Below are 110,934 nucleotides of genomic sequence, written 5' to 3' on the forward strand. Positions count from 1 at the left end.
GTCCTGGATGTTGAAGGTGCGGAAGTTCTCGCCCTCCGCCAGGTGCCCGGTCGCGAGCCAAGCGTTGATCTGGTTGGCCTCGCAGCCGAGCCCGACCACCAGCACGCCCGCGAAGTTGGGGTGCGTGGCGTAGCCCGTGAGCGTGCGCTCCAGGATCTGCATGCCCATGCCCTGCGTGTCCATGCCGCAGCCGGTGCCGTGCGTGAGCGCCACCACGCCGTCCACGTTCGGGAAGGCCGCCAGCGCCTGCGGATTGGTCTTGCGCGAGAAGTGGTCGGCGATGGCGCGCGCGGCCGTGGCCGAGCAGTTCACGCTGGTCAGCACGCCGATGTAGTTGCGCGTGGCCACGCGACCGTCGGCGCGCTTGATGCCCATGAAGGTGGCTTCGCGCTTCGCGGGGGCGGGCTTCACGTCGGCGCCGAAGGCGTAGTCGCGTTCGAAGTCGCCTTTGTCGGGGCCCATGTCGAGGTTCTGCGTGTGCACGTGCTCGCCGGCGGCGATGGTGCGGCTGGCGAAGCCGATGATCTGGTTGTAGCGGCGCACCGGCTCGCCCTGGGCGATGTCGCGCATCGCGATCTTGTGGCCCGGCGGGATCAGGCCGCGCACGGCCACGCCTTCGACGGCGGTGCCGCCGAGCAGCTGGGAGCGCGCGATGACGACGTCGTCGGCGGGGTGGAGTCGGATGTAGGGGGTCATCGTGGGGTTTCTTCTCGTATTCAGGAGGCCGGATTCAGGAGGCCCGATTCAGAAAGCCTTGGTGCGGCGCCAGCTCGCGCTGAACCGCTGGTGGAACTTGTCCATGTGCTCGTGCATGGCGCTGCGCGCGGCAGCCGGGTCGCGCGCGGCGATGGCGTCGAGGATCAGCTCGTGCTCGCCGATGGCCGCCTGCCACGACTCCATGGTCTCGAAGTAATCGATCATCCGGGCGAAGATCGGCCCGTGCCGCGACTCCCAGAAGCCCTGCACCGTCTCGGTCAGCACCACGTTGTCGCAGGCGTTGACGATGGCCAGGTGGAAGGCCCGGTCGCCCTCGTGGGGCACTTCGTTGCGCGCGGCCATGTCGCGCATCATGCGGATGGCGCGGCGCATGGCGTCCACGTCCTTGCGCTTGCCGTGCTGGGCCGCAGTGGCGGCGGTCTCGCCTTCCACCAGGCGGCGTGCGCGGATGATTTCCAGCGGCCCCCATTCGATGCCGGCCGCGCCATTGGCGGGCGGGGGCGTGCGCTGCGAGCGGTCGAGCACGTACACGCCCGAGCCGGTGCGCACCTCGACCCAGCCTTCCACCTCCAGCGCGATCAGCGCCTCGCGCACCGACGGCCGGCTCACGCCCAGCTGCCGGGCGAGGTCTCGCTCGGCGGGAATGCGCGCGCCCACCGCGAATTCGCCCTTGCCGATGAGCTCGCGCAACTGTTCGGCAATCTGGCGGTAGAGGCGCTGGGGTTCGAGGGTCTGGATCGGCACGGAGCGGAGGAGAGGGTGGGGAAAGAGAGACGAAAAAGGGGTTAAGGGTTGTCCTGAATTGGCCAAGTGGTAAGGCCAATTCAGAATACGCCATATCGCCCGCACCATCATCGGGCCTAACCCGAGGACACGGCCCCAGGACATGGCCCGAGGAGACGCCCCATGAGATCGAACGGAAAGACCGCACGGGTCGCCGCCGCCGGGCAGGGCATCGCTGCATGAACCAGCTCGACTTCAACGGCCGCCACGCGGTCGTCACCGGTGGTGCCACGGGGCTGGGCTTCGGCATCGCGCAGCGGCTCATCGCCTCTGGCGGCAGCGTCACGTTGTGGGACCGCGACGAGGAGGCCGCCGCGAAGGCCGCCGAATCGCTGGGCCCCAGGGCCTTCGCGCTGAAGGTCGACGTGTCGCAGCAGCCTTCGGTCGCCGGGGCAGTGGCGGCCACGCTGGCGCACGCGCCGCGCATCGACGCGCTGGTCAACAGCGCCGGCATCACCGGCCCCAACACGAAGCTGTGGGATTACCCCGTGGACGCCTGGCGCCAGGTGATGGAGGTCAACATCAACGGCGTGTTCCTGTGCTGCCGCGAGGTGGTGGCGCAGATGCGCACGCAGGGCGACGGCGGCGGCTATGGCCGCATCGTCAACATCGCCTCGGTGGCCGGCAAGGACGGCAACCCCAACGCCAGCGCCTACAGCGCGAGCAAGGCGGCCGTCATCGGCCTGACCAAGTCGCTCGGCAAGGAGCTGGCCGATACCGGCATCCGCGTGAACTGCGTGACGCCCGCGGCGGTGAAGACGGCCATCTTCGAGCAGATGACGCCCGAGCACATCGCCTTCATGCTCTCGAAGATTCCCATGGGCCGCTTCGGCACGGTGGAAGAGGTGGCCGCGATGGTCGGCTGGCTCTGCACCGAAGACTGTTCGTTCTCCACCGGCGCGGTCTTCGACCTCTCCGGCGGGCGCTCCACGTATTGATCAATTTCAATGCACTGAAAACTGAAAGGAAAGCATGAAACTCGTCCGCTACGGCAACCCCGGCAAGGAAAAACCCGGCCTCATCGACGACAACGGCCAGCTGCGCGACCTGAGCGCCGTCGTCAAGGACATCGGCCCCGAGCAGCTCGGCGATGCCGCCCTCGCCAAGCTGCGCAAGCAGAAGATCGACAAGCTGCCGCTGGTCAAGGGCAAGCCGCGCTTCGGCAGCCCGGTGGCGAACGTGGGCAAGTTCATCGCCATCGGCCTGAACTACGCGGACCACGCGGCCGAATCCGGCCTGCCGGTGCCCAAGGAGCCCGTGGTGTTCACCAAGGCCAACAGCTGCATCCAGGGCCCGAACGACCCGGTGATGCTGCCCAAGGGCTCGGTCAAGACCGACTGGGAAGTCGAGCTCGGCGTGGTCATCGGCACTCGCGCGCGCTACGTGCCGCAGAAGAGCGCGCTCGACTACGTGGCCGGCTACTGCACCATCAACGACATCAGCGAGCGCGAATACCAGATCGAGCGCGGCGGCACCTGGGACAAGGGCAAGGGCTGCGACACCTTCGGCCCCATTGGCCCCTGGCTGGTGACGCGCGACGAAGTGCCCAACCCGCAGAAGCTCGCGATGTGGCTCGACCTGAACGGCCAGCGCGTGCAGACCGGCAGCACCAAGACCATGATCTTCACCGTGGCCAAGATCGTGAGCTACGTGAGCCAGTTCATGACGCTGATGCCGGGCGACGTCATCACCACCGGCACGCCCCCGGGCGTGGGCATGGGCATGAAGCCGCCGCTCTTCCTGAAGAAGGGCGACGTGATGACGCTGGGCATCGAAGGCCTGGGCGACCAGCGCCAGGAAGTGATTCCCTTCAAGCTCTGAGCCCGGCCGGCTCATGGCCATGGCGCGGCGCACCCACGCGTGTGCGCCGCGTCCCTCCCGAAGAATTTCAAGAACAACGGTGGTGGAGACAGACGATGAGACGGTTGGTGATGAAGGCGCTCGTGCTGGGCGCAGGGTTGATCGCGGGCGCGACGAGCATCCAGGCCGCGCCGGTCACGCTCAAGTGGGCGCATGGCTACGAGACCAGCGAGCCGTTCCACACGCAGGCCGAGGCCATGGCGCAGAAGATCAAGGCGGCCACCGCGGGGCGCGTCGAGATCCAGATCTTTCCGGCCAGCGCGCTCGGCGGTGAGGCCGACTACAGCAAGAAACTCGCCTCCGGCGAGATCGACATGGCCTACATCGGCCTCAACGTGCTCTCGCGCGACTACGCGCCGCTGGGTGTGGTGGGCTTTCCCTTCCTGTTCACCGACCCCGACCACGTGCGCCGCTTTCTCGTGAGCCCGGTGTTCGACGAGCTGCGCAAGGGCTACGAGACGCAGAGCCGCAACCACCTGATGGCCGCCATCTACTACGGCGCACGGCACGTCACCTCGAACAAGCCGGTCAACGCGCCGAAGGACATGCAGGGCCTGAAGCTGCGCGTGCCGGACGCACCCACCTACAAGCTCTTCGCGAAGAGCATGGGCGCCACCGCCACGCCGATGCCCTTCGCCAAGGTGTACGACGCGCTCAAGAGCGGCGAGATCGACGCGCAGGAGAACCCGCTGCCGACCATCCTCGCGAAGAAGTTCTACGAGGTGCAGAAGAGCGTCACGCTCACGGGCCACATGTACGACATGCTCGGCATCGTGATCTCGCCCGGCGCGCTGCAGCGCATGAGCGAGAGCGATCGCACCATCGTGAATGACGTCATCCGCAAGGACGCCGTGTGGGCCAGCGTGCAGATCATCGCGCGCGAACTCGTGGCCGAAGGCAAGCTGGGCGAGACCGGCATCAAGGTGATCCGGCCCGACCGGTCGGGCTTCGTCGAGGCGGCGCTGAAGACCGTGTCGCCGGCGGAGCTGCAGGCGCGGCCCGGCGACTACGAGAAGATCCGCGACCTGGTGAAACCCGGGACGCATTGAGGCTCTCCGCCGCCTGTCTGCGATCATCCGTCGCATGCAGGTGCCCCCGGTCCATCGCTGCCAGGTCTTCGGCTCCCCGTGGGAGGGCGTCTACGGCACGTCCATCGACAGCGCGCTGCACTACGGCCGGCACTGGCACGCGACCTACGGGCTGGGCCTGCTCGAGCAGGGCGCCCAGAGCTCGGCCAGCGGGCGCGGCAAGGTCGATGCGTATGCGGGCGACCTGATCACCACCAATCCCGGCGAGGTGCATGACGGGCAGCCGCTGGGCGGGCCCTCGAGGCGCTGGCGCATGGTGTATCTCGATCCGGGCGTGATGGAGGGCATCAGGGGCGACGCTGGTCCGGAAGTCGAGTTCACGCGGCCTGTGCTCAAGGACGCCCGGCTGCGCCACACGCTGCAGCGGCTGTTCGTGCGACTCGACGCATGGCACGCCGACAAGGAGGGCAGTGCGGAAGAACTGGCCTGCGAGGAGTCTCTGGTCGAGGTCTGCGGCCTGCTGCTCGAAGCGCATTCCACGAGGCCGCCACCGCCTTCATCCACGGCCGGCGGCGACATGCGACGCTTGCGCGAGCGGCTGGCCGACGACCTGCACGAGCCGCCGAAGCTTTCGGATCTTGCCGCGATGGCTGGCCTCAGCCGCTACCAGGTGCTGCGCCGTTTCGAGAAAGCCTACGGCGTGCCGCCTCACGCATGGCTGCTGCTGCAGCGCGCCGAGCGCGCACGAGGCCTGATTCGCCGCGGCACGGGCCTCGCCGACGCCGCAGCCGCCAGCGGCTTTGCCGACCAGAGCCACATGACGCGCATCTTCGCGCGTCACTTCGGCTTCACGCCCGGCGCGTGGCAGCGGGCCTGCCGTTAGGCCGCGGTCAGCGCAGCACGCGGATCAGCTCGTCGTACACCAGCCGCACGCGCGCCGGCACCGGTGCGCGCTGCGAGCGATACACGTAGATCGGCCACGGCTCGGGCGCCTCGGCTTCCAGCACCGGAACCAGTGCGCCGGTCTTGATCTGCGGCTCGGCCAGCGAGCCGATCAGTTGCGCGAAGCCCAGGCCCGCGAGCACGGCGGCGCATTCGGAGTCGAAGTCGTCGGTGACGAAGGCCGGCGAGGTGATCGCGAGCTGCCTGTCCTTGCGGAACATCATCGGCCAGGGCCGGCCCGACTTGCGGTCGATCAGCGCGGTGAGCGGCATCGAGGCGAGCGCGTCGATCTTCTTCGGCACTCCGGTACGCGCGATCAGCGAAGGTGCCGCCACCACGTGCAGCGCCATCCGGCCGACCGGCCGCGCGACGAAGCGAGCATCGCGCAGCGGCCCGACGCGCACGCCGATGTCGATCTGCTCGCCGACCACGTCGGCATGCGATTCGGAAATGCGCAGGTCGAGCACCAGCCCCGGGTGCGCCGCGAGCATCGGCGCCAGCGCCCGTGGAATGAACTGGCGTCCGAAGATGCCCGGCGCCGTGACACGCACAGTGCCCTGGTGCTGCGAGAGCGCGCGGCGGTCGGTGCGATGGAAGAGCTCGTCGACGCCGTTCAGCGCGGTGCGGGCCCGCTCCAGCAGCTGCTGGCCGAAGTCCGTGAGCTGCACGCCGCGCGTGCTGCGATGGAAGAGGGGCTCGCCCAGCTCGTCTTCCAGCTCGCGCACCGCGCGTGTCACCACCTGCGGCGACACCGACAGCCGCGCGGCCGCCTCGCGGAAGTTGGCGGCATCGGCGGCGGCGCAGAACACGCGCAGGGCTTCGAGGCGGTTGGACATGGTGTGGAGAGTTCCTCTTTCAGGAATTCTGAAGTCGCGAGAGTTTCATTTACGGGAACGTGCGGATTTTCCACACTGCATGCACTTCTTCAACACCTCGTTCAAGCCAACCGAAAGGAATTTCCCATGACATCCGTTCAAGACAACATCAAGGGCAAGGTCGCCATCGTCACCGGCGCGAGCAGCGGGCTCGGCGAATCGACGGCGCGCCACCTGGCCGCGCGCGGCGCCAAGGTGGTGCTGGCGGCGCGCCGCACCGACCGGCTCGACAAGGTCGTCGCAGAGATCCGCGAAGCCGGCGGCGAGGCCATCGCCGTGGCCACCGACGTGTCGAAGCGCGCCGACCTCGACAGCCTTGCCGCCGCCACCGTCGAGGCCTTCGGCCGCATCGACGTGCTGGTCAACAACGCCGGCGTGATGCCGCTGTCGCCCCTCGAGAAGCTCCGGGTCGACGAGTGGGATCGCACCATCGACGTCAACATCAAGGGCGTGCTCTACGGCATCGCCGCGGTGCTGCCGCGCATGCAGGCGCAGGGCAGCGGGCACATCGTCAATGTCGCGTCCATTGCCGGGCTGAAGGTGTTCACGCCGATCGGCACCGTCTACAGCGCGACCAAGCACGCGGTGCGCGCCATCTCCGAAGGCCTGCGCGTGGAAGTGGGCAACAGCGGTGTGCGCGTGACCATCGTCTCGCCCGGCGCGGTCGAGTCGGAACTCAAGTTCGGCAGCTCCGACGCCGAGAGCGCAGCCGGCGTGAAGGCGTTCTACGAGGCCAACCAGATCCCGGCCGACTCGGTGGCGCGCGCCGTTGTCTACGCGGTGGAGCAGCCGGCCGACGTGGACATCAATGAAGTGGTGCTGCGCCCCGTGTCGCAGGAGTTCTGAACTCCGGGGCCGTACGGCCCTGAAAGGAAGAGAGAAAGAGATGCGGGACGGACCCGATTGCGGTCCGTCCCGCCTCCATTAACCTTCAATAACTGAAGGTTAATTCGCGGGCCGGAGTGCAAAGCCCTGCAAAATAGAACGACCGTTCGTTTTTGCATGGAAATTCCACGATGACCGCAGCAGCCGTTCCCGCCAAGCCCGCGCGCGCCGCCCAGAAGGGCCAGCAGACCAAGGCCGTCATCGTCGACGCCGCGCTGGCACTGGCCGCGCAGATCGGCCTCGAGGGGCTGTCGATCGGCGCCGTGGCCGAAATCACCAAGATGAGCAAGTCGGGCGTCTTCGCCCACTTCGGCTCGCGCGAGGAACTGCAGATCTCGGTGGTGCGCGAATACCACGCACGCTTCGAGCAGGAAGTGTTCTTCCCCGCACTGAAGGCGCCGCGCGGCCTGCCGCGGCTGCGCGCCATGTTCGCCAACTGGATGAAGCGCACCTCGACCGAAATCGACTCGGGCTGCATCTACATCAGCGGCGCCTCCGAATTCGACGACCGCCCGGGCCCGGTGCGCGACGCGCTGGTCGAGTCGGTCAGCATCTGGCAGGCCGCCGTGCTGCGCGCCATCGTGCAGTCGCAGAGCGAAGGCCACCTGCGCGCCGACGCCGACGAACGCCAGGTGGCGTTCGAGATCCACGGCCTGATCCTCGCGCTGCACTACGAGGCGCGCTTCCTGCAGGTGCCCGGCTCCATCGGCCGCGCCAACGTCGGCTTCGACAATATCCTCGCGCGCGCCGCCACGCCCGACGCGCCCAAGCCTGAAGCGGCCGCCGCGCCGGCGGGCCGTCGCCTCAAGACCGTGCGCTGAAGAAGCGCGCGGCTCGTCCCCTTTTCGTTTTCCCTTTTCTTTTTCTATCTAGCTTCGACCAGGAGAGTTCCGGATGCCTACCTACAACCCCCCCGTACGCGACATGCAGTTCGTGCTGCACGAAGTGCTCAACGTCGCCGAGGAGCTCAAGGCGCTTCCGGCCCATGCCGAGACCGACGCCGACACCATCAACGCGGTGATCGAAGAGGCCGGCAAGTTCGCCGCCGAAGTGACCTTCCCGCTGAACATCAGCGGCGACGAGGAAGGCTGCACGCTCGACAAGAACACGCATGAAGTGAAGACCCCCAAGGGCTTCAAGGACGCCTACGCCAAGTACGTCGAAGGCGGCTGGCCCGCGCTGTCGTGCGACCCGGCCTTCGGCGGACAGGGCCTGCCCTTCGTGGTCAACCAGTGCCTGTTCGAGATGCTCAACAGCGCCAACCAGGCCTGGACCATGTACCCCGGCCTCTCGCACGGCGCGTACGAAGCGCTCGCCGCGCACGGCACCGACGAGCAGAAGAAGACCTACCTGCCCAAGCTCACCAGCGGCGAGTGGACCGGCACCATGTGCCTGACCGAGCCGCACTGCGGCACCGACCTCGGCCTGCTGCGCACCAAGGCAGAGCCGCAGCCCGACGGCACCTACCGCATCACCGGCAACAAGATCTTCATCTCGGCCGGCGAGCACGACATGACCAGCAACATCATCCACCTGGTGCTGGCACGCCTTCCCGACGCGCCCAAGGGCAGCAAGGGCATCAGCCTGTTCGTGGTGCCGAAGTTCAAGGTGAAGGCCGACGGCTCGCTGGGCGAGCGCAACCCGATCTTCTGCGCCGGCCTGGAGCACAAGATGGGCATCCACGGCAACGCCACCGCGCAGATCGTGATCGAAGGCGCCATCGGCACCATGGTGGGCGAGCCCAACAAGGGCCTGGCCGCGATGTTCGTGATGATGAACGCCGCCCGCCTGGGCGTGGGCAACCAGTCGCTGGGCCTGACCGAAGTGGCCTACCAGAACGCGCTGGCCTACGCCAAGGACCGCATCCAGATGCGCTCGCTCTCGGGCGTGAAGGCCAAGGACAAGGAAGCCGACCCCATCATCGTGCACCCCGACGTGCGCAAGATGCTGCTCACGGCCAAGGCGTACGCCGAAGGCGGCCGCGCGCTGCAGATCTTCTGCACGCTGCTGCTCGACAAGGAACACAACCACCCCGACGAGAAGGTGCGCAAGGACTCCGGCGAGCTGGTCGCGCTGCTGACCCCCATCGTCAAGGCCTTCATCACCGACAACGGCCACATCTCCACCAACGCCTGCATGCAGGTGTTCGGCGGCCACGGCTTCATCAAGGAATGGGGCATGGAACAGTTCGTGCGCGACAACCGCATCAACATGATCTATGAAGGCACCAACACCATCCAGTCGCTGGACCTGCTGGGCCGCAAGGTGCTGGGCAACAACGGCGCGTCGCTGAAGAAGTTCGGCAAGCTCGTCGCGAAGCTGGTGGAAGAGGAAGGCGTGAACGAGAAGATGGCCGAGTTCATCAACCCGATCGCCGGCCTGGGCGACCAGCTCACCAAGTTCACGACCGAGATCGGCTTCAAGGGCTTCCAGAACCCCGACGAAGTGGGCGCCGCCGCCGTCGACTACCTGCGCGTGGCCGGTCACTTCGTGTTCGGCTACCTGTTCGCCCGCATGGCCCAGGTGGCACTGCGCGAGATCGCCGCGGGCAACACCGACCCGTTCTACGTCGCCAAGCTGCAGACCGCGCGCTTCTATTTCGCCAAGCTGTTCCCCGAGACCGCGACGCTGATGCGCACCGCGCGCGCCGGCAGCAAGGTGCTGATGGACACCGAAGCGGCTCTGGCCTGAAGCCGCGGGTCTTTCCTCAACCGACACTCAACCTGGAGCCGCTCATGAAAGCAACGCTTGCAGCCGTCCTGTTCACCGTCACCGCCGCCTCGGCCATGGCCCAGGGGGCCGGCATCACGCCGGTGGGCCTGTGGCGCAACGTCGACGACAAGACCGGCGAGGTCAAGGCCGAGATCCGTATCGCCGAGGCCAACGGCGCGCTGAACGGCCGCATCGAGAAGTCGTTGAAGAAGGACGCCAAGGCCGATGCGGTCTGCGACGAATGCAGCGACGACCGCAAGGGCAAGCCCATCACGGGCCTGGAGATCATCCGCGGCGGCAAGAAGGCCGAGGGCAAGGACGTCTGGGAAGGCGGAAAGATCCTCGACCCCGAGAACGGCAAGGAATACCGCGCGAGCTTCACGCCCGTCGATGGCGGCAAGAAGCTCGAAGTGCGCGGTTATCTCGGCCCCTTCTGGCGCACCCAAACCTGGAATCGTGTGCAGTAAGCGGCGCACGGCTTCCCACAACTCATACCAATCAACATGTCCCGATTTCAAGTGAAGAAGGTCGCCGTGCTCGGCGCCGGCGTGATGGGCGCGCAGATCGCGGCCCACCTCGTCAACGTGCGCGTGCCTGTGGTGCTGTTCGACCTGGCCGCCAAGGAAGGCCCGAAGAACGGCATCGTCACGCGCGCCATCGACAACCTCAAGAAGCTCAAGCCCGCGCCGCTCGGCGACGTGGCCGACGCGGGCCTGATCGAACAGGCCAACTACGAAGACGACCTGGCCAAGCTCGGCGAGTGCGACCTCGTCATCGAAGCCATTGCCGAGCGCATGGACTGGAAGCTCGATCTCTACAAGAAGATCGCGCCCCACGTCGCCAAGCACGCGATCCTGGCCTCGAACACCTCAGGCCTGTCGATCACCAAGCTCAGCGAAGCATTGCCCGAAGCGCTGAAGCCACGCTTCTGCGGCATCCACTTCTTCAACCCGCCGCGCTACATGTTCCTGGTGGAGCTGATCAACACGCCCACCACGCAGCCGCAGGTGCTCGACGACCTCGAGGCCTTCGTCACCAGCACGCTGGGCAAGGGCGTGGTGCGTGCGCACGACACGCCCAACTTCATCGCCAACCGCGTCGGCATCGCCGGCATGCTGGCCACGCTGAAGGAAGTCGAGAAGTTCGGCCTCACGCCCGACGTGGTGGACGACCTCACCGGCAAGAAGCTGGGTCGCGCGAGCTCGGGCACCTTCCGCACCGCCGACGTGGTGGGCCTCGACACGATGGCCCACGTCGTGAAGACGCTGCAGGACAACCTGAACGCCGAGACCGACCCGTTCTACGCCAACTTCGCTACGCCGCCGGTGCTCGCGAAGCTGCTGGAGCTGGGCAACCTGGGCCAGAAGACCAAGGCCGGCTTCTTCAAGAAGGCCGGCCGCGACATCCTGCGCTTCGACCTGAAGAGCGGCGAATACGTGCCCGCCGGCGCCAAGGCCGACGAGGTGTACGGCCGCATGCTCAAGAAGCCCGCGGGCGAGCGGCTGAAGCTGCTGCGCGAGAGCGAAGGACCGCAGGGCCAGTTCCTCTGGGCCATCCTGCGCGACGGTTTCCACTACGCCGCGGTGCACCTGGGCGACATCGCCGAGAGCGCGCGCGACATCGACTTCGCCATGCGCTGGGGCTTCGGCATGAAGCAGGGCCCCTTCGAGCTCTGGCAGGAAGCCGGCTGGGCGCAGGTTGCCAAGTGGGTGCAGGAAGACATCGACGCCGGCAAGGCGCTGAGCACCGCGCCGCTGCCCAAGTGGGTGTTCGAAGGCCCGGTGGCCGAGGCCGGCGGCGTGCACACGCCCGAAGGCTCGTGGAGTGCGTCGCAGAACAAGTTCGTGCCGCAGCGCCGCCTGCCGGTGCATGACCGCCAGCTGTTCCCCGAGAGCGTGCTCGGCGCGAACGCGGCCGACGCCAACACGGCCGGCACCACCATCAGCGACGAAGGCGACGTGCGCGTCTGGACGCTTGACGGTGAAGTGCTCATCGCCAGCATCCATTCGAAGATGCACGCCATCAGCCCCGACGTGGCCGAGGCGCTGGGCGCCGCGGTCGACCTGGCCGAAGCCGAGTACAAGGGCCTGGTGATCTGGTCGCCCGACGAGGTGTTCTCGGTCGGCGCCGACCTGCAGGCGATGCTGCCGGCCTTCGTGGTCGCCGGCATCGGCGCGGTCGAAGGCGCGGAAGAAGAGCTGCAGAACGTGATGCTCAAGATCCGTTATGCCAACGTGCCGGTGATCTCCGCCGTGCGCGGCATGGCGCTCGGCGGCGGCTGCGAGCTGGCCATCCACTCGGCCAAGCGCGTGGCCGCGATGGAAAGCTACATCGGCCTGGTCGAAGTGGGCGTGGGCCTGATCCCCGGCGCGGGCGGCCTGACCTACATCGCTCGCCGCGCGGCCGAGAACGCGTCGGCCTCGACGGGCACCGACCTGCTGCCCTTCCTCACCGAAGGCTTCACCGCCGCCGCGATGGCGAAGGTCGGCACCGGCGCACTCGATTCGAAGAAGCTGGGCTACCTGCTCGACAGCGACGTGATCGTGCCGAACAAGGACGAGCTGCTGTACGTGGCGCTGCAGCAAGCGAAGGCCATGGCCGACGCCGGCTACCGCCCACCGCTGCGCCGTACCTTCCGCGTCGCGGGCCGCAGCGGCGCCGCGACCATCAAGGGCCAGCTCGTGAACATGCGCGACGGCGGCTTCATCAGCGCGCACGACTTCCGCATCGCCAGCCTGATCGCCAACGTGGTCACCGGCGGCGACGTGGACGCGGGCTCGCTCGTGACCGAGGAATACCTGATGACGCTGGAACGCAAGGCGTTCTGCTCGCTCATCGTGCACCCCAAGACGCAGGAGCGGATCATGGGGATGCTGAGCACCGGCAAGCCTGTGCGCAACTAAGGACAGATTTCATGAGCAAGCAAGTACAAGACGCCTACATCGTCTCCGCCACCCGCACCCCCATCGGCAAGTCGCACAGGGGCTATTTCCGCAACTACCGTCCCGACGACCTGCTGGCCACCACGCTGCGCGCCGCGTTGGCTGCCGTGCCGAGCCTCGATCCGAAGGCCATCGAAGACATCATCTGCGGCTGCGCGATTCCCGAATCGCAGCAGGGCCTGAACGTTGCGCGCATCGGCGCGGTGCTGGCCGGCCTGCCGACCAGCGTCGGCGGCATCACCGTCAACCGCTTCTGCGCCTCGGGCCTGTCGGCCGTGCAGATGGCGGCCGACCGCATCCGCGTGGGCGAAGCCGACGTGATGATCGCGGCCGGTGTCGAGAGCATGAGCATGGTGCCGATGATGGGCAACTCGCCCTCGCTGTCGCCCTCGATCTTCGAGCGCGAAGGCGACGTGGGCATCGCCTACGGCATGGGCCTCACGGCCGAGAAGGTCGCGCAGCAGTGGAAGGTGAGCCGCCAGGCTCAGGACGAGTTCGCGCTCGCCTCGCACCAGAAGGCACTTGCCGCTCAGCAGGCCGGCAAGTTCGCCGACGAGATCACGCCCATCGAGGTGACCGACCGTACGCCGAACCTCGAGACCGGCGAGTCGATTGCCAAGACCCGCACCGTCAACCTCGACGAGGGCGCGCGCCCCGACACTAGCGTCGAGGGCCTGGCCAAGCTGCGCACCGTGTTCGCCGCGCGCGGCACCGTGACGGCCGGCAACAGCTCGCAGACCTCGGACGGCGCCGGCGCGCTGATCCTGGCGAGCGAGAAGGCCGTGAAGCAGTTCGGCCTCACGCCGCTCGCGCGCTTCGTGAGCTTCGCCAGCAAGGGCGTGCCGCCGCACATCATGGGCATCGGCCCGATCGAGGCCATTCCCGCCGCGCTGCGCTACGCCGGCCTGAAGCACGAGGACATCGACTGGTTCGAGCTCAACGAAGCCTTCGCGGCGCAGTCGCTGGCCGTCATCAACACGCTGGGCCTCGATCCGTCGAAGGTCAACCCGATGGGCGGCGCAATTGCGCTGGGCCATCCGCTGGGCGCCACCGGCGCCATCCGCTCGGCCACCGTGGTGCACGCGCTGCGCCGCGAGAACCTGAAGTACGGCATGGTCACGATGTGCGTGGGCATGGGCCAGGGCGCCGCAGGGATCTTCGAGCGCGTCTGATCGATAGCGCGCAAGGCACCGCGACGAGTGCCGGTTCAACGAAGGAGACAGCCTCATGCAGACGCAGCAGCAGCTTCCGGTCGACGGCGGCGCACAGCAACTGGCGGTGCGCCGCTACGAACCCGCCGGCACGCCGCGCGCGAGCGTAGTGATCGGCGGCGCGATGGGCGTGCGCCAGTCCTTCTACGAACCCTTCGCGCAGTGGCTCTCGCAGCAGGGCCTGCGCGTCTGGACCTTCGACTACCGGGGCTCGGGCGACTCGCGCGGCGACGTGCCGCTGCGCGAGGTCGATGCCGACCTGTTCGACTGGGCCCACGACTACGAGGCGGTGATCGACGCGGCCAGGGCCGCATCGCCCGACTCGCCGCTCTACCTGCTGGGCCACAGCCTCGGCGCGCAGCTGCCGGGCTTCCTGCAGCGGCCAGAGCAGGTCGACGGCCTCGTGAGCATCGCCGCGGGCAGCGGCTACTGGCGCGAGAACGCGCCGAAGCTCAAGCGCACCATCCTCTACTTCTGGTTCGTGCTGGTGCCGCTGGTCACGCGGCTGTTCGGCTACTTCCCCGGCCGCAAGCTGAAGAAGGTCGGCGACCTGCCGCGCGGCGTGATCCTGCAGTGGCGGCGCTGGTGCCTCAACCCGCGCTACAGCGTTGGCGCGGAAGGCGAGCTTGCTGCGCGCAGCTACAACCGCGTGCGCTTCCCGGTGCTCGCGCTGTCGATGACCGACGACGAGCTCATGACGCTCGCCGGCACGCGCAGCCTCGTGAGCCTCTACGGCGGCGCGCCGAGCGCGGTCGAGCGCATCGCGCCGGCCGACGTGCAGGCGCGGCGCATCGGCCACTTCGGCTTCTTCCGCGAGCAGTTCAGCCAGAGCCTCTGGCCGAGCACGGTCGACAAGCTGCACAGGCTCGCATCGCTTACTGCGGTGCAGCACGCCAACGTCCCGCACACGACTGCGTGACGCGGGCCACCGGAGGCACACTGCCTGCCATGATGACGAGCACGCACCCCTTCGACAAGGCCCTGAAGATCCACCACAGCGACATCCGCGTGGGGCACTTCACCGGCATGACCAGCCCCGACTACTGGAACATGGTCGGGCCCTTCGGCGGCACCACCGCGGCGCTCGCGCTGCAGGCCGTGATGCAGCACCCCGACGTGCTCGGCACGCCGATCGCACTCACGGTCAACTACGCGGCCGCGATCGAAGCCGGCGCGTTCGACATCCAGGCCACTGCCGTGCGCACCAACCGCTCCACGCAGCACTGGACGGTGCAGATCACGCAGGCCGGCGCCAGCGGCGCGCCCAGCATGACGACCACCGCCACGGTGGTGACTGCCGCGCGCCGCGAGACCTGGGGCGAGAGCGACATGCCGATGCCCGAGTCGCCGAGACCCGAGACGGTCGACCGCATGAGCATCGGCCCGTCGGGCGTGGCGTGGATCAACCAGTACGAGATGCGTCCCTTCAGCGGCGGCATTCCGTCGAAGTGGGATGGCAGCCAGCATCACAGCGAGACCCGCATCTGGCTGCGCGATGCGCAACCGAGGCCGCTGGACTTCGCCTCGCTGGCCGCGATGAGCGACATGTTCTATCCGCGCGTGTGGCTGCGCCGCGCGAAGCACGTGCCGGCGGGCACGGTGTCGATCACCACCTACTTCCACGTCGGACCGGAACAGCTGGCCGAGGTCGGCACGGGCTACCTGCTGGGCCGTGCCGCGGGCCAGCAGTTCTTCAACGGTTTCTTCGACCAGACGGCGCATCTGTGGAGCGAGAAGGGCGTGCTGCTGGCCACCTCGAACCAGATCGTCTACTACAAGGAATAACGATATGGCCGCACTGCAGAAAGCCGCGCTCATCGTCGGCGCTGGCGATGCCACCGGCGGTGCCATCGCCCGCCGCTTCGCGCGCGAAGGCTTCGCCACCTGTGTCACGCGGCGCAGCCTCGACAAACTGCAGCCGCTGGTCGCGCAGATCGAGGCCGACGGCGGCCGCGCCCATGCCTTCGCATGCGATGCGCGCAAGGAGGAGGAAGTGGTGGCGCTCGTCGAGCAGATCGAGTCGACCATCGGGCCCATCGAGGTGATGGTGTTCAACATCGGCGCCAACGTGCCCGAGAGCATCCTCAACGAGACCGCGCGCAAGTACTTCAAGGTGTGGGAGATGGCCTGCTTCTCGGGCTTCCTGAATGGCCGCGAGGTGGCGAAGCGCATGGTGGCGCGCGAGATTCCGCAAGGCGGCCATCGCGGCACGATCATCTTCACCGGTGCCACGGCCTCGCTGCGCGGCGCGGCGAACTTCGGCGCCTTCTCGGGCGCGAAGATGGCGCTGCGCGCGCTGGCCCAGTCGATGGCGCGCGAACTGGGACCGCAGGGCATTCACGTTGCGCACGTGGTGGTCGACGGCGCGATCGACACCGAGTTCATCCGCAGCAACTTTCCCGAGCGCTATGCGCTGAAGGAAAGCGACGGCATCCTGAACCCCGACCACATCGCGGACACCTACTGGATGCTGCACTCGCAGCCGCGCGACGCATGGACGCACGAGATCGATCTGCGCCCGTGGTCGGAGAAGTTCTGAAGAATCCAGGAAGGAGACAACGCCAATGACCAAGTCCGTCGACTTCTATTTCGACTTCGGCAGCCCCGCCGCCTACCTGGCCGCGACGCAGTTGCCCCACGTGTGCGCCGACACCGGCGCGCAGCTGGTGTGGAAGCCCATGCTGCTCGGCGGCGTGTTCCAGGCCACGGGCAACCACTCGCCGGCCGAGATCAAGCCCAAGGGCCCCTACATGACGACCGACCTCAAGCGCTTTGCCAGGCGCTACGGCGTGCCCTTCGTGCACAACCCGCACTTTCCGATCAACACGCTGCTGCTGATGCGTGGCGCCACAGGCATCCAGGCGAAGGAGCCGGCGCGCTTCGGCGCGTATGTCGATGCGATCTTTCACGCGATGTGGGTGGAGCCGAAGAACCTGAACGACCCGGCGACCGTCGGCGCCGTCCTGCAGAATGCCGGCTTCGACGCGAGCGTGCTGCTCGCGCTGGCCGGCGCGCAGGAAACCAAGGACCGTCTCAAGGCCGTCACGCAGGAAGCCGTGGAGCGCGGCGTGTTCGGCGCGCCCACCATGTTCGTCGGCGACGAAATGTTCTGGGGCCAGGACCGGCTCGATTTCGTACGCGAAGCACTCGACGCCGCCTGACCGCGGCACCACCCGTTCTCTTCAAGGATCTTTTATGAGCGACATCCTCGTCCACACCGAAGCAGGTGTGATGACCATCACCTTCAACCGCGTCGACAAGAAGAACTCGATCACCAGCGGCATGTACGCCGAGCTGGCCGACGCGCTGGCCAATGCGGAGAGCGATGCGGCGGTGCGCTGCGTGCTGATCCAGGGCGACCCGACGATCTTCAGCGCGGGCAACGACATCGGCGACTTCCTCAACGGCCCGCCCTCCACGCAGGAATCGCCGGTGTTCCGCTTCCTGCGCGGCATCGCGACCTTCCCCAAGCCGCTCGTCGCCGCCGTGTGCGGCCCGGCCGTGGGCATCGGCACCACCATGCTGTTCCACTGCGACCTCGTCTACGCGGGCGACAACGCCGCCTTCTCGATGCCCTTCGTGAACCTGGGCCTGTGCCCCGAGGCCGCCTCGAGCCTGCTGGTGCCGCAGATGCTGGGCTACCACCGCGCGGCCGAGGCGCTGCTGCTGGGCGAGCCCTTCATGGCCGAGGCCGCGCTCGAAGTGGGCCTGGTCAACCGCGTGGTGCCGCCGACCGAGGCGAACGCCATCGCCCAGACGCAGGCGCGCAAGCTGGCGGCCAAGCCGCTGAGCGCGCTGGTGGAAACCAAGCGCCTGCTGAAGAAGGGCCAGATGCCCGCCGTGCTGGAGCGCATGGGCGAGGAGGGCGCGAGCTTCGGGCGCATGCTGCGCGAACCGGCGGCGCGGGAGGCTTTCAGCGCGTTCATGGAAAAGCGCAAGCCGGATTTCAGCAAGTGCTGAAATCCAACGCCTCGTCAGAGGCGTAGCCACGCAAGTGGCGCGAGCAAGCTTTCGTCAAAAGCGGAAGCCCGACTTCTCCAAGGTCTGATGAGGGTCTGAGGCGTTTTCCCGGGGTTGCACGCTTACACTGTCCGGCGTGCAAGATTCGGGGACAAGAACGCGCGTAAAGCCCGTCCAACGGGTAGATGATGCTACTGAAAAAGTAGCATCCGGCGTCTCGCGCCGGCGTACTTTAGGTTTGCTGGCGGGCTCCCTGGCAGTGCCCTCGCTGGCCCTGGCGCGCGTGCGGCCGCTGCGCATCGGCGTCATCGGTTCGTGGTCCGGTCCCTACGCGGGCGGCGGCCGGCAGTTCGATGCCGGCATGGCCGTCTGGCTCGCCGCGCACAACCAGCACATCGCGGGCCGGCCGGTCGAACTGCTGCGGCGCGACGTGCCCGGCAGCGCGCCCGAGCAGGCACGCCGCCATGCGCAGGATCTCGTGGAGAGCGAGCGCGTGGAGCTGCTGGCAGGCCTCGATTTCAGCTCCAACGCCTATGCCGTGGGTAACGTCGCCACGCAGGCGAAGCTGCCGCTGGTGGTGATGAACGCGGCCTCCTCGGGCATCACCGCGCGCTGCCCGTTCGCGGTGCGGGTGTCCTTCACCATCGGCCAGGTCGCGCTGCCGCTGGCGCGATGGGCGCTGCAGCAAGGGCTGCGAAACGTCTGCACCGTGGTGGCCGACTACGCCTCGGGTGTCGATGCCGAGAGCGCCTTCGTCTCGGGCATCACCGCGGGCGGGGGGCAGGTCGGCGCGATGCTGCGGGTGCCGCTGTCGACGCTGGACTACTCGGCCTACATGCTGCGGCTGCGCGAGCTCAAGCCGCAGGCGGTCTTCTTCTTCCTGCCCTCGGGGCAGATGCCGGCCACCTTCCTCAAGTTCTGGCGCGACCGGGGCATGGCCGACACCGGCATCCGCCTGCTGGCCACGGGCGACGCCACCGACGACCATTACCTCGAAGGCATCGGCGAGCTGGCCGACGGCCTGGTCACCAGCCACCACTATTCCTTCGCCCACGACTCGGCGGCCAACCGGCGCTTCACGGGCATCTTCGAGAACGAGTACGGCAGCCACCTGCGGCCGGGCTACTTCGCGGTCGCGGCCCACGATGCGCTCGCGGCCGTCGACGCGGCAATGAGCTCTCCGGCGGCGCGCGGCAACGCCACGGGGGAACGGCTGGTGGATGCTTTCCGGGGCCTGAAGCTCGACAGCCCGCGCGGCCCGGTCGAGATCGACGCCCACACCCGAGACATCGTGCAGACCGTCTACATCCGCCGCGTGGAGCGGCGCGACGGGCGCTGGGTCAACCGCGAGTTCGAGCGCTTCGAGCGGGTGCGCGACCCGGGCGTCTGAGCAGGGCGGCCTGCTCCTGCTGCTCTTTATTCTTCTTCAGCCGGCTTCTCGATCGGGCGCGGACGGCCGTTGTCGTCGATGGCCACGTAGGTGAAGGTGGCCTGCGTCACCTTGATGTACTCGCCCTGCGCCCGGAAGCGCTCGGCGAACACCTCGACCGTCACCGTGACAGAGGTGCGCCCGACGCGCACCAGCTTCGAATAGAACGACAGGATGTCGCCCAGCCGCACCGGCTGCTTGAAGATGAATTCGTTGACCGCCACCGTGGCCTGCCGGCCCTTGGCATAGCGCGCCGGGATCACCGAGCCGGCCAGGTCGCACTGCGCCATGACCCAGCCGCCGAAGATGTCGCCGTTGACGTTGCAGTCCGCCGGCATCGGGATGACCTTGAGCACCAGCTCCATGTCGGTGGGCAGGCTCTTGAGGGTGGCTGCGGCCGTGGCGGCGGCACTGGAAGTATCTGACATGGGCACAATCTGGAACAAACAAGCAACCACGATTGTCCTCCATGCGCCGCAGCGGCGAAGCCCTTCCTTCCTCCCACGCAGCCGGCGGCCAGGCGCCGGCACCCGCAGGTGAACGCTCCGACTGGGCCACCCTGCGCAGGCTGTTCCCCTATCTCTGGCAGTACAAGTGGCGCGTGCTCGCCGCGCTGGCCTTCATGGTGGGCGCCAAGGTGGCCAACGTCGGCGTGCCGGTGCTGCTGAAGAACCTGGTCGACACGATGACGCCCAAGCCCGACATGGCGCAGGCGCTGCTCATCGTGCCCATCGGGCTGCTGCTGGCCTACGGGCTGCTGCGCTTTTCCACGTCGCTCTTCAGCGAGCTGCGCGAGCTGATCTTCGCCAAGGCCACCGAGGGCACGGCCCGGCAGATCGCGCTGGAGGTGTTCCGCCATCTGCACTCGCTGAGCCTGCGCTTCCACCTGGAGCGCCAGACCGGCGGCATGACGCGCGACATCGAGCGTGGCACGCGCGGCGTGCATTCGCTGATCTCGATGTCGCTCTACAGCATCGTGCCGACCATCATCGAGCTGGTGCTGGTGCTCACCATCCTCGGCGTGAAGTTCGACGCCTTCTTCGTCTGGATCACGGTGGCCGCGCTGGTGCTGTACATCCTCTTCACCGTCACGGTGACCGAGTGGCGCACGCAGTTCCGCAAGACCATGAACGAGCTCGACTCGGTGGCGCAGAGCCGTGCGGTCGATTCGCTCCTGAACTACGAGACCGTCAAGTACTTCAACAACGAGGACTTCGAAGCCGGCCGCTACGACGCCAGCCTCGACCGCTACCGCAAGGCCGCCATCAAGAGCCAGCGCACGCTGAGCATGCTCAACACCGGCCAGCAGGCGCTGATCGCCGTCAGCCTGGTGCTGATGCTGTGGCGCGCCACCTCGGGCGTGGTCGACGGGCGCATGACGCTGGGCGACCTGGTGATGGTCAACGCCTTCATGATCCAGCTCTACATTCCGTTGAACTTCCTGGGCGTGATCTACCGAGAGATCAAGCAGAGCCTGACCGACCTCGACAAGATGTTCGTGCTGATGGAAAAGGAGCGCGAGGTGCGCGACTCCCCCGACGCGCAGCCGCTGGCCGGCGCCGACGCTACCGTACGCTTCGACGACGTGAGCTTCGCCTACGAGCCTGCGCGGCCCATCCTCAAGCACGTGAGCTTCGAGATTCCGGCGGGCAAGACGGTGGCGGTGGTCGGCCCCTCCGGCTCGGGCAAGTCCACGCTCGCTCGGCTCCTGTACCGCTTCTACGACGTGCAGCAGGGGCGCATCACCATCGGCGGAGAAGACATCCGCGAAGTGACGCAATCGAGCGTGCGCCACGCCATCGGCATCGTTCCGCAGGACACGGTGCTCTTCAACGACACGGTCGAATACAACATCGCCTACGGCCGCCCCGGCGCCACGCGCGACGAAGTGGAGGCCGCAGCGCGCGCCGCGCGCATCCACGACTTCATCGCCGCCACGCCCAAGGGCTACGACACGACCGTGGGCGAGCGCGGCCTGAAGCTCTCGGGCGGCGAGAAGCAGCGCGTGGCCATTGCGCGCACGCTGCTGAAGAACCCGCCGATCGTGATCTTCGACGAGGCCACCTCGGCGCTCGACTCGGCCAACGAGCGGGCCATCCAGTCGGAGCTCAAGAGCGCCGCGCAGGACAAGACCACGCTGGTCATCGCGCACCGGCTGTCGACGGTGGTCGACGCGCACGAGATCCTGGTGCTGGAGTCGGGCGTGATCGTCGAGCGCGGCACGCATGCGCAGCTGCTCGCGAAGCAAGGGCGCTACGCCCAGATGTGGGCTTTGCAGAAGAGCGAAGCAGCGCCGCTGATGTAGCGCGATCATCCATTCCTTCTTCTTTTCATCGATCCCAGGAGTTCAGACGTGCCGAACAAGATCCCCCTGCTGGTGCTCAACAGCCTCTCGAGCGCCCACCAGGCCCAGATTGCCGAGGTCTACGACATGACCTACGCCTTCGGTCCCGCCGAGCGGGCGGCCGCCATTGCCGAGCACGGCAGGAAATTCCGCGCCGTGCTGACCATCGGCGTCATCGGCATCACGCCCGAGGAAATCGCGGCCATGCCCGCAGTGGAGCTGATCTGCTGCATGGGCGCAGGCTACGAAGGCGTGCCGCTCGAGGTGACGCGCGCCCGCGGCATCGCGACCGCCAACGGCGCCGGCACCAACGACGACTGCGTGGCCGACCATGCCTTCGGCCTGCTGATCGGCATCGTGCGCGAGTTCCGCAAACTCGACCGGCTGTGCCGCGAAGGCGTGTGGCGCGAGGCCATTCCGCAGCCGCCGAATGTGTCGGGCAAGAAGCTGGGCATCCTGGGGATGGGCACGATCGGGCAGAAGATCGCGAAGCGCGCCGCGGCCTTCGACATGGAGGTCGGCTATCACAACCGCAAGCCGAAGGAAGGCGTGTCGCAGCGCTACTTCGGCGACCTGAAGTCGCTGGCCGCATGGGCCGACTTCCTCGTGCTGGCCGCACCGGGCGGTCCGGCGACGAAGCACCTGGTCAATGCCGAAGTGCTCGACGCGCTGGGGCCGCAGGGCTACCTGGTGAGCATTGGCCGCGGCAGCGTGGTCGACACCGAGGCGCTGGCGGCGGCGCTGCGCGAGAACCGCATCGCCGGTGCCGGCCTCGACGTGTACGAGAGCGAACCGAAGCGGCCCGAGCCGCTGATCGGCCTCGACAACGTGCTGCTGACGCCGCACATGGCCGGCTGGTCGCCCGAGGCGACGCAGAAGTCGGTGGACCATTTCCTCGCGAATGCCGAAGGGCACTTCGCGGGGCGGGGCGTGGTCACGCCGATCTGATGTTCTTGCTCCTTCCCCCGCTGGGGGAAGGTCGGGATGGGGGCAGGCAGGGCGCTCGCAATGAGCGCCGCTTGCCCCCACCCCAGCCCTCCCCCAGAGGGGGAGGGGGTCAAGCCAATACCGAGGGCCGGTGCGCCGCCCAGCCGCATGCCTGGTCATAGGCATGCCCCAGCCGCAGCACGTCGAGGTCCGAATGGATCGGCCCGGCAAGCTGCAGCCCCATCGGCAGGCCGCCTTCGCCGAAGCCGGCGCGCACGTTCAGCGTCGGCAGGCCGGCCAGCGTGAAGGGCGTGACGATCTCCATCCAGCGGTGGTAGGTGTCGCTCTTCACGCCCGCCACCCCGGCCGGCCAGTGCAGCTCGGCGTCGAAGGGAAAGACCTGCGCGGTCGGCGCGAGCACGAAGTCGAAGCGCTCGAAGAGCTTGAGGAATGCGCGGTACACGTTCGATCGGTACACCGAAGCCTGGTACAGCGAGGCCGCATCGAGATGGCGGCTCTGCTCGATCTCCCATTGCGCCTCGGGCTTGAGCTGCGCGAACAGCTTCGGGTCGCTCAGGTAGGCGCCCAGCTTGCCGCCCACCAGCAGCTGCCGCAGGCGCAGCCAGGCGCTCCAGTTGTGCTCGCGCGGCACGTCGAGCGTGCAGGGCTCGACCTCGCAGCCGATGTCGCGGAAGGTGCCGAGTGCCTTCTCGCCAAGCTCGCGGATGCCGGGCTCCAGCGGCAGGTCGGGCCAGATGCTGCCGAGCCAGCCGATGCGCAGGCCCTTGCCGTCGCCCTCGAGCCGCAGTTCGTCGGGCGAGGGCAGGGCGTGCGGCGACGACAGCGGCACGCGGGTGTCGAAGCCCGCCTGCACGGCCAGCAGCCGCGCCGCGTCTTCCACCGTGCGCGCCATCGGGCCTTCGCAGCCGAGCTGCTGGAAGAACAGCTCCTCGTCGGGGTTGCCCGGCACGCGCCCGCGAGAGGGCCGCATGCCGATCACGTTGTTGAAGGCCGCCGGGTTGCGCAGCGAGCCCATCATGTCGCTGCCGTCGGCCACCGGCAGGATGCCCAGGGCCAGCGCCACCGCGGCGCCGCCGCTGCTGCCGCCCGCGCTGCGATCGGGTGCGTAGGCGTTGCGGGTGGTGCCGAACACGGTGTTGTAGGTGTGCGAGCCGAGACCGAATTCGGGCGTGTTGGTCTTGCCGATGACGACGGCGCCGGCCGCCCTGGCGCGCGCCACGTGGAGGCTGTCGGCTCGCGCGGCCGAGCGCGGCGACAGCGGCGAGCCCATCGAGGTCGGCAGGCCGGCGGCATGGCTCAGGTCCTTCACCGCCAGCGGGAAGCCGTGCATCCAGCCGCGCCGTTCGCCGCGCGCCAGCTCGGCGTCGCGCTCGTCGGCCTCGGCCAGCGACTGCGCCGGATCGCGCAGCGACACGATGGCGTTGAAGCGCGGGTTCAGCGCCTCGATGCGGGCCAGCGAGGCCTGCATCACCTCCCGGCAGGACACCTCGCGCGCGGCGATGCGGCGGGAAAGTTCGGTGGCGCTGAGTTCCAGAAGGTCGGCTGAAGGCATGGCGGATGCGGGAAAAGGAGGGGGCGCCCAGTATGGCGCGGCGCTCGCATAATCGCCGCGTATGGAAACTAAGTGGCTCGAAGACTTCATCAGCCTTGCGGAAACGCGCAGCTTCAGCCGCTCGGCCCAATTGAGGCACGTGACGCAGCCGGCGTTCTCCCGCCGCATCCAGGCGCTGGAAGGGTGGGCCGGTACCGACCTGGTGGACCGCAGTTCGTACCCCACGCGGCTCACCCCGGCGGGGCAGACGCTCTACAGCCAGGCCATCGAGATGCTGCAGTCGCTGCAGAGCACCCGCGCCATGCTGCGCGGCCACTCGGCGGCGGGTCAGGACGTGATCGAGATCGCGGTGCCGCACACGCTGGCCTTCACTTTCTTCCCCTCGTGGGTGACCAGCCTCAGGGAGCATTTCGGCCCCATCAAGAGCCGCCTGATCGCGCTGAACGTGCACGACGCCGTGCTGCGGCTGGTCGAAGGCAGCTGCGACCTGCTGATCGCCTACCACCACCCCTCGCAGCCGCTGCAGCTCGACGCCAACAAGTACGAGATGGTCAGCCTCGGCGAGGAAACCGTGGCCCCCTGGGTCAAGGCCGACGCCGAAGGCGCGCCGCGCTACCGGCTGCCGGGCCGCCCGGGCCAGCCGCTGCCCTACCTGGGCTATGCGCCGGGCGCCTACCTGGGCCGCGTGGTCGACCAACTGCTCAAGGAATCGGGCACCGCCATCCACCTCGACCGGGTCTACGAGACCGACATGGCCGAGGGCCTGAAGGTCATGGCGCTCGAAGGGCACGGCATCGCCTTCCTGCCGCAGAGCGCGGTGCGCAAGGAGATCAAGGCCCGCAAGCTCGTGAGCGCACTGCCGCCCGAGATCGACAGCCTCGAGGCGACGATGGAGATCCGCGCCTACCGCGAGCGCCCCGGCGCTCCCGCGCCCGTGAAGGCCGGGGCCGGCCGCGCCGCCGTCAAGGCCGCCGACAGCCTGCAACCCAAGCGCACGGCCGATGCGCTATGGTCTTATCTCGTCGGCACCCAGCCGCAGCGCTGAGCGCCATCACCCAACTGCCACGGAGATTTGTGCACCGCACAATCTATAAATGCCGCGCATAGGGCTTCCCGCAAAAGGCATTGGCGCCTTGAATCCGGCGCCACTACAGTCGCGGCTGCTTTTTAGCCGCTGTCACAGCAACCCCCACGGCACGCGCCCTGCGCGTGCTTTTTTTTAAGCCGAGGAACCTCTCATGAGCTCCAATTTCAGGACGGAACACGACTTCCTCGGCGACAAGCAGATCCCCGCCGTCGCCTACTGGGGCGTGCACACGGCGCGCGCGGTCGAGAACTTCCCCATTTCCGGCACCCGCATCTCGGCCATGCCCGACCTGGTGCGCGCGCTGGCCTACGTGAAGAAGGCCGCCACCCGCGCCAACGCCGACCTGGGCGCCATCGACCGAGACCGTGCCGCGGCCATCATCCTGGCCTGCGACGACATCGTCGACGGCAAGCTGCTCGACGAGTTCGTGGTCGACGTGATCCAGGGCGGTGCCGGTACCTCGACCAACATGAACGCCAACGAGGTCATCTGCAACCTCGCGCTGGAAAAACTGGGCCACGAGAAGGCGCGCTACGACGTGCTCCACCCCAACGACCACGTCAACGCCTCGCAGAGCACCAACGACGTGTACCCCACGGCGGTGCGCCTGGCGCTGTGGTTCGCCATCGGCAGGCTGCTCGAATCGATGGCCTCGCTGCGCCGCGCCTTCGAGGCCAAGGCGCTCGAGTTCAAGGACATCCTCAAGATCGGCCGCACCCAGCTGCAGGACGCCGTGCCCATGACGCTGGGCCAGGAGTTCCTGACCTACGCCATCATGATCGGGGAGGACGAGGCCCGGCTCGGCGAGGCGCGCGCGCTCATCGAGGAAATCAACCTCGGCGCCACCGCCATCGGCACCGGCATCAACGCGCCGCACGGCTACGCCAACCTCGCCTGCCAGTACCTCGCCGAGCAGACCGGCGTGCCGCTGAAGCAGGCCGCCAACCTCATCGAGGCCACGCAGGACACGGGCGCATTCGTGCAGCTGTCGGGCGTGCTCAAGCGCGTGGCGACCAAGCTCAGCAAGACCTGCAACGACCTGCGCCTGCTCTCCAGCGGCCCGCAGGCGGGCTTCGGCGAGATCAGGCTGCCGGCGCGGCAGGCGGGCTCGTCGATCATGCCGGGCAAGGTCAATCCGGTGATCCCGGAAGTCATGAACCAGGTGGCCTTCGAGGTCATCGGCAACGACATCACCGTGACGCTGGCGTCCGAGGCCGGCCAGCTGCAGCTCAACGCCTTCGAGCCGATCATGGGCTGGAGCCTGTTCAAGAGCATCCAGCACCTGAGCCGGGCCTGCACCACGCTGCAGCACAACTGCGTTGAGGGCATCGAGGCGAACCGCGAGTTCCTTGCGAAGAGGGTGCGCGAGTCGGTCACGCTGGTCACCGCGCTCAACCCGCTCATCGGCTACGAGAAGGCCGCGCTCATCGCCAAGACCGCGCTCGCCACCGGCGGGCCGATCGACCTGGTGGCCGAGTCGCTGGGCATCATGACCCGCGCCGAGATGGACGCGCTGCTCGTGCCCGAGAACCTCACGCAACCGGTGCGCCTCACGGCCGCGCCGGTTCCGCCGGCTGCCGAACCGTCGGGCCAGACTTCGGGCATAAAGGCTGCTTAGTGAAAGTCGGACAATGCCAGGAGGCAGGATCGCACCAGGCTGGCGCTGCGATGCGCATGGCCGGTGCAGCGTGTGTGTGTATGCACCGGGTTGGTCCGGGTATCACGCAAAATGCGAGTGTCTAGAATTTAGTTGTATCTGTTTCAGTCACCCTCAGGAGTTTTCCTCATGAAAAAACAAGTATTGGCATTGGCGGTTGCGGCACTGGCCGCTGGCGGCGCGATGGCGCAGGCCAACGACACGCTGGCCAAGATCAAGGCTTCCGGCGTCATCACCGAAGGCGTGCGTGAATCTTCCGGCCTGTCGTACACGCTGGGCAATGGCCAATACACCGGCTTCCACTACGACGTCTGCGCCAACATCATCAAGGACCTCGAGAAGGCCGCCGGCAAGAAGCTCGAAGTCAAGTACCAGCCCGTGACCTCGCAGAACCGCATTCCGCTCGTGCAGAACGGTACCGTCGACATCGAGTGCGGCTCCACCACCAACAACGCCACCCGCCAGAAGGACGTGTCCTTCGGCGTGACCACCTACGTCGAAGAAACCAAGATCGTCGTCAAGGCCAACTCGGGCATCAACTCGCTGGCCGACCTGAAGGACAAGACGGTCGCCACCACCACCGGCACCACGCCGCTGCAGACCGTGCGCAAGCAGAAGCGCGCCGAGAACCTGACCTTCAAGGAGGTCTACGGCAAGGACCACTCCGACAGCTTCCTGCTGCTCGAAACCGGCCGCGCCGACGCCTTCGTGATGGACGGCTCGATCCTGGCTGCCCTGGCCGCCAAGTCGAAGTCGCCCAAGGACTACAAGATCCTGCCGGACGTGCTGGCCGTCGAACCCATCGCCATCATGATCCGCAAGGACGACCCCGCCTTCAAGAAGGCCGTGGACGACAGCATCAAGGCACAGGCCAAGTCGGGCGAACTCGCCAAGCTGTACGACAAGTGGTTCCTGAAGCCGATTCCCCCGGCAGGCGTGACCATCGGCCTGCCGCTGGGTGAAGCCACCAAGAACGCCTGGGCCAACCCGAACGACAAGCCCGCCGAAGAGTACGTCACCAAGGAATAAGCGGCGCGTCGCTGCGTGATGACGCCCACCTTTCGCGGTGGGCGTTTCTTTTCAAGGGACTGGTTTTCGTAGAGACGGTGAAGAAGGAGTAAACACAAATGGGCAACTGGGATTGGCAGGTTTTCCTGCAGGACCCCGGGGGGGAATATCCGAGCTACCTGCAATGGATGCTCTCGGCGTGGGGCTGGACCGTGTCGGTCGCGCTGCTGGCGCTGGTCGTGGCGCTGGTGCTGGGCTCGCTCATCGGCATCATCCGCACGCTGCCCGACAGCCCGTGGCTGGTGCGGCTGGGCAATGCCTGGGTCGAGCTGTTCCGCAACATCCCGCTGCTGGTGCAGATCTTCCTCTGGTACCACGTGATCCCGGCGCTCATTCCCGTCATGAAGGGCGTGCCGAGCTTCATCCTCGTGGTGCTGGCGCTGGGCTTCTTCACCTCCGCGCGTATCGCCGAGCAGGTGCGCTCGGGCATCCAGGCGCTGCCCAAGGGCCAGCGCTACGCGGGCATGGCCGTGGGCTTCACCACCGCGCAGTACTACCGCTACGTGATCCTGCCGATGGCCTACCGCATCATCATCCCGCCGCTCACGAGCGAGACGATGAACATCTTCAAGAACTCGTCCGTCGCCTTCGCGGTGTCGGTCGCCGAGCTCACCATGTTCGCGATGCAGGCGCAGGAAGAAACCTCGCGCGGCATCGAGGTCTACCTCGCCGTGACGGCGTGCTACGTGGTCTCGGCACTCATCATCAACCGCCTCATGGCGTTCATCGAGAAGAAGACCCGCGTGCCGGGCTTCATCGTCTCGGCCGGCGGCGGAGGACACTGAAATGATGAATCTCGACCTTTCCTTCTACAACTGGGACGTCATCAGCAACTTCGTCGTCAAGGGCTTCTACTTCAGCGTCACGCTGACGGTGGTGGCCACGATCGGCGGCGTGATCTTCGGCACGATCCTGGCGCTCATGCGCCTGTCGGGCAAGAAGTGGCTCGATGCGCCCGCGGCCCTGTACGTCAACGGCATGCGAAGCATCCCGCTGGTGATGGTGATCCTGTGGTTCTTCCTGCTGGTGCCGGCGTCGTTCTACTCGCTGTTCGGCTCGGTGGGCTCCAACTACCGCTCCGAGATCTCGGCCGTGATCACCTTCGTCGCGTTCGAGGCCGCCTACTTCAGCGAGATCATGCGCGCGGGCATCCAGTCGATCCCGCGCGGCCAGATCAACGCCGGCCAGGCCGTGGGCATGACCTACGGCCAGAACATGCGCCTGGTGGTGCTGCCGCAGGCCTTCCGCAACATGCTGCCGGTGCTGCTCACGCAGACCATCATCCTGTTTCAGGACACGTCGCTGGTCTACGCCATCGGTGCCTACGACATGCTCAAGGGCTTCGAGACCGCCGGCAAGAACTTCGGCCGCCCGATCGAGGCCTACCTGCTCGCGGCTGTCGTGTACTTCGTCATGTGCTACGCCCTTTCTTGGCTGGTGAAACGCCTGCACAAGAAGATCGCCATCATCCGCTGACGGATTGAGTGTCCAACCGGAGAAAGAAATGTCCGAAAAAATGATCGAAATCAAGAACGTATCGAAGTGGTACGGCCCGGTGCAGGTGCTCAACGACTGCTCCGTCAACATCTCCAAGGGTGACGTGGTGGTTGTGTGCGGCCCGTCGGGTTCCGGCAAGTCCACGCTCATCAAGACCGTGAACGCGCTCGAGCCCTTCCAGAAGGGCGAGATCACCGTCAACGGCATTCCGCTGCACGACCCCAAGACCAACCTGCCCAAGCTGCGCTCCAAGGTCGGCATGGTGTTCCAGCACTTCGAGCTGTTCCCGCACCTGTCGGTGACCGAGAACCTCACGATCGCGCAGATCAAGGTGCTGGGCCGCTCGCCCGACGAAGCCAAGACCCGCGGCCTGAAGATGCTCGACCGCGTGGGCTTGATGGCGCACAAGGACAAGTTCCCGGGCCAGCTCTCGGGCGGCCAGCAGCAGCGCGTGGCCATCGCCCGTGCGCTGTCGATGGACCCCATCGTCATGCTGTTCGACGAACCCACCTCGGCGCTCGACCCCGAGATGGTCGGCGAAGTGCTCGACGTGATGGTGAACCTCGCCAAGGAAGGCATGACCATGATGGTGGTCACGCACGAAATGGGCTTTGCGCGCAAGGTCGCCAGCCGCGTGATCTTCATCGACGTGGGCGGCCGCATCCTGGAAGACTGCTCGAAGGACGAGTTCTTCGGCCATCCGGAAAACCGCCAGCCGCGCACCAAGGACTTCCTCAACAAGATCCTGCAGCACTGAGCGCCGCTGCACAGAGCAAGCAAGCGACAGAAAAGGCCATGCCGGCGACGGCATGGCCTTTTCTTTTGGACTCAGGGTCGAGCGCAGGGCCGGCCCGAGCAGGCGCCATTCACTGCGGGCGGGCCTCCCCCGACAGCGCCTTGTCGAAGAAGTCCTGAATCTCGCGCCCCAGCCGCGCCAGGAACACCTGGCGGTCGAAACCCGGCGGGTCGTCGGCGATGTTGCCGTCGGGCGTCTGGATGGGCATGGACGGCGTGTCCATGAACGCGAAGTGCCATGCGTTCGGAATGCGGCGCAGCTCGGCCGCGGGCATGTTGCTGGCCACCCATTCGGCGTGGAAGCGCGGCACCAGGAAGCGGTCCTGCTCGGCTTCGTAGATTCGCGTGGGCACTCGCACCTGCGCGAGAGACGAAGCCGTGAAGGGAACACCCGCGGGAGCCATCGACACGACCGCGCGCACGCGCGGGTCGCGCAACGAGGGAAGCAGCGAGGCCGGCGGCACCGCGGGCGCGTTCGCGGCACCGGAAGGCGACGCGTCGCCGCGGTTGACGCCGCAGAAGATCGGATCGGCGGCGCGTTCGCTCGTGCAATGCGTGGTGATGCGCGACAGGTCGGCCTGGCCGCCCGCGAGCGCCAGCACCGTGTAGCCGCCGGCCGAATGGCCCAGGGCGCCGATGCGATAGCCCCTGTCGTCGCGCGCGATGCGGTCCTTCCATAGCGGGTCCTGCAGCAGCGCATCGATCACCCGCGAGGCCTGCCGTGGCCGCTCGCCGAAGTAGGCGGCAGCGCCCTTCTTCAGCAGCGAACCGTCCTGCCAGTTGTCGCCCGGATGGCGCAGCGCCGCGACCAGGTAGCCGTCCCGCGCGAGCGCCTCGGCCAGACTGCTGTGGCCCAGCTCGGTGCCGCCGAGGCCGTGGCTCAGCAGGATCAGGCCCTTGACCTTGTCTTCGGGCGCTGCCTGGATGGCCGCCTGCACAGTGAACGGCCCCATGGCCGTCGCGCGTGCGGGCGCCTGCGTCGGGTAGTACAGCGCGACCACCGTGGGTGCGTCGTCGGGCGCGACGCCTGGAATGCGGATTTGCCTCCAGCCGGCCTGCGCGGCCATGAGCTGGAAGGACAGCAGCAGGCCGGAAGCAAGCAGCAGGCTCTGGCGAAAGAAGGAAGCGGGGGACATCGTGCGCATCTCCTCGGCGTGGTCTGTGGAATGCGCATGGTTGCCGCGTGCCGGCGCAACCTCCACGGGAATGCGACGAAATGCGCGAAAGAGGGCGCCAAGCGACTGGGCGGAGCGCGGAGCTATGCTCGTGCCGTGGCAACAGGGCGGCGCCGATAGCGCAGCCCGCACACACGGAGGAGAAAAGGATGAGAAGACCCAATCGATCCTTGCATCGCACGGTGGCGGTGTTCCGCCTCGTCGCATCGGCCTGCGCGGCGGCGACCCTGCTGGCGGCACTGCCGGCACAGTCCGCCGAGAACTGGACCGAAATTGCATCGACGCCCCGCAAGAAGGTGCTGCTGCAGCGCGATTCCATCCGCCCGCACGACGGCATGGTGGAAGCCTGGACGCTCTATCGTTATGACGAACTGCAGACCGACGTCGGCAAGACCCCGTACCGCACCTCGCGCTACCTCTACGACTACGACTGCAAGGGCGCGCGCGAAAAGGCGCGCCGCGTCGTGAGCCACAACGGCCCGCTGGAGGTGCACGACATCGACCTCAGCCGGCATACCGAGTGGAAGGCCGTCGGCGGCCCCACCACGGTGAGCGGGATCGTGTTCAAGCATGTGTGCGCGCAGGTGCGTTGACCGGGGCGCGTGCTGTCGTGGTCGACAATTGACTGCTACCAAGCCGGCAGCGAGCACACACAGCGAACCGCCAGTCTTCACCTCAAACGTGCATCTCACATGTGCATCTCACATGACCAGAATCTTTCTGTACGGTGTTGAGGCCACGTATGGCGGCGGTTGCGACTTTGAGTGGCCAGCACCTCCTCTAGGTGGTAGGCACAAACTCATTCTCTTCTTGGCGCAAACGAACGAGTCTGCTCAAGATGATCGCGTCGTTTCAGAACTCGCGAGATTTGGGTTTGTCGATCTTCACGTTGGCATTGGGCGGCCGATAGAGGTTGAAGCGCTGAATGACCCGCGGATGCAAGTGTTCAGAAGGCACTATGAGGGTGCCCTTGCGGAGGGGGTCTCGATTGTTTGGTATCCGTAGCGGCCGGCGTGTTGCAAAGGTTCAATGCGGCCAGGATCAGACTTCGCATCTTCGCCTTCAATACGTCCATCATCGCCAAGAGCTTTCGAGTACTTCACATCAGGCTATCACTCCATGGAAGCAAGGAACCGCTTTGGTGCTCTTTCGGTGTTCTTCGGTATTGCAGGGTTGCTGGCTGCCATCGGATTTACAGAAGCCCAGCGCGTGCGCATACCGGGATTTGGCCATCTCCTTACCTGGATGGATCGACGAGGCTGGGTAAGAACGCCGCCTCCAGGTCAAGTGCCCGAATGGCGGCCCTTGGGTCTTCTTGATCTCACGGATGACCGGGTCCTTCAATGGACTCTCGTGTACTCGGTCTGTTTTGCAATTTGGGCCATATTGATGGCACTCGTGGCCGAGTATGAGTGCGAAGAATCATCAAGCTTGAGTTTGGGCTTCATTCTGGGAGCGCTGGCCCTCTATGTTCAGGGCTTCGAGTACGGCATGTTCGCGCTGCTTTCTGGTGGCGCCACCCTTGTACTTATTCGGCGCGGAAGGCCTAATCTTTAGCCGATCAGACAACGCGTAGGCGGACCAACGCGTCACTGGTCGCAGGCGTTAAAGACTCACTTTCGAGAAAGTCAGAAGGAATGCAGCGGACCCTGCGTCTCCGGCCATCCTTCGACTACAACCGGGCAGGACCGGGCCTTCCTTTGTCGGTCAGAATCCCGGCGGCAAGGCTGACCAAACAGCCTCTAAGGACCTTGGCGATGGCAAAGATTCGGAGTCTTTGGATATTCGTGTTCGCGCTCGCCCTTCCGGCGTTTGCGCAGCAGAGCGGCGTTGGCGTCACCACCTTTCGGGCCTTGCCGCCGAGGCAGATTGAGCAGATGGATCGCCAACGTGCGCACGTAGCCGCCCTGCTCCAGAAACACCGCCCCGGGCATCGATTCCAGCGGTCACCTGCGGACTTTGCGGAACTGCAGTCGCTCGTTGACGCGCATGTTGTCCAGAACATGGATACCTGGGGCTTGCAGGCCTTAGGTGTGGTCTTCGGCGACGCGCTGCAGGCGGCCAATGCACCGCTCGCCTGGTGTGAGGTCACAGATGAGTTTGGAACGGACCCGACCTTGCGGGTCGGTTCGACCTCTTACCAGGTCAATGCGCTGACGATGATTTCCAAGCGTATCGAACGAGGCGAGACGGTGGACGTCCTTGACCTCGCAAACCACGTCAAGCAATCGGTGGCGCAAGCAACCGGCGGTAAACAGTGATCTCGGCTTTCGGCCATCACCAGACCTTCGCCATGGCGCCAGAAAATTACCCAGTGGTTGGTCGATTCAAGAACGAAACCGCATTCGCGATAACGCTGTATCTTGAGATGGTCCCCGAAGAGGTAATCCTTGAGCCTGGCGATGAGGTGGAACTGCTTGCGCAACCTACTGACAACCTGCTGCCTCTCGGCGTGACCCCTGTGGAGGATGGTTTCCATATACACGCACACAAAGAGTGGGACCCGGATTGGCACGTCAGGTTCAGAGGTCGAGTTATCAAGGCCGGCAATCCAACCCGTCTTTCTGATTACCGCTAAAGCCGAGCACCTGAGATGCTTGCATCGATAAACGCCAGGCGACCGGCCAATGCCGGCCAGAAGCAGACATCCCTCCAAGGCCATGCACATGAAGCAGACACGCCCAACTTGGCTTGTGAGAATGGGCTATATCTCGATCGCTCTAGGCATCCTTCTGCTGTTGCCGCTTGGCGATCTTCTGCCGGTCGATCTGTTTGGCGGTGTGCATCACTACTACCGCGTCGTCCCAGCTGAGCACAGCTGGCTCGTGGAGGCATTGTTGATTGGACTCGGCATGCTGTTGGTGCTGGTTGGCCGAGCGTTGCGCAACAAAGGTCAGTGATGGCTAGGAAAGAATCCGGCCAACACTAGTCAAATCCTCATCTCAAATCTCAACAGGAGAGAACGTGGTTTTCCTTGCAATCACTCCGCGCGGCCTGCAGGATGCGCTCCAGGAAGCGGTGAACTCAGCCACGGAGGTCTGGTGTGGCGCTGATGCAATTTCCGAGGAAGATTTCGCTGCCCGGAAGGGAAAAGGCCTGACGCGTTTCCAATACGAATTGGGGACGCGAGACCCCCTCATATTGGAGGATGCTCTCGATACCATCAGGCAGCACCACCCCAGCGAGGTTGTCTGGGTTGAAGTCCTTGCCTCAGGCTAGGCAGCTCGACCGTGTTCGGCCACAACCAGCCCCTTGCGTCGTCGGGAAAAAAATCGGTCAGAAGCGGAAATTCATAGATGAGAAGTTTTCTTGGCACTGCACTGCTTGCAATCTCATGCGCGGCTTCGGCGATGCCTCCAGTGGAAATGTGGAGCACCGCAACTGCGACGAGACCCTCGGACGGCTGGGTCATGGTCTACCGATTCGCCGACCGCTTGTCCTCGGACTTCAAGAAATCGAGCCAGCCCGAACGCGTCTCAATAGTCTGGCGGTATACCGGAAGCAAGGGGCTTCCAGTGACTCCAGAACGAGAGGCGATGGATGCGTTGGAAGACGCCGTCGAGCGCTTCGCGCCGAACAAGGCCACTTTGGCCGTCGTCTCCACGGGCAACAACCAGCGAAGGTGGGTCTACTACACCGAGTCTGCCAGCAACTTCATCGAAGCTGTCCGGAGCGTGCAGTCTCGCGCTTCGCATGTTTCGCTCGAATTTGAGACTACCGCCGACCCAGGATGGACCTTTCACGATTCATTCGTGCGCTCTATTCGCCGATAGACTGGTGCGCGGCAAAAGCCCGCTATCGAGAAGGTGACATGTCTGACATGGGCCCAGGGCCAGCATTGACCCGGCTTCACCGCCCGGCCCAAACGGACAACCAATTCCGAAGCACGCGACCGTTAGTGCCAAGCTAACTGCAGTCCTTCGCCTTCCTCCAATTCACTCGCTGGTAGAGCGTTGTCGCCATCCCTGTCCGAACGCTGTTGGCCATTCATCGAGTCGAGCCGCAAACAAACCGAGGTACCGCTCAAGGCAACCGCGAAATCCTCTGCGTCAGCAGATCGAAGAACCCCTGCGCATCCCCTTCCGCGATCCAGTTCACGTTGGCTGGCTTCTTCAGCCCGCCATACCAGTCCACCACCGTCTGCCCGAAGCCCAGCCCTTCGCGGCTGTCGACTTCCACGTTCACCTTGCGGCCCTTGAAGAGCGATGGCTGCAGCAGGTAGGCGACCACGGTAGCGTCGTGCACCGGGCCGCCGGGCAGGCCGTAGTACTGCATGTCGTGCTGCACGTAGGCGTCGAGGATGTCGGCCACGGTCCTGCCGGCCTGGTTGCCGAGGCCGCGCAGCTTTGCGATGCGCTCGGGGCTGGTCAGCACCTTGTGCGTCAGGTCCAACGGCAGCATGGTGATCGGCACGCCGCTCTTCAGCACGATCTCGGCCGCATGCGGATCGGCGAACACGTTGAACTCGGCGGTGGGCGTGATGTTGCCGCCGTTGAAATGCGCACCGCCCATGAGCACCAGCTCGCGCAGGCCGCGCGTGATGTCGGGCGCCTGCGTGAGCGCCAGCGCGAGGTTGGTTTCGGGGCCGAGCATCGCTAGCGTCACGCTCTTCTCGGGCGCGGCGCGCAGCGTGCGGATCAGGTAGTCGACTGCATTGCCCTCGGCCAGCGGCTGGCTTGGCTCGTGCACCTTCACGCCGGTGATGCCTTCGCTGCCGTGGATGTCGGCCGCGTAGATCGGCGTGCGCAGCAGAGGGCGCGGTGCGCCGGCATAGATGGCGATGTCGGGCCGCTTCGCCCACTCGCGGGCGAGGCGCGCGTTGCGCGAAGTCTTCGAAAGCGGCACGTTACCGGCCACCGTGGTGAGCGCCTGGATCTTCAACTGCTCCGGCGAGGCCATGGCGAACAGCAGCGCGATCACGTCGTCGGCGCCCGGGTCGGTGTCGATGATGAGCGTGTGCGTCGTTGCCGGCGTGGCGTCGGCGGCGTGGGCCTTCGGGGCGATGAAGCTGGCGGTCAAGAGGGCAACGAGTCCGAGAAAAAGAATCGGGAAGAGCGCGGCGAGGCGCGATGGCAGCGCCAGTGCTGCGGGCCTTGAATGCATGGGGAAGACTCCTTGCGGACGCTGTGAAGAAAGCGCCTCTCGAATCAGTCTGCCAGAGCATCGCGCGGCACGAACACCGGAACGCGAAGGCATTTTCGATGCGCTCGCGCGTGGCCGCAACGTTGCGCATACCAAGGCGTTAGCGCATCGGAAAGGCCGAAACTGAAAGTGCGCAAGGCACGGCGAAGAGGTTTCATCCGCCGTGCCCGAGGCCATGCCCCGCGTGTTGCAAAAACGCCGCTTGTTCAGGCCACGCCCGAGCCGGACGGCCGCAGGCGCTGCGCGAAGAAGGCCAGTATCTCGTCGCGCGCCGCCACCGTGGGCTGCCCCGCTTCGTCGATCAGGTGCGCCGTCACCACGCTGTGCGGGCTCGCCACCACCTGCGCGAAGAAGGGCGGCGTATTGGTGTTGGCCGCGCTGTCGGGCAGCACGCGCGCCACGAAGCGCTCGCCCAGCGCCTGCGAGAAGGCAGCGAAGCGCTGCGCCCTGCAATGCCTGTCGCCCTCGAAGCGGTAGGCCATGACGGTCAGGTCCTCGCGCTCCAGCCGCTCGCGCACCGAGGCCAGTTCGTCTGGCGACATGTTCGTGGCCTCCGGCTTGTCCATCGGCAGCGAGGGCTGGCACACCACCGGCGCGAGCATCGCGGGCTCGAGCATCATCGAGAGCGCGAAGTTGCCCGTGAAGCACATACCGATCGCGCCGACACCGGGCCCGCCGCACTCGGCATGCGCGAACCGCGCGAGCGCGCGCAGCCACTGCGTGACCGGGCTCGACTCGTTGGCCGCGAAGGCGCGGAACTCGGCGCTGACGCAGGCGCGCTTGAACACCGCGATGCCTTCTTCCGCGCCGGGCACCGCGCCATCGCGCCCGAACAGCGAAGGCATGTAGACGGTGAAGCCCGCGTCGCGCACCCAGCGTGCGAAGCGCGCCACGTGCGGGCTGATGCCGGGCATCTCGGTCATCACGATCACGGCCGGGCCCTGGCCCACGACGTAGACCCTCTTCTCGATGCCGTCGAGCGTGATCTGGCGCGCGGTGAAGTCGTCGAGCGGATCGTCTTCGTTCATGGAGCGTTGCTGTGCCATGGGTTTCCTTTTTGCCGTTCAGGTCGTGCGAAAGCGAGGGAGCTTGTATTGGACCTTCGGCCTCATCAGAATGGCAGTGTCCAATTCGACTCCTTTAAGGCTTTATCGGCCAACCATCCAGATGCATGACTTCACCGTGCTGGTGCTGCCCGGCGCCTTCAATTCCAGCGTCGCGGTCACCATGGACATCCTCGGCGCCGCGGAAGCGATGGCCGCGCGCGCAGGCGTCGCGCCGCCCCGCTGGCGGGTGTGCTCGGTGAACGGCGGCCCGGTGCAACTGCGCGCCGGCATGAGCCTCGACACCACGCGCCTGCCCGTGCGCCCGCGCGACGACCGTTCCACATGGGTGGTGCCGGGGCTCGGCCTCAACACGCCCGGCGAGATCCGCCAATGCCTCGAGAGCGCTGATGCGGCCAAGGCCATCGCAGGCCTCGTGCGCCACGCCAGGGCCGGCGGGCAGGTCGCGGCCTCGTGCTCGGCCGTGTTCCTGTTGAATGCCGCCGGCCTGCTGCAGGGCCGCCGCGCGACGGTTTCATGGTGGTACGCGCCGCTGCTCGCTCGCATGTCGCCCGGCTGCACCGTCGATGCCGACCGCATGGTGTGCTCCGACGGCCCCGTCGTCACCGCGGGCGCCGCCTTCGCGCAGACCGACCTGATGCTGCACCTGCTGCGCGAGCGCTGCGGCAGCGCGCTCACCGATCTTGTCTCGCGCATGCTGCTGATCGACGGCCGCCAGGCGCAGGCGCCGTTCATCGCGGTGGAGGTGCTGGCCAGCGGCAACGACCTGGTGGCGCGGCTCGCGGCGCGGGTGGAATCGGCATTGCCCGAGGCGCCGGCGGTGAGCGAGCTGGCGCGCGAGTTCTGCATGTCGGAGCGCACGCTCTCGCGCCACATCCGCAAGGCCACCGGCAAGAGCACGCAGGCACTGGTGCAGAGCGTGAGGCTGCGGCGCGCCCGCGCGCTGCTCGAGTCCAGCCGCATGACGGTCGAGCAGGTGGCGGGGGCAGTGGGGTATCAAGACGCCACGGCACTGCGGCGCTTGATGAAGAAGGTGGCCGGAGCGAACCCCAGCCGCTACCGCGCCTGAGCAGGCGCGGCGGCTGTCGGCATTACTCGGATTACTTCTTGCGCGCCGCGATCGCCTGCTCGGCCTTCGCCACCAGGTCCGCGCCGATGGTCGACTTCCACTTGTCGTACACCGGCCGCGTCGCCTTCACGAACTCGGCGCGCTCGGCCGGCGTGAGGCTGGTCACAGTCACGCCCATGCCGGCGATGTCCTTCAGCACCGGCTTGTCGGCCTCCACCAGGCCCTTGCGCGCGATGACGATCTCTTCCTTGCCCGCATCGATGGCCGCCTGGCGCACGATGGCCTGGTCGGCCGGCGTCCACGAGGCCCAGATTTCCTTGTTGACCACGAACACCAGCGGGTCGGCCACGTAGCCCCAGGTGGTCACGAACTTCTGGCCCACCGTCTGCATCTTGAGCACCGTGAACAGGAAGAGCGGGTTCTCCTGACCATCGACAGCGCCGCTGGCGAGCGCGGGCTGTGCATCGGCCCAGCTCATCTGCGTGGGGTTGGCGCCCAGCGCGGTGAACATGTCGGAGTAGATGGGCGAGCCCACCACGCGGATCTTCATGCCCTTGATGTCGGCCGGCGACTTGATTGGCTTCTTCGAGTTGGTGATCTCGCGGAAGCCGTTCTCGCCCCATGCGAGCGGCACCACGCCGGCCTTGTCGAGCGTCTTGAACATCTCCTTGCCGACCTCGCCCTGCGTGAGCGCGTCGATGGCCGCGTAGTCGGGCATCAGGAAGGGCATGGAGAACAGGTTGAGCTGCTTGACCTGCGGCGACCAGTTGATGGTCGAGCCCACGGCCATGTCGATCACGCCCTGGCGCAGCGCGCTGAACTCGCGCGTCTGGTCGCCCTGAATGAGCGACACGCCCGGGTACAGCTTGATGTTGATGCGGCCCTGCGTGCGCTCCTTCACCAGGTCTGCCCAGATCTTCCCGGCCTGGCCCCACGGCGTGGGCGGGCCCAGCACCAGCGACATCTTGTACTCGGGCTTGTAGGCGGCCTGCGCCATGGCGCCGGACGAGAACATGCCGAGGGCGGTGGCAACGGCGGCGAGGCCGAGCAGGGTGCGGCGGAATTTCATGATCAAGGCTCTCCTAATAATGGTTCTGCGACGGGACGGACGAAAGAATGAATCAGTAGCCGAGCTTGCGCGGCAGCCAGAGCGCGAGCTCGGGAAAGGCGATGACCAGCACCATCACCACGAACATCGAGAACAGCATCCAGCCCACCCAGCGCACGGTTTCCTCCATGCGCACCTTCGCGATGCGGCACGACACCATGAGGTTGACCGCCAGCGGCGGCGTGAACTGGCCCAGCGCCACCTTCAGCGTGAGGATCACGCCGAACCACACCGGGTCCCACTTGTAGTACTGCACGATGGGCAGCAGCAGCGGCACGAAGATCAAAAAGATCGACACGCCGTCGAGGAACATGCCCACCGTGATGAGCAGCAAGATCAGCAGCGCCAGGATGCCGTACTCGCCCAGCCCCGAGTTCACGATGGCGCGCGTGACCGGATCGATCACGCCCAGCGTCGAGAGCGAGTACGCGAAGATGCCCGCCAGCGACACCACCAGCAAGATCACCGCCGAGAGCTCGCCCGACTCGCGCAAGATCACGAACAGGTCGCGCACCTTGATGGTCCGGTGGATGCACATGCCCACGAAGAGGCCGTAGAACACCGCCACAACCGCCGCCTCGGTCGGCGTGAACCAGCCCGCGCGCATGCCGCCGAGGATGAGCACCGGCGCCGCCAGCCCCCAGGTCGCTTCGCGAAAGCTTTTCCAGAAGGGCGGGCGCGGCAGCGTGGCTTCGAGCGCGCCCATCTTGTGCTTGCGGGCGAGCCACACGGCCGGAATCATCAGCGCCAGGCCGGCCATCACGCCGGGCACCATGCCGGCCGCGAACAGCGCGGGCACCGAGGCACCGGGCACCAGCACCGAGTAGACGATGAAGGCGACCGAAGGCGGAATCAAAATGTCGGTGGCCGCCGCCGCACCCACCACGCTGGCCGAGTAGGCGGCGGGGTAGCCGGCGCGCGACATGGCCGCGATCATCACCGCGCCCACGGCGGCCGCATTGGCCGGGCCCGAGCCCGAGATGCCGCCGAGGAACATCGCCACCGCAATCGCCACCAGCGGCAGCATGCCGGGGCCACGCCCCACGATGGCAATGGCAAAGTTGACGAGGCGCAGCGCCACGCCCGAACGGTCGAAGATGGAGCCGACCAGCACGAACATCGGAATGGCCAGCAGCGGATATTTGCCCAGGCCCGCATAGAAGTTCTGCGGCACGGCCAGCAGGCCGAACCACTGGGCGTCGCTGTTGGCCAGCGCGATGCAGGCGGCGCCCGCAAGGCCCAGCGCGGCGCCGATGGGCACGCCCACCAGCATCATCACGACGAAGGCGACGAAGAGCAGGGTGGCGATCACGATGCGTCGCCCTTGCTGTTGTTGTTGTCGTCAGCGTCGCCGTGCGTCGTCTCGCGTCCGCGGCGGATCATGAGGCCTATGGCCCGCAGCGCGATGGCGAAAGACACGATGGGCAGCCAGATCGAATACCACCAGGAGGGCAGGCCGATGCCGGGCGTCGTCTCCTCGAAGCGGTAGTCGTCCCACACCATGCGGATGCTGAGCGCGCCGATGAGCGTGAAGAGCACGGCGATCATCAGCGCGCCGAACTGCGCCAGCCGCTTGCGCCGCGCCATCGAGCCGCTTTCGGAGAAGTACTCGATGCGGATGTGCCGGTCGCGCGCCACCGCGGCCGAGCCGGCCACCAGCGCCAGCATGATCATGAGGAACACCGAGAACTCTTCCGTCCAGGCGAAGGAAGAATCGGTGAAGTAGCGGACGATGACGTTGGCAAAAGTGATGAGCGCCAGCGCGCCCATGATGATGACCGTGAGCCAGTCCTCGATGGCAAGGGGAACCTTGGTCGGTTCGTCTGCGGCTTCGATGTCGGGGGGAATGGGGCTGGCGGCGTCCAGCGTGGGGCCGGACTCGGGTGGAGTTGTCATCGCAGGATGGTCAGTGAGGCACGCACGAACGCCATGTCACCGGGCGGACGCCGGGACGCGTTCCGTACACCTCGACAGGGAAACTGTTACCGATGCTAGGGGGTCCATGACCATTCATGTATCGGGGGTTTCCTTAGCCGCTCGGCCTGGGGCCGGCTTTGGGAGCGTCTTCCGGGGCGTGTGCACAGGCCGCCGGGTACTCCCCTCCGCGAATGTCCCCCGGCCTGCGGCCTCCTCCCTTATTTCGCTGCGGGGAGCACCCGGCGCCCTGTGCACGGGGAGTGCGGCTGTGGGGTTGGTGGCGCGAGCGCTGCGGCGGATTGCGGATGGACGGGGGGGCATACCGTTGAGCTTTCGTGAGAGGCGGGCGGTGGATAAGCAGAAGTTCTGAGGGCTAGAAAGATATGGCATCCAGTGAACTGCCCATATCCAGGACGCCTATGTGCTGGCACCATTCATTTCCTGTACAAGATTGGCGGGAGAGAGGCCAGTGATCTCAATCGGCGACGTTTACGACAAGGACATCAACTTCCTCTTTGGCTCTGGAGCATCGATTGGTTTGCTGCCAACACTGCAGCTGCAGATGAGAACAGGCGTAGGCGAGGCGAGGTACTCTCTTGAGGAACTTGCCACCAAGTTCGAGCAGGAAGATGGTGACCGTCGACGCCTCGTGCAGCTGTTCATGCACTACTACCTGTCTTGCATCAGACCTGCAGAACGTCTCACCCTTGAGGCAGCCGTCAGTACAGAAGCAGGCGCTAAGACCATCGAGAACTACCGGACCTTCCTGACTACAGTGTTAGAGATGGTGAGTCGCCGCAAGGCACTGGACCGGCGCTGCAATCTTTTTACGACGAACTACGATGGATGTTTTCCGCTGGTAGCCGACGAGCTGATCAAGGAAGGACGCATCGATTTCGTGTTGAACGATGGCGCGCGTGGCTTCAGCAAACGCATTGTGCAGGCCCGCAACTTCGACTCATATCTGTGCCAGGCAGGCGTCTTCGGGCGCTACCAAAGCAGCATTCCTCAGGTCAATCTGATTCATCTCCACGGCTCGGTCTACTGGAGCAAAGCGGGAGCGGGGATCCAAGTCAACTACAGCGCCGTGGGTCGTGAAGACCTGATCGACGCCGACACCACTGGGTTGTTGGAGCCATTCTCTGCCGCGCTGAACAACCCTGATGCTGAACTTGCTCAGCTGCCGAACAGTGGTATTACCAACGATGTGTTGGACTCGTTCTGGGCGAGGTACGAGCGCATGCCGATCGTCAATCCGACCAAGTGGAAGTTCCACGAGACGGTGTACGAGGAGCACTATTACCAGATGCTTCGGCTGCTGAGCTATGAGCTCGAGAAGCGCAACGCCGTGCTCATCACTTTTGGTTTCTCCTTTGCTGATGAGCACATCCTCAATCTCGTTATGCGGTCTCTGTCCAACCCGGGACTGCAGGTCTTCATCTGTTGCTACAGCGCGTCCGGGCGTGCAGCCATGGAGGAAAAATTCAAAGGCCACCGCAATGTCAAATGCCTGGCTCTGGACGGCGAAAACATGGACTTCACTGCTTTCAATGAGAAGGTATTGGTCTGGCCGGAGACGGCCGCTTCGGCGCCCGCGGCGGCTCCGCCTTCACCCGTGGTAGCCGCTGCCCCTGCTGCACAGGATGACCCTGGGGGCTTGGCCTGATGAGCATCCGTATTGGTGAGGTCATTGCCGTCCAGGGAACCAAGGTGGTCCTCAGGATCGACGAGCAGTCAAGCAAGGAGACGCTGTTCCATGGAGGTGCCAAGTACAAGGGCGTCTCCATCCGGGAGTATCTGTCGATTCGACGCGGCTTCCGCGACATCATCTGCATGGTTGAGGGCGAGTACCTAGACGAGAGCCGTGTCGAAACGGCCGATGGCAAAGCGAGCTTCATTCGCAAGGTGGACGCCAGGCCTATTGGCTTCTTCGACCGCCACGGCTTCACACAGGGCATCAAGTTCCTGCCAATGATCCAAGACGCGGCTTACTTGTTGCCCGAGGAGCGCATCAGGTCCATCTTCGACCGCAAGGCCGACAGCAGCTTCAGGATTGGTCGGATGCTCAAGGAAGAGATTGCGGTCGGGCTGCCTTGGCAGCGTTTGTTCAACAGCCACATCGGCATCTTTGGGAACACAGGCAGCGGGAAGTCGAACACGCTGGCCAAGCTCTACACCTTGCTGTTCGACCAGAAACTGCCGCGCATCGAAGGCAAGAGTCGCTTTGTCATTTTGGACTTCAACGGTGAGTACGTGGGCGAGCAACTCGCGCCCGCCGCACACAAGAGGGTCTATCAACTGTCGACTCAGGAGCAACCCGGCGGCGCTAATGCCGGGGGGAAGTTTCCATTGGCTCCCACCGAGTTCTGGGACCTAGAAACCCTATCGCTTTTGTTCCAGGCCACGATGAACACCCAACGGCCGTTCCTAAGTCGAGTCCTTACGGGCAAGGCAAGGTACGACGCCAATCCGGGATCACTCAACGTCTACGCCAAGAGCAAGTTCCGCCAAGCATTCTGTGCAGGGGAGGTCAGGCCTGCGACGTTGGACTTGATGCGAGCCATCGCACGGCGCGTCAACTTTCAAGCGCTAGAGGAACTGCTCAAAGATGTCAGTTGGCATTCAAACCAAGGCCGATTTCATCTAGGCAATAACTATTTTGACGCAGATGGCGGTAGGTACGACTTTCACATCGCGCCTACAGTCGATGAGCTGGATACAGCGGGGTTAGATGATTTCGACCAGCTGATTGTCCGCGTCAATCTGCAGTTGATATCCGATCTCAACGCCGGATTCGTTCAATTCGAGCATATCCAGCCTTTGCTCAAACGGGTGGAGTCTTCGCTCAAGAGCATGCGTCGTGTACTGAGTATTGGGAATGCCGCTGAAGAAGAGAGAGTTTTGACCGTTGTGTCTTTGCGCCGGTGCAACAACGAAGTCAAGAAGGTTCTGCCGCTGCTGTTCGCGAAGCACTACTACAACACCCACAAGACGACGGTTGCCGCCCCTCCAGACCGTACCGTTCACCTCATCGTCGACGAGGCGCACAACATCCTTTCAGACCAGTCGACGCGGGAGAGCGAGAGCTGGAAGGATTACCGACTTGAGCTCTTCGAGGAAATCATCAAAGAGGGCCGCAAGTTCGGCATGTTTGTCACGATCGCCAGCCAGCGCCCGGCCGACATCTCGCCAACCATCGTCTCGCAGTTGCACAACTTCTTCATCCATCGTTTGGTGAACGATAGGGACCTCTTCCTCATCGACAACACAATCTCGACGCTGGACGCCTTGTCCCGCAGTCTCATCCCAGGACTGTCTCAGGGATGCTGCGTGGTCACGGGAACCGCGTTTGAACTCCCGATGGTCATTCAAGTCGACCGCCTGCCTAGCAATAAGCAGCCCGCTAGCGAGGACGTTGACCTTGAGAAACTGTGGAGCGAGGCTCCAGACTGATTGGTATGACATTTCGCCAGGAGGGCGCGATGTGGTTTGCAGACGTAGATGGCAAGAAGATCCTGCGGTTCTACGCAGGCAGCGCTTGTGCAGCAACTATTCCAAATGTCGTTTCTCTTCGAAAAAGCACGCCGATGCCGATTAGAAAATCAGAGTGGCAGTGGCCAATAAACTCGACACAAGCCGTCGCGCGCCCCGCGGCCGCCACTAGGATTTGAAGCATGGATATTTTTATTCGTAACCGCAGGGTATCGGTCTCACTTCCCGACGCTACTTACCCATGTTTGGTGCTTCAGCGTGACGGTTGGAATGACTTTGCGTACTACACGCTGTTCCAGGCTCAGCTTCGGTTGGCGTCTGGCTTCGGACCGGACAATGTCAAGGAACTGGGCGACGTGAGGATCATGAAACTGGACCAAGGAGAGGGGATCGAGAATAGGCCTTTCCAGGGTTTAGAGAGCGGAGACCGAATTGAGCCGAACTTGCTGAGAGACGTTTGCTCACTCGGAGGCCCAAAATACTACGAAGCGCTGTTGGAGGTGGGTGTGAGCCTTGCGCAGGGGGTGTTGAGTACGCTGCGCGATTCCTCATTTCTGCCCGCCGTGCGAGAACGCTTTCAAAGTAGCCAGTGCTTCAAAATCTCCTTGCTGCGTGACTCTGAAGCCCGAGTTTTGCTGGACACCGCTGGCGCCCAGTTTGGCGGGGGGTCAAGCCTAGTCAGCAGCTTCTCGGCAGCCATTAGGCTCGATGGCGCTAGTGCGGCACATGAGTTCAGCTTTGACTTTGACTCCCTGCAAGGTGTTCCTCGTCGCATGCACTCCATCGTCGGACTGAACGGCGTTGGTAAAACACAGGTTATGGCGCGACTTGCCATATTGTTAAGTCGCTTTTCGAAACAGGCGATCAAAGAGAACCGATCAGCTCTTCAGTCAGGCGACTCGATTTCACCCGTGCCCTCCATCTACTCGGTAGTTGCGGTCTCGTTTAGTGCGTTCGATGAGTTTGAACAGCCCACCCAGTTGCAGGGTGAGAAATTTCAATACAGTTATTGCGGGTTGCAGCGTCCGAGGGGGCGGTTGAAAAGTAAGAGCGATCTTCTGAATGAGATGCGTGCCATCTTGGCGGACGATCTGCCGCAGGAAAAACGGGAACTGCTCAAGCGGGTGCTGCGGAACCTAGTGCGTGTTGACGACCTTGACGCATTTGTCGACAAGCCAGAGAGCAATGCAAAGATGTATGAGAGGCTCAGCGCGGGGCAACGGCTCGCCGTCAATTGCATTTTCCATATCATTTCTCGGATCAGGCCGCGTTCATTGATTCTTTTTGACGAGCCGGAACTCCATCTTCATCCTCAACTACTCACTGGACTGCTGCAAGCCCTCAACGAAGTACTCGCAGACCAGGACTCGTTCTCGATTGTCGCCACTCACTCACCCCTCGTCATCCAACAGCTGCCCAAGGAATGTGTGCATGTGATTCGGCGGGACCGCATGACGCCGATGGTAGTGAAGCCAACGTTTCAGACTTTTGGAGAGAGCGTTTCTGAGATAACGCGGTTTGTGTTCGCTTCTCCCGACGGGGATCGGGACTATCGGACCATCCTCGAGCGAATGTTTAACGAAGCAGGCGGAGACACCGAGTTCGTGCGCAGCCGATTTGATGGTCAACTTAGCTTGAATGCAGACATGTATCTCCAATCCTTGCTCGCAGCAAAAAATCTTCAGCGATGAGAAATCAAAAATCGGCTGAGCTAGACGTTCGAAGCTATTTCCCAACCATTGTCAGGTCGAAGCAGAAGAAGACCAGAACGATCTTGCGGGGGGTGCAGGCTAAAGTCATGGACCTATGCGATAGCTATGACGATGCACTAGACGATCTGTCTACTCCGAAGGAGCAGATATGGACTGAAGACGAACGCGGCGCGCTCCAATCTTGCTACGGGGTGAAAACAAAAGTGCTTTCTAAGCACAAGGACAACATCCTAGCCGCGCTCAAGGCCGAGTCGGAAGTCAATGTGCAGCGTTGCGCGTACTGCATGTTGAGCGACCCCAGAACATGGGACCACTATCTGCCAAAAGAGTCGTTTCCCGAATACTCTGTCTATCACTCCAACCTGCTGTATATCTGTTTCGGCTGCAATCATCGAAAGTCAACTGATTTTGATGAGGAGCATTTGCTCTTTTGCCATCCTTACTTTACGGTTGACCCGGCCGTTTCTTTTCTTCACTGTCAGGTGACGATTGTGGAAGGTACGCTTGCTATCAAGTACTACTGCGCGGGCATAGGCGACCTGCAAGTGCCGGGGCAGATTGCGCAGCGGCACCTTGAGCGATTAGGTTTGATCACGCGGTTTGCCGCAGAAGCATCAAGTATGGTCAGTGGCCTGATTGGAGAGCTGCGGCAGCACTTTCCTGGTGGGGTGTCGGGGCCTGCGCTCATCGGAGTTCTTGAGCGACGCTACGCTGAGGCGCAAGAGCGCCTGGGCATCAATGCATGGGATAGTCGACTTTGGCACGGCCTTGCTCATTGCGCGATGTTCTTGGGTTACGCAAACGAGAAAATTACCGCCAACGCAGTCCCGCATGCAAATGGCTTTTACGAGCCGGCGCCGCTCGCTATCTAGCCTGCCGCGTTGGGCGCCGTGGAACTTGTCGCCAACGCGCAGTTGACTCCACCCAGGCGCAGCAATTGAGCCGGGTGCGCTGAACGACACCGTCGGAGAGCCGCTACCCGCCAGCCTCAGGCGCCCCACGCCGCGCCTTCTCGCTCATCTGAAACAGCTCCCCAGCCTTCCGAGCCAGTTCAGCCGCAAGCCAAAGCAGGTTGTTCAGTTGCCGAGGCCCATCGCCGCTACACCAGTCGATCTCTTCCCCGTGGCAGACCCACAGTAGCGCTTCGAGTTGAGTGAGGGTGTTTTCAAGAAGATCCGCCGGGTCTTGGGCGGTTTCTGCGGAAGCTACCGGCGTAGTTGGCCGGGCTATAGTCTTGGTAGCCATTTTTGTGCGTTCCTTTCGAAGGTGTGTGCACGAACTTGGTTAGACGGCCGGGGTGCTCGTAACATCCTGGCCGTCGCCTTTTGATACCTCGCATCTGCATCGGCGCTTTCGCACCGACAACCTGCCGCGAGGCAAGCAGCCTTCAAACATCTGGGTGGTGGATTGGTGTGCGGGCCTTTCTGCTCCCCTTGGCGGGGCATCGAGTGACAGGGGCATTCACTCTAGAGAAGAAGCCGGCGAAGAAGCCGCTGCTACAGCACGAAGTCGCGCAGACTGCGAACTAATGCAGCTTCCGCAATGCGTTGCACATGCGCCTCGTGAGCCGCGCTGTGCCAGTCAACAGCGGAGCTAAACGCTCAGGCCGACGGGGTGCCTTGCGCAGCGAAATTAAGGAGGAGGCCGAAGGCCGGGGGACATTCGCGGAGCAAGGTACCCCGTCGGCCTGAGCGCCCCCGGATGCGAGTGAGCGGAGGGCTTCAGTCCATCCAGCCCCGAGCCCGGTCCAGATGCTCACGGCACTCGCGCACCATGCGTTCCAGCAGTTCCGCGCAAGTCGGAATGTCGTCGATCAGCCCGATGCACTGGCCGGCCGAGACCACGCCGTTGTGCACTTCGCCAGACTCCAGCGCCGCACGTCCGCGCGCGCCGGCCACCAGCGGGCGCACGTCCTCGAACTCGCAGCCGCCCGGACGGTTCTCGGTGGCCACCACTTCTTCGGAGATGGCGTTGCGGAACACGCGCGCCGTGTTGTGCAGGGTGCGGAACATCAGCTTGGTGTCGCGCTCGGTCGCTTCCACCAGTGCCTGCTTGATGTTGTCGTGGATCGGCGCCTCCTTGGTCACGCAGAAGCGCGTGCCCATGTTGATGCCTTCGGCGCCCAGTGCCAGCGCCGCCGCCATGCCGCGCCCGTCGGCGATGCCGCCCGACGCGATGATCGGAATGCGCAGCTTGCGCGCCGCCACCGGCAGCAGCACCAGGCCGGGCACGTCGTCCTCGCCCGGATGCCCCGCGCACTCGAAGCCGTCCACCGACACCGCATCGACGCCGTTGCGCTCCGCCGAGAGCGCATGGCGCACCGAGGTGCACTTGTGGACGATCTTCACGCCGTGCTCCTTCAGCGCTGCGATGAAGTCCTTCGGGCTGTTGCCCGCGGTCTCGACGATCTTCACGCCGCTGTCGATGATGGCCTGCACGTACTCCGCATAGGGCGGCGGCTTCACAGCCGGCAGGATCGTGAGGTTCACGCCGAAGGGCTTGTCGGTCATCGTGCGCGTGCGCTCGATCTCGCGGCGCAGGTCGTCGGGCGTGGGCTGCGTGAGCGCGGTGACGATGCCGAGGCCCCCGGCGTTCGACACGGCCGACGCCAGCTCGGCGCGGCCCACCCATTGCATGCCGCCCTGGATGATCGGGTAGCGGATGCCCAGCAGTTCGGTGATGCGGGTCTTCATCGTCGCGGCCTCTCGCTTACAGCGCCTTCACCAGTTCCGGCACGGCCGTGAACAGGTCGGCCACGAGGCCGTAGTCGGCCACCGAGAAGATCGGAGCTTCTTCGTCCTTGTTGATCGCCACGATCACCTTGGAATCCTTCATGCCGGCCAGATGCTGGATCGCGCCCGAGATGCCTGCTGCGATGTACAGCTGGGGGGCGACGATCTTGCCGGTCTGGCCGACTTGCCAGTCGTTGGGGGCATAGCCCGCGTCGACGGCTGCACGGCTGGCGCCGAGACCGGCGTTGAGCTTGTCCGCCAGGGGCGCCATCACTTCGGTGAACTTCTCGGCGCTGCCCAGCGCACGGCCGCCCGAGACGATGATCTTGGCTGCCGTCAGTTCGGGGCGCTCGCTCTTGGTGACTTCGCGGCCCACGAAGCTGCTCTTGCCGCTGTCGGCTACGCCTGCGGCCGTTTCCACGGCTGCGCTGCCACCCGTGGCTGCTGCCGCGTCGAAGCCGGTCGTGCGAACGGTAATGACCTTGGTCGCATCACTGCTCTGCACGGTAGCAATGGCATTGCCCGCGTAGATCGGACGCTCGAAGGTGTCGGCGCTCACCACGGCCGTGATGTCGCTGATCTGGGCCACATCGAGCTTGGCAGCCACGCGAGGCGCGACATTCTTGCCGTTGGCGGTCGAGGGGAACAGGATGTGGCTGTAGTTGCCAGCAATCGCCAGCACCTGGGCGGCGACGTTCTCGGCGAGGTTCTCGGCCAGGCTCGGGCTGTCGGCTGCGATGACCTTGGAGACACCGGCGATCTGGGCGGCTGCCTTGGCTGCTTCGGCGGCATTGGCGCCAGCCACCAGCACATGGACATCACCACCGCAAGCCAGCGCCGCGGTCACGGTGTTCAGGGTCGCGGGCTTGACGGTCGCGTGGTCGTGTTCGGCAATAACAAGTGCGGTCATGTTCAGATCACCTTCGCTTCGTTCTTCAGTTTGTCCACCAGCGTTGCAACGTCAGGCACCTTGATGCCGGCACCGCGCTTCGGCGGCTCAGCGACCTTCAGCGTCTTCAGGCGCGGCTTCACGTCCACGCCCAGGTCCTCGGGCTTGACCGTGTCGAGCTGCTTCTTCTTGGCCTTCATGATGTTGGGCAGCGTCACGTAGCGCGGCTCGTTAAGGCGCAGGTCGGTGGTGATGACTGCGGGCAACGTGAGCGCCACGGTCTCCAGGCCGCCGTCGACTTCACGGGTGACGGTGGCCTTGTCGCCAGCGACTTCGACCTTCGAGGCGAAGGTGGCTTGCGGCAGATCGGCCAGCGCAGCCAGCATCTGGCCGGTCTGGTTGGCATCGTCGTCGATGGCCTGCTTGCCGAGGATGACCAGCTGGGGCTGTTCCTTGTCGACCAGCGCCTTCAGCAGCTTGGCCACGGCCAGGGGCTGCAGTTCTTCGGAGGTTTCCACCAGGATGCCGCGGTCGGCGCCGATGGCCATGGCGGTGCGCAGGGTTTCCTGGCTCTTGGCGTCGCCGCAGGACACGGCGATGACTTCGGTGACCACGCCCTTTTCCTTCAGCCGCACCGCTTCTTCAACGGCGATCTCGTCGAAGGGGTTCATGCTCATCTTGACGTTGGCAATGTCCACTCCGGTGCCGTCGCTCTTCACGCGCACCTTCACGTTGTAATCGACGACCCGTTTGACGGGCACCAGAACCTTCATGGCTGTTCCTTTGAATGACGAAGAAGAGAAGAAATGAGGAAGAGAGGAAGTGAGGAAACGGCTTACTCGAGCTTGGCGCCCGACTGCTTGATCAGGCGCTCCCACACGGGGCGCTCGGCCTTCCACGCAGTGGCGAAGAGCTCGGGCGAGCTTTCCTTGACCTCGAAGCCCATGGCCGCGATGCGCTCGCGCACGTCGGGCTGCTGCGTGGCCTTGCGCACCTCCTCGGCGATGCGGTCCACGATGGGCTTGGGCGTCTTCGCGGGCACGGCGATGGCGAGCCAGCCGGTCACGCGATAGGCCTCGTCCTTCAGGCCTTGCTCGGCCAGCGTGGGCACATTGGGCAGCGTGCTCATGCGGCGCTCGCCGCTCACGCCGATGGCGCGGATCTTTCCGGAGTCGATGTGCGGCTTGGCCACCAGTGCGCTGGCATACGCCATCTGGATCTGGCCGCCGATCAGGTCCTGCATCATCGGCGCCTCGCCTTTGTAGGCGACGTGGCTCATGTCCGACTGCGTCGAGAGGCTCATGTGCGCGCCGGCCAGGTGCGGATATGCACCGATGCCGTACGAGCCGTAGGCCACCTTGCCCTTGTTGGCGACGACGTACTTCAGCAGCTCGGGGCCGGTCTTGGCCGGCACGCTGGGGTGCACCACCAGCACCAGCGGCGCCGCCGCGATCTGGTAGACCAGCGTGAGGTCGCGCGCCGTGTCGTAGGGCAGCTTCTCGTAGAGGAACTCGTTGGTCATGAGCGAGTTGCTCAGGCCCAGCACGATGGTGTAGCCGTCGGGCGCCGACTTGGCGACCGCGTCGGTGCCGATGATGCCGGCCGCGCCGGGCTTGTTGTCGATGACGACGGGCTGGCCCATGCCGGCCGACATCTTCTGGCCGATCACGCGTGCGAGCACGTCGGTGGCGCCGCCGGCTGCGAAGGGCACGACCATGCGGATGGGCTTGTTCGGGTAGGGGGCCTGTGCGTGTGCAGGCGTCAGCGCAACGAGCGCTGCGGCAGATGCGGCTGCGCACAGCAGGGCGCGGCGGTTCGAGTTCGTACGGGTCATGGTTTGTCTCCCTTTGGGTTTCAGAAAGTCTCGAAGAAGAAGTTCAGTCGAGCGCAATGCGGGTCTTGAAGGGCAGGGGCTCCAGCGCCTTCTGCAGCCGCTCCTGCAGCGGCGCGGCCAGCGCACCTGCCGCCGCACCGTCGATCTGCACGCGCACGAGGCTTTCGCCTTCGGTCTTCACCACGGGACGCGCGGCCTCGGGTACGCCCAGCTCGGCGCAGGCTTCGGCGACGGCGGCGTTCACCACCTGCAGCGCGGCCATCGCGCGCAGCTCGGGCTTGTAGATCTTCCCGACGTTGGTCATCGGCATGGTCGCGATCACCGACACCCACTTGGGCCGCGCCGGTGCCTCGTCCACGCGAGCGGAGGTGAAGGCCAGCAGCTCTTCTTCCGTCGCCGAGGCGCCGGGCACCAGCGTCGCGAAGATCACGGGCAGCTCGCCAGCGTAGGCATCGGGTGCGCCCACTGCCGCGCACAGCTGCACGGCGGGGTGCGCTCCCAGCGCGTCTTCAATCGTCTTGGGGTCGATGTTGTGGCCGCTGCGGATGATGAGGTCCTTCGAGCGGCCGGTGAGGTTGAGCCGTTCCTCGTCGTCGATCCAGCCCAGGTCGCCGGTGGCGAGCCAGCCGTCCGCGGTGAAGGCCTTGGCGTTGTCCGCAGGGTCGACGAAGCCGGAGAACACGTTGGGCGACTTGAAGAGCACCATGCCCTGTTCGCCGCGTGGCATCTCACGGTCGCTGGCGTTGCCGTTCTCGTCGAGCGCTACCACGCGCATCTGCATGTAGGGCAGCCGAAAGCCGACGCAGCCCGCGGGCCCGTTCACGCCCGGCGGCGTGATGGTCGAGATGCCGGCCATCTCCGTCATGCCCAGGCTCTCGTGCACGTGCAGGCCGAACAGGCGCTCGAAGCGCGCGGCCAGCTCGGGCGCGAGCACGGCGGCGCCGGTACGGCAGTAGGTGATCGACGAGATGTCCGCGCCGTCCAGCGGCACGTTGGCCAGCGCCGCGAGCACGGTGGGCACGGCCGAGAGCGAGGTGGGGCGGTACCTAGCCACCAGCTTCCAGTAGTTGGCCAGCACCTCCTTGTTGCGCAGCAGCGAAGGCGTGGGAATGATCACCTCCACGCCCGCCGACAGCGACGAGAGCGAGGCCGGCAGCACGCCCGCCACATGGAACAGCGGATAGCCGTTGATGGAGATGCCGTTCTCGTTCATGCCCGCGACCTGCACGCTGGCCCACGCCGTGAACACCTGCGCGCCATGGCTGTGGCGCGCGAGCTTGGGCGCGCCGGTGGTGCCGCCGGTGTGGAAGTAGGCGGCGATGTCCGAAGGCGCGATGTTGCGGCCGCTCACGAGGTGGTCGTCGGGTTGCGCGGCGCGAAGCACGTCGAACTCGGCGACGCCTTCGGGCAGTGCACCGGCTGCGCCGGGCGCCTCGTCGTGCGGTGCCACGCGCAGCACGGTGGTGAGCGTCGGCACCTGGCCGCGCAGGCGCATGGCCTTCGACCACATGCCCGATTCGGCATCGGAGCCGTAGGCGATCAGCACCTTGGCGCGGCCGGCGGTCATCAGCGCGACCAGCTTCTCGTCGGTGAGCAGCGGGTTCAGCGGCTGCACGATGCCGGCCGCCTCGCCGCCCCACAGCGCGAGGTGGTACTCCAGGCAGCCGGGCAGCAGCACGGCCACCGCGTCGTCCGGCCCCACGCCGAGCGCGTGCAGCATGTTCGCGGTCTGGTGAATGCGCGAGAGCAGCTCGGCATAAGACCAGCGGATCGGCTCGTCGGCCGGGTTGCCGGTGCGCAGGAAGGTCAGCGCGGTCTTGTCGCCGAAGGCATGGCCCGCGTTGCGGAAGATCTCGTAGGTGCTGCGCACCGTGAGCGCCTGCTCGAGCGGCGTTTCCTCCAGCTTGCGGATGTCGGCGAGGCTGCGCACGGGGAGGGCGGGGCGGAACGGCGCGCTCACCGGTGTGCCGTAGTCGTTCTCGTATTTCTGCGTCATGTCTGTCTCCTTTGTTTCGTCGCCCTGCGGACCTGTGCGTTCTACTGGTTCGTGATGTGGTTGTCGCGAATCACCTTGCCCCAGCGCTCGAAGTCTTCCTTCATGCGCACGCCGGTCTGCTCGGGCGTGCGGTAGGCGGCGAAGGTGCCCACGCTCTGGAGCTTTTCCTGCACTTCCTTGTCGGCCAGCGCCTTCTTCAGCTCGGCGCTCATGCGCTCGACGATGTCCTTCGGCGTGCCGGCCGGTGCCAGCAGGCCGCCCCACGAGGTGGCGTCGAAGCCCGGGAAGCCCTGCTCGGCCACCGTCTTCACGTCGGGCAGCAGGCTCACGCGCTGGCCGGAGCCGACGGCGATGGCGCGCAGCTTGCCGGACTTGATGTGCGGCAGCACGCCCACGAGGTCGGAGAACATCGCTGGCACCTGGCCGCCGATCAGGTCGGTAACGGCCGGCGCGCTGCCGCGGTAGGGCACGTGCAGCATCTCGAACTTGCCGATGGTCTTCAGCTGCTCGGTCGTCAGGTGGCCGAAGCTGCCCGAACCCGCGCTCGTGTAGTTGAGCTTGCCGCCCTCGGCCTTGGCCTTGGCGATCAGGCCCTGCACGCCGGTCACGTCGGGCAGCGACTTCGGATTGACCACCAGCACGATCGGCAGGTCGTAGATGCTGCCCACGGGCGTGAAGTTCTTGAAGATGTCGTAGCCGGGCGATGCGTAGAGATGCGAGGCCAGCAGCGTGGGCGTGGCCAGCGTCACGAAGGTGTAGCCGTCGGCCGCCGCGCGCGACGCAGCCGCTGCGCCCACGGTGCCCGAGGCGCCGCTGCGGTTGTCGATCACGATGCTCTGGCCGAGCGCCACCGACATCTTCTGCGCCACGATGCGCGAGGCCACGTCGGTGGGGCCGCCGGGCGGGAAGGGCACGATCAGCGTGATCGGCTTGGCGGGCCAAGCCTGAGCGAAGGCGGTGCCGGCCACGAGGGGCAGGGCGAGTGCGAGGAGGGCGCGGCGCAGGGGGCTGCGCAGGGAAAGGGATGCCATTGGTTTGTCTTCCTTGGAATTTCAGGTGTCTTGTTCTTCAGACGACGCCGTTCGTCTTCAGCGCCGCGAGCTTCTCGTCCGACAGGCCGAGCAGCGACTGCAGCACGTCGTGCGTGCCTTCGCCCAGCGTGGGCGGCGCGCTGCGCACCGGCAGGCGCTCGCCGTCGAAGCGGTAGGGCGGCGCCAGCACGTTGACTGTGCCGGCCACCGGATGCGGCTGCGTGGTCACGAGGCCGGCGTCGGTCGCCCGCTTCGATTGCAGCGCCTCCAGCAGGCCCAGCACCTCGCCGCACGGAATGCCGGCGGCAGTGAGCTTTTCGAGCAGGTCGACGCGCTGGCGCTTCGCGAGTTCGGCATGCAGCTCGGGCAGCAGCGCGGCGCGGTTGGCCGAACGCAGGATGTTGGTCTTGAAGCGCTCGTCGGCCGCGAGGTCGGGCCGCTCGATCACCTCGGTGCAGAAGCGTGCGAATTGCGCGTTGTTGCCCACGGTGATGACCAGCGGGCCGTCGGCCGCGTCGAACACGCCATACGGCACGATCGACGGATGCGAGTTGCCGTAGCGCGGCGGGTCTTCGCCCATGAGCAGCGCTTCGAGGCCGTAGTAGGCGGTGATCATCAGGCCGCAGTCGAAGAGCGCCATCTCCACGTGCCGGCCCTTGCCGGTCTTCTCGCGCTGGTAGAGCGCGGCCAGGATGGCCTGCGCCGAGTACATGCCGGTGAACAGGTCGACGGCCGCCACGCCGAACTTCAGCGGCGGCTGGTTCGCTTCGCCGTTGAGCGCCATCAGGCCGGCCTCGCCTTGAACGACGAGGTCGTAGCCCGGGCGCGCGGCTTCGGGGCCGGTGCGGTCGTAGCCCGAGATCGAGCAGTAGATGAGGCCCGGATGCTCCTTGCTCAGCTGCTCGTAGCCCAGGCCCAGCTTGTCGATGCCGCCGAACTTGAAGTTCTGGATCACCACGTCGCACTGCTTCGCGAGGTCGCGCGCGAGCTGCTGGCCCTCGGGCGTCTGCAGGTCGAGCGTGACCGAGCGCTTGTTGCGGTTCACGCTGTTGAAGTAGGCGGTCTCGGTCTTGCCCACGCGCAGGCCCCAGTCGCGGGTGTCGTCGCCGCGGCCCGGATGCTCCACCTTGATGACTTCGGCGCCCATGTCGGCCAGCACCATGCCGCACCAGGGGCCCGCGAGGATGCGGGACAGATCGAGAACGCGGACGCCGGCGAGCGGCAGCGATGAATTCGGCAGTGGCATGAGATCAGCTCCCTGGAAACGAGAAAGCCCCGCACGGTGCATACGTCGCGCGAGGCGGAAAGGCAGGGCGGGCGGCCCGCGTCAGGACGCGCCCTGCTTCTGGCGCCGCAGCGCGGCGAAGTCGGCCTTGCGCTTGCCGAGGAAGGCGCCGATGCCTTCGGCCGCTTCGGCATCCGCCTGCGACTCGACCATGTACACGGCCTCGGCTTCGAGCTGCTCTTCCAGTGTGGCGCGATGTGCCTGGCGGCACAGCGTCTTGATGCGCGCGCTGGCGCGCTGCGGGCCGCCCGCCACCTTGGCCGCGAGCGCGATGGCCTCGGCCAGCGCCGCGCCCTTGTCGGTCAGGCGGTTGACCGCGCCCAGCGCATGCAGGCGCTCGGCCTGCATGCGGTCGCCGGTCAGGCACATCTCGGTGAGCACCTGACGCGAGACGAACTCCGAGAGGAAGGCCGTGGCGCCGCCGTCGGGCGTGAGGCCGACTTTGACGTAGGCGACGGTGAAGAAGGCGTCGCGCGCCGACACCAGCATGTCGCAGGCCAGAGCCATCGACAGGCCCGCGCCGGCGGCGCCGCCTTCGACGGCCGCGATGACGGGCTTGCCGCAATCGCGGATCGCGCGGATGAGGTTGTTCAGGCCTTCGAGCTTCTCGCGGCGTTCGGACGCGGGCAGCTCGCGGCGCTTGGCCAGCAGGTTCAAGTCGCCGCCGGAGGAGAAGAAATCGCCTGCGCCGGTGAAGACGATGGCGCCGACTTCGGGGTCGGCCTGCGCGTCGGCGAGCGCGGCCGAGAGTTCGGCGTACAGCGTCGGCGTGATCGCGTTGCGCGCGGCCGGGTTGCTGTTGGTGAGGATGCGCACGGCACCCTCTTGCGAGATCAGCACGGTCTTGTTTTCGCTCATGCCGTCAGCTCCTTGCCCAGGGCGATATAGCGCTGCAGGTGATGGTCCTCGTCGCCCAGCTGGTGGTCGATCATCACGAGGCGCTTGGCGTAGTGGGGCAGCGGCAGCTCCCATGTCATGCCGATGCCGCCGTGCATCTGGATGCTTTCCTGCGCCACCAGCGCGCCGATGCGGCCGATGCTGAACTTGGCGGCCGACAGCGCGCGCTCGCGCGTCAGGCGGTCGCCGGTGTCGATGGCGGCTGCGGCATTGATGACGGCCGAGCGGGCCTGTTCGATTTCGAGCAGCAGGTCGGCCATGCGGTGCTGCAGCGCCTGGAAGCTGCCGATCAGCGTGCCGAACTGCTTGCGCGTGCGCAGGTATTCGAGCGTCGCGGCCTTGGCCGCTTCCATCGCGCCCACGGCTTCGGCGCACAGCGCGAGCACGCCGCGGCCGATGGCGCGTTCAAGCGTGGCGTAGCCCTGGCCCTCGGCGCCGAGCAGCGCGTCGGCGCCCAGCTTCACGCCGTCGAACGAGAGCTCGGCGACACGGCCGCCGTCGATGGCGGGGCAGCCGCGCACCGATAGGCCAGCCGTCTTCGCGGGCACGAGGAAGAGCGAGATGCCGGCTTCGTCGTCTACGTTGCCCGAGGTGCGGGCCGAGACGAGGAACAGGTCGGCCTGCTCGCCCTGCGGCACGACGGCCTTGGCGCCGTGCAGCACCCAGCCATCGCCGCTGCGCTCGGCCTTGGTCTGCACGCGGGTGCGTTCGTAGTGCGTGTCGGCCTCGTCGTGCGCGAAGGCAGCGACGATCGCGCCGTTGATGATGTCGCCGATCTTTTCCTTCTGCGCATCGGTGCCCGCGGCGCTGATCGCCTCGCCGACCATCACCGCGCCCAGCAGCGGCTCGATCACGAGGCCACGGCCCAGTGCCTCGAAGACCACGGCGATGTCGAAGCCGCCGCCGCCGAAGCCGCCATCGGCCTCGTTGAAGAGGGCACCGATCACGCCGAGCTCGGCGAACTGCTGGAAGATTTCCTTGCTGAACCCGTGCTCCGACTTTGCGATGCGGTCGCGCGCGTCGAAGGCGTACTGCTCGCTGATGAAGCGGTTCAGGCTGTCGGCGAGCATGCGCCGGTCTTCGGTGTGTTCGAAGTTCATGGCATGTCTCCTTACAGACCAAGAATCATCTTGGAGATGATGTTCTTCTGGATTTCGTTCGAGCCGCCGAAGATCGACAGCTTGCGGTTGTTGAAATAGCGCGAGGCGGCGGCCGATGCGTAATCGGGGCCGAAGGTCTCGCCGGTGTAGCCATCCTTCAATGCTTCCGCGATGAAGGGGCGGCCGTAGACGCCCATCGCGCGGCGGGCCAGCGAAGAGATTTCCTGGCGGATCTCGGTGCCGCGAATCTTCAGCATCGAGCTTTCCGCGCCCGGCACGCCGCCGCCTGCCACCGCCGCGATCACGCGCAGGTTGGTGGTCTTCATGTTCTCCAGGTCGATCTCGACGCGGGCCATGCGCGCCGCGAAGGCCGGATCGTCGGCCAGCGGCTTGCCGTTCTTGGTCTGCGTGCCCGCGATGCCCTTCAGCTGTTCGAGCGCGGCCACCGAGAAGCCCACGCCCGCGATGTTGGTGCGCTCGTAGGTCAGCAGGTACTTGGCGCAGGTCCAGCCCTTGTTCTCCTCGCCCACGAGGTTCTCGGCGGGCACGCGCACGTCGGAGAAGAACACCTCGTTGACTTCATGCTCGCCGTCGAGCGTGATGATCGGGCGCACTTCGACACCGGGCGACTCCATGTCGATCAGCAGGAAGCTGATGCCCTCCTGCTTCTTCGCCTCGCGGTTGGTGCGCACCAGGCAGAAGATCATGTTGGCGTGCTGGCCCAGAGTGGTCCAGGTCTTCTGGCCGTTCACGATGAAGTGGTCGCCCTGTGCGTCGATGCCGCGCACGGCGGTGGTCTTCACGGCAGCCAGGTCGGAGCCCGCGCCGGGTTCCGAATAGCCCTGGCACCACCAGTCGGCCCCGTTGAGGATGCGCGGCAGCCAGTAGCTCTTCTGCGCCTCGTTGCCGTACTTGATGAGCACCGGGCCGAGCATGTTCACGCCGAAGGGCACGATGCGCGGCGCGAAGGCCAGCGCGCATTCGTTCTCGAAGATGAACTTCTCCACCGCCGTCCAGCCCGGGCCGCCGTACTGCTCGGGCCAGTGGTTGGCAAGCCAGCCGCGCTCGTTGAGGATGGCGTGCCATTCCTGCATGTCGGCCTTCTCGAGGATCTTGCCGCTGCGCACTTTCTCGGACAGCCGCACCGGCAGCTTCGCGGCCAGGAAGGCGCGCACTTCGCTGCGGAAGGCTTCTTCTTCGGGGGTGAAGTTCAGGTCCATGGCGGACTCCTCAATAGATTTCGAACAGGCCGGCAGCGCCCATGCCGCCGGCGATGCACATCGTGACCACGGCGTACTTGGCGCCGCGGCGCTTGCCTTCGATGAGCACATGGCCCGCGAGGCGCGCGCCGGTCATGCCGAAGGGGTGGCCGATGGAGATCGCGCCGCCGTTCACGTTGAGCAGTTCCGAGGGAATGCCCAGCTTGTCCTGGCAGTAGATCGACTGCGAGGCGAAGGCCTCGTTGAGTTCCCACAGGCCGATGTCCTGCACCTTCAGGCCGTGGCGCGCGAGCAGCTTGGGCACTGCGAACACCGGGCCGATGCCCATCTCGTCGGGCTCGCAGCCGGCCACCGCGAGGCCGCGGAAGGCGCCCAGCGGCTTGATGTTGGCGCGCTCGGCTTCCTTGGCTTCCATCAGCACGCAGGCCGATGCGCCGTCCGACAGCTGCGAGGCGTTGCCGGCGGTGATGAACTTGTCTTCGCCCATCACGGGCTTGAGCTTGGCGAGCGCCTCGTAGGTGGTACCGCGACGGTTGCAGTTGTCTTCCGTGGCGGTCACTTCGCGGTAGGTGACTTCCTTCGTCTCCTTGTCGGTCACCGCCATGGTGGTGGTGCAGGCGACGATCTCGTCCTTGTAGCGGCCGGCGATCTGCGCCTCTTCGGTGCGGCGCTGGCTCTCGGCCGAGAAGCGGTCCTGCGCCTCGCGGCTGATGTTGTAGCGCTTGGCGACGATGTCGGCGGTCTCGATCATCGCCATGTACAGCTCGGGCTTGTGCTCGACGATCCACGGGTCCATGCCGCTGTCACCGCTGTCGGTGGCGCTGCGGGTGCGGATCTGCGAGATGCTTTCGACGCCGCCCGCGATCATGGCCGGCGCGCCGTCCACCACGATGCGACCCGCGGCCATGGCAATGGCCTGCAGGCCCGAGGCGCAGAAGCGGTTCACGGTGGTGCCGGCGATGGAGATCGGCAGGCCGGCGCGGATGATGGCCTGGCGCGCGATGTTGCGGCCGGTGGTGCCTTCGGGATAACCGCAGCCGAGGATGGCGTCTTCGATCAGCGCGGGATCGAGCCCCGAGCGCTCGACGGCCGCCTTCACGGCGAAGGCCGCCAGCGTGGGGCCGGGGGTGATGTTGAATTCGCCGCGGTGCGCCTTGGTGAGCGGGGTGCGGGCGGTGGAAACGATGACGGCTTCACGCATGGGGATGTCTCCTGGACGGCTGACTGGAATGGACTCTGATTACTCGGACTGGTTGAGGCTCGCGAAATCGGCGCCGCGCTCGACCAGCTGCACCAGCAGCGGCGAGGGCTTCCAGAAGATCGGGTCTTCCTTCGCAAACTCCTGGATGTCGGCCAGCACCTTGGGCAGGCCCACGGTGTCGGCGTACTTCATCGGGCCGCCGCGATGGCGCGGGAAGCCGTAGCCGTAGAGGAAGGTCACGTCCACGTCGAGCGGGCGCAGCGCGATGCGCTGGAGCACGACGTTGGCGCCTTCGTTGATCATCGCGGCCATGTAGCGGCGCATGATTTCTTCCTCGGTGAAGGCGCGCGGCTTGATGCCGGCGCGCTCGCGCTCGGCGTCGATGATGGCCAGCACCTCGGGGTCGGGCACGCCGGTGCGCGCGCCCTCGGGGTACAGGTAGTAGCCGCGCTGCGTCTTCTGGCCGAACCAGCCGCGCTCGCAGATGCGGTCGGCCACCTGCACGTAGCGCGCCTTCGGGTCGCGCGTGGCGGCCTTGCGCTTGCGCGTGGCCCAGCCGATGTCGCCGCCCGCGAGGTCGGACACCTGGAAGGGGCCCATGGGGTAGCCGAAGTTGCGCACGGCGGCGTCGATGTCGTAGGGCGATGCGCCGTCTTCCATCATGTGGTCGGCGGCCTGGCGGTACACGGCCAGGATGCGGTTACCGATGAAGCCGTCGCACACGCCGGCGCGCACCGGCACCTTCTTGAGCTTCTTCGCCAGTTCGAAGCCGGTGGCGACCACGTCGGCGCTCACCTTGGCGGGCACCACGATCTCCAGCAGCTTCATGATGTTGGCGGGCGAGAAGAAGTGCAGGCCCACCACGTCCTGCGGACGCGAGATGCTGGCGGCGATCTCGTCGATGTCGAGGTAAGAGGTATTGGTGGCGATCACGGCGCCGCGCTTGCACACGCGGTCGAGCTCGGCGAACACGGCCTTCTTGACGCCCATTTCCTCGAACACGGCTTCGACCACGATGTCGACGTTGGCGAGCGCGTCGTAGCTGGTGGAGCCCGAGAAGCGCGCCATGACGGCTGCCTTTGCCTCGGGCGTCATGCGGCCCTTGGCGATGAGGCCGTCGTACACCTTCTCGACGTTGGCACGGCCGCGCGCGAGTTGCGTGTCGTCGCGCTCGATCATGGTCACGGGCAGGCCCGCGTCCAGCATCGCCACCGCGATGCCCGCGCCCATGGTGCCGCCGCCGACGATGCCGGCGGACTCCAGCGCGCGCGGGCTGGCCGACTTGGTCTCGGGCGCCTTCAGCACTTCGCGCTCGGCGAAGAAGGCGTGGATCAGGCCGGCGCGCTGCGGGCTGTCGATGCACTGCAGGAACAGCTTGCGCTCCAGCGCCATGCCTTCGTCGAAGGGCAGCGTGAGCGCGCCTTCGACGGCCTCGACGATCTTCATCGGCGAGAACAGGCCGCGGCTCTTCTTTGCGGTGTCGGCGCGCGCGGCCTCGAGGGCGGCGCGGCTGGCTTCCTTGTCGGCCAGCGCGCCGGCTTCGCGCGTGCGGCGCACCGGGGCCTTGGCGGCGACCAGTTCATTCGCGTAGGCGAGGCCTTCGACGCGCGCATCGGCTTCGGTGCCGAGGCGGTCGACGAGGCCGAGCGACAGCGCTTCCTTCGCGCCCGCATGGCGGCCACTGAGCATGAGTTCGATGGCGGGCTTCACGCCGATCAGGCGCGGCGCGCGCTGCGTGCCGCCCGAGCCGGGCAGCAGGCCCAGCGCCACTTCGGGCAGGCCCAGCTTCGCGGTGGGCGAGGCGATGCGGTAGTGCGCCGACAGCGCCACTTCGAGGCCGCCACCGAGCGCGGCGCCGTGCATCGCCGCGACGACCGGTTTCGTGCAGTTCTCGATCTTCAGGCACACCTCGGGCAGCGAGGGCGGCTGCGGGGTCTTGCCGAATTCGCGGATGTCGGCACCCGCGATGAAATTGCGGCCGGCGCCGACGATCAGCACAGCCTTGGCGGCGCCATCGGCTTCCGCCGCGTCGATGGCGGCCGCGAGGCCGCGGCGCACATCCACGCCCAGGGCGTTGACGGGCGGGTTGTCGATGGTCACCACGAGCACGTCGCCTAGACGTTCGAAGGTGACGGGACCGGTGGACGTGGAGGGGCTGGGAGTGGTGGTGGCCATGTGCGTGTCGCTTGTCTCTTGCGTTGCGGACCGTGCGGGTCCGAGGCTCTGGGGTGAACCCAGCATTCTTGGCCTGAGGCGCTGCTTTGACAATTGCATAGCCGGTTGACAGACTGTCAAAGGATTTTTGACACAATCGACCCATGGACCTCCAGTCGCTCACCCTGTTGGTGGAAATCCTCGACGCCGGCAACCTGAGCGCGGCCGCGCGGCGGCTCAAGATGACCCGCGCCAACGTCAGCTACCACCTGAACCAGCTGGAGCGTTCGGTGGGCGCGCAACTCGTGCGCCGCACCACCCGCCGCGCCGAGCCGACCGAGATCGGCCTGCGGCTCTACCAGCACGGCATCGCCATCCAGGCCGAACTGCTGGCGGCGCGCGAATCGGTGACCACGCTGGGGCAGGGCCTGCAGGGCCGCGTACGCCTGAGCGTGCCCAGCGGCTACGGGCAGTTGGTCATGGCCGACTGGCTGATCGACTTCAAGCGCCAGTACCCCGGCATCGTGCTCGACGTGGTGTTCGAGAACCGCATCGAGGACCTGCTGCGCGACGAAGTCGACATCGCCATCCGCGTGATTCCGGAGCCGCCGCAGAACCTGGTGGCCCGCGCGATGGGGCCGGTGCGCTACGTGGCCTGCGCCTCGAGCGAGTACGCGGCGAAGAACCCGCTGCCGGTGCAGCTTGACGCGCTGCAGGGCGCGCCGGTGGTCACGGCCGCCGTCATCGGCCGGCAACTGCGCGTGTCGGCCTACCAGGGCGAGACACGGCGCGAGGTGATCCTGGAGCCGACGCTGATCTCGGAAAACTTCCTTTTCCTGCGCCAGGCCATCCTCGCGGGCCTGGGCATCGGCCTGGTGCCCGACTACGTGGTGCAGGAAGACGTGCGCCGCGGCGACGTGGTGACCACGCTCGACGACTGGCGCCTCTCGATCTTCGGCACCCAGATGTTCATGCTCTACATGCCGAACCGCCAGCACACGCGGGCGATCCGGACGTTCATCGATTTCGTGCTGGAGCGAGTGCGGGTGCCGGGCGACGGGCCGGACGTACGGTAGACCCGCGAGACCGGCCGGAGCCTATGCCCGCCGGTCGGTCTCCACGCTCTCGTAATACCGCGACTTGTCCACGTACATCGCCCGGTCCGCGCGTTGCAGCGCGGCTTCCAGCGGCTCGTCGCCGTGGCAGGTGGCGAGCCCGATGGCCAGGTTCAGCGTGTGGCCGCTCTGCCCGGCGTGGAACTGGTTGTTCATTTCCAGCAGCGTGAGGATTCGCTCGCGCATCGCCTCGGCGCCGCGCTCGTCGGTCATGGGCAGCAGCACGGCGAACTCGTCGCCGCCGATGCGCGCGGGCCAGGCCGGCAGGTCGACGGCCTTGTCGAGTACCTCGCCCATGCGGCGCAGCAGCGAGTCGCCGGCGGCGTGGCCTTCCTGGTCGTTGACCTGCTTCAGGCCGTTGAGGTCGATGGCCACGATTGACACGGGCCATGGCCCCTTGCGCGAGAGGCGGTTGAGCTCCTCGGTGTAGTAGGTGCGGTTGCACAGCTGCGTGAGCACGTCGTGCTTGCCGAGGTATTCGAGGTACGCCTCGGCCTTCTTGCGCGCGGTGATGTCGACCAGCGACACCAGCACCAGGTCCCAGGTGTCGAGCCGGTCGTCCTGCACCGCGAACTGCATGTGGATGTTCAGCACCTCGCCAGAGAGCGAGTAGTTGAGCACCTCGCGGTGCTGCACCGTCTTGCCGTTCCACAGGTCCTGCAACTGCTCGGCGAACGACTCCCGCATCTCGTCGCGGAAGATGCGCGAGAGATTGCCCAGCAGCGTGGGCAGGTCGGGCGCGCCGAACATGCGCAGCGTCTCGTGGTTCACGTCGATCACGCGGATCTCCTGCATGCAGCGCGTGACGAAGTCGGGGTGCACCTTGATGAAGGTCGCGAAGTCGGTGATGCCGCGCGAGCGGATGGTTTCCAGCAGCGAACGCACCGCGCTGAAGTCTTCCACCCACAGCGACACCGGCGAGCGGTCGAACAGGCTGCGTGCGTAGATGGCGCTCTCGTCGCGCAGGCGCTGCGCGGCCACGCGCTCGGTGACGTCGTCGAGTGCCACCAGCACGCGGCTCCAGCTGTCCTCGTAGCCGGGCAGCACGCGGGCACGCACGCGCACGTCGAGCCTGCGGCCGTCGAGCGCGTAGTTGACGGTCTCGCTCTCGAAGCTGAGCTGGCCGCGCCAGAGCTGGTCGAGCTCGTGCACCACGGTGGCCGACATGTCGCCGCGGAACACGCGGTCGAGCGCGCCCAGCAGGGTCTGCTCGCTGTCGGCGCCGAAGAGCTTCAGCGTGTGCTGGTTGACCCGCAGCACCTTCAGCAGTGCCATGCAGTCGCTCACCCGCTGCGGATCGGCCTGCAGGTGCGCCACCAGGTCGGTGATGCCCTCGGCGCGCCAGCCGTCGAGCTTGCGCTTGAGCTCGCCGTAGTCCTCGATCCAGAGGGAGACGGGCGCCAGGTCGAACATGGCGTCGAGATCGTCGGCGGACGGCGGAACCGGGTCGGTGCCGGATGCGGGCAGGGCCATCGATGGAGCTTTCTGGAAGGCGGCCGCGGCCGTTGCTGGCCGGTGCCGACGATGTGAGTTCTAAATTATTACTCGTCGTTCGCCGTGCTCAGCGGCTGTAGAGGCCCACCACGCTCTGGCCGCCCAGCGCACGGCCCTTGAGCGCGGCCAGCAGCGCATCGCGGCCCAGGCCGGCCGGCAGGCTGCCGGGCGCCAGCTCGGAGGCGATCACGGTCACCACGTAGTGATGCGGCCGGTCGCCCGCCGGCGGGCACATGCCGCGGTAGGCGGGCGTGCCGGCCACGTTCGGGCCCATGGTGAAGTCGAAGTTGGAGCCCACCGCTCCTTCGCCCGCCTTGAGCTCGCCGCGCTCGGCCGCGATGTTGTAGGCCACCCAGTGCGACACGCCGAGGCCGGCCGCGCCGTCGGGGTCGAACACCAGCACGGCGACCGACTTCGTCTTGGCCGGCAGGTTGCTCCAGGCTACCGGCGGCGAGATGTTCTTGCCGCCGCAGTCGCCCACGCCCGCGTGCTCGGACGGGATGGTGCCGTTGTCGGCGAAGGCGCTCGACGTGACCTTCATGCCCGTGGAGCCCTTGCCGACGGGCGAGGACATGCCCGCGCAGCCCGCCAGGAGGCCGGCCAGGGCGAGCGCCGCCGCGGGCAGGGCCATGGGCGGGAGAGTGCGAAATCGGTTGGTGCAGTTGCGCATGTCTTTTTTTCTCCTGGATGGTTGTCCTGTTCTGTCTTCTCTTCAGTCGGTCGCGCCGGCCCACACGCTGCCGTCCGCCTTCTCGTGCACGGCGGCCGGCGTGAGCCGTGCGCCGCGGCAGGGGCCGCCGACGCACTTGCCGGTGTCGGGCTCGAAGATCGCGCCGTGCCGGGCGCACATCAGGAAGCGGCCTGAACTTTCCAGCACCTGGCCTTCGAAATCAAGCGGGCCGCCCGCATGGGGGCACTGGTTGAGATAGCCGTACACGCCGCCCTGCCAGCGCACGGCGAAGGCCCGGGCGCCGTCGGGCGCGGTGAATAGAGCGGCCAGGCCGCCCTCGGCCAGTGTCGCGGCGATGAGCCGGGGCTCGGTCGTATTCATGCCTGTGCTTGCATTTGTGGTCGGAAGCGAAGCAAACAGTATCTCCTGCGCGCCGGTGCCGGGCAGTCTGCTCGGCCGATCTCGCGTAGGCGAACGGCACGCTTTCTGCTGCAATCGCCGGATGAACGATGCTTCCCCGACCGCCGCCGAGCTGCTGGTGGCGCAGCCGCTGACCTCCCGGGCCTTCGCGCCCTACGGCACCTTGATCGCCGCGCCCGCGGGCGAAGGCCGGCCCATCAACGGCGGCAATGCGCAGCGCTTCGACCTGCTCGACGACCTGCGCCTCGACGCCGAAGGCGGCCGTCCGATGCTGGCGCTGTTCCGCGCGCAGGCACGGCGCTTTCCCCACGAGGTGTCGGAGATGGAGCGCCACGCGCTGGGCAGCCAGACCTTCGTGCCGTTGGGCGACAAGCGCTTCGTGATCGTGGTGGCCCGCGCCGGCGATGCCCCCACCTCGGCACGGCAGCTCGCGGCCTTCGTCACCGACGGACGCCAGGGCGTGGTGCTCGCGCCCGGCACCTGGCATCACGCGCTGCTGGCGGTGGATGCCGGTGACTTCGCGGTGATCGAGCGCGCGGGAAGCGGTGTCGACTGCGACGTCTGCCTGCTTCGGGAGCCGGGCAGCGTGCGGCTCTGAGGCTGCGGCCTCAGCCCGCGATGCGTTGCGCCAGCGCTATCAGCGACCGGTCCGACCCCGCCGGTCCGAGCAGCGAGATGCCCAGCGGCGCGCCGTCGCGCGAGGCCAGCGGCATCGACAGCTGCGGAAAGCCCGCCAGCCCCGCGATGCACAGCATGCGGATCGCGCGGTTGCGGTAGTCCTCCAGCGCGGCCTCGCTGTCGCTGCGCAGCGGGGCGATGTCGGGCATGGACGGCATCAGCAGCACGCCGTCGCTGCCCAGCAGCGAAGCCAGGTGCGTGCGGAACGCGGAGCGGAAGACGCGCGCGGCGGCTACCTGTGCGTCGGTCACTTCCCGCGACCATGCGAAGCGTTCGGCCACGCCCGGTCCCAGCGGCGGGGCGTAGCGTTCGATCAACGGGCCATCGGTGAGCCAGGCCTCGCGCGACTGCAGGTAACGGAAGTTCCAGTACATCGTGTCGAAGGATTCCAGCGCCACCTCGACGCCCTTGGCGGGGCCGAGCGCGCCCTGCACGCTGTCGGCCGCGCCCTTAAGCGCATCGACCGCCGCCGGCACGGCCAGCGCCCAGACATCGTCGGGGCGCAGCAGCCGCACGCGTTCGGGCAGCGGCGCCGCGTCGGCACCCAGCAGCACGTCGGCCACGCGCGCGAAGGTGCCGATGTCGCGCGCGAACCAGCCGCAGGTGTCGAAGCTGGGCGCGAGGTCGAGCGCGCCTTCGAGGCTCACGCGCCCGTGCGTGGGGCGCAGCCCGTACAGGCCGCAGTGGTTGGCCGGCGCGCGCACCGAGCCGCCGGTGTCGGTGCCCAGCGCGAAGTCGCAGAGGTTCGACGACACGGCCGAGGCCGAGCCCGACGATGAGCCGCCCGTGATGCGCGAGGGCGCACCGCCGTTGACCGGCGCGCCGAAGTGCGCGTTGTTGCCGTTCATCGAGAACGCGAGCTCGTCGGTCACGGTCTTGCCGACGAAGCGCGCGCCGGCATCGAGCAGCTTCTGCACGGTCGGCGCGGTGCGCGTCTTGATGCCCGACATCGCCAGCACGATCGGGTTGCCGCCGCCCGTGGGGTAGCCGGCCACGTCGAACAGGTCCTTCGCGGCGAAGCTCAGGTCGGCCAGCGGGCCGGTCGTGGCGCGCGGCACCGGTGCGTCGGGGTACGGAACGAAGGCGTGGGCGGGGTCGTGCAGGGGCATGGCGATGGGTGTCGGATGATGAGTTGTCTTTGTCCGTCAGGCGACGAGCACCGGAGCGATGGCCGCTGCCGCGTCGGTGTGGATGCAGCGCGCGCGGTGGTTCGACGCCAGCTCGACCACCGGCGGCTGGGCCGCGCGGCAGGCGTCGCTAGCGAGCGCGCAGCGTTCGGCGAAGGCACAGCCGGGCGGCAGCGCCGACAGGTCGGGCGGCGCGCCGCCGATGGTCTCGAGCCGCGTGCCGCGCGCCAGCGCGCCGTGCGCACGGCTCTTGAGCAGCGCGATGGTGTACGGATGGCGCGGCGAGCGGATCAGCTCGCGCGCGGTGCCTTCCTCGACGATGCGCCCCGCGTACATCACGGCGATGCGGTCGGCCACTTCCACCGCTGCGCCGATGTCGTGTGTGACGAAGATCACCGACAGCCCCAGGTCGCGCTGCAGTTCGCGCAGCAGCAACAGGATCTGGATCTGCACCGTGGCGTCGAGCGCAGTGGTGGGCTCGTCGGCCAGCAGCAGCCGGGGGTTGCATGCGAGCGCGAGCGCGATCATGGCGCGCTGGCGCATGCCGCCCGACATCTCGTGCGGATAGGCCTGCAGGCGCCGCTCGGGGCTCGGTATGCGCACGCGCTCGAACAGCGCCAGCGCGCGCTGCTGGGCCTCGGCCTGCGTGACGGACTCATGCCGGCGGATCGACTCGACGATCTGCGCGCCCACCGGATACACCGGGTCGAGCGCCAGCAGCGGCTCCTGGAAGATCATCGACGCGACCTTGCCGCGGAAGTCGGCCAGCTCGCGCTGCGACATCGCGAGCACGTCGCGGCCCGCCACCTGCACCGTGCCGCCCATGCGGGTGCGGCGCTCGGGGTGCAGGCGCAGCAGGGTGCGCATGGTCACGCTCTTGCCGGAGCCCGACTCGCCGATCAGCGCGACGACCTCGCCGCGCTTCACTTCGAGGCTCACGCCGCTGACGGCATGCACCGGCTTGCGGCCGCCGGCGAAGGTGACGCTGAGGTCGCGCAGGCGGACCATGGGTTCGTCGTCGTTCATGGGCGTCGTCATGCCGCTTCCCTCTGTGCCTCGGCCGCCATCGGATGCCCGCTGCCGGGCTCGTGGATGAGGCAGCTCACCGCGTGCTGCGAACCTGTGGCGATGCGTTCGGGCACCACCTTGCCGCACACCGGCGCGGCCAGCGCGCAGCGCGGATGAAAGCGGCAGCCCGAAGGCGGGTTGATCGGGTTCGGCGGATCGCCCGCGAGCGCCGCCTCCTCGGTGCGGTGGTCGGGGTCCATCGAGGGCATGGAGGACAGCAGCGCGCGCGTGTAGGGATGCGCGGGCTGGTCGTAGAGCGCGTCGGCCGGGCCGATCTCGGCCACCTGGCCCAGGTACATCACCATGACGCGGTCGCTCACGTAGCGCACCACGTTGAGGTCGTGGCTGATGAACACGTAGGTCAGGCCGAACTCGGCCTTCAGGTCGAGCAGCAGGTTGATGACCTGCGCTTCCACCGACTTGTCGAGCGCGGAGACGGCCTCGTCGAGGATCACCATGCGCGGCTGCAGCGCCAGCGCCCGCGCAATGTTCACGCGCTGCCGCTGGCCGCCCGAGAGCTCGTGCGGATAGCGTTCGGCAAAGCGCTGGGGCGACAGGCCCACGCGGCCGAGCAGGTCGCGCGCCCGTGCCACCGATTCGCGCCGCGGCACGCCGTGCACCTGCGGGCCGAAGGCGATCGAGTCCTCGATGGTCAGGCGCGGGTTCAGCGAGGCATAGCTGTCCTGGAACACCATCTGCACCTGGCGGCGGAACTCCTTCAGCGGCAGATCGCGGCCGCCGACCTCGCGGCCGTCGAACACGACCTCGCCGCGCGTGGGTTCGATCAGCTGCATCAGCAGGCGCGCGGTGGTCGACTTGCCGCAGCCCGACTCGCCGACCACGCCGAGCGTCTCGCCCTTGAGCACTTCGAAGTCCACGCCGTCGACCGCGCGCACCACGCCGCCGCCGCGGCCGAGCGGGTCTTTCTTCAGGGGGAAGTGCTTGACCAGGCCCTTGATCGTCAGCAGCGGCTGGGCCGGCCCGCCGATGTCCTCGAGTGCGTCCATTGCCTTGCCTCAGCCCTTGTTGTCCATGGCGGCGCGCAGCCCGTCGGACAGGATGTTGAAGGAGATCGAGGTGATGAAGATCATCACGCCCGGCAGCGCCGCGACCCACGGCTGCACGTAGATCGCGGTGCGCAGCGTGTTGAGCATCAGCCCCCACTCGGGCTCCGGCGGCTTCACGCCCAGGCCGAGGAAAGAGAGGCCCGAGGCCAGGATCATCGACACCGCGATCAGGCTGGTGGCGTACACGAAGATTGGCCCGAGCACGTTGCCCAGCACGTGCACGCGCACGATGGTGAAGGGCCCCGCGCCCGAGGCGCGCGCCGCCTCCACGTAGTCGCGGTTGCGCACCTGGGTGGTCACGCTCTCGGCCACCCGCGCGATCTGCGGGATGAAGACGATGGTCAGCGAGATCAGCGAATTGACCACCCCCGCACCCAGCGCGCCCGACAGCGCGATGGCCAGCAGCACCGACGGGAAGGCGTAGAACACGTCGATGGTGCGCATGATGAGCGTGTTGGTCAGCCCGCCCGCGTAGCCCGCGACGATGCCGATGACCGTGCCCAGCACGAAGGCGCACAGCACCGGCGTGATGCCGATGAAGAGCGACAGCCGCGCGCCGACGATGAGGCGCGAGAGCATGTCGCGGCCCAGCTCGTCGCTGCCCAGGGGCAGGCCCTCGGTGCCGATGGGCTTGAGCCGCTTGAGCATCGACGACTGGTACGGGTCGGCCGGCGCGAGCCACGGCCCGAGGATCGCGAGCGCGATCAGCAGCAGCACGACGACCGCCGCGCCGACGGCCACCGGGTCGCGGCGGAAGCGCAGCCAGACCGAGGCCCAGTAGCCGCGCGAGCGCTGGGCCGGCAGCGGCTCGACGGCCGCGGCGATGGAGGAGGGGGCGAGCACGGAGGACATGGTCGATCTGGTCTTTCAGGCCCGGGCGATGCGCGGGTCGAGCAGGGTCTGCAGCACGTCGACCAGCAGGTTGAGCACGACGAAGAACAGCGCCAGCACCAGGATCGTGCCCTGCAGCAGCGGCAGGTCGCGCTGGAAGATGGCCGAGTTCAGCAGGAAGCCGGTGCCCGGCCAGGAGAACACCGTCTCGATGAGGATCGAGCCGCCGAGCAGGTAGCCCAGTTGCAGCCCCATCACCGCCAGCGCCGTGGGCGCGGCGTTCTTCACCATGTGGCGGAACACGCCGAAGTGCGTGAGCCCCTTGGCGCGCAGGCCGACGATGAACTCCTGCTCGAGGATCTCGGCCACCAGCGCGCGCACCGTGCGCGCGATGATGCCCATCGGGATCACCGACATCGTGATCGCGGGCAGCAGCAGGAACTGCAGGTGCGCCCAGTCCCAGGCCCAGTCGTCCGAGCCGCTGGGGCCCGCGCCCGTTGCCGGCAGCCACATGAGCTGCGACGAGAACACGATCACCATCACCATGCCCAGCCAGTAGTGCGGCACGCTCACGCCGAGCACCGAGAACATCGAGGCCAGCCGGTCGAGCCAGGAGCCGCGGAAGTAGCCAGCGACGAAGCCGAACAGGCTGCCCAGCACGAAGCCGATGAAGGTGGCCACCACCGCGAGCCGCAGCGTGTTGCCCACGGCGGTGAACACCTCGGAGGCCACCGCGCGGTTGCTGGCGATGGACACGCCCAGGTCGCCGTGCAGCGCGCGCCACAGCCACATCGCGAACTGCTCGGGCAGCGAGCGGTTGAAGCCGTACAGCTCGCGCAGCTGCGCCTGCAGCTCGGCGGAGGCATCGGGCGGCAGTATCGACACCAGCGGATCGCCGGGTGCGATGTGCACGAGCAGGAAGCACACGAGGGCCACGCCGATCATGATCGGCACGGCATAGATCACGCGGCGCAGGAGGTAGGCGAGCATGGATTGAGTGGCTGGCTGATGGCTGGCTGGAACAGGCGTTCAACTTGTGAACCGTTCCCCCTTCGGGGAACACCGCGGAACCGGCTTTGCCGGGCCGCTGGTGTTGCCCCCTGCAAGGGGGTTGGCGGCCACACGAAGTGGGCAAGCCTGGGGGTGAGCTCCATTTATTCCATCGTCATGGTCGCGATGTCGATGAACCAGCTCTTGGGCTGCACCACGTTCTTGACCTTGGCCGACATGGCGCGCGGGCCCACGTCGTGCGCGATCCACACGAAGGGCGCGTCGTCCACGATGTGCGTGTGCAGCTTCGCCAGAGCGGCGTCGCGCGCCTTGTCGTCGAAGCTGGTGCGCGCGTCGGCCACCAGCTTGTCGACCTCGGCATTGCCGTAGTAGCCCCAGTTGTTCGACACCGGCGGGACGGTCTTGGTGCTCACGAAGCGCACCATCGCGAAGAAGGGGTCCATGGCCGCGAAGCTGATGTTGACCGCGTTCGCGCCGTTGGCCGACGGGTCCTTCGCGCCCTTGCGCCAGTTGGTGAACAGCGTGTTCCATTCGATCACGTCGAACTGCACGTCGAAGTAGCACTGCTTGAGCGACTGCTGCGCGAACTCGTTCATCGGCAGCGGCTGCATCTGGCCCGAGCCCGAGGCCGAGATCTGAACCTTCACCTTGATCGGCTTGGCGGCCGAGTAGCCGGCCTGCGTCATCAGCGCCTGCGCGGCCTTCACGTCGTAGCGGATGTCGAAGGTGGGCTTGCCGAACCACGGATGGCCCGGCGGCACCGTGCCCTTGGGCTCGGCCATCATGCCGCCCAGCAACTGCTTCATCCCGCCGCGGTCGATGCACAGGTTGGCGGCCTGGCGCACGCGCTTGTCGAGCCAGGGCGAGCCTTCGGCGAAGGAAAGCTGCCAGGGCCACACGTGCGGCTGCGCGTTCGAATAGATCTTGAAGCCGCGCTGCGTGATCTGCGCCATCGCGTCGGGCGCGGGCGCCTCGATCCAGTCGACCTGGCCGCCCAGCAGCGCGGCGGTGCGCGCGTTGGCCTCGGGCATCGGCAGCAGCACGACCTTGTCGATCTTCGGCACGCGCTTCGCGTCCCAGTAGCTCTTGTTGGCGGCCAGCTCGAGCCGCTCGCGCGCCACGAAGCGCGTGACCTTGAACGGGCCCGAGCCCGACGGGTCGGCGGCGAAGGCGGTCCAGGCGGCCTTGGCCTTGTCTGCGGGCGTGGCGCCGGCGGCCGCATCGAACTTCTTCTGCCAGTGCGCGGGCGAGGCCATGAACAGGTTCGTGAGGTTGATCGGCAGGAAGGCGTCGGGCTCGCTGGTGGTGAGCTCGACCGTCGTGTCGTCGATCTTGCGCGCCGACTTGAGCGTGGGCATGCGCGAGGCCGTCACGCCGACCTGGCTGGGGTCGAACTGCACGGCATCCTTGTCGAGCACCTTCTGCACGTTCCACACCACGGCGTCGGCGTTGAAGGCCGAGCCGTCGTGGAACTTCACGCCGGGGCGCAGCTTGAAGACCCACTTGGTCTTGTCCTTGGCGTCGACCGCCCACGAGGCGGCGAGGCCGGGGATCAGCACGCTCGGCGCGTCGGCCTTCGACAGGTCCCACTGCGTGAGCGAGTCGTAGATCGGAATGCCGGTGAAGCGGTTGCCCTCGAAACCCTGGTCGGGCTGGCCCAGCGTGCGCGGAATGTCGGCCGCCGTCATGGCGATGCGCAGCGTTTTTTCCTGCGCCATCGCTTGGGGCGCGGCGAGCACCAGGGTGGCGAGCGCCGCGCAGGCGGCCAGGGGTTTCAGGAACAGGGCAGGGGCAGCACGCTTCACATGGAACTCCGTTGGGGTGGAATGGAGAAAAGGACGAAAAAACTGTCAAGCACGACATGTGCCAGCGGGGGAGTCCCTTGCGAGGCTAGGGCCATGACAGCGCGAGCTCGCGTCGCGCGCAACGCAGGTCCATCTCGACTTCCATGTCCACGATCGGCGGCCTTGCCAGGTGCCATGTCAGGCCGGTGGTGAGGCCGCCGCGCTGCACGATCTCGTCGAACACCAGCGCGCCGATGTCGTGCACCGTGTAGGCCTGCACCGCCGCGGCATCGCGCCAGCCGAAGCCCAGCACCGCGAGGCGGCGCTCCATTTCCGTCATCACGTAGCCGAGCTTGGCGCGCAGGCCATCGGGGCTGGTGTCGCCCAAACGGACCATCACCTCGCGATAGCTGGCATGGCCGTCGGGCGCCTCGCCGCCGCCGGAGACCACGAAGCTCGGCGGCGCGGCATCGTCGTCGGCCGGCACGGTGTACGAGAAGGCCTGGAAGGCCGGCGTGGCCGGGGCGCCGATGCGCGGGCACACGTTGGTGCGCGCCACCGGATTGCGTTCGCCGCGCACCAGGCCCCAGCGCTCGAGCGTGCCGGCGTAGACGCGGTTGAAGTCGAGGAATCCGCGCTCGGAGAACGGCGCGGGCGAGCGCAGTTCGCAGGCGCACAGCGCGGCCAGCGGCCGGCCGATGGCGCCCAGGTGCGCCGCGATGACGTCGAAGCCTTCTTCCAGCGGAACGGGCTGCTGGAAACGCACCCGCTCGATGGCGAAGCCGGGCAGTGCCGCCACGCCCGCGGAATACTGGAACACGCCTCTCGCGTAGCGATAGCCGCCTTCGGGGAAGGCAATGGTCTGGTCGGTGCCTGTGGTCGTCATGCCGTGTTCTTTCCTCGTCGGCACCCAATGTAGGGAGCGACGAGGCCGGCGGGAAGGCTCATTTCCGCACGCGCGTGTTGCCGGAATCAGAACGCGGCGCCGCGCCCGAACCGGCGCCGTATCGCCCCATGCTGGTGGCCAGCATCTCGAGCAGCGCGCGCGTCGCCGGCGACTGGCGCCGCCCCGGCATGGTGAGCAGGCTGGCCGCAGTGGCGGCGAAGTCGCGCTCCTGCAGCGGCACGGCGCACAGGTCGCCGTTCGACACCTCGTGCAGCGCCGCATAGCGCGGCAGGAAGGTGATGAGATCGCTGTTGCGCACCAGGCCCTTGGCCATGTCGAGCGTGCCGGTCTCGATCGCCAGCTCGAGCGACACCTGCGTCTTCGAGGCGATGCGGTCGACCAGGTGGCGGATCTGGAACGAGCGGTCGGGCAGCGCCACGCGGCGGCCTTCGAGCTCGCTGAAAGACACGCTGCGCCGCCGCGCGAGCGGATGCGTGGGCGCGACGATGGCGCACAGCGGTTGCTCCAGCCGCGCATGCTCGCGGAAGGCGTGGCGCTCGGGCAGGTTGAAGGCCAGCGCGATGTCGATGCGGCCTTCCTGCAGCGCCTCGAGCACCGCGCGCGAGCCCACCACCGAGGCCTGAAGCTTCACCTGGGGATGCCTCTTCTGGAAGCGCGCCAGGTTGTTCGCGAGGAAGTGCCCGACCATGCCCTCGATGCTGCCGATGCGCACCGTGCCGACGGGTTCGCCGCTCAGCTCCTGCAGCGCGCCGCGAAGCGCCTCGCTGCTCTGCAGGGCCTGTTCGGCATGCGCCAGCACCAGCTCGCCGGCGGGCGTGAGGGTGGTGCGGTTGGCGCGGCGGTCGAGCAGGGCGGCCTGCAGCTCGCCTTCGAGCTTGGCGATCTGGCGGCTGATGGCGCTCGGCGCCACGCCGAGCTGCTCGGCGGCGCGGCGCAGCGAGCCGGCCCTGGCGGTCTCGCGAAAGTAAAGCATTGCCGTGGACAGCATGTCGGTTTCCGGTGTGTGCGGTGGTGTGTGGGGGTGGTTTGCGCGGGACCGGACCTTCGGCCGATCGGCGCGGCACGTCAAGCAACGGGCGTGCCCCCGGGGGGGCGCGCGGCCCGCCATCCCGGCTATGCCGTCCGACAAATGGACGCGGCGACAAGGGCTTTCCACAATGCAGCCGGCTCATGCCGAGGGTCAGGGCATCTGTTGGCGAGGGACAGGAACCGATGACGACACTGACACAGGGTTCGCGCGGCGCCGACGTCCGCAGGCTGCAGGAGGCGCTGAACCACAAGCTCCAGCCCGGCCCCGAGCTCGCGCTGGATGGCGACTACGGCCCCGTCACCCGGATGGCGGTGCGCCGCCTGCAGGCCGCCCACTGGCTCGCCGAGGACGGCGAGGCTGGCCCCTGCACGCAGAACCTGGTGTTCGGCAACGAGTGCCATGCGCCGATCCTGCATCCCGTCGCGCTGATTCCCCAGCCCACGCCCGGCCTGTGCTGGGCCGCCTGCACGGCCATGATCACGCGCTCCAACGTGCAGGCGGTGGTGGCGCGCACGCCGCCCGGGCTCATCGCCGACGATGGCGGGCTGCGCGCCTTTCCGGACGGCGAGGAGGCGATGGCGGCCGATGCGCTCTTCGCGTCCGCGCACGGGCTGTCGGTGCGCCCGCCTGCGCCCTGGTCGGTTGCCCAGTTGCGTGCCGCGCTGCAGGGCGGGCCGTTGATCTTCGACCTGCCATGGGGCGCCAAGGGATACGCCGCGCGCGTCGGGCGTCCCGGCCACATGGTGCTGCTCGTGGGCATCCGCGGGGACGACGACCCCAGCGGGCGCGGCACCACGCTGCGCATCTTCGATCCGTGGCCGCCGGGCAAGGGCGCGCGCTGCTCCGTCAACTTCCACAAGTGGATGCAGGCGGCGGACCCGGGCAGTTGCCGCGTGCTCCTGCCGTAGCGGGCGTTTTCCGTCGGCGTGGAAAAATTTGCGGTTCCCGCGAACCGTCCGGCGGGTTCGACGCCTCTTGGTGTCCGAGGGTCTTCCTCATGCACCATCAAGAAGGATCGAAGGAACCGCCATGCTCTACGCAAAGAATCTTCCCGGCTGGGAGCGCGCACTGCGCATCGTCGTCGGCCTCGCGGCCCTGGCTTTCGCCGCCATCGGCTGGAGCACCGCCGGCCTCGGGCTGGGCGTGGCCGTCGCGCTCATGGGCGCGACGCTCGCGCTGACGGGCCTGTTCGGCTTCTGCCCGATGTGCGCGATGGTCGGGCGCAAGCTCGACGGAAAGGGGCGTTGAAGCGTGACCGCGGGCATCGACCGATCCAGCCTGATCCTCGCCGCGCAGACCGGCGACCCGGCCGCCATCGCGAGCCTGCTCGCGGCCTGCCAGTCCGACGCGCGCCGCTACGCCTGGCGGCACTGCCAGGCCAGCGACGTCGACGATGCCGTGCAGGAGTCGCTGCTGGTCGTTGCGCGCAAGCTTCGGGGGCTGAAGGCCGTGGCGGCCTTCTCGTCGTGGCTCTTCACCGTCATCAGGCGCGAATGCCTGCGGCTGCAGCGGGCGATGTTCAGGCACGAGCCGCTCGACGAGGAAGCGGCCGAGCGCCAGCTGCTCGCCCGCGACGACGCTGCCCTGCGGCTGGACCTGACCCACGCGCTGGAGTCGCTGCCCGCGCACTACCTCGAAGTGGTGCTGCTGCGCGACTTCGAGGAGCTGACCATAGCGGAGATCGCCGAACGGCTCGGCGAACCGCCGGGCGCCGTCAAGAGCCGGCTGCACCGGGCGCGCTCGCTGGTGCGCGAGTACCTGCTGGGCTGAAAACCGGCTCGCTCCTTTGGGGGGGGGGAACCGCGGAACCGGCTCCGCCGGGCCGCCGGTGTCGCCCCCGGCGAATGGGAGGGCGAGGCGACGCGAAGTGCGCGAAGCCCGGGGGAGTCCCGTTCCGGGGGGCGATGCGACAATCGGCCAGCCATGACAGACACCCTCACGATCACCCGCCCGGACGACTGGCACCTGCACGTGCGCGATGGCGCCGCCCTCGAAGCCGTCGTTCCCCACAGCGCCCGCCAGTTCGGCCGCGCGCTGATCATGCCCAACCTCCGTCCTCCCGTGACCACCGCCGCGCAGGCCGTGGCGTATCGCGACCGCATCCGCGCCGCCGTGCCCGAGGGCAGCGGCTTCGAGCCGGTGATGTCGCTCTATCTCACCGACAAGCTGCCGCCCGAGGAAATCGCGCTGGCCGCCGAAGCCGGCGTGCGTGCGCTCAAGCTCTATCCGGCCGGCGCCACCACCAACAGCGATGCCGGCGTGACCGACATCCGCAAGACCTACAAGACCCTGGAAGCCATGCAGAAGCACGGCCTGCTGCTGCTGGTGCACGGCGAGGTGACCGACCCGGCCATCGACCTGTTCGACCGCGAGGCCGTGTTCGTCGACCGCGTGATGATCCCGCTGCGCCGCGACTTCCCCGAGCTCAAGGTGGTGTTCGAGCACCTGACCACCAAGGAAGGCGCCCACTACGTGCGCGACGCCGACCGGTTCACGGCAGCCACCATCACGGCGCACCACCTGCTCTACAACCGCAACGCCATCTTCACCGGCGGCATCCGCCCGCACTACTACTGCCTGCCCGTGCTCAAGCGCGAGACGCACCGCGTGGCGCTGGTCGAGGCGGCCACCAGCGGCAGCGACCGCTTCTTCCTGGGCACCGACAGCGCGCCGCACCCGGCGCACCTGAAGGAGCATGCGCTCGGCTGTGCCGGCTGCTACACCGCGCTCACTGCCATCGAGCTTTATGCCGAGGCCTTCGACAACGCGGGCGCACTCGACAAGCTCGAAGGCTTCGCGAGCTTCAACGGCCCCGACTTCTACGACCTGCCGCGCCACACCGACACCATCACGCTCAAGCGCGAGAGCTGGACGGTGCCGGAGACCGTGCCTTACGGCGACGCCACGCTCAAGCCGCTGCGCGGCGGCGAGACCGTCAACTGGAAGCTCGCATGACGGTCTCTTCGCTGCGCGTGATGCTGCTGATCGACGCCGACAACGTCTCGGCGGACGTGATCGAACAGGCCGTGCAGCGCACCATGGACGAATATGGCGCCATCCACGTGCGCCGCGCGTACTGCAATGCCGAGATGGCGGTGAACCGGCAGGCGCTCTTCAAGCGGCTGTCGGTGCGGCCGATGGTGAACCTGTCGGCCGGCAAGAACAGCACCGACATCGCGCTGTCGGTCGATGCGATCGACCTCGCCATTGCCGAGCGGCCCGACGTGGTGGTGCTGGTGTCCTCCGACTCCGACTTCGCGCCGCTCGTGATCCGGCTGCGCGAGAAGGGCTGCCGCGTCTGCGGCATCGGCCAGCAGGGCAAGACGGGCGAGGAGACGGTCGGCATCTACGACGCCTTCACGGACATCGCGCACAACGCCGTCACCAAGCCCGCGGCCCGCACCGCGCCGGCGAAGAAGACGGCCGCTGCGAAGACCACGCGTGCCAAGGCCGCGCCCGCCGCGAAGAAGACCGCGGCCAAGACGGCGGCGCGCAAGACGACGGCGAAGGCCGCCAGCAAGCCCGAGCCTCAGCAGCAACCGCAGCAGCAGCCGCAGCCTTCGGAAGCCGCCGAATTCATCCTCCAGGCCGCTCCGGCCCTGCGCGGCGGCAAGGACGTGCCGCTCAACGACGTGGCCAAGGCCCTGCGCACGGCCGGGCTGCTCGGCAAGAACAGCAGTTCGCTCAAGCTCTTCGAGAAGCTCACGGCGGAGTTCGTGCTGATGCAGCACCCGGACCGCATCCGCTGGACGGGCGCGCCCGCGCCTTGACCCTGCCGGCGATCGACTGGGCGCAGCCATGGCTCGTGCCCTATCGCGCCGATGGCGAAGCGGCAATGCAGGCCGTCGCGCATGGCGATGGCGGCGTGGCCACCGCACTCCAGCGCATCAGGCACGCGTCGGCGCCCGATTTCGTGGGCCAGGACGCGCTGCCCGCCGGGCATGCCTACGAGGCCCACGTCTTCCGGACCCGCACGGTTCCGACCCGCGACAACCTCCACGACTTCTTCAACGGCCTGGTATGGCTCGCCTTTCCGCGGACGAAGCGACGCCTGAACGAACTGCAGGCCGGCGAGATCGCCCGAGACGGCGTTGGCGCCACGCGCGGGCCGCTGCGGGATGCGCTCACGCTGTTCGACGAGAACGGCGCCCTGCTCGATGCGCCGCCGGCGCTGTGGCACGCGCTGGTCGCGCGCGACTGGCACACGCTTTTCATCGGCCAGCGCGGGTTGTGGCGCGAAGCGCGGCTGCTGCTCTTCGGCCATGCGCTGCTGGAGAAGCTGGTCACCCCGCGCAAGCCGATCACCGCGCACGTGTTGCTGCTGCCGGCGCAGGGCGAGAACGGGGAAGCGGCGCTCGACGACGCGCTGGTGGCGGGCTCGCTCGACCCGCAGGCGCTCAAACGCAAGCCCTTCGTGCCGCTGCCGGTGCTCGGCGTACCGGGCTGGTGGGGCGCCAACGAGGCCGCGGGCTTCTATGACGATCCGACGGTCTTCAGGCCCTCGCCGGGGCGGGGAATACCGGGGGCCTAGAACTTTTGCTCCTATCATGGCTCTACCGGCTGCCGCCGACCGGAGCGCCCAGAACACCTAAAACGCCCAGGGCTTCCAGGCCGCAACCTGCTCGAATACGGCTTGAAGAGGGTCCCGGGGCCCTCATCTGGGTGGCAGATTTCCCCACGGAGAATTCAACTTGAAACGTATCCTTCTGTTTGTCCTGACCAACGTGATGGTCGTCGCTGTGCTCGGCGTGGTCGCCAGCCTGCTCGGCGTCAATCGCTTCCTCACGGCCAACGGGCTCAACCTGACGGCGCTGCTCGGCTTCGCGCTGGTGATGGGTTTCGGCGGCGCGATCATCTCGCTGCTCATCAGCAAGCCGATGGCCAAGTGGACCACCGGCCTGCACATGATCGACAACCCCCAGACGCCCGACGAGGCCTGGATCGTCGGCACGGTGCGCAAGTTCGCCGACAAGGCCGGCATCGGCATGCCCGAGGTCGGTATCTTCGAAGGCGAGCCCAACGCCTTCGCGACGGGCGCGTTCAAGAACTCGTCGCTGGTGGCGGTGTCCACCGGCCTGCTGCAGAACATGACGCGCGAAGAGGTCGAGGCCGTCATCGGCCACGAGGTGGCGCACATCGCCAACGGCGACATGGTCACCATGACGCTGATCCAGGGCGTGATGAACACCTTCGTCGTGTTCCTGTCGCGCGTGATCGGCTACGCGGTCGACAGCTTCCTGCGCCGCGGCGACGACCGCAGCTCGGGCCCCGGCATCGGCTACTACGTGAGCACCATCGTGCTCGACATCGTGCTCGGCTTCGCCGCCGCGATGGTGGTGGCCTGGTTCTCGCGCCAGCGCGAGTTCCGCGCCGACGCCGGCGCCGCCGCGCTGATGGGCCAGAAGCAGCCGATGATCAACGCGCTCGCCCGCCTGGGCGGCCTGCCGGCCGGCGAACTGCCGAAGGCGGTGGAAGCCATGGGCATCACGGGCAGCATCGGCAAGCTGTTTGCCACGCACCCGCCGATCGAGGAGCGCATTGCCGCACTGCAGAGCGCACAGCGCTGAAGACGGGGCCAGCCTCGCCCATCAACAGAAAAGCCGCCACGTTGCCGTGGCGGCTTTTTTCTTTTCACCTTTCCTTTCGCCTGTCGTCCGCCGGAGCCGATCCAGCATGCCCTCGACACCCACCAGGCTCATGTCCAGCGCCCTCAAGTCGGTGCTCGTGCCGGAACTGAAGGCAGCGGGTTTCGCGGGCAGCTTTCCCGATTTCCGCCGCGACCGGGCGGACGTGATCCATTTCGTGTCCGTGCAGTACGACAAGCCGGGCACGGCCTTCTTCCTGGAATGCGGTGCGCATCCGCCGGGCGAAAAGACCACCAGCTGGGGCGATGTGGTCGCTCAGGCCGATCTGCGGCTGGAGTACGTTCCGCTCACCGAGCGCGCGCGGCTGCAAGGCCGTGGCGGGGAGGGCGGATCCAGCCTGGCGGAGGGCTGGTTCTCGTACGAGGGTTTCGGCGACAGCCCGGAGCCGTATCGGCTGCTCGCGGCTTCGGTTGCAAGCATGCTGCCGCAGATCGAGGGCTGGCTGGCCGCGCGTGAGCGCGGGCCGAACCTCTCGACTATGGCGACGGCGTAGCCGCCGTCCCGGTCTATCAGTCGGCCGACGGAGCGGCGGGCGCTTCCGGCGCTTCGGTCGTCGTGACCGGAGCCGCGGCGGCAGCGGCACGGTCGGTACGCGCGCGTTGCAGCGTGCGCGCGACCTCGCCCTGCGCCATACCGTACATGTCCGCAAACTCCTTCTCGCTGCGACCACTCGCCTCGAAGGCACGCAGCAGCGCCTCGCGCTTGGCGGCCTGCTCGGCCAGCTGGGCGAGGGCTTCGTCGAGCACGGCGTTGTTGTTCGCGTCGCGCGAGCGCACCAGCACGGCATAGGCTTCGCGGTCGAGGCCGGAGGCTTCGACGGCGCGGGCCAGGCGCGCCACCAGCTGCGGGCGCAGGTCTTCGCCAGTGCGTTGCGAGCGGCGGCGGTGCAGTTCGAGGATGGCGTGGTGCACGTGCTCGGGCGCCACCGGCTCGGCGACGTTGCCGTCGAGGTCATGGCGCGGATGGCCGGCGGCCACGCTTTCGAGGTAGCGCGTGGAGCGGGCGTGCAGGCCCATGGCCACCTTGAGGTCTTCGGCCTTGAAGTCGTCGGGGTGGCGGGCAATCAGCTCTTCGTACACGCCGAGCTTCAGCGGCAGGAAGCGCGCGCCGAAGAGGTTCGGATACAGCTCGAACAGGCGCTCGAGCGCCGGATGCACCTTGCGTTGCGGGCGCGCCGGCTGCTGCGGTTGCTGCTTCTGCTGCGATTGCTGCTGCTGGGACTGCGCCTGCTGCGGCCTCTTCGGCTTGCGCTGCTGATGCTGTTGCTGCGGCCGCTTCGCCTGCGCGGGAGCGGAGGGCGTGCCGGCCGTGGCTTCGGAAGCCGTCGTCGAGCCTTCCGTGCCGGCTCGCAATGCCTGCAGCTGCTGGGCCATGTCCAGGCGCTCGCCACGGGGGCGGCGCGACTTGTTGTTCGGGTTGGCGGTGGTTGCTTCGGTCATTCTGGAAATTCGGCTCGGGGGCGCGAAGAAGGCAGGAAGGAATTCAGTAGTGGAGTGCGCTCGCGCATGCGGCGCGGCGGGCGGGATGTCGTATTGGGCGCATTGTCGTTTCTGTCGTCATCGTCATCGCCGGTTCAGGTCAGCGCCGAAGCCTGCGCGGCCTGCCGGCCGATCAGCAGCCGGAACGGCAGCAGCATCAGCACGCCCACGGCGAGCTTCACGCCGAGGTCGCCCAGCGCCCAGGTGAACCACGGGCCCTCGGTGCCTGCGAAGGCGATGCCCCAGAACACGATGCTGTCGAGCACCGCGGCGATCACGGTGGCCACCAGCGGCGCGCGCCACCAGAGGCCTCGGCGCAGGCGGTCGAAGACGCCGATGTCCAGCAGCTGCGAGGCGATGAAGGCCAGCCCCGAGGCCGCCGCAATGCGCACCGGCGCGAGCAGCAGAGATACGCCCACCGCCACCGCGAAGCCCACCCACGCCACGCGACGCGCCATGCCGGGGCCGAAGCGCCGGTTGACGAGATCGCTCACGAGGTAGGCCACCGGATAGGTGAAGGCGCCCCAGGTCAGCCAGTCGTTGATGGCGAACTGCACGAGGATGTTGGAGGCGAGCACCACGGCCGCCATCGCCAGCGTGGCGACGATCAGGTGGCCCAGGGTGGGGCGCTCGAAGAAGGTGGCGGAATGCTGCATGGCCTGCATCAGACGTTCGCGGTGCGTTCGCGTTCCGACTCGGCCTGCACGCTGCGTGCCACGGCCTCGGCCACCTTGATGCCGTCCACGCCGGCCGACAGGATGCCGCCCGCGTAGCTCGCGCCTTCGCCCGCGGGGTACAGGCCGCGCACGTTGAGGCTCTGGAAGTCGTCGCCGCGCGTGATCTTGATGGGCGACGAAGTGCGCGTCTCGACGCCGGTGAGCACAGCGTCGTGCGTGTCGAAGCCCTTGATCTTGCGGCCGAAGGCAGGAAAGGCCTCGCGCATCGCCTCGATAGCGTAGGCGGGCAGGGCCTTGTGCAGGTCGGTCGGCGTCACGCCCGGCTTGTACGAGGGGACTACGCTGCCGAGCGCGGTGGAGGGCGTGCCCGCGATGAAGTCGCCCACCAGCTGGCCGGGCGCGCGGTAGTCGCCGCCGCCGAGCACGAAGGCGTTGCTCTCCAGCTCGCGCTGCAGCGCGATGCCCGCGAGCGCGTCACCCGGGTAGTCGCGCGGGTCGATGCCCACCACGATGCCCGCGTTGGCATTGCGCTCGTTGCGCGAGTACTGGCTCATGCCGTTGGTGACCACGCGGCCGGGCTCGCTGGTGGCCGCGACCACGGTGCCGCCCGGGCACATGCAGAAGCTGTAGACCGAGCGGCCGTTGCTCGCGTGGTGCACCAGCTTGTAGTCGGCCGCGCCCAGCAGCGGGTGGCCCGCATGGCGGCCCCAGCGCGCACGGTCGATGAGGCCCTGCGGATGCTCCACGCGGAAGCCGATGGAAAAGGGCTTGGCCTCGATATGCACGCCGCGCGCATGCAGCATCGCGAAGGTGTCGCGCGAGCTGTGGCCCAGCGCCATCACCACGTGGTCGGCACGCAGCTCGCTGCTTTGGCCTGTGGCCTGGTCGAGCACGGTGAGGCCGCGAAGATGACCGTTCTCGATGTGCACGTCGGTCACGCGCTGCTCGAAGCGGATCTCGCCGCCGAGCGCCACGATCTGCTCGCGGATGTTCTCGACCACCTTCACCAGCTTGAAGGTGCCGATGTGCGGGTGCGCGACGTAGAGGATCTCGGGCGGCGCGCCGGCCTTCACGAACTCTTCCATCACCTTGCGGCCGAGGAAGCGCGGGTCCTTGATCTGGCTGTAGAGCTTGCCGTCCGAGAAGGTGCCGGCGCCGCCTTCGCCGAACTGCACGTTCGACTCGGGGTTGAGCACGTTCTTGCGCCACAGGCCCCAGGTGTCGCGGGTGCGCTGGCGCACGGTCTTGCCGCGCTCGAGCACGATGGGCCTGAAGCCCATCTTCGCGAGCATCAGCGCCGCGAAGATGCCGCAGGGGCCGAAGCCGATCACCACGGGCCGCGTCGGCAGGACCTCGGGCGCGCTGGCCGGCGGCGTGTAGCGCATGTCGGGCGCGCTCTGGATGTGGGGATGCCCCGCGTGCTTCGCGAGCAGGGCGGCTTCGAGCTTCGCGTCCGCCAGCTGCACGTCGCAGATGTAGACGGTGAGCAGGTCGGCCTTGCGCGCATCGAAGCTGCGCTTGTAGACGTTGTGGGAGACGATCGCCTCGGAGGGGACGCCGAGCGTCTTGGCGATCAGTGCGACCAGCGCCTCGGGCGCGTGGTCGAGCGGGAGTTTGAGTTCGGAGATTCTCAGCATGGCGTAGGGCTTGTGACTATCAAGCAGGCGGCCATTTTAGCTTTGCTGTTTGTGGAACACCGCGGAACCGGCTTTGCCGGGCCGCAGGTGTTGCCCCCGGAAGGGGGTTGGCGCAGCGACACGAAGTGCGCGCAGCCTGGGGGTGAACCAGTTCAGGCCGGCAGGAAGCCTTCGACCGACAGGTAGCGCTCGCCCGTGTCGTAGTTGAAGCCCAGCACCACCGCGTCGGGTGCCAGCGAGGGCAGCTTCTGGGCGATTGCCGCGAGCGTGGCGCCCGAGGAGATGCCGACCAGCACGCCTTCCTCGCGCGCGCAGCGGCGGGCCATTTCGCGGGCGGGTTCCGCGTCCACCTGCAGCACGCCGTCGAGCAGCGAGGTGTCGAGGTTCTTCGGGATGAAGCCCGCGCCGATGCCCTGGATCGGGTGCGGCGAAGGCTGGCCGCCCGAGATGACGGGCGAGGCCACCGGCTCTACCGCGAACACCTGCAGCTTGGGCCATTTCTTCTTGAGCACCTTCGCCACGCCGGTGATGTGGCCGCCGGTGCCCACGCCGGTGATCAGCACGTCGATGCCATCGGGGAAGTCGGCAGCGATTTCCTCGGCCGTGGTGCGCACGTGCACGTCGACGTTGGCGGGGTTGTTGAACTGCTGCGGCATCCATGCGCCGGGCGTGCCGGCCACGATTTCCTCGGCGCGGGCGATGGAGCCCTTCATGCCGTTGGCGCGCGGCGTCAGATCGAAGGTGGCGCCGTAGGCCAGCATCAGGCGGCGGCGCTCCACCGACATGCTGTCGGGCATCACCAGGATCAGCTTGTAGCCCTTGACGGCCGCCACCATCGCCAGGCCGATGCCGGTGTTGCCGGAGGTGGGCTCGACGATGGTGCCGCCGGGCTTGAGCGCACCGCTCTTCTCGGCGTCTTCCACCATCGACAGCGCGATGCGGTCCTTGATCGAGCCGCCGGGGTTGGCGCGCTCGGACTTGATCCAGACCTGCTGCTTCGCATTGCCGAACAGGCGATTGATGCGGATGTGCGGCGTGTTGCCGATGGTCTGGAGGATGTTCTCAGCCTTCATGGGATCTCCTTGGGTCGATGCGTTTGTCGGACGGACAACGCGCATTGTGAGACCAGCCCATGACCCTTCGTCCGCCGCCCCCTATGCCGGCCCGGACGTGAACTTCATCGCCACGCCGTTCATGCAGTAGCGCAGGCCGGTGGGCTTCGGGCCATCGTCGAACACATGACCCAGGTGGCCGCCGCAGCGGCGGCAGTGCACCTCGGTGCGCGCCATGCCGAAAGAACGGTCCTGCCGTTCGCCCACGGCCTTGTCCAGCGGCTGCCAGAAGCTCGGCCAGCCGGTGCGGCTGTCGAACTTGGTCTTCGACGAGAACAGGTCGAGCGCGCAGCCGGCGCAGCTGAAGCGCCCGGCCCGGTGCTCGTCGTTGAGCGGGCTGGTGTAGGGCCGCTCGGTGCCTTCCTGGCGCAGCACCGCGAACTGGTTGGGCGTGAGCAGCTTGCGCCATTCGGCTTCGGTGTGCGTGACCTCGAATTTCTCGTTCTCCGCCGCCTGCGCTGGGCGTGAGCCCCAGCCGAAGAACTGGGCAATGGCCAGCCCCAGCGCGGAGGTTCCGGCGGCAATGGCGAAGCGGCGTCCTGTGTCTTGCGTCATATCTGGCTTTCAGCTGTTGGTGGAGCGGAATATCGTTTTCGATATGTTTTATGGAATACAACGATGTACATTCGCCGGTCGGCTGCGAGAGGGCAGTCGAAAGACCGACGGCAGCGTTGCTCCCCTTAGTTCGGGCCGGGCAGGCACCGGGTTACAGCCGGAAGAACGCATTTCGCTATGTCGGATTGAATACATTGAGGATGGAGACTTGGGTATGGATTGGTCCAGAGGCTGGGTGCCGGGCGCGGTCGCGCTGCTGCTCGCGGGTTGCGGTGGAGGGGGCGACAACAACGGCGGTGTTTTCTTTCCGATCGTGCCGGCCCCCGCGCCTGCACCGGCTCCACCGCCTCCACCCGCGCCATCGCCGGCTCCGGCTCCTGCACCGGCGGTCCAGCTGGGTGGCGCCGTCGACCGCCCGGGCGCCTTCACCGAGGCAGATCTGGCGGCGCGCACTCCCATCACGCAGACCGTCAATTTCTCCAGCGGCAGCGGGCCGCAGACGCACACCTACACCGGCGCGGGCCTCTGGCCGCTGCTGAGCGACGCGGGCATCCAGCTCGATGGCGCGATCAAGAACGACGTGCTGAGCCGCTACCTGCTGGCCACAGGCGCTGACGGCTACAAGGTTGTGTTCGCGCTCGGCGAGCTGAGCCCCGATTTCGGCAACAAGCCGAGCGTGGTCGCGTACGCCGAGACCACGTCGGGCACCTCGGCCCCGCTGGGCGCGGCCGACGGCCCGTTCCGCGTGACGGCGCCAGGCGACGTGAAGGGCGGGCGCTACGTGTCGAACCTCGTGCGGCTCGACGTGATGGCCGCGCCCGCGACGGCGGCCGGCGCGGGCGGCGGCACCTCCACCTCGTTCGCCGTCTCGGGCAAGGTCGGCACCTCGATGAGCTTCGACGCCACCGCGCTCAAGGGATTGACGCCCGCGCCCGACCTGACCATCGGCGCCAACGTGTACCACGGGGTCAGCCTGTGGACGCTGCTGAGCGGGCTGGGGCTGCCCACCACGCCGAAGAATGCGACGCTGGGCATGTACGCGGTGGTCACCGGCAGCGACGGCTACCGGGCCACGCTCTCGCTGGGCGAGATCGATCCGAACTTCGGCGGCAAGGCGGCCATGGTCGCCTACCAGATGAACGGCGCGGACCTCACCACCACCGGCTTCGCGCGCCTCGTGGTGCCGGGCGAGGTGAAGCAGGGGCGCTCGGTGTCGAACCTGATCGCGATCGAGGTGTTCTCGGCACTCGCGCCCTGATCGCTGGCCGCTCGATCAGGCCGCGATCGCGCGCTCGCGCCGCAGCGGCGCCTTCCACAGCTCCGCCAGCAGCACGCCCGCCACCGTGAGCACGCCGCCCACCGCGTGGTAGGCCGCCAGCGATTCGCCGATGACCACGGCCGCGATCATCACGGTGAACAGCGGAATCAGGTTGAAGAACATGCTCGCGCGGCTCGGGCCGATGTGGGCCACGGTGTGCATCCACATCAGCGGCGCGAGCATCGAGGCGCCGAGGCCCGCGAAGCCGACCAGCGGCAGGTTGGAAGCCGACAGGCCCATCTTCGGCATCAGCAGGTACATCGGCAGCAGGGCGATCACCGTGAACACGATCTGCAGGTAGAGCAGCTGCAGCGCGGGCACTTCCTTCATGCCCCAGCGCTTGAGCAGGATCACGTAGACGGCATAGGCCAGCATGGCCAGCAGCATCAGGCCGTCGCCCATGTTGGCGCCGCTCTTCAGCAGCGTGCCGAGGTCGCCCGAAGACACCACCACCGCCACGCCGGCGATGGACACCAGCGAGCCCGCCACCGCGCCGGCCGTGAGCCGCTGGCCCAGCAGCAGGATCGACAGCGCCAGCACCATCATCGGCGTGAGCGAGCCGATGATGCCCATGTGCGTGGCCGTGGTGAGGTAGGCCGCGTAGTAGGCCAGGCTCTGGTAGGCCACCATGCCCAGCAGGCCGAGCACCGCGATGCGGCCCAGCTGCGGGCGCACGGCGCGCCAGTTGCGCAGCACCGGGCGCAGCGCCAGCGGCGTGAAGAGCACGGCGGCCAGCAGCCAGCGGTAGAAGCTGATCTCGGTCGGCGCGATGGTGCCGGCCGCCATCTTGCTGACGACGGTGTTGCCCGACCAGATGACGACGGCGAGCAGCGGGAAAGCGTATTGCCACATGAAGACAGTCCTTGGAGTACGGGGCTATCATCGATTTGTCCGTCCTGCGGCATATAGCTCGATCAGGACAATCCGTCCGTCATTCCGGACTCTCTTTCGCAAAGGAGCCGAACCGCATGGCCGACAAGCTGCGCCTCCTGGCCATCCAGGACGTGGAGGGCATGGAAGGCCCGTTCTACTTCCGCTACGACGACATCGGCGCCGACACGCATGCCGCGTCGCACAGCCACAGCTGGGGCCACCTGAACTACGCCGCCCACGGCACCATGCAGATGGACACCGAGGGCCTGCGCTTCCTCTCGCCGCCGCAGTACGCGGTGTGGATCCCGCCGAAGGTGGTGCACAGCTGCACGGCGCGGCACGCCATCGTCTACCGCTCGATCTACATCGCGCCCGACCTGTGCGGGCGCCTGCCCGCCGAGCCCTGCACCGTGCACATCAGCCCGATCATCAAGAGCGTGCTGGCCGACTTCGCCGCGCGCGACCTGCACGTGCCGCAGACGGAGGCCGACCTTCGCCTCGCGCACGTGGTGGTCGACCAGCTCGAGCTGGCCGAGGTGCAGCGCTGCTACCTGCCGGCGGCGGCGTCGCCCGCGCTCGTCTCGGTGCTCGACGCCCTGCAGGCCGAGCCCGGCGACCACCGCCCGCTGGCCGACTGGGCCGACAGCGTGCACATGACGGAGCGCACGCTCGCGCGCCAGTGCCAGCGCGAGCTGGGCATGTCCTTCGGCGACTGGCGCCAGCGGCTGCGCTTCCTGCGCGCCATCGACGCGCTGGAGGCCGGGCGCACGGTGCAGGAGATCGCGTTCGACCTCGGCTACAGCACCGCGTCGGCCTTCATCGCGATGTTCCAGCGCGAGGCCGGCACCACGCCGGAGCAGTACCGGCGCGAGTTCTGCGGGATCGCCTGAAGGCCGGGCGGCGCGCCGGGCGATAATCCACCCCGTGAAGCACGCCAGACCGCCGCTGGTGCAAGTGCCGAAAGGCCGCACTGGAGGAACGTCCGGACTGCACAGGACAGCGCAGGAGTTAACGACTCTCCACCGTGAGGTGAGGATCAGAGCAACAGAGACGAGCCGATTAAGTTCGGGTGAAACGGGCAATCTCTGCGCGCAGCAACACCAAGTAGGCCAGTATCGAGGTGGTTCCGCTGAGCTGGCGGGTAGGTGGCATCGAGCCGTCTGGTGACAGGCGGCCCAGAGTAATGGCGGTCACGCCGCAGGTTCCGCAAGGGGCCTGCGGTGCACAGAATCCGGCTTATCGGCGGGCTTCACACTTTTCTTCTTTCCCCCCTTTCTGGTTTTCCGCGCCCTTCGGCTTGAAGGCGGGCGCAAGCCTTGCCGCCTGCAAGGATTGGTAGTTACCCGTACAATCGATAGCATGCTAATTAATAGGCGGCTATCGTGAACGACCGACCAAACCCCCAACCGACGCGCGAACAGGCGCTGATGCGGCTCGGCACGTCGCTCGCGGTACTGCAGCGCGGCTACCGCGCCGCGGCGGACAAGGCGGTGGCTCACGTGGGCGTGTCTCAGACGCTGGCCTATCCGATCGTGATGCTCGGCCGCATGAACGGCGAGGTGCGCCAGGGCGTGCTGGCCGAGGCGCTGGGCATCGAGGGGCCGTCGCTGGTGCGCTCGGTCGACCAGCTGGTGGACGCCGGCCTCGTCGAACGCCGCGAAGACCCGGCCGACCGCCGCGCCAAGACCCTCCATCTCACCGAGGCCGGCCAGGCCGTCTGCGAGCCCATCGAGGCCGCGCTGACGCTGATGCGGGTCTCGCTGTTCGAGGGCGTGTCCGACGAGGACGTCGCGGCCTGCCTGCGCGTGTTCGCCGTGCTCGAGGAGCGCATGGGCGTTCGCGCCGTGCAGAGCCTGCCGCCGCCGCCATCGCAGGAAGGGCGCAGGTAGCCCGATGGCCGCGTTCAGCCTGCCGCGCTTCAGTCGCGCGGAGATCCTCTTTTCCGCCAAGAGCTTCGCCGCGGCCATGCTGGCGATGTACCTCGCCAGCCGCGCAGGCCTGCCGCGCCCGTTCTGGGCGCTCATGACGACCTACGTCGTCGCCCATCCGCTGGCCGGCGCCGTGCGCTCGAAGGCGGTCTACCGTTTTCTCGGCACGCTCATCGGCAGCACCGCCACCGTGCTGCTGGTGCCGGCGCTGTCCAACGCGCCCGAACTGCTCACGCTGGTGCTCGCGCTGTGGGTCGGGCTGTGCCTGTGCATCTCGCTCTTCGACCGCACGCCGCGTTCGTACGTATTCATGCTCGCGGGCTACACGGCGGCGCTGATCGGCTTTCCCTCGGTGCAGACGCCGCTCGCGCTGTTCGACACCGCCGTCGCCCGCGTGGAAGAGATCGGCCTGGGCATCTTCTGCGCCACGCTGGTCCACAGTCTCGTGCTGCCCGCGGGGCTCGCACCGACCGTGCTGGGCCTGCTCGATCGCACGCTGCACGACGCGCGCAAGTGGCTGGGCGATCTCTTCCAGCCCGCCGCCCGCAGCGGCAGCAACGGCGGCGACCCGAAGCGCCTCGACGACGACCGCCGCCGCCTCGCCGGCGACATCACGCAGCTGCGCCTGCTCTCCACCCACGTTCCCTTCGACACCACGCACCTGCGCTGGACCGCCGGCGCCATCCGCGCGATGCAGGACCGCGTCGCCGCGCTCACGCCCGCGCTCTCCGCCGTCGAAGACCGCCTGCTGGCGCTGGAGCAGGCCGAGGGCGCCATCGCGCCCGACGTGGCCTCCGTGCTCGCGCAGGCCGCGCAGTGGCTGCGCGAAGAAGCCGAACCCTCCGGCGATGCCATGGCGCGCGCCGAGCGCCTGCAAGCCCTGCGCCGCGCCATCGACGCACTCAGCGCCACGCCCGCGAACGCCGCGTCGCAGACTCAATGGAGCCGCGCCCTGCGCATCGGCCTCGCAGGCCGCCTCGAAGAACTCGTCGACGGCTGGACCGCCTGCGCCCAGTTGCGCCAGGACATCGACGAAGGCCTGAAGGGCGCAGCACCGCTGCGCCGCACGGCAGCGCTCGGCAGCCGCGTGCTGCACCGCGACTACGGCATGGCGCTGCTGTCTGCTCTGGCCGCCGTCATCGCCATCTGCCTGTGCGGCGCCTTCTGGATCATCACCGGCTGGCCCATGGGTTCGGCCGCGACCATGATGGCCGCCGTCTTCTGCTGCTTCTTCGCCACCATGGACGACCCCGTGCCGGCGATCCACGGCTTCCTGAAGTGGACGCTGTGGTCCATCCCGATCTCGGCCGTCTACGTGCTGGTGCTCATGCCCACGGTGCAGGACTTCGGCATGCTGGTGCTCATCTGCGCGCCGCTTCTCCTGCTGCTGGGCTTCTACCTGCCGCGCCCGACGCACTTCATGCCCGCGATGGCGCTGGTCTTCGGCGTGTGCGGCACGCTCGCGCTGCACGACACCGCCAGCTCCGACCTGGTGAGCTTCCTCAACAGCATGATCGGCCAGATCGTCGGCGTGGTGGTCGCGGCGCGCGTCACGCGCCTCGTGCGTTCGGTGGGCGCCGACTGGAGCGCACGCCGCATCCAGCGTGCCACCTGGCGCGAGCTGGGCGACATGGCCGCTTCCTCCCAGCCGCAGTACGCGCAGAGTGACGCGTACGCCGTGCGCATGCTCGACCGCATCGGCCTGCTCGCGCCGCGCATCGCGCAGGCCGGCGGCACCGTCGAGGGTGTGGCCGCCAACGACGCGCTGCGCGACCTGCGCATGGGCGCCGACATCGCCGTACTGCAGCGCGTGCGCGGCCAGCTGCCGCTGGCCACTTCGGCCGCGCTGCTCGGCGGCATCTCGCGCTTCTTCCGCCAGCGTGCCGAGGGCCGCATGAACCCGCGCCCGCCGGGCCTGCTGCCGCAGATCGACGAGGCCCTCGGCGCCGTGCTCGATGCGCGCGACACCGCTTCCTCCTCCGCCTCGCGCTCGGCCGTCACCGCACTGGTCGGCCTGCGCCGCAACCTCTTTCCCGACGCGCCGCCCGTGCTGGCGAGCGCGGCGATCAACAGCAAAGGAGCTTCCGCATGATCGGCGAAGCCAGCTTCTACGGCCTGTACCTGCCCTGGATCATGGTGCTCGCGCTCGCGGCACTGCTCGCGCTGTGGGGCGTGCGCCGCCTGCTCGCGGCCACCGGCGCCTATCGCTGGGTGTGGCATCCGGCGCTCTTCGACATGGCGCTCTACCTGCTGCTGCTCTATGCGCTGAGCCGCGCCAGCTCCTACCTCCAATGACAACAACGAGATTCCCATGAAAGCCGCCCGAACTCCAACCGACAGCAATCCGTGGGCCCAGCGCCTGGGCCGCATCCTCATCACCCTGGTCGTGGTGGCCGCCGCCGTGTGGGCCGGCCTGCGCCTCTGGGACCACTACGAGCTCGCGCCGTGGACGCGCGACGGCCGCGTGCGCGCCAACGTCGTGCAGATCGCGCCCGACGTGTCGGGCCTCGTCACCGCGGTGCCGATCCACGACAACCAGCCGGTGGCCGCCGGCACGCTGCTGTTCGAGGTGGACCGCGCGCGCTACGACCTCGCCGTGCGCCAGGCCCAGGCCGCGCTCGCCGCGCAGCGCGCCGTGAGCGCCCAGGCCCAGCGCGAGAACGCGCGCAATACCGGCCTCGACGAACTGGTGTCGAAGGAGTCGCGCGAACAGACCCGCTCGCGCGTCGAGCAGATGCAGGCGGCGGTCGCGCAGGCCGAGGTGGCGCTCGACTCGGCGCGCCTGAACCTTCAGCGCGCCCAGGTGCGCGCGCCGGCCGACGGCCTCGTCACCAACCTCGACCTGCGCCAGGGCAGCTATGCCGCGGCCGGCCGGCCGGTGCTCGCGCTGGTCGATGCACAGTCCTTCTACGTAGAAGGCTATTTCGAGGAAACGAAACTGCCGCGCATCCACCTCGGCGACCGCGTGCGCGTCACGCCCATGGGCGGCGGCGCGGTCCTCGAAGGCGCGGTCGAGAGCGTGGCAGCCGGCATTGCCGACCATGACCGTTCCACCAGCGCCAACCTGCTGCCCAGCGTGAACCCGACCTTCAACTGGGTGCGGCTCGCGCAGCGCATTCCGGTGCGCATCAAGCTCGATCCGCTGCCGCAGGGCGCGCGTCTCGTCGCCGGCCAGACGGTCACGGTGCAGGTGCTGGAGAACAAGGCGGCGCAGAAGACGGCTGCAACGGCTTCCACGCCACAGAAGGGATGAACGACATGACCAGCTTCGCATTCCGCTTCGCATCGCTGGCCGCTGCCGCCGCGCTCGCGGCCTGCGCGGCGGTCGGCCCCGACTACAAGCAGCCGCCCGAGGCGCTCGCCAGCCAGGCCGCCGCCGGCAAGCCCTTCGCCGAAGCGCCTGCCAACGCCGCGCCGCTGCCCGCGCACTGGTGGCGCCTGTATCACGATCCGCTGCTCGACAAGCTGGTCGAGCAGGCCCTCGCGCACAACACCGACCTGCGCCAGGCCGTCGCGAATCTCGAGCGCGAGCGCGCCATCGAGGACGAGACCGCAGGCGCCAAGTACCCCACCATCGGCGTCAACGGCGGCCCTTCGTTCGGCCACGTCTCGGGCCTGTCGCTGCTGCAGAAGGGCTACGAGCCGCCGAGCACCTTCAACTACAGCGCGGGCGCCTCGCTGTCCTACCAGGTCGACCTGTTCGGCCAGATCCGCCGCGCCATCGAGGCCTCGCAGGCCAGCACGCAAGCCGCCGAAGCCGCGCTCGACCTCGTGCGCGTGAACGTCGCGGCCGGCACCGCGCGCGCGTACGCCGAAGCCTGTTCCACCGGCCTGCGGCTGCAGATCGCGCAGAAGTCCGTCGCGCTGCAGCAGGATGCCGTCAACGTCACCGACCGCCTGCAGCGCGCGGGCCGCGCCGGCGCCATCGATGCGAACCGCGCACGCGCGCAGCTGCAGCAGCTGAACGCCGCTCTGCCTCCGCTGAAGGCCGAGCGCCAGGGCACGCTGTACCGCCTCGCCACGCTCACAGGCGCGCTGCCGCAGGACTTCCCGCGCGAGGTGGCCGACTGCACCGTGCCGCCGCGCGTGGCCGGCGTGCTGCCGGTGGGTGACGGCGCCGCGCTGCTGCGCCGCCGCCCCGACATCCGCCAGGCAGAACGCAGCCTCGCCGCATCGACCGCGCGCATCGGCGTGGCGACGGCCGAGCTCTATCCGAAGGTCACGCTGGGGCTCTCGGGCTCCTCGGTGGGCCATGCCGATGGCTTCGGCCGCAAGGACACCTTCGCCTGGAGCCTCGGCCCGCTGATCTCGTGGACCATTCCGAACACCGGCGTGGCGCAGTCGCGCATCGCGCAGGTCGAGGCCGGCACGCGCGCCGCGCTCGCCAAGTTCGACGGCACCGTGCTCACCGCGCTGCGAGAAACCGAAACCGCGCTCGCTACCTACGCACGCGAGCTCGATCGTCGCGCCGCGCTGCAGGCCTCGCGCGATGAAAGCGCCAAGGTCGCGGCGCAGGCCCGCCAGCTCTACCAGAACGGTCGCACCGGCTACCTCGATTCGCTCGATGCCGAACGCTCGCTGGCCGCCAGCGAAGCCGCGCTCGCGGCCAGCGAGGCGCAATTGGCCGACGACCAGGTGGTGCTGTTCATGGCGCTCGGCGGCGGCTGGGAGCCCGACGATGCCCATCTCGCGCAGGGGGCGACACCAGCCAACGCCGGGCAATGACGCCGACCACCACCACGTCCGCGCAGCCGCAGCGCCGCCCGCACGCGCCGCTGTGGCTGCTCGCGCTGGTCACCTTCAGCGGCACGCTGGCCATGCACATCTTCGTGCCCGCGCTGCCCATCGCCGCGAAGAGCCTCGGTGCCGGCATCGGCGCGATGCAGATGACGGTGAGCCTCTACATCCTCGGCCTCGCGGTGGGCCAGCTGGTGTATGGCCCGCTGGCCGATCGCTACGGAAGGCGGCCGGTGTTGCTGCTCGGGCTGGGGCTCTATTGCGTGGCGGGCCTCGCCGCCGCGCTGGCGCCCGAGGTGCATTCGCTCATCGCCGCGCGGCTGTTCCAGGCCATCGGCGGCTGCTCCGGCCTCGTGCTGGGGCGCAGCATCGTGCGCGATACGGCGGAGCCGCTGGAAGCTACGCGCCGGCTCGCGCTGATGAACCTGATGGTCACCATCGGCCCGAGCCTCGCGCCGCTGATCGGCGGTGCGCTCGCCACCGCGCTGGGCTGGCGTTCCATCTTCTATGCGCTCTTCGGCCTGGGCGTGGTGGGCTTTCTCTTCACCTGGCGCATGCTGCCCGAGACCGGCGCGCCCGGCGCCGCGGTGAACGCGCGCGAACTCGGGCGCAACTACCGCAAGCTGCTGGCCTCGCCGGCCTTTCTCGGCTTCTCGATCGGCGGCGGCTGCGCCACCACGTCGATGTACGCCTTCATCGCTTCGGCTCCCTTCATCTTCGTGGACCAGCTGCACCGGCCGGCGCACGAGGCGGGTATCTACCTCGCCATCCTGGTGTCGGGCGTGTGGCTGGGCAGCTTCCTCACCAGCCACCTGATCTCGCGCGTGAGGGTCGACCGGCTCATGATCCGCTCGAACGCGCTGAGCGTTGCCGCGGCCTTCGTGCTGCTCGGCGCGGCGCTGACCGGGCATCTCTCCGTGCCGCTCATCGTCGCCTGCATGTTCCTGTACACCGTGGGCGCCGGCATGGCCTCGCCGGCCGCACTCACGCAGGCGATCAGCGTGAATCCGCAGGTCATCGGCTCGGCCTCGGGCCTCTACGGCTTCTCGCAGATGGCGGTGGGCGCGCTGTGCACCGCGCTCGCGGGCATGGGGCACAGCAACCCGGCGCTGGCATCGGCCATCGTGCTGGCGGGAGCGGGCATCGTGGCGCAGCTGTCGTTCGCGGTGGCGCTGCGCACGCAGAAGCGTGCAGCCGCCGCAGCGAAGCTCAGCGCGTAAACAGCCAGCCGCCCTTGGGCTGGCGCACCAGCTCATGGCGCTTGACGGCGCGTTCCTCGCCGTCGTCGCCCACGTAGACCACCTCGAAGCGCAGCAGCTTCGGCGAGACCATCTTCCAGTTCTGGATGCGCTTCACGGTCACGCAGGCGGTCTTGTCGTGGTACTGCATCTCCGACATCGGGCCGCCCTGGAAGCCGCTGCCGTCGAACAGGCGGCCGGGCGCGGCGAAGGGGTTGAGCACGGCGCCGTTGCGCGCGGTGATGCAGCCTTCGGTGCGCACGAAGGACTCGATGGTGGGCGAGGCGCTGCGCACCACCTTGCCCACGGCCGGGCTCGGCGGCTTGCTGGCGATGGCCTCGCGGATGCGCTCGACCTGCTCCTCGGTGATGGGCGCGAGGCCGTCCTTCGAGACCACGGGCGGCGGCGCTGCCGGCGGTGCGGGCGGCGGCGGGGGCGCGAGAAGCGTGCAGCCCGTCGCGAGTGCCAGCGGCACGGTGCAGGCGAGGGCGGTGCCCGGTGTTCCGAACTTCATGACTCAGTCTCTCCCTGAGGGCTTGCGGCCCCTGGAGGCCGCGGGCTGAAAATTGCGGGCCGCGAAAATGCGGTGCATCGTCGTTGTCGTCCTCTGTCTTCTCTTCTCGACTCTTCTCTTCTTCTTTGTTCTTGCTTGTTGTTGTCAGAAGCGTTCGTGGGGTGCAAGGTAGCGCCACTGCCCGGGCTGCAGCCCCGCCAGCGGCACGCGGCCGATGCGGATGCGCCGCATCGCCACGATGCGCAGGCCGACGCCGTCGCAGATGTGGGCGATCTGCCCGGGCCGCGCGCCCTTGAGCGCGAAGCGCAGTCCCGTCTGCTCGTCGGTCTGCCGCCCGATGCTCACACGCGCCGGCGAGCGTTCCAGCCGCGCCAGCGCCTCGGGGCTCACCGGGCCGGCCACGTCGACCATCACTTCGTGCTCGAGGATGCCCGCGTCTTCCTGCAGCTTGCGTTCGATGCGGAATTCCTGCGTGTACGCGACCAGCCCGCTGGCCCCGGTCTCGAGCGGCGTCATGCAGCGCTGCGCCTTCGCATGCGCCGGCAGAAAGCGCAGCCCCGCGCGCTCGGGCTCGTGATGGTTCGCGGCAATCAGCAGGCGGTGCGCGGTGTCGGTAGCCATGCCGGCAGGCTTGTACAGAAGCAATGTGACAGGCAGCACGGGTTCGGGCCTGGCGCCGGCCTCGATCTCGACCTTCTGCTGCGGCAGCACGCGCGACTGCGGCAGCATCTGCGGCACGCCGTCCACGCGCACCGCGCCGTTCTCTATCAGCAGCTCGGCTTCGCGGCGCGATACGCCGGCCAGCGCCGCCACGCGCTTGGCGAGGCGGATGCCTTCATCTTCGGCGGGAGCATTCATGTTCATCGGGCCGCCGCCAGCTGGCGGATGCGCGCCACGTGCGCGGCCAGCGAGCGCGCCGCCACCGGCCACATGCGCTCGGGCACGTCGTCGTAGGCCAGCGGAAGCCATTGCTCGGGCGTGCCTTCGGGCAGCGTCTGCATCGCGGCGGCGATCTTGGCCTCGCGCTTCAGGCGGTGTGCCTTCAGCATGCCGATGGCGATGCGGGCGAAGCCGATCACGTAGCCGTGCGCGGGCAGGATGAACTCGATGCCGCCGGCTTCGCAGGCCTTGTCGAGCGCATCGAGCGAATCGAGGTACGCGCTCATGTCGCCGTCGGGCGGATCGATCACCGTGGTGCTGCCGTTGAGGATGTGGTCGCCCGAGAAGAGCAGGCCGTCTTCCTCCAGCACCAGGCACAGGTGGTTGGCCGCGTGGCCGGGCGTGTGGACCACGCGCAGCGTGTGCGTGACGGCCTCGCCCGCGTCGCTGGTGCCCGAGAGCACCAGGCGTTCGCCGTCTTCCAGTTCGCGCTCGGGCGCGAAGCGCGCGGTGGCGCGTGCCGTCGGCTTCGAGGCCAGCCCGACGATCGGCGGCTTGCTGCCGTTCTTGCACAGCGCCTGCAGCGGCGCCGCGCCCGGCGAGTGGTCGGCATGCGAGTGCGTGCAGACGATCATGCGGATGTCGCCATGCGTGGCGCGCCAGAGCCGGCCGATGTGGTCGAAGTCGTTCGGGCCCGGGTCGATCACGATGTAGCCGGTGGCCGCGTCGCCCACGATGTAGCTGTTGGTGCCGGGGCCGGTCATGATGCTGGCGTTGGGCGCGGTCAGGCGCATCACGTTCTTCAGCAGCGGCACCGGGGTTTCGCTCTGCCAGTCGAGCGCGTGCAGCACCTGCCCGTCGGGGCAGACCAGCGCGAGCTCGCCGTAGGGCGACTCGTGCTCCATGTAGCGTGCGTCCTCGCCCTTGAGCAGGCCGGCGCGCGGGCAGCTGGTCCACAGCGGAACCTCGCCGGCGCAGGCCGCGAGCAGGGCGTCGACCGTCGCGTAGGTGGCCATGCGCTGCAGCGTGCGCACGGTCGGGAAGATCATGAAGAAGGTGCCGGCTTCGTGGCGCGCCAGCGCATCGGCGGGGTGCACCCAGCAGGGCTCGAACTGCTCGTTCTCGTCGGCCGTGGGCGTCTGCCCCTCGGGCATGCGCGCCACCAGGAAGGGCACGTCGAAGCGACGGGGCAGGTCGCGGTCGGTCATCCAGTGCGCGAAGGTGAAGACGCGGTCGGAATCGAGCACCAGGCCGCGCGCGGCGCACTGGTCGGCAAAGGCGGTGCCGGCGGTGTTGCCACGGTCCATCGCGGCGATGTCCTCAGCCGTGACGGCGCTGCCGTCGGCGTGGTGCGCGAGCAGGATGCCCAGTTCCTCGAAAGCCTCGCGGATCGCCGCGATGGCCTGAGTGCGCTGCACGCGGCTCTGCGTGGGGCGGCGCGTGGCGATGCGCTTTGCCGCTTCGTCGGCTTCGTCGATGTGGCCGCCGGGAAACACGTACGCGCCGGGCGCGAAGCTGGCGGTGGCGGAACGGCGGGTCATGAGCACTTCGATGCCGGCGGCGCTGTCGCGCAGCAGCAGCACCGTGGCGGCCGGGCGCAGGGGCGCGGGCTCGCGTGGGATATGTAGTTGTTGGGAGGAACGGACCATGGGCCAATTATGGAGAGCGGGCGCGGTACGTGCATGTCGCGCATAAGCTCATATGGAATCGGGCATCAGCCGCGCGCCACAATGCGCGCCTGCACTGTCTGCATTGAAGACAAAAGACTGACCGACCGAAAGACTGCAATGGCTCATTCTCCACTCACCCGTCTTGCCAGATTCACCCGATTCACCGGACTCGCCCACCGCGGGCTGCTGCTGGCCACCGCATCGCTCGCCGTGCCCGCCGCCTTCGCCCAGCACGCCGCGCACGACTGGCCGCAACAACCCGTCACGCTCATCATGGGCTTTCCGGCCGGCTCGGGCGTGGACGTGGTGGCCCGCGCCATCCAGGAGCCGCTTGCGAAGCAACTCGGCAAGCCGGTCATCATCGACTACAAGTCGGGCGCCGCGGGCAACATCGCCAGCGACTACGTGGCCCACTCCAAGCCCGACGGCTACACGCTCTCGTTCGGCACCGCCGCCACGCACGGCAGCAACGCCGCGCTCTACAAGAAGCTGCCGTTCGACGTGGAGGCCGACTTCGTGCCGGTGGCCCCGGTGCTCGACGTGTCGAACGTGCTCACCATCAATCCCGACGTGATCAACGTCAAGACCTTGAAGGAATTCGTCGAGCTGGTCAAGGCCAACCCCGGCAAGTACAACTATGCGTCTACAGGCAACGGCGCCGGCACGCACATGGCCTTTGCCGAGTTCAACTCGCGCCTGGGCCTGAACATGGTGCACGTGCCCTACAAGGGCGGCCCCGAGGCGATCACATCGGTGGTGCGCGGCGAAACGTGCTGCATCATGAACCAGGTGCAGACCGTGCTGCCGCACTACAAGGCCGGCAAGGTGCGCCTGCTGGGCGTGACCACCGCCACGGCCGTGCCGGCGGTGAAGGAGGTGCCCACCATCGCGTCGAGCGGCCTGCCCGGCACCAAGGGCTTCGACAGCTCGATCTGGTTCGGCATCTTCGCGCCCAAGGGCACCGACCCGCAGATCGTCGACAAGCTCAACGCGGCGGTGAAGGCGGTGCTCGAGACCCCCGAGATCCGCGAGCGCTTCGAGAGCCAGGGGAACACCGTGCGCATCGAGTCGCCGGCGCAGTTCAAGAAGACCGTGCACGACAACCGCGTGAAGTGGGCCGAGGTCGCCAAGGCGGCGAACATCAGCATCGATTGAACGCTGTGTTCCGGGGCGTGTGCACAGGCCGCCGGGTACTCCCCTCCGCGAATGTCCCCCGGCCTTCGGCCTCCTCTTTTATTTCGCTGCGGGGAGCACCCGACGCCCTGTGCACGAGGCACGCTGTCGGGGCGCTGCCGGCATGAGCGCACTGCCGATCAAAGCGTCTTGGTCAGCGTGAGGATGAAGCGGGCCTTGTTCAGCGAGTAGGTCTGCTTGCCGAAGGCGCCGAAGCCCAGGTCGATGCCCGGATTGCTCACTGACAGGTACGAGCTCTGCTTGTTGGCTCCCTGCACCGAGCCTGCGAGCGACAGGCCGTTGCCGAAGTCGTAGCTCGCGCCCACGTTGTAGTCGACGTAGCTCTTGTAGCCCAGGCTGCGGATGTCGCTCGACATGTTCGTGTAGCCCACGGCCGCCTTCAGCGTGAGCTTGGGCAGGAGCTCCTTGCTGTAGGCCAGGTTCAGGTAGCCGGTGTTGGTGCCCTTCAGGCCCGAGCCGGCCTTGTTGCCGGCGTAGCCGAAGTAGTCCTTCGACACCGTGTGCGAGTACTTCAGCGTGAACGAACCGATGGTTTCGTCGGTGTAGCCCGCGCTGCCGTAGAGCTCCGTCGTGTTGCCCGACGAGTTGCCCGGATAGATGTACGTGAGCGCACCCACGTCCATGTCGAAGGGGCCGGCCTTGAACTTGTAGCCGCCGTAGATGTCGCTCTCGATGCTGTTGCCCTTGAGCCAGTTGACGCTCGAATTCCAGTTGCCCACGTAGAAGCCGCTGTCGCCGAAGGCGTAGTCCAGCCCGCCCTGGATGGCGGGCTTGAACGCGCTGGTCTTGGCGTAGTCGTTCTTGCCCAGCATGTCCTGGTCCTGGCCGCGGAACTTGTAGTTGGTGGTGAGTGCCACGTTGCCCGTGAGCTGCGCGCTCGCGAGCATCGGAAGAGCGGAAAGAACAGGGAGGGCGAGCACAGGCAGGGCGGTGCGAAGGATGTTTTTCATCGAAAGAATCGCTGACGTATGGAGGAGCCGTCAGCGTAGGAGCGGGCGCCTAAACGCCGCGTAAAAATCGAGGCCCGCGGCGCAAAAGTTTCATCGAGACGCGGGCCGCGACGGAACTAGGAGGCCTCTTGCCTGGCGGCCGACACCGCGGCGCGCAACGCCAGCAGGTAGCTGTCCACGCCGAAGCCGCAGATCTGCCCCTTGACGATCTCGGCGAAGACCGACTTGTGCCGGAACTCCTCGCGCGCGTGGATGTTCGACATGTGCAGCTCCACCACCGGGCAGGTCAGTATCGCGAGCGCATCGCGGATGCCGTAGCTGTAATGGGTCCATGCGCCGGCGTTGATCAGCACCGCGTCCTTGCCCTGCTCGAAGGCCTGGTGGATGCGCTCGCACATCGCGCCCTCGCTGTTCGTCTGGTAGCTCTCGACCTCGGCGTCGAGCTCGCGGCCGAGTGCCTGCAGTGCGGCGTCGATTTCTGCCAGCGTGGTCGTCCCGTACTGCTTCGGGTCGCGCTTGCCGAACATGTTGTGGTTGATGCCGTGAAGCATGAGCACGTTCATCGCGGATTCCTTTCGTGGTGTTGATGGTTCGGTCGGCGTCGGTGTCGCCATCAGCGCGATGGCTGCCATGAGGCCAGAAGCTCGCGCGCCGCTGTGCACGCTCTAGCCGCGCGCTCCGCGTGCCCGAGCGCTGGATGGGTGCTGCCAGTCGGTACTTCCACGCCGACGGGTATGTCCCGCGGCAACGCGTCCATGAAAGCCTTCAGCGGCAGTTCGCCTTCGCGGGGGAAGAGGCGCCCTTCGCGTGCCTCGGCCACGATGCCGGCATCCGTCGGATCCTTGCGCGGCGCATCGCACAGCTGCACCGAACCCAGCGCGCTGGCCGGCACTTCCCGCAGCATTTCCGCCGTGCCGCCGGAGCGGAACAGGTGCAGCACGTCGATCAGCAGTCGCCCGTTGGCCCGGCCCGCGCGCTTGACGATTGCGAGCGCCTGCGGCAGCGTGCCGACGACGCGGAAGCGCATGAACTCCAGGTCCACCCCGAGGCCGACGTTCGCCGCGAGATCGCACAGCGCGCCGAAGCGATCGACGAGGCGACCCGCGTCGACATCGTCGCCCGACACGTTGATGCGCCTCGCGCCCAGTTCCGCAGCCAGTACCAGCATCGGAGCGAACTCGCCGATGCGGACCTCCGGCGTGAGCGGAATGAATTCGACGTCGTGGATGCCCACGCCGGCATCGGCCATGCGACGTCGCCATGCCGGAGCCGTGGCAGCACTCGGCGGATACGAGACCGCACCGGGCGCAGCGGGAAGGATGCGGATGCCGACATTCTGGAAGCCGGCTTCGGCGGCAAGGTCGAACAGATCGGGCGGCGCCACGTCGAGCACCGTCAGGTGGGCAAGGGACAGGGGCGTCATTTGTGGAGCACCTGTCCGAGAAAATCGCGCAGCCGCGCGTGCTTCGGGTTCATGAAGAACTCCTCCGGCGGCGCCTGCTCGACGATCTCGCCGCGGTCCATGAAGAGCACGCGGTCGGCCACCGCGCGCGCGAAGCCCATCTCGTGAGTCACGCACAGCATCGTCATGCCTTCCTCGGCCAGGCCGATCATGGTGTCGAGCACTTCCTTCACCATCTCGGGGTCGAGCGCAGAGGTCGGCTCGTCGAAAAGCATGATGCCCGGCGTCATGCAAAGCGCCCTGGCGATGGCCACGCGCTGCTGCTGGCCACCGGAGAGCTGCGCCGGGTACTTCCTCGCATGCTCGGGAATGCGCACGCGCGACAGGTACTTCATCGCCGTGGCCTCGGCTTCGGCCTTGCCCGTGCCGCGCACCTTCATCGGCGCGAGCATGCAGTTCTCCAGCACCGTGAGATGGGGAAAGAGGTTGAACTGCTGGAACACCATGCCGACCTCGGCGCGCACGGCTTTGACGTTTCTCGCGTCGGCGCCGAGGTCGATGCCGCCGACGACGATGCGGCCCTTCTGGTAGGGCTCCAGCCGGTTGATGCAGCGGATGGTCGTCGACTTGCCCGAGCCCGATGGTCCGCAGATGACGATGCGCTCGCCCTTGCGCACCTTCAGGTCGATATCGGCCAACACCTGCATCGTGCCGTACCACTTGCTGACCTTTTCCATCGAGATCACGGTTTCCGCGCCAACCGCATGCGGCACGGCGTGGTCCAGGGCGATGCCGGAGTCCTGGGAAATCATGGCCGGCGCCATCACTTCGTCACCACGCGGGGCAGGGCGGCTTCGGTCTCGCCGGAGGCCGGTAGGTCCTTGTCCATGTCCTGGCCGATCCACTTCTTGTAAAGCGCGGGCAGTTCGCCGCTGGCCATCTTGCGTCCGATGAAGTCGTTGATGTAGCCGACCCACTCGCGCTCGCCCGGCCGCACGGTGGCGCCCTGGAAGCCGCGCGCCACCACCAGCTTGACCTCGTACTTGCCAGCGCCCGCGACCTGCGCGATCGGGCCCAGTTGCGAGTTCGCGGCGCCGGCCAGATCCACCTGGCCCGAGAGCAGCGCCTGCACCGCCGCGGCATCGTCGTCGAAGCGCTGGATGGTCGCGCCCGTCCTGGCCTGCGTCACCGACGAGTCCTGCACGCTGCCGCGCGGCACGCCGATGCGCATGCCCTTCAGGTCGGCGTAGCTCTTCATCGGCGGCGAGCCGGTCTTGCCGATCAGCACGGTCTCGAGGTACGAATAGGGCCGCGAGAACAGCACCACCTTCTGCCGGTCGGCAAGGATCGTGACCACTGCCGCAAGCATGTCCACCTGCCCGGTCAGCAGCGCCGCCGTGCGGTTGGCCACGGTCACCGGCGTGAACTCGGGCTTCACGCCCAGGTCCTTCGCGAGCATTTCCGCGAACTCGATGTCATAGCCGGTCAGCTTGCCGCCCTTGTCACTGAAGCCCCAGGGCACCTGGGCCACCTGCGCGCCGATCTTCAGCACGCCGGCCTTTTTGATTTCGGCCACTTTCTGCGCCTGTGCGAGGCCTTGCATTGCCAGCCCCAGCAGCAGCACGAGCGCGGCGCGGCGGATGAATTGTCTGAACATGATTTGTGCTCCTCGGGTGGATGCGGCGGAGTCCGCGGTTCTCTGTCTGTCGGAAAGGGAATCGAAAAGGGGAATCAATGGCCGGCCGCGAAGCGCCGCTCCAGCCGTGCGCTGTAGCGCGACAGCGGAAAGCAGATCGCGAAGTAGCAGGCCCCCACCAGCCCGAAGGCGAGCAGCGGCTTGTAGGTGATGCTGGAAACCAGCTGGCCCGAGCGCGAGAGTTCGACGAAGCCGATGATGGCCGCCAGCGACGTGCCCTTGATGAGCTGCACCAGGAAGCCGACCGTGGGCGCGAACGACATGCGCAGCGCCTGCGGCAGCACCACGTAGCGCATGCGTGCGCCGTAGCCGAGTCCCAGCGCGGCGGCGGCCTCGGTCTGCCCGCGCGGCACCGCCTGGATGCCGCCGCGCCAGATCTCCCCGAGGAAGGCGCCGGCATGCAGCGTCAGCCCCACGGCCGCGGCCACCCAGACGTTGACCTTCCATCCGAGCACCGGCAATCCGTAGAACACCAGGAAAAGCTGCAGCAGCATCGGCGTGCCCTGGAAGAAGTCGATGAAGGCGGCTGCGGTCATGCGCAGTCCCTTCGCGGGCGCCGTGCGCGCCAGCGCCACCAGCAGCCCCGCCAGGCTGCCACCGATGAAGGCGATGGCGGACAGCGCGAGCGTGGCGCCCAGGCCGGCGGCGACGAGCCAGAACTCGGTCAGCGTGAAGTCGCGGATCATGGTCGCCTCCTCACCGTGCGGGGTACGAGAAGTACAGCCGGTCGATCGCCTTGAACACCGTCGAGAAGATCGTCGACATCGCCAGGTACAGCAGCGCCGCCACGATGTAGACCTCGAAGCTGCGGAAGGTGGCCGAGTCGATGTTCTGCGCGACCGATGTCAGCTCTTCGGCCGAGATCGACGAGACGATGCTGGTCGTCAGCAGCAGCATCACGAACTGCCCCGTCAGCGCCGGATAGATCGTGCGCAGCGCGGGCTTGATGACCACGTAGCGCAGCGTCTGCAGGGGGCTCAGGCCGAGCGCCGCGCCGGCCTCGAACTGCCCGCGCGGCACCGACTCGATGCCCGTGCGCAGGATCTCCGCCGAGAAGGCCCCGAGGTTCAGGCTCAGCGCCAGCACGGCGGCCGTGTTCGGCGTGAGGCTGACCCCGAGCGACGGCAGGCCGAAGAAGACGAACAGCACCTGCACCAGGAACGGCGTGTTGCGGATCAGCTCGATGTAGGCCCCGGCGAGCCAGCGTAGCCCTTTCACCGGCGATCGCTTGCCGAGCACGGTCAGCAGGCCCGCGGCCAAGCCTATGGCCACCGACACGGCGGAAAGCCGCAGCGTCAGCCAGCAGCCTTCGGCGAAGGCTTCCCAATGCGGCAGCAGTACCGCGAAGTCGAATGTGTAGCTCATGGCTGTTTGCTCTTGTCTCGTTGAGCGGTTCTTGTTCGATATCTGTCTCTCTCTGCAGGGGCCTGCGTGAAGGCCCGGCGCCCGCATCGGGGCGCGTGCGTGTCCTACGAAGGCAAGGTCACGCTGCCTCCGGTGGCGGCCGCCTCGGTCACGGCCAGGGTCGCTTCGAGCGTTCGGAAGCCGTCGAGCGCGGAGCACACCGGCTCCTCGCGGCCCTCGATGAGTGCGGCGAAGTGGCGTATCTGCTCGGTGTACGGGCAGCCGGTGTGCACGGCGGTGCGCTCCTGCGTCAGTGGGTCGTGCCAGCCTTCGGCCGGGCCCTGGTCCTCGCGGTAGCGCCAGAGTTCGAGGCGCGGGAGCGTCAGCGACCCTTCGGTGCCCGAGTAGTAGTGCGCGTTGATGTCCTGGCGCGGAAAGCGCTCCGCTTCTCCCACGCCCAGGTCCCAGTTCCAGGGCGCCACCGCCGTGTCGGACACCGTGACCGTGCCCAGCGCGCCATTGCGGAACCGCAGCACCACCGCGGCCGTGTCCTCGACCTCGAAGCCGCGCACCGCATTCGAGGCCAGCGCCTGCACGCTCTCGATTTCTCCGTAGAGATGGCGCATCAGGTCGATGTCGTGGATCAGGTTGATCAGGATCGGCCCGCCGCCCTGCTGGCGCCGCCACGTCACGTCGAAGTAGTCGCGCGGCTTGAACCAGGTGCACAGCACCGTCGCGCTCACCGGGCGCCCCAGCGAGCCCCCGGCAACGATGGCCCGCGCCCTGCGCATGATCGGGTTGTGGCGGCGCTGATGGCCCACCAGCACCGGCAGTCCCGTGGCCTTCGATGCTTCGCAGATGCGCCGTCCGTCTTCGAGCGTGTCGGCGATGGGCTTCTCGACCAGCACCGCCGCGCCGCGCTCCAGGCATTCGATGGTGATGCGCGCATGCGTCGCGTTCGGCGTCGCGACCACCACGCCCCTGGGCATCGTCTCGGCGAGCATCGCGCGATGGTCGGCGAAGCAGGGCACGCCGGCCGAGCGCGCCAGCTCGGCCGCCGCCGGTGTCGGATCGGCGATGCCGACCAGTTCTACGTCGGCGCTGCTCAATGCGCGATCGATGTGGGTCTTGCCGATCAGGCCTGCGCCGATGACCGCGATGGGGAGTTTGCTCATGGACCTTGTCTCGTTGGCTGTAGGAACTGCCGCGGAGTCTAGTAACAACGGAGAGAACTACAATCCGCCTTCTGTTGACCCGGTATCAACAGATCGTTGATAAAAAAGCCATGGACCTGAAAGACCTGGAAGTGTTCTGCGAGGCCGCCCGGCGCTCCAGCTTCGCTGGTGCCTCCCTCGAGATCGGAACCACGTCGGCGCACATCAGCAAGCGCATCGCCATCCTCGAATCGCAGCTCGGCGTGCGCCTGTTCCACCGCACCACGCGGCGCGTGGTGATCACCGAGGACGGCGAGCGCGCCTACCAGTGGGCGCAGCGCATCCTCGACGACGCCAACGCCATGTCGGAGGCTTTCAGCAGCGCCAAGAAGGAGCCCTCGGGCCCGCTGCGCATCGCCACCAGCCAGCGGCTCGGGCGCGAGCACGTCGCGCCCATCCTGTCGGCGCTTGGCAAGCGCTATCCGCGCATCGAGGTCTGGCTGGAGCTGATGGACCGGCGCGTCGACCTGATCACCGAGAACTTCGACCTCGACATCCGCGTGGGCGACCCTACCCAGCCGCGACTCATCGCGCAACGCATGGTCGAGAGCCGGCGCATCCTCTGCGCCTCGCCCGACTACCTCGCGCAGCACGGCCATCCGAAGACCGTGGCCGAGCTTGCGGAGCACGAGTGCCTGCTGTTCCGCGAGCGCGACCAGCCTTTCGGCAACTGGCGGCTGATGGGCCCCCGGGGCATGGAGGCCGTCAAGGTGACGAGCCGGTTCAGCTCCAACCACAGCGACGTCGTGCGGGGTTGGAGCATCGACGGCAAAGGCATCTGCCTGCTGTCGATCTGGGACGTGGCGCAGCCGCTGGTCGAAGGCCGCGTAATGCGCGTGCTGCCCGCCTATCACGAGCCGGCTGACATCTGGGCCATGACCAGCACCCGCACTGCCGGCTCGGCGAAGGTGCGCGTGTGCGTGGAGTTCCTGAAGAAGCAGCTGGCAAACGGGCCGCATGCGCTGAACATCAACCCGGAGGTGCCGCGAAGCTGAGCGTCTCCCTCAGCCGCGGCGCGAGCGCTTCGTGGCCGGCATCGTCATCGCCACCACGCCCGCCACGACACAGGCCAGCCCGAGCCATGCCGTCGCCGCCAGCGTCTCGCCGAGGAACACCACGCCGATCGTCACGCCGATGGGCACGCGCAGATAGGCCTGGGCGGCGGTCGACATCGGCCCCAGCGTCTTGATGAGACGGAAGTAGATCGTGAAGGCCAGCGCGGTCGAGAGCACCGCGAGTGCCAGCACCGCCGCCATCGATGCGGCCGACGGCGAAAGCGTCCACGGCCTGTCGACCACGAGGCTCGCGGGCAGCAGCATCGCGGCGCCGCTGACGAGCGAACCCGCGGCCGGCACCATCGGGTCCAGCCCCTTGAACACGCGGCCGAACATCGCGGCGCAGCCGTAGCAGATGGCGGCGGCCACCAGCCCGAGCTGCGCGAGCAGCGAATGCCCGAGCCCGTTCAGCGCCTCGAAGCCGACGATCAGGCAGATGCCCGCGAGGCCCGCGCCGACGCCGAACATGCGGCGCAGCGTTGGTTTGTCGGAACCGCTGAGGCCCAGCCCCAGCAGGAAGATGAAGATCGGCGAGGTCGAGTTGAGGATGGTCGCCAGCCCCGCATCGACGCTGCGCTCCGCCCATGCGATGAGCGTGAAGGGCAGCACGCTGTTCAGGCAGGCCTGCAGCGCGAAGCGGCCCCACATCGCCGGCTCCTTCGGCAGCTTCACGCCGCGCATGCGCAGCACGGCGAGCAGCAGCGCTCCGGCAATGAGCGTGCGCGCCGCGATCAGCGTGACCGGCGGAATGGTCGCGACGCCGATCTTGATGAAGGTGTACGAAGCGCCCCAGCAGGTGGCGAGCAGCGCGAGCAGTGCCCATTCGAGGGCGAGGCTGGCGTGGGGCTTGTCGATGGAGGAGGGTGTTGATGCGTGCATGGTGCGCCGATCATTCCCTCGCCGGCGCGGCCACACTTCGGCCGAGAACGAAGCGTGGATGCCTCAGTGGTCGTGCGCGTGCGGCTTGCTGTTCATGCCACCGTTCAGCAGCGTCGCCAGGTCGACTTCCTGCTCGGCGGCCGCCCCGGCGATCACGCGTTGCTCCAGCTCGTCCAGATGCTCCAGCGCCACGGCCAGCGCCTGGTCGAGCGACTTGCCCGTGGTCAGGGCCTCGATGATCTGCTCATGCTCGCGCGGCGCGCAGCTCGCGGCCTCGGCGGAGTCGTACAGCGCCTTGTAGAGCTCGGTGTTCGAAATGAGCCGCTTGATGTACGACAGCAGCTCCTCGCTGTCCGCCATCTGCGCCAGCAGCAGATGGAAGTCGCCCGCCAGCTTGATCGCGTCCTCGCGCCGGCCTTCCTTGAAG

The 110,934-nt window shown here is 67.3% G+C and carries 109 protein-coding genes and 1 other RNA gene (2 of these 110 running past the window's edge); 56 read left to right on the top strand and 54 right to left on the bottom strand.

Features of this window, described 5'->3' with window-relative positions:
- Both EJP69_RS08465 and EJP69_RS08470 read right to left on the bottom strand, forming a co-directional pair.
- On the bottom strand, window positions 1-696 hold the 5' portion of the coding sequence (locus tag EJP69_RS08465; RefSeq protein ID WP_126469397.1) for a UxaA family hydrolase. Its footprint begins 831 nt before the window's first position; 696 of the gene's 1,527 nt are visible here — the first part of the coding sequence; it begins with the start codon at window positions 694-696; its stop codon lies beyond the left edge, outside the window.
- A 48-nt stretch (window positions 697-744) separates the two neighbouring features.
- Window positions 745-1,461: a FadR/GntR family transcriptional regulator gene (locus EJP69_RS08470; protein ID WP_126469399.1), complete on the bottom strand. Its 717-nt coding sequence runs from the start codon at window positions 1,459-1,461 to the stop codon at window positions 745-747.
- A gap of 218 nt (window positions 1,462-1,679) precedes the next feature.
- Here EJP69_RS08470 and EJP69_RS08475 point away from each other — a divergent pair, with 218 nt between their 5' ends.
- The 4 genes from EJP69_RS08475 (at window position 1,680) to EJP69_RS08490 (ending at window position 5,271) form a co-directional block, all read left to right on the top strand.
- Entirely contained in the window at window positions 1,680-2,438 is a 759-nt protein-coding gene (locus EJP69_RS08475) for an SDR family NAD(P)-dependent oxidoreductase (RefSeq protein ID WP_126469405.1), read from the top strand.
- Between the two features lie 34 nt (window positions 2,439-2,472).
- Window positions 2,473-3,321, top strand: a complete 849-nt coding sequence (locus EJP69_RS08480) for a fumarylacetoacetate hydrolase family protein (protein WP_093207332.1) — start codon at window positions 2,473-2,475, stop codon at window positions 3,319-3,321.
- Between the two features lie 95 nt (window positions 3,322-3,416).
- Window positions 3,417-4,409 (top strand): sialic acid TRAP transporter substrate-binding protein SiaP, encoded by a 993-nt coding sequence (locus EJP69_RS08485; protein ID WP_126469407.1) that lies wholly within the window; start codon window positions 3,417-3,419, stop codon window positions 4,407-4,409.
- A 34-nt stretch (window positions 4,410-4,443) separates the two neighbouring features.
- Window positions 4,444-5,271 carry an AraC family transcriptional regulator gene (locus EJP69_RS08490; RefSeq protein ID WP_126469409.1) on the top strand — a complete coding sequence of 276 codons (828 nt, stop codon included), beginning with the start codon at window positions 4,444-4,446 and terminating at the stop codon, window positions 5,269-5,271.
- A 7-nt stretch (window positions 5,272-5,278) separates the two neighbouring features.
- Here the strand turns inward: EJP69_RS08490 and EJP69_RS08495 are convergent, their stop codons facing one another.
- Window positions 5,279-6,166: a LysR family transcriptional regulator gene (locus tag EJP69_RS08495; RefSeq protein ID WP_126469411.1), complete on the bottom strand. Its 888-nt coding sequence runs from the start codon at window positions 6,164-6,166 to the stop codon at window positions 5,279-5,281.
- A 126-nt stretch (window positions 6,167-6,292) separates the two neighbouring features.
- On the opposite strand from EJP69_RS08495, the gene EJP69_RS08500 reads away from it, so the two are divergent.
- The 12 genes from EJP69_RS08500 to EJP69_RS08555 all read left to right on the top strand — a co-directional run bounded on the left by EJP69_RS08500 (window position 6,293) and on the right by EJP69_RS08555 (window position 19,305).
- Window positions 6,293-7,051 carry an SDR family oxidoreductase gene (locus EJP69_RS08500; protein ID WP_126469413.1) on the top strand — a complete coding sequence of 253 codons (759 nt, stop codon included), beginning with the start codon at window positions 6,293-6,295 and terminating at the stop codon, window positions 7,049-7,051.
- Window positions 7,052-7,221: 170 nt separating this feature from the next.
- Window positions 7,222-7,911 (top strand): TetR/AcrR family transcriptional regulator, encoded by a 690-nt coding sequence (locus EJP69_RS08505; RefSeq protein WP_093207346.1) that lies wholly within the window; start codon window positions 7,222-7,224, stop codon window positions 7,909-7,911.
- Window positions 7,912-7,984: 73 nt separating this feature from the next.
- Window positions 7,985-9,781, top strand: coding sequence for an acyl-CoA dehydrogenase C-terminal domain-containing protein (locus EJP69_RS08510; RefSeq protein WP_126469415.1), 1,797 nt, complete (start codon window positions 7,985-7,987; stop codon window positions 9,779-9,781).
- Between the two features lie 44 nt (window positions 9,782-9,825).
- Window positions 9,826-10,269 (top strand): DUF2147 domain-containing protein, encoded by a 444-nt coding sequence (locus EJP69_RS08515; protein ID WP_126469416.1) that lies wholly within the window; start codon window positions 9,826-9,828, stop codon window positions 10,267-10,269.
- 36 nt (window positions 10,270-10,305) lie between these two features.
- The gene (locus EJP69_RS08520) at window positions 10,306-12,705 is read left to right on the top strand and encodes a 3-hydroxyacyl-CoA dehydrogenase/enoyl-CoA hydratase family protein (protein ID WP_126469418.1); all 2,400 of its coding nucleotides are present in this window, start codon (window positions 10,306-10,308) and stop codon (window positions 12,703-12,705) included.
- Window positions 12,706-12,716: 11 nt separating this feature from the next.
- Window positions 12,717-13,916 carry an acetyl-CoA C-acyltransferase gene (locus tag EJP69_RS08525; protein ID WP_126469420.1) on the top strand — a complete coding sequence of 400 codons (1,200 nt, stop codon included), beginning with the start codon at window positions 12,717-12,719 and terminating at the stop codon, window positions 13,914-13,916.
- 55 nt (window positions 13,917-13,971) lie between these two features.
- Complete coding sequence (locus EJP69_RS08530; RefSeq protein WP_126469422.1) at window positions 13,972-14,874, top strand: alpha/beta hydrolase family protein; 903 nt, start codon at window positions 13,972-13,974, stop codon at window positions 14,872-14,874.
- A gap of 29 nt (window positions 14,875-14,903) precedes the next feature.
- Window positions 14,904-15,740 carry an acyl-CoA thioesterase gene (locus EJP69_RS08535; RefSeq protein WP_206169303.1) on the top strand — a complete coding sequence of 279 codons (837 nt, stop codon included), beginning with the start codon at window positions 14,904-14,906 and terminating at the stop codon, window positions 15,738-15,740.
- Between the two features lie 4 nt (window positions 15,741-15,744).
- Entirely contained in the window at window positions 15,745-16,494 is a 750-nt protein-coding gene (locus EJP69_RS08540; RefSeq protein ID WP_093207366.1) for an SDR family oxidoreductase, read from the top strand.
- 25 nt (window positions 16,495-16,519) lie between these two features.
- Window positions 16,520-17,116: a 2-hydroxychromene-2-carboxylate isomerase gene (locus tag EJP69_RS08545; protein WP_126469424.1), complete on the top strand. Its 597-nt coding sequence runs from the start codon at window positions 16,520-16,522 to the stop codon at window positions 17,114-17,116.
- 34 nt (window positions 17,117-17,150) lie between these two features.
- Window positions 17,151-17,915: an enoyl-CoA hydratase gene (locus EJP69_RS08550; protein ID WP_126469426.1), complete on the top strand. Its 765-nt coding sequence runs from the start codon at window positions 17,151-17,153 to the stop codon at window positions 17,913-17,915.
- Between the two features lie 283 nt (window positions 17,916-18,198).
- Window positions 18,199-19,305, top strand: coding sequence for an ABC transporter substrate-binding protein (locus tag EJP69_RS08555; RefSeq protein ID WP_126471022.1), 1,107 nt, complete (start codon window positions 18,199-18,201; stop codon window positions 19,303-19,305).
- Between the two features lie 26 nt (window positions 19,306-19,331).
- Here the strand turns inward: EJP69_RS08555 and EJP69_RS08560 are convergent, their stop codons facing one another.
- The gene (locus tag EJP69_RS08560; RefSeq protein ID WP_093299919.1) at window positions 19,332-19,772 is read right to left on the bottom strand and encodes an acyl-CoA thioesterase; all 441 of its coding nucleotides are present in this window, start codon (window positions 19,770-19,772) and stop codon (window positions 19,332-19,334) included.
- 41 nt (window positions 19,773-19,813) lie between these two features.
- Here EJP69_RS08560 and EJP69_RS08565 point away from each other — a divergent pair, with 41 nt between their 5' ends.
- The gene (locus EJP69_RS08565; protein ID WP_126471024.1) at window positions 19,814-21,649 is read left to right on the top strand and encodes an ABCB family ABC transporter ATP-binding protein/permease; all 1,836 of its coding nucleotides are present in this window, start codon (window positions 19,814-19,816) and stop codon (window positions 21,647-21,649) included.
- A 48-nt stretch (window positions 21,650-21,697) separates the two neighbouring features.
- Window positions 21,698-22,636 carry a 2-hydroxyacid dehydrogenase gene (locus tag EJP69_RS08570; protein ID WP_093207377.1) on the top strand — a complete coding sequence of 313 codons (939 nt, stop codon included), beginning with the start codon at window positions 21,698-21,700 and terminating at the stop codon, window positions 22,634-22,636.
- 109 nt (window positions 22,637-22,745) lie between these two features.
- Here EJP69_RS08570 and EJP69_RS08575 read toward each other — a convergent pair whose 3' ends face one another.
- Window positions 22,746-24,188, bottom strand: a complete 1,443-nt coding sequence (locus EJP69_RS08575; protein WP_126469428.1) for an amidase — start codon at window positions 24,186-24,188, stop codon at window positions 22,746-22,748.
- Window positions 24,189-24,249: 61 nt separating this feature from the next.
- On the opposite strand from EJP69_RS08575, the gene EJP69_RS08580 reads away from it, so the two are divergent.
- From EJP69_RS08580 to EJP69_RS08605, 6 genes are all read left to right on the top strand, one after another.
- The gene (locus tag EJP69_RS08580) at window positions 24,250-25,233 is read left to right on the top strand and encodes a LysR substrate-binding domain-containing protein (RefSeq protein ID WP_093207382.1); all 984 of its coding nucleotides are present in this window, start codon (window positions 24,250-24,252) and stop codon (window positions 25,231-25,233) included.
- Window positions 25,234-25,426: 193 nt separating this feature from the next.
- Entirely contained in the window at window positions 25,427-26,893 is a 1,467-nt protein-coding gene (locus EJP69_RS08585) for an aspartate ammonia-lyase (protein ID WP_126469430.1), read from the top strand.
- A 168-nt stretch (window positions 26,894-27,061) separates the two neighbouring features.
- On the top strand, window positions 27,062-27,961 hold the full coding sequence (locus tag EJP69_RS08590; RefSeq protein ID WP_093207387.1) for an amino acid ABC transporter substrate-binding protein: 900 nt from the start codon (window positions 27,062-27,064) through the stop codon (window positions 27,959-27,961).
- Between the two features lie 98 nt (window positions 27,962-28,059).
- A complete protein-coding gene (locus EJP69_RS08595) occupies window positions 28,060-28,785 on the top strand; it encodes an amino acid ABC transporter permease (protein ID WP_093207389.1) in 726 nt (241 codons plus the stop codon).
- Window position 28,786: 1 nt separating this feature from the next.
- Window positions 28,787-29,476, top strand: coding sequence for an amino acid ABC transporter permease (locus tag EJP69_RS08600; RefSeq protein ID WP_093207392.1), 690 nt, complete (start codon window positions 28,787-28,789; stop codon window positions 29,474-29,476).
- Window positions 29,477-29,516: 40 nt separating this feature from the next.
- A complete protein-coding gene (locus EJP69_RS08605; protein WP_093207394.1) occupies window positions 29,517-30,254 on the top strand; it encodes an amino acid ABC transporter ATP-binding protein in 738 nt (245 codons plus the stop codon).
- 109 nt (window positions 30,255-30,363) lie between these two features.
- Here EJP69_RS08605 and EJP69_RS08610 read toward each other — a convergent pair whose 3' ends face one another.
- Complete coding sequence (locus EJP69_RS08610) at window positions 30,364-31,428, bottom strand: alpha/beta hydrolase family protein (protein WP_240652091.1); 1,065 nt, start codon at window positions 31,426-31,428, stop codon at window positions 30,364-30,366.
- A gap of 188 nt (window positions 31,429-31,616) precedes the next feature.
- Between EJP69_RS08610 and EJP69_RS08615 the strand changes: the two genes are divergently transcribed.
- From EJP69_RS08615 to EJP69_RS08635, 5 genes are all read left to right on the top strand, one after another.
- The gene (locus EJP69_RS08615; protein WP_126469434.1) at window positions 31,617-32,060 is read left to right on the top strand and encodes a surface-adhesin E family protein; all 444 of its coding nucleotides are present in this window, start codon (window positions 31,617-31,619) and stop codon (window positions 32,058-32,060) included.
- Between the two features lie 526 nt (window positions 32,061-32,586).
- On the top strand, window positions 32,587-33,024 hold the full coding sequence (locus EJP69_RS08620; RefSeq protein ID WP_126469436.1) for a hypothetical protein: 438 nt from the start codon (window positions 32,587-32,589) through the stop codon (window positions 33,022-33,024).
- Between the two features lie 200 nt (window positions 33,025-33,224).
- On the top strand, window positions 33,225-33,728 hold the full coding sequence (locus tag EJP69_RS08625) for a DUF3806 domain-containing protein (protein WP_240652092.1): 504 nt from the start codon (window positions 33,225-33,227) through the stop codon (window positions 33,726-33,728).
- Between the two features lie 32 nt (window positions 33,729-33,760).
- The gene (locus EJP69_RS08630) at window positions 33,761-34,045 is read left to right on the top strand and encodes a hypothetical protein (protein ID WP_126469438.1); all 285 of its coding nucleotides are present in this window, start codon (window positions 33,761-33,763) and stop codon (window positions 34,043-34,045) included.
- An 88-nt stretch (window positions 34,046-34,133) separates the two neighbouring features.
- The gene (locus EJP69_RS08635) at window positions 34,134-34,367 is read left to right on the top strand and encodes a hypothetical protein (protein ID WP_126469440.1); all 234 of its coding nucleotides are present in this window, start codon (window positions 34,134-34,136) and stop codon (window positions 34,365-34,367) included.
- Window positions 34,368-34,630: 263 nt separating this feature from the next.
- Here the strand turns inward: EJP69_RS08635 and EJP69_RS29435 are convergent, their stop codons facing one another.
- Complete coding sequence (locus EJP69_RS29435; RefSeq protein ID WP_170217076.1) at window positions 34,631-34,879, bottom strand: hypothetical protein; 249 nt, start codon at window positions 34,877-34,879, stop codon at window positions 34,631-34,633.
- Between EJP69_RS29435 and EJP69_RS08645 the strand changes: the two genes are divergently transcribed.
- Window positions 34,878-35,240, top strand: a complete 363-nt coding sequence (locus tag EJP69_RS08645) for a DUF695 domain-containing protein (RefSeq protein ID WP_170217077.1) — start codon at window positions 34,878-34,880, stop codon at window positions 35,238-35,240. The genes EJP69_RS29435 and EJP69_RS08645 overlap by 2 nt on opposite strands.
- 250 nt (window positions 35,241-35,490) lie before the next feature.
- Here the strand turns inward: EJP69_RS08645 and EJP69_RS08650 are convergent, their stop codons facing one another.
- Together EJP69_RS08650 and EJP69_RS08655 are read right to left on the bottom strand one after the other, a co-directional pair.
- Complete coding sequence (locus EJP69_RS08650) at window positions 35,491-36,570, bottom strand: nucleoside hydrolase (RefSeq protein ID WP_240652093.1); 1,080 nt, start codon at window positions 36,568-36,570, stop codon at window positions 35,491-35,493.
- 245 nt (window positions 36,571-36,815) lie between these two features.
- Window positions 36,816-37,655 carry a dienelactone hydrolase family protein gene (locus EJP69_RS08655; protein WP_126469446.1) on the bottom strand — a complete coding sequence of 280 codons (840 nt, stop codon included), beginning with the start codon at window positions 37,653-37,655 and terminating at the stop codon, window positions 36,816-36,818.
- Window positions 37,656-37,776: 121 nt separating this feature from the next.
- On the opposite strand from EJP69_RS08655, the gene EJP69_RS08660 reads away from it, so the two are divergent.
- Window positions 37,777-38,742 carry a GlxA family transcriptional regulator gene (locus EJP69_RS08660; protein ID WP_126469448.1) on the top strand — a complete coding sequence of 322 codons (966 nt, stop codon included), beginning with the start codon at window positions 37,777-37,779 and terminating at the stop codon, window positions 38,740-38,742.
- A gap of 31 nt (window positions 38,743-38,773) precedes the next feature.
- Here the strand turns inward: EJP69_RS08660 and EJP69_RS08665 are convergent, their stop codons facing one another.
- Genes EJP69_RS08665 through EJP69_RS08675 form a run of 3 tightly spaced genes read right to left on the bottom strand, consistent with a single transcriptional unit; the run spans window position 38,774 to window position 41,746 of the window.
- Window positions 38,774-39,811 (bottom strand): DctP family TRAP transporter solute-binding subunit, encoded by a 1,038-nt coding sequence (locus EJP69_RS08665; RefSeq protein WP_093207420.1) that lies wholly within the window; start codon window positions 39,809-39,811, stop codon window positions 38,774-38,776.
- A 52-nt stretch (window positions 39,812-39,863) separates the two neighbouring features.
- Window positions 39,864-41,162, bottom strand: a complete 1,299-nt coding sequence (locus EJP69_RS08670; protein WP_126469450.1) for a TRAP transporter large permease — start codon at window positions 41,160-41,162, stop codon at window positions 39,864-39,866.
- Complete coding sequence (locus tag EJP69_RS08675) at window positions 41,159-41,746, bottom strand: TRAP transporter small permease (protein WP_126469452.1); 588 nt, start codon at window positions 41,744-41,746, stop codon at window positions 41,159-41,161. Before EJP69_RS08675 ends, EJP69_RS08670 begins: the two co-directional genes overlap by 4 nt.
- Window positions 41,747-42,236: 490 nt before the next feature.
- Between EJP69_RS08675 and EJP69_RS08680 the strand changes: the two genes are divergently transcribed.
- The 4 genes from EJP69_RS08680 (at window position 42,237) to EJP69_RS08695 (ending at window position 47,843) form a co-directional block, all read left to right on the top strand.
- Window positions 42,237-43,433 carry an SIR2 family protein gene (locus tag EJP69_RS08680; RefSeq protein ID WP_126469454.1) on the top strand — a complete coding sequence of 399 codons (1,197 nt, stop codon included), beginning with the start codon at window positions 42,237-42,239 and terminating at the stop codon, window positions 43,431-43,433.
- Complete coding sequence (locus EJP69_RS08685) at window positions 43,433-45,220, top strand: ATP-binding protein (RefSeq protein ID WP_126469456.1); 1,788 nt, start codon at window positions 43,433-43,435, stop codon at window positions 45,218-45,220. The genes EJP69_RS08680 and EJP69_RS08685 overlap by 1 nt, the downstream gene beginning before the upstream one ends.
- 221 nt (window positions 45,221-45,441) lie before the next feature.
- Window positions 45,442-46,950: an AAA family ATPase gene (locus EJP69_RS08690; protein WP_126469458.1), complete on the top strand. Its 1,509-nt coding sequence runs from the start codon at window positions 45,442-45,444 to the stop codon at window positions 46,948-46,950.
- A complete protein-coding gene (locus tag EJP69_RS08695) occupies window positions 46,947-47,843 on the top strand; it encodes an HNH endonuclease (RefSeq protein WP_126469460.1) in 897 nt (298 codons plus the stop codon). Before EJP69_RS08690 ends, EJP69_RS08695 begins: the two co-directional genes overlap by 4 nt.
- An 849-nt stretch (window positions 47,844-48,692) precedes the next feature.
- Here the strand turns inward: EJP69_RS08695 and EJP69_RS08705 are convergent.
- The 12 genes from EJP69_RS08705 to EJP69_RS08760 form a co-directional block, all read right to left on the bottom strand.
- Window positions 48,693-49,664, bottom strand: a complete 972-nt coding sequence (locus tag EJP69_RS08705) for an NAD(P)H-dependent flavin oxidoreductase (protein ID WP_093207432.1) — start codon at window positions 49,662-49,664, stop codon at window positions 48,693-48,695.
- Between the two features lie 16 nt (window positions 49,665-49,680).
- Window positions 49,681-50,613 carry an electron transfer flavoprotein subunit alpha/FixB family protein gene (locus EJP69_RS08710; RefSeq protein WP_126469464.1) on the bottom strand — a complete coding sequence of 311 codons (933 nt, stop codon included), beginning with the start codon at window positions 50,611-50,613 and terminating at the stop codon, window positions 49,681-49,683.
- A gap of 2 nt (window positions 50,614-50,615) precedes the next feature.
- Entirely contained in the window at window positions 50,616-51,365 is a 750-nt protein-coding gene (locus EJP69_RS08715; RefSeq protein WP_093299553.1) for an electron transfer flavoprotein subunit beta/FixA family protein, read from the bottom strand.
- Between the two features lie 62 nt (window positions 51,366-51,427).
- Window positions 51,428-52,426, bottom strand: a complete 999-nt coding sequence (locus EJP69_RS08720) for a Bug family tripartite tricarboxylate transporter substrate binding protein (protein WP_093197170.1) — start codon at window positions 52,424-52,426, stop codon at window positions 51,428-51,430.
- Window positions 52,427-52,469: 43 nt separating this feature from the next.
- On the bottom strand, window positions 52,470-54,422 hold the full coding sequence (locus EJP69_RS08725; protein WP_126469466.1) for an acyl-CoA synthetase: 1,953 nt from the start codon (window positions 54,420-54,422) through the stop codon (window positions 52,470-52,472).
- A gap of 41 nt (window positions 54,423-54,463) precedes the next feature.
- On the bottom strand, window positions 54,464-55,453 hold the full coding sequence (locus EJP69_RS08730; protein WP_126469468.1) for a Bug family tripartite tricarboxylate transporter substrate binding protein: 990 nt from the start codon (window positions 55,451-55,453) through the stop codon (window positions 54,464-54,466).
- A gap of 37 nt (window positions 55,454-55,490) precedes the next feature.
- Window positions 55,491-56,699: a CaiB/BaiF CoA transferase family protein gene (locus tag EJP69_RS08735; protein WP_126469470.1), complete on the bottom strand. Its 1,209-nt coding sequence runs from the start codon at window positions 56,697-56,699 to the stop codon at window positions 55,491-55,493.
- 81 nt (window positions 56,700-56,780) lie between these two features.
- Window positions 56,781-57,596, bottom strand: a complete 816-nt coding sequence (locus EJP69_RS08740; RefSeq protein WP_126469472.1) for an oxepin-CoA hydrolase, alternative type — start codon at window positions 57,594-57,596, stop codon at window positions 56,781-56,783.
- Window positions 57,593-58,735: an acyl-CoA dehydrogenase family protein gene (locus EJP69_RS08745; RefSeq protein ID WP_126469474.1), complete on the bottom strand. Its 1,143-nt coding sequence runs from the start codon at window positions 58,733-58,735 to the stop codon at window positions 57,593-57,595. Before EJP69_RS08745 ends, EJP69_RS08740 begins: the two co-directional genes overlap by 4 nt.
- Window positions 58,736-58,746: 11 nt before the next feature.
- Window positions 58,747-59,955: an acyl-CoA dehydrogenase family protein gene (locus tag EJP69_RS08750; RefSeq protein WP_126469476.1), complete on the bottom strand. Its 1,209-nt coding sequence runs from the start codon at window positions 59,953-59,955 to the stop codon at window positions 58,747-58,749.
- A gap of 10 nt (window positions 59,956-59,965) precedes the next feature.
- Window positions 59,966-61,156, bottom strand: coding sequence for an acetyl-CoA C-acyltransferase (locus EJP69_RS08755; RefSeq protein ID WP_126469478.1), 1,191 nt, complete (start codon window positions 61,154-61,156; stop codon window positions 59,966-59,968).
- A 39-nt stretch (window positions 61,157-61,195) separates the two neighbouring features.
- Window positions 61,196-63,331, bottom strand: a complete 2,136-nt coding sequence (locus EJP69_RS08760) for a 3-hydroxyacyl-CoA dehydrogenase NAD-binding domain-containing protein (protein WP_126469480.1) — start codon at window positions 63,329-63,331, stop codon at window positions 61,196-61,198.
- A 143-nt stretch (window positions 63,332-63,474) separates the two neighbouring features.
- Between EJP69_RS08760 and EJP69_RS08765 the strand changes: the two genes are divergently transcribed.
- A complete protein-coding gene (locus EJP69_RS08765) occupies window positions 63,475-64,386 on the top strand; it encodes a LysR family transcriptional regulator (RefSeq protein WP_126469482.1) in 912 nt (303 codons plus the stop codon).
- A 21-nt stretch (window positions 64,387-64,407) separates the two neighbouring features.
- Here the strand turns inward: EJP69_RS08765 and EJP69_RS08770 are convergent, their stop codons facing one another.
- From EJP69_RS08770 to EJP69_RS08780, 3 genes are all read right to left on the bottom strand, one after another.
- A complete protein-coding gene (locus EJP69_RS08770) occupies window positions 64,408-65,898 on the bottom strand; it encodes a sensor domain-containing diguanylate cyclase (RefSeq protein WP_206169304.1) in 1,491 nt (496 codons plus the stop codon).
- 88 nt (window positions 65,899-65,986) lie between these two features.
- On the bottom strand, window positions 65,987-66,550 hold the full coding sequence (locus EJP69_RS08775; RefSeq protein ID WP_093197273.1) for a YbhB/YbcL family Raf kinase inhibitor-like protein: 564 nt from the start codon (window positions 66,548-66,550) through the stop codon (window positions 65,987-65,989).
- An 81-nt stretch (window positions 66,551-66,631) separates the two neighbouring features.
- Window positions 66,632-66,970 (bottom strand): Rieske (2Fe-2S) protein, encoded by a 339-nt coding sequence (locus EJP69_RS08780; protein WP_093197141.1) that lies wholly within the window; start codon window positions 66,968-66,970, stop codon window positions 66,632-66,634.
- Window positions 66,971-67,091: 121 nt separating this feature from the next.
- On the opposite strand from EJP69_RS08780, the gene EJP69_RS08785 reads away from it, so the two are divergent.
- On the top strand, window positions 67,092-67,607 hold the full coding sequence (locus tag EJP69_RS08785) for an ureidoglycolate lyase (RefSeq protein WP_126469484.1): 516 nt from the start codon (window positions 67,092-67,094) through the stop codon (window positions 67,605-67,607).
- 10 nt (window positions 67,608-67,617) lie between these two features.
- On the opposite strand, the gene EJP69_RS08790 is transcribed toward EJP69_RS08785, so the two are convergent.
- The 8 genes from EJP69_RS08790 to EJP69_RS08825 form a co-directional block, all read right to left on the bottom strand.
- The gene (locus EJP69_RS08790; RefSeq protein ID WP_126469486.1) at window positions 67,618-68,796 is read right to left on the bottom strand and encodes an amidase; all 1,179 of its coding nucleotides are present in this window, start codon (window positions 68,794-68,796) and stop codon (window positions 67,618-67,620) included.
- A gap of 36 nt (window positions 68,797-68,832) precedes the next feature.
- Window positions 68,833-69,852, bottom strand: coding sequence for an ABC transporter ATP-binding protein (locus tag EJP69_RS08795; protein WP_240652094.1), 1,020 nt, complete (start codon window positions 69,850-69,852; stop codon window positions 68,833-68,835).
- Entirely contained in the window at window positions 69,849-70,889 is a 1,041-nt protein-coding gene (locus EJP69_RS08800; protein WP_126469488.1) for an ABC transporter ATP-binding protein, read from the bottom strand. Before EJP69_RS08800 ends, EJP69_RS08795 begins: the two co-directional genes overlap by 4 nt.
- A 9-nt stretch (window positions 70,890-70,898) precedes the next feature.
- A complete protein-coding gene (locus EJP69_RS08805) occupies window positions 70,899-71,801 on the bottom strand; it encodes an ABC transporter permease (protein ID WP_126469490.1) in 903 nt (300 codons plus the stop codon).
- Between the two features lie 15 nt (window positions 71,802-71,816).
- Window positions 71,817-72,770: an ABC transporter permease gene (locus tag EJP69_RS08810; RefSeq protein WP_093197130.1), complete on the bottom strand. Its 954-nt coding sequence runs from the start codon at window positions 72,768-72,770 to the stop codon at window positions 71,817-71,819.
- Between the two features lie 164 nt (window positions 72,771-72,934).
- The gene (locus EJP69_RS08815) at window positions 72,935-74,596 is read right to left on the bottom strand and encodes an ABC transporter substrate-binding protein (RefSeq protein ID WP_126469492.1); all 1,662 of its coding nucleotides are present in this window, start codon (window positions 74,594-74,596) and stop codon (window positions 72,935-72,937) included.
- Window positions 74,597-74,681: 85 nt separating this feature from the next.
- A complete protein-coding gene (cnbZ, locus tag EJP69_RS08820; RefSeq protein ID WP_126469494.1) occupies window positions 74,682-75,461 on the bottom strand; it encodes a 2-amino-5-chloromuconate deaminase CnbZ in 780 nt (259 codons plus the stop codon).
- A 58-nt stretch (window positions 75,462-75,519) separates the two neighbouring features.
- On the bottom strand, window positions 75,520-76,470 hold the full coding sequence (locus EJP69_RS08825; protein ID WP_170217078.1) for a LysR family transcriptional regulator: 951 nt from the start codon (window positions 76,468-76,470) through the stop codon (window positions 75,520-75,522).
- Between the two features lie 224 nt (window positions 76,471-76,694).
- Between EJP69_RS08825 and EJP69_RS08830 the strand changes: the two genes are divergently transcribed.
- The 8 genes from EJP69_RS08830 (at window position 76,695) to EJP69_RS08865 (ending at window position 82,650) form a co-directional block, all read left to right on the top strand.
- Window positions 76,695-77,420, top strand: coding sequence for a peptidoglycan-binding protein (locus EJP69_RS08830; protein WP_170217079.1), 726 nt, complete (start codon window positions 76,695-76,697; stop codon window positions 77,418-77,420).
- 121 nt (window positions 77,421-77,541) lie between these two features.
- A complete protein-coding gene (locus EJP69_RS08835; RefSeq protein ID WP_093197118.1) occupies window positions 77,542-77,760 on the top strand; it encodes a YgaP family membrane protein in 219 nt (72 codons plus the stop codon).
- 3 nt (window positions 77,761-77,763) lie between these two features.
- Entirely contained in the window at window positions 77,764-78,282 is a 519-nt protein-coding gene (locus EJP69_RS08840; protein ID WP_093299598.1) for an RNA polymerase sigma factor, read from the top strand.
- Between the two features lie 153 nt (window positions 78,283-78,435).
- On the top strand, window positions 78,436-79,467 hold the full coding sequence (gene pyrC, locus EJP69_RS08845; protein ID WP_093197113.1) for a dihydroorotase: 1,032 nt from the start codon (window positions 78,436-78,438) through the stop codon (window positions 79,465-79,467).
- Entirely contained in the window at window positions 79,464-80,282 is an 819-nt protein-coding gene (locus EJP69_RS08850) for an NYN domain-containing protein (RefSeq protein WP_093299601.1), read from the top strand. The genes pyrC and EJP69_RS08850 overlap by 4 nt, the downstream gene beginning before the upstream one ends.
- A complete protein-coding gene (locus EJP69_RS08855; protein ID WP_126469500.1) occupies window positions 80,279-81,043 on the top strand; it encodes a DUF3025 domain-containing protein in 765 nt (254 codons plus the stop codon). Before EJP69_RS08850 ends, EJP69_RS08855 begins: the two co-directional genes overlap by 4 nt.
- Window positions 81,044-81,203: 160 nt before the next feature.
- On the top strand, window positions 81,204-82,079 hold the full coding sequence (gene htpX / locus EJP69_RS08860; RefSeq protein ID WP_093197104.1) for a protease HtpX: 876 nt from the start codon (window positions 81,204-81,206) through the stop codon (window positions 82,077-82,079).
- Between the two features lie 130 nt (window positions 82,080-82,209).
- The gene (locus EJP69_RS08865) at window positions 82,210-82,650 is read left to right on the top strand and encodes a DUF4304 domain-containing protein (RefSeq protein WP_170217080.1); all 441 of its coding nucleotides are present in this window, start codon (window positions 82,210-82,212) and stop codon (window positions 82,648-82,650) included.
- 16 nt (window positions 82,651-82,666) lie between these two features.
- Here EJP69_RS08865 and EJP69_RS08870 read toward each other — a convergent pair whose 3' ends face one another.
- From EJP69_RS08870 to msrB, 5 genes are all read right to left on the bottom strand, one after another.
- Entirely contained in the window at window positions 82,667-83,596 is a 930-nt protein-coding gene (locus EJP69_RS08870; RefSeq protein WP_126469504.1) for a ProQ/FINO family protein, read from the bottom strand.
- Window positions 83,597-83,730: 134 nt separating this feature from the next.
- Entirely contained in the window at window positions 83,731-84,291 is a 561-nt protein-coding gene (locus EJP69_RS08875) for a VUT family protein (protein WP_093197268.1), read from the bottom strand.
- Window positions 84,292-84,299: 8 nt separating this feature from the next.
- Entirely contained in the window at window positions 84,300-85,949 is a 1,650-nt protein-coding gene (locus EJP69_RS08880) for an NAD(P)/FAD-dependent oxidoreductase (protein ID WP_126469506.1), read from the bottom strand.
- Window positions 85,950-86,101: 152 nt separating this feature from the next.
- The gene (gene cysK, locus EJP69_RS08885; RefSeq protein WP_126469508.1) at window positions 86,102-87,022 is read right to left on the bottom strand and encodes a cysteine synthase A; all 921 of its coding nucleotides are present in this window, start codon (window positions 87,020-87,022) and stop codon (window positions 86,102-86,104) included.
- A gap of 81 nt (window positions 87,023-87,103) precedes the next feature.
- Complete coding sequence (msrB, locus tag EJP69_RS08890; RefSeq protein ID WP_126469510.1) at window positions 87,104-87,616, bottom strand: peptide-methionine (R)-S-oxide reductase MsrB; 513 nt, start codon at window positions 87,614-87,616, stop codon at window positions 87,104-87,106.
- A 214-nt stretch (window positions 87,617-87,830) separates the two neighbouring features.
- Here msrB and EJP69_RS08895 point away from each other — a divergent pair, with 214 nt between their 5' ends.
- Window positions 87,831-88,874: a molybdopterin-dependent oxidoreductase gene (locus tag EJP69_RS08895; RefSeq protein WP_126469512.1), complete on the top strand. Its 1,044-nt coding sequence runs from the start codon at window positions 87,831-87,833 to the stop codon at window positions 88,872-88,874.
- A gap of 15 nt (window positions 88,875-88,889) precedes the next feature.
- On the opposite strand, the gene EJP69_RS08900 is transcribed toward EJP69_RS08895, so the two are convergent.
- Entirely contained in the window at window positions 88,890-89,786 is an 897-nt protein-coding gene (locus tag EJP69_RS08900; protein ID WP_126469514.1) for a DMT family transporter, read from the bottom strand.
- A gap of 116 nt (window positions 89,787-89,902) precedes the next feature.
- Here EJP69_RS08900 and EJP69_RS08905 point away from each other — a divergent pair, with 116 nt between their 5' ends.
- From EJP69_RS08905 to EJP69_RS08940, 8 genes are all read left to right on the top strand, one after another.
- Window positions 89,903-90,697, top strand: a complete 795-nt coding sequence (locus EJP69_RS08905; protein ID WP_126469516.1) for an AraC family transcriptional regulator — start codon at window positions 89,903-89,905, stop codon at window positions 90,695-90,697.
- Window positions 90,698-90,733: 36 nt separating this feature from the next.
- Window positions 90,734-91,062, top strand: an RNA gene (rnpB, locus tag EJP69_RS08910) — RNase P RNA component class A.
- 172 nt (window positions 91,063-91,234) lie between these two features.
- On the top strand, window positions 91,235-91,696 hold the full coding sequence (locus EJP69_RS08915; protein ID WP_126471034.1) for a MarR family winged helix-turn-helix transcriptional regulator: 462 nt from the start codon (window positions 91,235-91,237) through the stop codon (window positions 91,694-91,696).
- A gap of 4 nt (window positions 91,697-91,700) precedes the next feature.
- Entirely contained in the window at window positions 91,701-93,827 is a 2,127-nt protein-coding gene (locus tag EJP69_RS08920) for an FUSC family protein (RefSeq protein ID WP_126469518.1), read from the top strand.
- Window positions 93,824-94,030 (top strand): DUF1656 domain-containing protein, encoded by a 207-nt coding sequence (locus EJP69_RS08925; RefSeq protein WP_126469520.1) that lies wholly within the window; start codon window positions 93,824-93,826, stop codon window positions 94,028-94,030. The genes EJP69_RS08920 and EJP69_RS08925 overlap by 4 nt, the downstream gene beginning before the upstream one ends.
- 16 nt (window positions 94,031-94,046) lie before the next feature.
- Window positions 94,047-94,988 (top strand): efflux RND transporter periplasmic adaptor subunit, encoded by a 942-nt coding sequence (locus EJP69_RS08930; RefSeq protein ID WP_126469522.1) that lies wholly within the window; start codon window positions 94,047-94,049, stop codon window positions 94,986-94,988.
- A complete protein-coding gene (locus EJP69_RS08935; RefSeq protein WP_126469524.1) occupies window positions 94,985-96,460 on the top strand; it encodes an efflux transporter outer membrane subunit in 1,476 nt (491 codons plus the stop codon). The genes EJP69_RS08930 and EJP69_RS08935 overlap by 4 nt, the downstream gene beginning before the upstream one ends.
- Complete coding sequence (locus EJP69_RS08940; protein WP_126469526.1) at window positions 96,457-97,692, top strand: multidrug effflux MFS transporter; 1,236 nt, start codon at window positions 96,457-96,459, stop codon at window positions 97,690-97,692. The genes EJP69_RS08935 and EJP69_RS08940 overlap by 4 nt, the downstream gene beginning before the upstream one ends.
- Here the strand turns inward: EJP69_RS08940 and EJP69_RS08945 are convergent.
- The 3 genes from EJP69_RS08945 to EJP69_RS08955 form a co-directional block, all read right to left on the bottom strand.
- Window positions 97,682-98,224, bottom strand: coding sequence for a hypothetical protein (locus EJP69_RS08945; RefSeq protein ID WP_093197068.1), 543 nt, complete (start codon window positions 98,222-98,224; stop codon window positions 97,682-97,684). The genes EJP69_RS08940 and EJP69_RS08945 overlap by 11 nt on opposite strands.
- A 144-nt stretch (window positions 98,225-98,368) precedes the next feature.
- Window positions 98,369-99,088, bottom strand: a complete 720-nt coding sequence (locus EJP69_RS08950; RefSeq protein WP_420824207.1) for an RNA pseudouridine synthase — start codon at window positions 99,086-99,088, stop codon at window positions 98,369-98,371.
- On the bottom strand, window positions 99,085-100,752 hold the full coding sequence (locus EJP69_RS08955; RefSeq protein ID WP_126469528.1) for an MBL fold metallo-hydrolase: 1,668 nt from the start codon (window positions 100,750-100,752) through the stop codon (window positions 99,085-99,087). Before EJP69_RS08955 ends, EJP69_RS08950 begins: the two co-directional genes overlap by 4 nt.
- Before the next feature lie 138 nt (window positions 100,753-100,890).
- On the opposite strand from EJP69_RS08955, the gene EJP69_RS08960 reads away from it, so the two are divergent.
- Window positions 100,891-101,928 (top strand): Bug family tripartite tricarboxylate transporter substrate binding protein, encoded by a 1,038-nt coding sequence (locus EJP69_RS08960; RefSeq protein ID WP_206169305.1) that lies wholly within the window; start codon window positions 100,891-100,893, stop codon window positions 101,926-101,928.
- A gap of 158 nt (window positions 101,929-102,086) precedes the next feature.
- Here the strand turns inward: EJP69_RS08960 and EJP69_RS08965 are convergent, their stop codons facing one another.
- From EJP69_RS08965 to EJP69_RS09000, 8 genes are all read right to left on the bottom strand, one after another.
- A complete protein-coding gene (locus EJP69_RS08965; RefSeq protein ID WP_126469530.1) occupies window positions 102,087-102,917 on the bottom strand; it encodes a TorF family putative porin in 831 nt (276 codons plus the stop codon).
- Window positions 102,918-103,033: 116 nt separating this feature from the next.
- Entirely contained in the window at window positions 103,034-103,480 is a 447-nt protein-coding gene (gene aroQ / locus EJP69_RS08970; protein WP_126469532.1) for a type II 3-dehydroquinate dehydratase, read from the bottom strand.
- 50 nt (window positions 103,481-103,530) lie between these two features.
- Complete coding sequence (locus tag EJP69_RS08975; RefSeq protein ID WP_126469534.1) at window positions 103,531-104,340, bottom strand: sugar phosphate isomerase/epimerase family protein; 810 nt, start codon at window positions 104,338-104,340, stop codon at window positions 103,531-103,533.
- On the bottom strand, window positions 104,337-105,056 hold the full coding sequence (locus EJP69_RS08980) for an amino acid ABC transporter ATP-binding protein (protein ID WP_420824213.1): 720 nt from the start codon (window positions 105,054-105,056) through the stop codon (window positions 104,337-104,339). Before EJP69_RS08980 ends, EJP69_RS08975 begins: the two co-directional genes overlap by 4 nt.
- An 86-nt stretch (window positions 105,057-105,142) precedes the next feature.
- Window positions 105,143-105,976: a transporter substrate-binding domain-containing protein gene (locus tag EJP69_RS08985; protein WP_126469539.1), complete on the bottom strand. Its 834-nt coding sequence runs from the start codon at window positions 105,974-105,976 to the stop codon at window positions 105,143-105,145.
- A gap of 74 nt (window positions 105,977-106,050) precedes the next feature.
- Window positions 106,051-106,698, bottom strand: coding sequence for an amino acid ABC transporter permease (locus EJP69_RS08990; protein WP_420824214.1), 648 nt, complete (start codon window positions 106,696-106,698; stop codon window positions 106,051-106,053).
- A gap of 13 nt (window positions 106,699-106,711) precedes the next feature.
- Window positions 106,712-107,380 (bottom strand): amino acid ABC transporter permease, encoded by a 669-nt coding sequence (locus tag EJP69_RS08995; RefSeq protein ID WP_126469540.1) that lies wholly within the window; start codon window positions 107,378-107,380, stop codon window positions 106,712-106,714.
- Between the two features lie 104 nt (window positions 107,381-107,484).
- Window positions 107,485-108,534 carry a Gfo/Idh/MocA family protein gene (locus EJP69_RS09000; protein WP_126469542.1) on the bottom strand — a complete coding sequence of 350 codons (1,050 nt, stop codon included), beginning with the start codon at window positions 108,532-108,534 and terminating at the stop codon, window positions 107,485-107,487.
- A gap of 110 nt (window positions 108,535-108,644) precedes the next feature.
- Between EJP69_RS09000 and EJP69_RS09005 the strand changes: the two genes are divergently transcribed.
- Complete coding sequence (locus EJP69_RS09005) at window positions 108,645-109,568, top strand: LysR family transcriptional regulator (protein ID WP_126469544.1); 924 nt, start codon at window positions 108,645-108,647, stop codon at window positions 109,566-109,568.
- Between the two features lie 9 nt (window positions 109,569-109,577).
- Here EJP69_RS09005 and EJP69_RS09010 read toward each other — a convergent pair whose 3' ends face one another.
- A complete protein-coding gene (locus EJP69_RS09010) occupies window positions 109,578-110,507 on the bottom strand; it encodes a DMT family transporter (protein WP_126469546.1) in 930 nt (309 codons plus the stop codon).
- Window positions 110,508-110,570: 63 nt separating this feature from the next.
- Window positions 110,571-110,934: the 3' portion of a GntR family transcriptional regulator gene (locus EJP69_RS09015; protein ID WP_093197057.1), read on the bottom strand. The gene runs 404 nt beyond the window's last position; the window shows 364 of its 768 coding nt (coding positions 405-768); its start codon lies off the right edge, out of view; the stop codon is at window positions 110,571-110,573.

It is taken from the genome of Variovorax gossypii (assembly GCF_003965815.1).
GTDB classification, from domain to species: Bacteria; Pseudomonadota; Gammaproteobacteria; order Burkholderiales; family Burkholderiaceae_C; genus Variovorax; species Variovorax gossypii.

What these genes read in the sequence shown, in the direction of transcription:
- EJP69_RS08475 (WP_126469405.1), top strand. Translation starts at nt 1,680, where the DNA reads ATGAACCAGCTCGACTTCAACGGCCGCCACGCGGTCGTCACCGGTGGT.
- EJP69_RS08480 (WP_093207332.1), top strand. Translation starts at nt 2,473, where the DNA reads ATGAAACTCGTCCGCTACGGCAACCCCGGCAAGGAAAAACCCGGCCTC.
- EJP69_RS08485 (WP_126469407.1), top strand. Translation starts at nt 3,417, where the DNA reads ATGAGACGGTTGGTGATGAAGGCGCTCGTGCTGGGCGCAGGGTTGATC.
- EJP69_RS08490 (WP_126469409.1), top strand. Translation starts at nt 4,444, where the DNA reads ATGCAGGTGCCCCCGGTCCATCGCTGCCAGGTCTTCGGCTCCCCGTGG.
- EJP69_RS08495 (WP_126469411.1), bottom strand. Translation starts at nt 6,166, where the DNA reads ATGTCCAACCGCCTCGAAGCCCTGCGCGTGTTCTGCGCCGCCGCCGAT.
- EJP69_RS08500 (WP_126469413.1), top strand. Translation starts at nt 6,293, where the DNA reads ATGACATCCGTTCAAGACAACATCAAGGGCAAGGTCGCCATCGTCACC.
- EJP69_RS08505 (WP_093207346.1), top strand. Translation starts at nt 7,222, where the DNA reads ATGACCGCAGCAGCCGTTCCCGCCAAGCCCGCGCGCGCCGCCCAGAAG.
- EJP69_RS08510 (WP_126469415.1), top strand. Translation starts at nt 7,985, where the DNA reads ATGCCTACCTACAACCCCCCCGTACGCGACATGCAGTTCGTGCTGCAC.
- EJP69_RS08515 (WP_126469416.1), top strand. Translation starts at nt 9,826, where the DNA reads ATGAAAGCAACGCTTGCAGCCGTCCTGTTCACCGTCACCGCCGCCTCG.
- EJP69_RS08520 (WP_126469418.1), top strand. Translation starts at nt 10,306, where the DNA reads ATGTCCCGATTTCAAGTGAAGAAGGTCGCCGTGCTCGGCGCCGGCGTG.
- EJP69_RS08525 (WP_126469420.1), top strand. Translation starts at nt 12,717, where the DNA reads ATGAGCAAGCAAGTACAAGACGCCTACATCGTCTCCGCCACCCGCACC.
- EJP69_RS08530 (WP_126469422.1), top strand. Translation starts at nt 13,972, where the DNA reads ATGCAGACGCAGCAGCAGCTTCCGGTCGACGGCGGCGCACAGCAACTG.
- EJP69_RS08535 (WP_206169303.1), top strand. Translation starts at nt 14,904, where the DNA reads ATGATGACGAGCACGCACCCCTTCGACAAGGCCCTGAAGATCCACCAC.
- EJP69_RS08540 (WP_093207366.1), top strand. Translation starts at nt 15,745, where the DNA reads ATGGCCGCACTGCAGAAAGCCGCGCTCATCGTCGGCGCTGGCGATGCC.
- EJP69_RS08545 (WP_126469424.1), top strand. Translation starts at nt 16,520, where the DNA reads ATGACCAAGTCCGTCGACTTCTATTTCGACTTCGGCAGCCCCGCCGCC.
- EJP69_RS08550 (WP_126469426.1), top strand. Translation starts at nt 17,151, where the DNA reads ATGAGCGACATCCTCGTCCACACCGAAGCAGGTGTGATGACCATCACC.
- EJP69_RS08560 (WP_093299919.1), bottom strand. Translation starts at nt 19,772, where the DNA reads ATGTCAGATACTTCCAGTGCCGCCGCCACGGCCGCAGCCACCCTCAAG.
- EJP69_RS08565 (WP_126471024.1), top strand. Translation starts at nt 19,814, where the DNA reads ATGCGCCGCAGCGGCGAAGCCCTTCCTTCCTCCCACGCAGCCGGCGGC.
- EJP69_RS08575 (WP_126469428.1), bottom strand. Translation starts at nt 24,188, where the DNA reads ATGCCTTCAGCCGACCTTCTGGAACTCAGCGCCACCGAACTTTCCCGC.
- EJP69_RS08580 (WP_093207382.1), top strand. Translation starts at nt 24,250, where the DNA reads ATGGAAACTAAGTGGCTCGAAGACTTCATCAGCCTTGCGGAAACGCGC.
- EJP69_RS08585 (WP_126469430.1), top strand. Translation starts at nt 25,427, where the DNA reads ATGAGCTCCAATTTCAGGACGGAACACGACTTCCTCGGCGACAAGCAG.
- EJP69_RS08590 (WP_093207387.1), top strand. Translation starts at nt 27,062, where the DNA reads ATGAAAAAACAAGTATTGGCATTGGCGGTTGCGGCACTGGCCGCTGGC.
- EJP69_RS08595 (WP_093207389.1), top strand. Translation starts at nt 28,060, where the DNA reads ATGGGCAACTGGGATTGGCAGGTTTTCCTGCAGGACCCCGGGGGGGAA.
- EJP69_RS08600 (WP_093207392.1), top strand. Translation starts at nt 28,787, where the DNA reads ATGATGAATCTCGACCTTTCCTTCTACAACTGGGACGTCATCAGCAAC.
- EJP69_RS08605 (WP_093207394.1), top strand. Translation starts at nt 29,517, where the DNA reads ATGATCGAAATCAAGAACGTATCGAAGTGGTACGGCCCGGTGCAGGTG.
- EJP69_RS08610 (WP_240652091.1), bottom strand. Translation starts at nt 31,428, where the DNA reads ATGTCCCCCGCTTCCTTCTTTCGCCAGAGCCTGCTGCTTGCTTCCGGC.
- EJP69_RS08615 (WP_126469434.1), top strand. Translation starts at nt 31,617, where the DNA reads ATGAGAAGACCCAATCGATCCTTGCATCGCACGGTGGCGGTGTTCCGC.
- EJP69_RS08620 (WP_126469436.1), top strand. Translation starts at nt 32,587, where the DNA reads ATGGAAGCAAGGAACCGCTTTGGTGCTCTTTCGGTGTTCTTCGGTATT.
- EJP69_RS08625 (WP_240652092.1), top strand. Translation starts at nt 33,225, where the DNA reads ATGGCAAAGATTCGGAGTCTTTGGATATTCGTGTTCGCGCTCGCCCTT.
- EJP69_RS08630 (WP_126469438.1), top strand. Translation starts at nt 33,761, where the DNA reads ATGGCGCCAGAAAATTACCCAGTGGTTGGTCGATTCAAGAACGAAACC.
- EJP69_RS08635 (WP_126469440.1), top strand. Translation starts at nt 34,134, where the DNA reads ATGAAGCAGACACGCCCAACTTGGCTTGTGAGAATGGGCTATATCTCG.
- EJP69_RS08645 (WP_170217077.1), top strand. Translation starts at nt 34,878, where the DNA reads ATGGTCTACCGATTCGCCGACCGCTTGTCCTCGGACTTCAAGAAATCG.
- EJP69_RS29435 (WP_170217076.1), bottom strand. Translation starts at nt 34,879, where the DNA reads ATGACCCAGCCGTCCGAGGGTCTCGTCGCAGTTGCGGTGCTCCACATT.
- EJP69_RS08650 (WP_240652093.1), bottom strand. Translation starts at nt 36,570, where the DNA reads ATGCATTCAAGGCCCGCAGCACTGGCGCTGCCATCGCGCCTCGCCGCG.
- EJP69_RS08655 (WP_126469446.1), bottom strand. Translation starts at nt 37,655, where the DNA reads ATGGCACAGCAACGCTCCATGAACGAAGACGATCCGCTCGACGACTTC.
- EJP69_RS08660 (WP_126469448.1), top strand. Translation starts at nt 37,777, where the DNA reads ATGCATGACTTCACCGTGCTGGTGCTGCCCGGCGCCTTCAATTCCAGC.
- EJP69_RS08665 (WP_093207420.1), bottom strand. Translation starts at nt 39,811, where the DNA reads ATGAAATTCCGCCGCACCCTGCTCGGCCTCGCCGCCGTTGCCACCGCC.
- EJP69_RS08675 (WP_126469452.1), bottom strand. Translation starts at nt 41,746, where the DNA reads ATGACAACTCCACCCGAGTCCGGCCCCACGCTGGACGCCGCCAGCCCC.
- EJP69_RS08685 (WP_126469456.1), top strand. Translation starts at nt 43,433, where the DNA reads ATGAGCATCCGTATTGGTGAGGTCATTGCCGTCCAGGGAACCAAGGTG.
- EJP69_RS08690 (WP_126469458.1), top strand. Translation starts at nt 45,442, where the DNA reads ATGGATATTTTTATTCGTAACCGCAGGGTATCGGTCTCACTTCCCGAC.
- EJP69_RS08695 (WP_126469460.1), top strand. Translation starts at nt 46,947, where the DNA reads ATGAGAAATCAAAAATCGGCTGAGCTAGACGTTCGAAGCTATTTCCCA.
- EJP69_RS08705 (WP_093207432.1), bottom strand. Translation starts at nt 49,664, where the DNA reads ATGAAGACCCGCATCACCGAACTGCTGGGCATCCGCTACCCGATCATC.
- EJP69_RS08710 (WP_126469464.1), bottom strand. Translation starts at nt 50,613, where the DNA reads ATGACCGCACTTGTTATTGCCGAACACGACCACGCGACCGTCAAGCCC.
- EJP69_RS08715 (WP_093299553.1), bottom strand. Translation starts at nt 51,365, where the DNA reads ATGAAGGTTCTGGTGCCCGTCAAACGGGTCGTCGATTACAACGTGAAG.
- EJP69_RS08720 (WP_093197170.1), bottom strand. Translation starts at nt 52,426, where the DNA reads ATGACCCGTACGAACTCGAACCGCCGCGCCCTGCTGTGCGCAGCCGCA.
- EJP69_RS08725 (WP_126469466.1), bottom strand. Translation starts at nt 54,422, where the DNA reads ATGACGCAGAAATACGAGAACGACTACGGCACACCGGTGAGCGCGCCG.
- EJP69_RS08730 (WP_126469468.1), bottom strand. Translation starts at nt 55,453, where the DNA reads ATGGCATCCCTTTCCCTGCGCAGCCCCCTGCGCCGCGCCCTCCTCGCA.
- EJP69_RS08735 (WP_126469470.1), bottom strand. Translation starts at nt 56,699, where the DNA reads ATGCCACTGCCGAATTCATCGCTGCCGCTCGCCGGCGTCCGCGTTCTC.
- EJP69_RS08740 (WP_126469472.1), bottom strand. Translation starts at nt 57,596, where the DNA reads ATGAGCGAAAACAAGACCGTGCTGATCTCGCAAGAGGGTGCCGTGCGC.
- EJP69_RS08745 (WP_126469474.1), bottom strand. Translation starts at nt 58,735, where the DNA reads ATGAACTTCGAACACACCGAAGACCGGCGCATGCTCGCCGACAGCCTG.
- EJP69_RS08750 (WP_126469476.1), bottom strand. Translation starts at nt 59,955, where the DNA reads ATGGACCTGAACTTCACCCCCGAAGAAGAAGCCTTCCGCAGCGAAGTG.
- EJP69_RS08755 (WP_126469478.1), bottom strand. Translation starts at nt 61,156, where the DNA reads ATGCGTGAAGCCGTCATCGTTTCCACCGCCCGCACCCCGCTCACCAAG.
- EJP69_RS08760 (WP_126469480.1), bottom strand. Translation starts at nt 63,331, where the DNA reads ATGGCCACCACCACTCCCAGCCCCTCCACGTCCACCGGTCCCGTCACC.
- EJP69_RS08765 (WP_126469482.1), top strand. Translation starts at nt 63,475, where the DNA reads ATGGACCTCCAGTCGCTCACCCTGTTGGTGGAAATCCTCGACGCCGGC.
- EJP69_RS08770 (WP_206169304.1), bottom strand. Translation starts at nt 65,898, where the DNA reads ATGGCCCTGCCCGCATCCGGCACCGACCCGGTTCCGCCGTCCGCCGAC.
- EJP69_RS08775 (WP_093197273.1), bottom strand. Translation starts at nt 66,550, where the DNA reads ATGGCCCTGCCCGCGGCGGCGCTCGCCCTGGCCGGCCTCCTGGCGGGC.
- EJP69_RS08780 (WP_093197141.1), bottom strand. Translation starts at nt 66,970, where the DNA reads ATGAATACGACCGAGCCCCGGCTCATCGCCGCGACACTGGCCGAGGGC.
- EJP69_RS08785 (WP_126469484.1), top strand. Translation starts at nt 67,092, where the DNA reads ATGAACGATGCTTCCCCGACCGCCGCCGAGCTGCTGGTGGCGCAGCCG.
- EJP69_RS08790 (WP_126469486.1), bottom strand. Translation starts at nt 68,796, where the DNA reads ATGCCCCTGCACGACCCCGCCCACGCCTTCGTTCCGTACCCCGACGCA.
- EJP69_RS08795 (WP_240652094.1), bottom strand. Translation starts at nt 69,852, where the DNA reads ATGACGACGCCCATGAACGACGACGAACCCATGGTCCGCCTGCGCGAC.
- EJP69_RS08800 (WP_126469488.1), bottom strand. Translation starts at nt 70,889, where the DNA reads ATGGACGCACTCGAGGACATCGGCGGGCCGGCCCAGCCGCTGCTGACG.
- EJP69_RS08805 (WP_126469490.1), bottom strand. Translation starts at nt 71,801, where the DNA reads ATGTCCTCCGTGCTCGCCCCCTCCTCCATCGCCGCGGCCGTCGAGCCG.
- EJP69_RS08810 (WP_093197130.1), bottom strand. Translation starts at nt 72,770, where the DNA reads ATGCTCGCCTACCTCCTGCGCCGCGTGATCTATGCCGTGCCGATCATG.
- cnbZ (WP_126469494.1), bottom strand. Translation starts at nt 75,461, where the DNA reads ATGACGACCACAGGCACCGACCAGACCATTGCCTTCCCCGAAGGCGGC.
- EJP69_RS08825 (WP_170217078.1), bottom strand. Translation starts at nt 76,470, where the DNA reads ATGCTGTCCACGGCAATGCTTTACTTTCGCGAGACCGCCAGGGCCGGC.
- EJP69_RS08830 (WP_170217079.1), top strand. Translation starts at nt 76,695, where the DNA reads ATGACGACACTGACACAGGGTTCGCGCGGCGCCGACGTCCGCAGGCTG.
- EJP69_RS08835 (WP_093197118.1), top strand. Translation starts at nt 77,542, where the DNA reads ATGCTCTACGCAAAGAATCTTCCCGGCTGGGAGCGCGCACTGCGCATC.
- pyrC (WP_093197113.1), top strand. Translation starts at nt 78,436, where the DNA reads ATGACAGACACCCTCACGATCACCCGCCCGGACGACTGGCACCTGCAC.
- EJP69_RS08850 (WP_093299601.1), top strand. Translation starts at nt 79,464, where the DNA reads ATGACGGTCTCTTCGCTGCGCGTGATGCTGCTGATCGACGCCGACAAC.
- EJP69_RS08865 (WP_170217080.1), top strand. Translation starts at nt 82,210, where the DNA reads ATGTCCAGCGCCCTCAAGTCGGTGCTCGTGCCGGAACTGAAGGCAGCG.
- EJP69_RS08870 (WP_126469504.1), bottom strand. Translation starts at nt 83,596, where the DNA reads ATGACCGAAGCAACCACCGCCAACCCGAACAACAAGTCGCGCCGCCCC.
- EJP69_RS08875 (WP_093197268.1), bottom strand. Translation starts at nt 84,291, where the DNA reads ATGCAGCATTCCGCCACCTTCTTCGAGCGCCCCACCCTGGGCCACCTG.
- EJP69_RS08880 (WP_126469506.1), bottom strand. Translation starts at nt 85,949, where the DNA reads ATGCTGAGAATCTCCGAACTCAAACTCCCGCTCGACCACGCGCCCGAG.
- cysK (WP_126469508.1), bottom strand. Translation starts at nt 87,022, where the DNA reads ATGAAGGCTGAGAACATCCTCCAGACCATCGGCAACACGCCGCACATC.
- msrB (WP_126469510.1), bottom strand. Translation starts at nt 87,616, where the DNA reads ATGACGCAAGACACAGGACGCCGCTTCGCCATTGCCGCCGGAACCTCC.
- EJP69_RS08895 (WP_126469512.1), top strand. Translation starts at nt 87,831, where the DNA reads ATGGATTGGTCCAGAGGCTGGGTGCCGGGCGCGGTCGCGCTGCTGCTC.
- EJP69_RS08900 (WP_126469514.1), bottom strand. Translation starts at nt 89,786, where the DNA reads ATGTGGCAATACGCTTTCCCGCTGCTCGCCGTCGTCATCTGGTCGGGC.
- EJP69_RS08905 (WP_126469516.1), top strand. Translation starts at nt 89,903, where the DNA reads ATGGCCGACAAGCTGCGCCTCCTGGCCATCCAGGACGTGGAGGGCATG.
- EJP69_RS08915 (WP_126471034.1), top strand. Translation starts at nt 91,235, where the DNA reads ATGCGGCTCGGCACGTCGCTCGCGGTACTGCAGCGCGGCTACCGCGCC.
- EJP69_RS08920 (WP_126469518.1), top strand. Translation starts at nt 91,701, where the DNA reads ATGGCCGCGTTCAGCCTGCCGCGCTTCAGTCGCGCGGAGATCCTCTTT.
- EJP69_RS08925 (WP_126469520.1), top strand. Translation starts at nt 93,824, where the DNA reads ATGATCGGCGAAGCCAGCTTCTACGGCCTGTACCTGCCCTGGATCATG.
- EJP69_RS08930 (WP_126469522.1), top strand. Translation starts at nt 94,047, where the DNA reads ATGAAAGCCGCCCGAACTCCAACCGACAGCAATCCGTGGGCCCAGCGC.
- EJP69_RS08935 (WP_126469524.1), top strand. Translation starts at nt 94,985, where the DNA reads ATGAACGACATGACCAGCTTCGCATTCCGCTTCGCATCGCTGGCCGCT.
- EJP69_RS08940 (WP_126469526.1), top strand. Translation starts at nt 96,457, where the DNA reads ATGACGCCGACCACCACCACGTCCGCGCAGCCGCAGCGCCGCCCGCAC.
- EJP69_RS08945 (WP_093197068.1), bottom strand. Translation starts at nt 98,224, where the DNA reads ATGAAGTTCGGAACACCGGGCACCGCCCTCGCCTGCACCGTGCCGCTG.
- EJP69_RS08950 (WP_420824207.1), bottom strand. Translation starts at nt 99,088, where the DNA reads ATGAACATGAATGCTCCCGCCGAAGATGAAGGCATCCGCCTCGCCAAG.
- EJP69_RS08955 (WP_126469528.1), bottom strand. Translation starts at nt 100,752, where the DNA reads ATGGTCCGTTCCTCCCAACAACTACATATCCCACGCGAGCCCGCGCCC.
- EJP69_RS08960 (WP_206169305.1), top strand. Translation starts at nt 100,891, where the DNA reads ATGGCTCATTCTCCACTCACCCGTCTTGCCAGATTCACCCGATTCACC.
- EJP69_RS08965 (WP_126469530.1), bottom strand. Translation starts at nt 102,917, where the DNA reads ATGAAAAACATCCTTCGCACCGCCCTGCCTGTGCTCGCCCTCCCTGTT.
- aroQ (WP_126469532.1), bottom strand. Translation starts at nt 103,480, where the DNA reads ATGAACGTGCTCATGCTTCACGGCATCAACCACAACATGTTCGGCAAG.
- EJP69_RS08975 (WP_126469534.1), bottom strand. Translation starts at nt 104,340, where the DNA reads ATGACGCCCCTGTCCCTTGCCCACCTGACGGTGCTCGACGTGGCGCCG.
- EJP69_RS08980 (WP_420824213.1), bottom strand. Translation starts at nt 105,056, where the DNA reads ATGGAAAAGGTCAGCAAGTGGTACGGCACGATGCAGGTGTTGGCCGAT.
- EJP69_RS08985 (WP_126469539.1), bottom strand. Translation starts at nt 105,976, where the DNA reads ATGTTCAGACAATTCATCCGCCGCGCCGCGCTCGTGCTGCTGCTGGGG.
- EJP69_RS08995 (WP_126469540.1), bottom strand. Translation starts at nt 107,380, where the DNA reads ATGAGCTACACATTCGACTTCGCGGTACTGCTGCCGCATTGGGAAGCC.
- EJP69_RS09000 (WP_126469542.1), bottom strand. Translation starts at nt 108,534, where the DNA reads ATGAGCAAACTCCCCATCGCGGTCATCGGCGCAGGCCTGATCGGCAAG.
- EJP69_RS09005 (WP_126469544.1), top strand. Translation starts at nt 108,645, where the DNA reads ATGGACCTGAAAGACCTGGAAGTGTTCTGCGAGGCCGCCCGGCGCTCC.
- EJP69_RS09010 (WP_126469546.1), bottom strand. Translation starts at nt 110,507, where the DNA reads ATGCACGCATCAACACCCTCCTCCATCGACAAGCCCCACGCCAGCCTC.